General features: G+C 57.8%; 58 protein-coding genes and 4 pseudogenes (1 of these 62 cut by a window edge). 29 read left to right on the forward strand and 33 right to left on the reverse strand.

From position 1 onward, the window contains the following. The 5 genes from C443_RS20185 to C443_RS20205 form a co-directional block, all read left to right on the forward strand. Window positions 1–468: the 3' portion of an ABC transporter substrate-binding protein gene (locus tag C443_RS20185; RefSeq protein ID WP_005538784.1), read on the forward strand. The gene continues 729 nt to the left of window position 1, outside the view; the window shows 468 of its 1197 coding nt (coding positions 730–1197); its start codon lies beyond the left edge, outside the window; it ends in the stop codon at window positions 466–468. Continuing rightward, window positions 468–1352 (forward strand): carbohydrate ABC transporter permease, encoded by an 885-nt coding sequence (locus C443_RS20190; RefSeq protein WP_005538785.1) that lies wholly within the window; start codon window positions 468–470, stop codon window positions 1350–1352. The genes C443_RS20185 and C443_RS20190 overlap by 1 nt, the downstream gene beginning before the upstream one ends. Window position 1353: 1 nt before the next feature. Next, window positions 1354–2256, forward strand: coding sequence for a carbohydrate ABC transporter permease (locus tag C443_RS20195; RefSeq protein WP_005538786.1), 903 nt, complete (start codon window positions 1354–1356; stop codon window positions 2254–2256). A 10-nt stretch (window positions 2257–2266) separates the two neighbouring features. Continuing rightward, the gene (locus C443_RS20200; protein WP_005538787.1) at window positions 2267–3406 is read left to right on the forward strand and encodes an ABC transporter ATP-binding protein; all 1140 of its coding nucleotides are present in this window, start codon (window positions 2267–2269) and stop codon (window positions 3404–3406) included. A gap of 260 nt (window positions 3407–3666) precedes the next feature. After that, window positions 3667–4611: a glycerophosphodiester phosphodiesterase gene (locus tag C443_RS20205; RefSeq protein ID WP_206041976.1), complete on the forward strand. Its 945-nt coding sequence runs from the start codon at window positions 3667–3669 to the stop codon at window positions 4609–4611. Window positions 4612–4663: 52 nt separating this feature from the next. Here C443_RS20205 and C443_RS20210 read toward each other — a convergent pair whose 3' ends face one another. Both C443_RS20210 and C443_RS20215 read right to left on the reverse strand, forming a co-directional pair. Next, on the reverse strand, window positions 4664–5455 hold the full coding sequence (locus C443_RS20210; protein WP_005538791.1) for an HAD-IIA family hydrolase: 792 nt from the start codon (window positions 5453–5455) through the stop codon (window positions 4664–4666). Window positions 5456–5576: 121 nt separating this feature from the next. Further along, window positions 5577–6878, reverse strand: coding sequence for an MgtC/SapB family protein (locus tag C443_RS20215; RefSeq protein ID WP_188853494.1), 1302 nt, complete (start codon window positions 6876–6878; stop codon window positions 5577–5579). 299 nt (window positions 6879–7177) lie between these two features. Here C443_RS20215 and phnD point away from each other — a divergent pair, with 299 nt between their 5' ends. Genes phnD through phnE (C443_RS20235) form a run of 4 tightly spaced genes read left to right on the forward strand, consistent with a single transcriptional unit; the run spans window position 7178 to window position 10802 of the window. Further along, window positions 7178–8356, forward strand: coding sequence for a phosphate/phosphite/phosphonate ABC transporter substrate-binding protein (gene phnD, locus C443_RS20220; RefSeq protein WP_188853492.1), 1179 nt, complete (start codon window positions 7178–7180; stop codon window positions 8354–8356). Window positions 8357–8371: 15 nt separating this feature from the next. After that, window positions 8372–9187 carry a phosphonate ABC transporter ATP-binding protein gene (gene phnC, locus C443_RS20225; protein WP_005538795.1) on the forward strand — a complete coding sequence of 272 codons (816 nt, stop codon included), beginning with the start codon at window positions 8372–8374 and terminating at the stop codon, window positions 9185–9187. A gap of 5 nt (window positions 9188–9192) precedes the next feature. Beyond that, window positions 9193–10008: a phosphonate ABC transporter, permease protein PhnE gene (phnE, locus tag C443_RS20230; protein WP_005538796.1), complete on the forward strand. Its 816-nt coding sequence runs from the start codon at window positions 9193–9195 to the stop codon at window positions 10006–10008. Beyond that, entirely contained in the window at window positions 10008–10802 is a 795-nt protein-coding gene (phnE, locus tag C443_RS20235; RefSeq protein ID WP_005538798.1) for a phosphonate ABC transporter, permease protein PhnE, read from the forward strand. Before phnE (C443_RS20230) ends, phnE (C443_RS20235) begins: the two co-directional genes overlap by 1 nt. A gap of 796 nt (window positions 10803–11598) precedes the next feature. On the opposite strand, the gene C443_RS20240 is transcribed toward phnE (C443_RS20235), so the two are convergent. From C443_RS20240 to C443_RS20320, 18 genes and pseudogenes are all read right to left on the reverse strand, one after another. Continuing rightward, window positions 11599–15243 carry a UvrD-helicase domain-containing protein gene (locus C443_RS20240; protein ID WP_005538799.1) on the reverse strand — a complete coding sequence of 1215 codons (3645 nt, stop codon included), beginning with the start codon at window positions 15241–15243 and terminating at the stop codon, window positions 11599–11601. Continuing rightward, window positions 15236–18424, reverse strand: coding sequence for a PD-(D/E)XK nuclease family protein (locus C443_RS20245; RefSeq protein WP_193363485.1), 3189 nt, complete (start codon window positions 18422–18424; stop codon window positions 15236–15238). The genes C443_RS20240 and C443_RS20245 overlap by 8 nt, the downstream gene beginning before the upstream one ends. 102 nt (window positions 18425–18526) lie before the next feature. Next, a complete protein-coding gene (locus tag C443_RS20250; protein ID WP_005538802.1) occupies window positions 18527–21442 on the reverse strand; it encodes a helicase-related protein in 2916 nt (971 codons plus the stop codon). Between the two features lie 82 nt (window positions 21443–21524). Continuing rightward, a pseudogene (pglX, locus tag C443_RS20255) lies at window positions 21525–25721 on the reverse strand (BREX-5 system adenine-specific DNA-methyltransferase PglX). Window positions 25722–25795: 74 nt separating this feature from the next. Further along, complete coding sequence (pglZ, locus tag C443_RS20260) at window positions 25796–27988, reverse strand: BREX-5 system phosphatase PglZ (protein WP_005538803.1); 2193 nt, start codon at window positions 27986–27988, stop codon at window positions 25796–25798. A gap of 3 nt (window positions 27989–27991) precedes the next feature. Further along, window positions 27992–32254 (reverse strand): BREX-5 system adenine-specific DNA-methyltransferase PglX, encoded by a 4263-nt coding sequence (gene pglX, locus C443_RS20265; protein WP_005538804.1) that lies wholly within the window; start codon window positions 32252–32254, stop codon window positions 27992–27994. A gap of 136 nt (window positions 32255–32390) precedes the next feature. After that, window positions 32391–34112, reverse strand: a complete 1722-nt coding sequence (locus C443_RS20270) for a hypothetical protein (protein ID WP_005538805.1) — start codon at window positions 34110–34112, stop codon at window positions 32391–32393. Beyond that, a complete protein-coding gene (locus C443_RS21970; protein ID WP_005538806.1) occupies window positions 34105–34374 on the reverse strand; it encodes a hypothetical protein in 270 nt (89 codons plus the stop codon). Before C443_RS21970 ends, C443_RS20270 begins: the two co-directional genes overlap by 8 nt. Window positions 34375–34376: 2 nt before the next feature. Continuing rightward, a complete protein-coding gene (locus C443_RS21975; RefSeq protein WP_005538807.1) occupies window positions 34377–34784 on the reverse strand; it encodes a hypothetical protein in 408 nt (135 codons plus the stop codon). Window positions 34785–34869: 85 nt separating this feature from the next. Next, on the reverse strand, window positions 34870–35682 hold the full coding sequence (locus C443_RS20280) for a DUF6036 family nucleotidyltransferase (protein WP_005538808.1): 813 nt from the start codon (window positions 35680–35682) through the stop codon (window positions 34870–34872). Beyond that, window positions 35679–36599, reverse strand: coding sequence for a helix-turn-helix domain-containing protein (locus C443_RS20285; RefSeq protein ID WP_049944186.1), 921 nt, complete (start codon window positions 36597–36599; stop codon window positions 35679–35681). The genes C443_RS20280 and C443_RS20285 overlap by 4 nt, the downstream gene beginning before the upstream one ends. 59 nt (window positions 36600–36658) lie before the next feature. Then, window positions 36659–40501, reverse strand: a complete 3843-nt coding sequence (locus C443_RS20290) for a hypothetical protein (RefSeq protein WP_005538810.1) — start codon at window positions 40499–40501, stop codon at window positions 36659–36661. After that, a complete protein-coding gene (locus C443_RS20295) occupies window positions 40498–41079 on the reverse strand; it encodes a BREX protein BrxB domain-containing protein (protein WP_005538811.1) in 582 nt (193 codons plus the stop codon). The genes C443_RS20290 and C443_RS20295 overlap by 4 nt, the downstream gene beginning before the upstream one ends. Next, entirely contained in the window at window positions 41076–44759 is a 3684-nt protein-coding gene (locus tag C443_RS20300) for a hypothetical protein (RefSeq protein ID WP_005538812.1), read from the reverse strand. Before C443_RS20300 ends, C443_RS20295 begins: the two co-directional genes overlap by 4 nt. Further along, entirely contained in the window at window positions 44756–45598 is an 843-nt protein-coding gene (locus tag C443_RS20305) for a DUF1819 family protein (RefSeq protein WP_049944168.1), read from the reverse strand. Before C443_RS20305 ends, C443_RS20300 begins: the two co-directional genes overlap by 4 nt. Before the next feature lie 84 nt (window positions 45599–45682). Continuing rightward, the gene (locus C443_RS20310; RefSeq protein WP_005538814.1) at window positions 45683–45919 is read right to left on the reverse strand and encodes a twin-arginine translocation signal domain-containing protein; all 237 of its coding nucleotides are present in this window, start codon (window positions 45917–45919) and stop codon (window positions 45683–45685) included. A 173-nt stretch (window positions 45920–46092) separates the two neighbouring features. After that, window positions 46093–46602 (reverse strand): universal stress protein, encoded by a 510-nt coding sequence (locus C443_RS20315; RefSeq protein WP_005538815.1) that lies wholly within the window; start codon window positions 46600–46602, stop codon window positions 46093–46095. A gap of 128 nt (window positions 46603–46730) precedes the next feature. Beyond that, window positions 46731–47879 (reverse strand): FAD binding domain-containing protein, encoded by a 1149-nt coding sequence (locus C443_RS20320; RefSeq protein WP_080505506.1) that lies wholly within the window; start codon window positions 47877–47879, stop codon window positions 46731–46733. Window positions 47880–48075: 196 nt separating this feature from the next. Here C443_RS20320 and C443_RS20325 point away from each other — a divergent pair, with 196 nt between their 5' ends. The 8 genes from C443_RS20325 (at window position 48076) to C443_RS20360 (ending at window position 57328) form a co-directional block, all read left to right on the forward strand. Next, complete coding sequence (locus C443_RS20325) at window positions 48076–49182, forward strand: tubulin/FtsZ family protein (RefSeq protein WP_005538817.1); 1107 nt, start codon at window positions 48076–48078, stop codon at window positions 49180–49182. A gap of 360 nt (window positions 49183–49542) precedes the next feature. Then, window positions 49543–50454: an acetamidase/formamidase family protein gene (locus C443_RS20330; RefSeq protein WP_005538818.1), complete on the forward strand. Its 912-nt coding sequence runs from the start codon at window positions 49543–49545 to the stop codon at window positions 50452–50454. Between the two features lie 241 nt (window positions 50455–50695). Beyond that, on the forward strand, window positions 50696–52060 hold the full coding sequence (locus C443_RS20335) for a bifunctional metallophosphatase/5'-nucleotidase (protein ID WP_005538819.1): 1365 nt from the start codon (window positions 50696–50698) through the stop codon (window positions 52058–52060). 164 nt (window positions 52061–52224) lie between these two features. Next, window positions 52225–53079, forward strand: a complete 855-nt coding sequence (locus C443_RS20340; protein ID WP_005538820.1) for a hypothetical protein — start codon at window positions 52225–52227, stop codon at window positions 53077–53079. A gap of 1 nt (window position 53080) precedes the next feature. Next, complete coding sequence (locus tag C443_RS20345) at window positions 53081–54826, forward strand: ABC transporter ATP-binding protein (protein WP_005538821.1); 1746 nt, start codon at window positions 53081–53083, stop codon at window positions 54824–54826. Continuing rightward, entirely contained in the window at window positions 54826–55635 is an 810-nt protein-coding gene (locus C443_RS20350) for an energy-coupling factor transporter transmembrane component T family protein (RefSeq protein WP_005538822.1), read from the forward strand. Before C443_RS20345 ends, C443_RS20350 begins: the two co-directional genes overlap by 1 nt. Before the next feature lie 170 nt (window positions 55636–55805). Continuing rightward, complete coding sequence (locus C443_RS20355) at window positions 55806–56552, forward strand: 2-phosphosulfolactate phosphatase (RefSeq protein ID WP_005538823.1); 747 nt, start codon at window positions 55806–55808, stop codon at window positions 56550–56552. Next, window positions 56552–57328, forward strand: coding sequence for a PHP domain-containing protein (locus C443_RS20360; protein ID WP_005538824.1), 777 nt, complete (start codon window positions 56552–56554; stop codon window positions 57326–57328). Before C443_RS20355 ends, C443_RS20360 begins: the two co-directional genes overlap by 1 nt. A gap of 9 nt (window positions 57329–57337) precedes the next feature. Here C443_RS20360 and C443_RS22290 read toward each other — a convergent pair. Both C443_RS22290 and C443_RS20365 read right to left on the reverse strand, forming a co-directional pair. Further along, window positions 57338–57412, reverse strand: a pseudogene (locus tag C443_RS22290) (site-specific integrase); the annotation flags it as partial. Window positions 57413–57646: 234 nt separating this feature from the next. Then, a complete protein-coding gene (locus tag C443_RS20365; RefSeq protein WP_005538825.1) occupies window positions 57647–58891 on the reverse strand; it encodes an inorganic phosphate transporter in 1245 nt (414 codons plus the stop codon). Window positions 58892–59303: 412 nt separating this feature from the next. On the opposite strand from C443_RS20365, the pseudogene C443_RS20370 reads away from it, so the two are divergent. Next, window positions 59304–59927, forward strand: a pseudogene (locus tag C443_RS20370) (hypothetical protein); the annotation flags it as partial. 184 nt (window positions 59928–60111) lie between these two features. Here C443_RS20370 and C443_RS22295 read toward each other — a convergent pair. Both C443_RS22295 and C443_RS20380 read right to left on the reverse strand, forming a co-directional pair. Then, entirely contained in the window at window positions 60112–60840 is a 729-nt protein-coding gene (locus tag C443_RS22295; RefSeq protein WP_049944169.1) for a hypothetical protein, read from the reverse strand. 686 nt (window positions 60841–61526) lie between these two features. Continuing rightward, entirely contained in the window at window positions 61527–62021 is a 495-nt protein-coding gene (locus C443_RS20380; RefSeq protein ID WP_005538829.1) for a DUF3592 domain-containing protein, read from the reverse strand. 469 nt (window positions 62022–62490) lie between these two features. Here C443_RS20380 and C443_RS20385 point away from each other — a divergent pair, with 469 nt between their 5' ends. Beyond that, window positions 62491–63675, forward strand: a complete 1185-nt coding sequence (locus tag C443_RS20385; protein ID WP_049944170.1) for an ABC transporter substrate-binding protein — start codon at window positions 62491–62493, stop codon at window positions 63673–63675. Between the two features lie 481 nt (window positions 63676–64156). Here C443_RS20385 and C443_RS22440 read toward each other — a convergent pair whose 3' ends face one another. Both C443_RS22440 and C443_RS20395 read right to left on the reverse strand, forming a co-directional pair. Continuing rightward, window positions 64157–64303 (reverse strand): hypothetical protein, encoded by a 147-nt coding sequence (locus C443_RS22440; protein ID WP_005538834.1) that lies wholly within the window; start codon window positions 64301–64303, stop codon window positions 64157–64159. Between the two features lie 881 nt (window positions 64304–65184). Then, window positions 65185–66177 (reverse strand): annotated as a pseudogene (locus tag C443_RS20395) (transposase). A 155-nt stretch (window positions 66178–66332) separates the two neighbouring features. Here C443_RS20395 and C443_RS20400 point away from each other — a divergent pair. The 4 genes from C443_RS20400 (at window position 66333) to C443_RS20420 (ending at window position 71527) form a co-directional block, all read left to right on the forward strand. Next, on the forward strand, window positions 66333–67163 hold the full coding sequence (locus C443_RS20400; RefSeq protein WP_049944171.1) for a hypothetical protein: 831 nt from the start codon (window positions 66333–66335) through the stop codon (window positions 67161–67163). A 1517-nt stretch (window positions 67164–68680) separates the two neighbouring features. Beyond that, a complete protein-coding gene (gene rdfA / locus C443_RS20410; RefSeq protein WP_005538840.1) occupies window positions 68681–69436 on the forward strand; it encodes a rod-determining factor RdfA in 756 nt (251 codons plus the stop codon). Between the two features lie 2 nt (window positions 69437–69438). Further along, complete coding sequence (locus tag C443_RS20415; RefSeq protein WP_005538842.1) at window positions 69439–71217, forward strand: archaea-specific SMC-related protein; 1779 nt, start codon at window positions 69439–69441, stop codon at window positions 71215–71217. Between the two features lie 91 nt (window positions 71218–71308). Beyond that, window positions 71309–71527 carry a hypothetical protein gene (locus C443_RS20420; RefSeq protein WP_049944187.1) on the forward strand — a complete coding sequence of 73 codons (219 nt, stop codon included), beginning with the start codon at window positions 71309–71311 and terminating at the stop codon, window positions 71525–71527. Window positions 71528–71630: 103 nt separating this feature from the next. On the opposite strand, the gene C443_RS20425 is transcribed toward C443_RS20420, so the two are convergent. Next, on the reverse strand, window positions 71631–72374 hold the full coding sequence (locus C443_RS20425; protein ID WP_005538844.1) for an ABC transporter permease: 744 nt from the start codon (window positions 72372–72374) through the stop codon (window positions 71631–71633). Then, the gene (locus tag C443_RS20430) at window positions 72371–73309 is read right to left on the reverse strand and encodes an ABC transporter ATP-binding protein (RefSeq protein ID WP_005538845.1); all 939 of its coding nucleotides are present in this window, start codon (window positions 73307–73309) and stop codon (window positions 72371–72373) included. The genes C443_RS20425 and C443_RS20430 overlap by 4 nt, the downstream gene beginning before the upstream one ends. 113 nt (window positions 73310–73422) lie before the next feature. Between C443_RS20430 and C443_RS20435 the strand changes: the two genes are divergently transcribed. From C443_RS20435 to secY, 3 genes are all read left to right on the forward strand, one after another. Continuing rightward, on the forward strand, window positions 73423–74319 hold the full coding sequence (locus C443_RS20435; protein ID WP_049944173.1) for an EMC3/TMCO1 family protein: 897 nt from the start codon (window positions 73423–73425) through the stop codon (window positions 74317–74319). An 82-nt stretch (window positions 74320–74401) separates the two neighbouring features. After that, window positions 74402–75079, forward strand: coding sequence for a hypothetical protein (locus C443_RS22445; RefSeq protein ID WP_005538847.1), 678 nt, complete (start codon window positions 74402–74404; stop codon window positions 75077–75079). 190 nt (window positions 75080–75269) lie between these two features. Then, window positions 75270–76739, forward strand: a complete 1470-nt coding sequence (secY, locus tag C443_RS20445) for a preprotein translocase subunit SecY (protein WP_005538848.1) — start codon at window positions 75270–75272, stop codon at window positions 76737–76739. Window positions 76740–77083: 344 nt separating this feature from the next. Here secY and C443_RS20450 read toward each other — a convergent pair whose 3' ends face one another. From C443_RS20450 to C443_RS22305, 3 genes are read right to left on the reverse strand one after another with little or no spacing between them, the layout of a single operon-like run. Beyond that, window positions 77084–77761, reverse strand: coding sequence for a halocyanin domain-containing protein (locus C443_RS20450; RefSeq protein ID WP_005538849.1), 678 nt, complete (start codon window positions 77759–77761; stop codon window positions 77084–77086). Window positions 77762–77821: 60 nt separating this feature from the next. After that, the gene (locus C443_RS22300) at window positions 77822–78133 is read right to left on the reverse strand and encodes a universal stress protein (protein ID WP_229727328.1); all 312 of its coding nucleotides are present in this window, start codon (window positions 78131–78133) and stop codon (window positions 77822–77824) included. A 35-nt stretch (window positions 78134–78168) separates the two neighbouring features. Further along, entirely contained in the window at window positions 78169–78615 is a 447-nt protein-coding gene (locus tag C443_RS22305) for a universal stress protein (RefSeq protein WP_049944175.1), read from the reverse strand. Window positions 78616–78994: 379 nt separating this feature from the next. Between C443_RS22305 and C443_RS20465 the strand changes: the two genes are divergently transcribed. After that, a complete protein-coding gene (locus C443_RS20465; RefSeq protein ID WP_005538852.1) occupies window positions 78995–79213 on the forward strand; it encodes a hypothetical protein in 219 nt (72 codons plus the stop codon). A gap of 854 nt (window positions 79214–80067) precedes the next feature. Here C443_RS20465 and C443_RS20475 read toward each other — a convergent pair. Then, complete coding sequence (locus tag C443_RS20475; protein WP_049944177.1) at window positions 80068–81168, reverse strand: ABC transporter substrate-binding protein; 1101 nt, start codon at window positions 81166–81168, stop codon at window positions 80068–80070. 58 nt (window positions 81169–81226) lie between these two features. Next, window positions 81227–82417, reverse strand: coding sequence for an MFS transporter (locus tag C443_RS20480; RefSeq protein ID WP_049944178.1), 1191 nt, complete (start codon window positions 82415–82417; stop codon window positions 81227–81229). 89 nt (window positions 82418–82506) lie between these two features. Here C443_RS20480 and C443_RS20485 point away from each other — a divergent pair, with 89 nt between their 5' ends. Next, on the forward strand, window positions 82507–84594 hold the full coding sequence (locus C443_RS20485; RefSeq protein ID WP_049944179.1) for an IucA/IucC family protein: 2088 nt from the start codon (window positions 82507–82509) through the stop codon (window positions 84592–84594). A gap of 200 nt (window positions 84595–84794) precedes the next feature. Continuing rightward, window positions 84795–86630 (forward strand): IucA/IucC family protein, encoded by a 1836-nt coding sequence (locus tag C443_RS20490; RefSeq protein ID WP_204366049.1) that lies wholly within the window; start codon window positions 84795–84797, stop codon window positions 86628–86630. The last annotated feature ends 976 nt before the right edge of the window (window positions 86631–87606 follow it).

The raw sequence follows: 87606 nt of genomic DNA on the forward strand, positions 1-87606 counted from the left end.
GGCGCGGAGGAAAACGGGTTCGAGGTCGACAACGCCTTCTACCCGACGATAGACGGCGACCGAACCGGGCCGGTTATTGGTGGTGCTTCGTGGTTCGTTCCCTCCGGACTGCCACAGGAGCGGCAGGACGAGATCGGCAGCTTCCTTGAGTTCATGGGTCGACCGGAGTCACAGATCACCTGGCACAAGGGGACTGGCTACTACCCGATCCGACAGAGCGCTGTCGAGCAGCTCGAAAACGACGGCTGGTTTACCGAGAACCCGATGTACCGAACCGCGTTCGACCAGTTGACCCAGGCCGAGAACACGCCGGCGACGAAGCGGATGCTCATCGGCCCGGCTCGACAGGTCCAGACAACAATTCAGGACAAGTCAGTCGAGCTGTTCAGCGGCGAGGTCGGCGTCGACGAGGGGCTCTCCGAGCTGAAATCGGCCGTCGAAGAAGAGCTTAACCGATACTACAGCTAATGTCCACGCGCGAAGTCTTCACAGACCACCTGCAAGCCGGCGTGCTGCTGTTACCGACGATGGTCGTATCGCTGGTGTTTCTCTACTACCCGACGGTCCGTGCAGTTGGACTCAGTTTTTACCGGGCCTCGCTTGCCCAAGGTGACGTGTTCGTCGGGCTAGATAACTACAGACGGTTAGCCACCTCCTCGGAGTATCTCCAGAGCGTCCTGATCTCGGTACTGTTCGCTACGTGTGTCGTCGTTGGCGTGATGGCCGTTGCTCTGTGTGTCTCCTTTCTCATCCACGAAATTACTGTTGGGAAGGGAGTGTATCTGGTGGCGGTTATCTGGCCGTACGCACTGCCGCCGGCTGTCGCCGGGCTGGTGTTCCTGTTCATCGCCCACCCGAACATCGGAATCTTCACGAGCTATATCGAGGCCCTCGGCGTCGATGTCAACTGGTTCAGCCACGGTCCGCAGGCGTTCGTCGTCGTGCTGATCGCGGCAGTGTGGAAGCAGGTCGGGTACAACGTCATCTTCATGACAGCCGCACTCGGTAACGTCCCCGAGTCGCTGACTGAGACCGCCGAGCTCGACGGCGTCTCCCGAACGCAGCGACTGCTGCGCGTGTACGTCCCGATCATCTCGCCGACGCTCGTGTTTCTGGTCATCATGAACACGATCTACGGCTTTTTCGGGACGTTCCCGATGGTCGATCTCATGACGAAAGGTGGGCCCGCCGGTGCGACAAATATCCTCATTTATGACCTCTACCGGACCGCCTTCCAGTTCTACGAGTTTGGATTCGCCTCGGCGAAGTCCGTTGTGCTGTTCATCGCTGTCGGGCTGTTGATGTACGGCCAGTTCCGGTTGAGCGACAGATATGCCTACTACGGAGGATAACATGCTCGGTTCACTCCTTACTGCGTTGACCGCCGCTGCTGAGCGCTCCCGGTCTGCGGGACGAACTACCAGTGAACGCATCCGGCGATTCGAGACGGAGCAGCTCACGCTACACGTGCTCGCAGCGACCGTCGTGTTCCTGATCGTACTGCCAGTGTTGATCGCGGCGCTTGTCTCGACGAAGCGGGCCGGGATCGTTACCTCGATCGGCGATCTGGTACCTGGCGGCCACGCACTGTCGAACTACCGTCGTGCGCTCATCGGCCTCGAATTCTGGCGGTTCATGCTGAACTCATTTGTGATGTCTGTTGCCGTCGTCGTCGGGAAATTGATCGTGTCGCTGCTGGCCGCGCTGGTGATCGTCTACTACAGATTTCCCTACAAGAACGCGGTGTTCCTGTTTATTCTCTTTACTCTCTTGCTCCCGGTCCCAGTCAGGTTTGTGCCGCTGTATCGCCTGACGACTGAACTTGGCATGGGAAACACCTTCTTCGCGATCACAGTCCCGTATCTGGCCAGTGCGACGACCGTGTTCATCCTTCGTCAGCACTTCCTGTCGATTCCAGCATCGCTCGTTGAGACGGCGAAGGTCGACGGTGTCGGTCCATTGCGGTTCCTGTGGTCTGTCCTGATTCCGATGTCCCGTGCCGTTCTCGTGGGCGTGTCGGTGATCATGTTCGTTTACACGTGGAACCAGTACCTCTGGCCGCTGGTGATCATCAACGCAGAGAGCCTGCAGGTCGCACAGGTCGGCTTGAATCTGCTTCGAGGACAGGCCAGCACTGGCGAAGTCGCTTGGTCCATGGTGATGACCGGGTCGATACTGACCCTGTTGCCACCGCTGGCGCTGCTGGTGCTGTTCCGACGACAGCTGCTAGAGACGTTTACGATCCAACAAAAATGAGAGGAGAGCAATGACTGACGTAACCCTACAGGACGTACGGAAAGAATTCGATGGTGTCGTCGCGGTGAAAAATATCGACCTCCAGATCCCGGACGGGGCGTTCGTGACTGTGGTCGGGCCGAGTGGCTGTGGGAAAAGCACCACACTTCGGCTGATCGCCGGGCTAGAGCAGGCCACTGAGGGGACGATTCAGATGGGCAATCAGGAAGTCACTGGTGTCGAACCGAAAGACCGCGATGTCTCGATGGTGTTCCAGAACTACGCGCTGTACCCACACATGACCGCGCGCCGGAACATCACGTTCGGCATGAAGTCAGCCGGCGACTTCAGCGACGAGGAGATCGACCGTCAGGTGGAGGAAGCTACAGCGGTGCTCGACATCGACGACCTGCTCGACCGAAAGCCCGGCGAGCTATCCGGCGGTGAACGACAGCGAGTCGCACTCGGTCGCGCATTAGTCCGGGACCCGGAGGTGTTCCTCATGGACGAACCGTTGTCGAATCTCGACGCCAAACTCCGGATCAAGATGCGGGCCGAACTGGCGAAACTCCACAGCGAATTCGAAACCACCACCATCTACGTGACACACGACCAGACAGAGGCGATGACCCTCGGTGACCGGGTGGTGGTAATGAACGACGGTCGCATCCAGCAAGTCGACAGCCCACAGCGGCTGTACGACTACCCTGAGACTCGGTTCGTTGCGGAGTTCATTGGCGACCCCGCGATGAACATGCTCTCCGTGGATATCTCCCGTGATGGGACTGAATACGAGGCCGTCGGCCCAACGTTCCGTATCCCGTTACCAGAGGCCGACGGCTTGGAAACAGCCGCCGGTGCGCAGGCGCTGTTAGGCATTCGGCCGGAGAGCCTTTCGGTAGCTGATTCGGCCGACCGAAGTTCCTTCCCCGCTGAGGTAACCGTCACTGAACCGCTCGGTGATAGCCTCCTGCTGGAGTGTCGGACCGGCGATCAGGAGTTCAAACTACATGCCGAACCCCGAACGGCCGTCGAACCGGGCGACCGAGTTGCGTTGACAGTTGAGACCGAGCGGCTCCACCTGTTCGATCCACAGACGGGCGAAGCCATCTATCACGCAGCGGCGGCGCAATCGCCTGAAGTAACCAGTACCGTCGATAGTACTATCTGACTTCGCGCCCGATCCGCTCCGTACTACTGGCAAGACAGGACCGCCAAGCACAGCTCCGTCCGTCTCGTGTGCTGTCTGTCGTTTCAGCATAACCACATCCGAGATTCTACTAATATTTATACTATATACTAATATGTACTCTCAGCCAACAGCCGGTTCTGTCGCTCTGAAGTGTGAATAAACTCAAGAAAACAGAACAGTATATAGCAATATTATCGATCAATAGTTATATATAGATTGTGTGGGTAATATGCCACGGAATGGTTCGAATACCAGACATATGCCGTCGAACCGTGCTGAAGAGTACGTCCGCTGCCGCACTCGGGTCCATTGTGGGCACTGCGGCTGGCAGGGAAAACGATCACAGCAGTACCGAACCGCCTATCGCTTCCCCACCGATCCTCGCTGCACACCGTGGCTACCGCGGTCTGTATCCGCAAAACACCATCGCCGCAGTTCAGCAGGCAGCGTACGGCGGTCCTCGCAGTCACGAGTACAATACCGATATGATGGAATGCGATCTCGTGCCTGCAGGCGGGAAACCCTGGAAGGGTGAGGATTTCGAAATCGTCGTTTTCCACGACGATAAGCTAGACGACCTGACAGATGAATCCGGGTACGTCTGGGAGAACGATGTGCAAACGGTTCTGAACGCTGAAATCCGTGACAGCGGTCAGACGATCCCTCGATTAGACGAGTTCGTCGAAGCGACGCCGGACAGTATCCCGCTCGATATCGAGTGGAAGGCCGCTGGTGTCTCTCCTGACGATGACGCGTCGGAATCCGATGTTGAGACCTGGGATCCGTTCACGGAACAGGCACTCGAAGTCCTCTCTCATCACGAAAACGACGTTATCATTCAGTCGTTCCAGAAGGCCGCCCTGCAGTCCGTCCGAAACGCGGACTCCAGTATTCCGATAGCGTACCTGCTCTGGGACTCAATCGAGGACGGTCTTTCTGTCGTCCGTGATCTGGACGCGGAGTACATCCAGCCGCCGTACAATATGATCATGAACACGCCCTTCTTCAACGAGGACTACTACCTCGAAGACCCGGATTTCGCCGAGATCGATCTGGTCGAGACCGCTCACGAGGAAGGTCGGAAGGTAATCCCGTACACGATAACGACATGGCATCAGGCGGAGAAACTCGTCGAGGCCGGTGTTGACGGAATCATCGCTGACTACCCCGGCGTGCTCGACTGAACTTTTGGGGTATCGAGACCGCTGGAAACAATTATTCCCTCATTTTCCGGACTTACTGTCCGTTTTCTACGATCGCTGCCAGTTCTGAAAGGTCGGTCACGACGTGGTCAGCGCTCACGTCACTCTCCGCTAAGTCCGCCGTACTGGTAACGCCAGTTAGTGGCAGTACCGTCTCCATCCCGGCCTGGTTTCCCATTCTGATGTCTGTCCCGAGGCGATCACCGATCATGAGACAGTGCTCCGGCTCACTACCGAGGCGTTCCAGCGCCATCTGAAGGATTACGTTGGACGGTTTGCCGATCAACTGGTCCAATTCCTGCCCAGCCACTCCTTCTATCGCCCCGATCATCCCCGCTGCATCGGGTATCTCACCCCCATCTACCGGACACGTTCGATCCGGGTTGGTCGCAACGAACAGCGCGTCGTTCTCAGTGAGTGCGATTAGCGCATCCTGTAGGACCTGGTAATCGAAACCGAAATCCAGTGACGCGATCACGGTGCCTGCTCGCTCTGGGTCAGTCGTTGTCCTCAGCCCAGCAGCACGCAGTTCCGCAACCAGAGCGTCCTCGCCGATAACGTAGATTTCGCGCTCGGGATACTGCGCAGATAGATAATCCGCTGATGCGGTGGCGGACGTGATGATGTCATCACTGCTGCAATCGATGCCCAGTGCGTTCAGCTTCTCGCAATACTTTTCACGCCGATCAATCGGCTTGTTGGTGACGAACAGCGTCGAAAGCCCCGCCTTACGTACTGTCCGTACCCCCTCTGCAGCGTTTTCGACTAACGAATCCCCGCGATAGACTGTACCGTCAAGGTCGATAATTGCACTGGTGTATGTCATCTAGCGTCCTCCGTCTCAAACAGTGATGCTTCGGCAGAAGCCGCTGCTACCGAGAGCACAGGCGCTTTCTTCACTGCAGGGACCGTGGCGGCCCTCGAAACACGCCGATAGCTCTGTCCGTTCATACTAATTGGATGCTGATAACCACGCCACCGATTCCGATCAGCGACAGGTAGAGTGACTTTCGCACCACCGGCGCTAGCAGTGAGCGGTTGATACTCGTTGCAAACCCGATTTTCACGAGGATACTGGAGAGCGTCCCGGCCAGCACACCCTGCGCCGCTACTGCCGGCGATATTTGACCAGTCGACGTCAGCGTTACTGCGGTCGTTGTCGTCGTGCCGCTCGATACGATTCCGCTGAGGAAGCTCGTAATCAGGAAGCCGGCTGTTCCGAATATGCGCTGTGCTCCGGCGGTGAGAACCAAGACCGTGAGGAAGAGCAGTCCGAATTTCAGCGCGTTCGCGCTGCTAAACGGCGAGTCGAAATCCAGTTCCAGATCGCCCTCCCAGTCGCTATCGTAATATGCGAGTCCGACGCCACTAATGGCGATCAGGCCCAGTGGGAGTCCAACACTGACAGCCGACTCGGGGACGAATGCAACGATGATCGCCAAATTACGGACCGCCATCGCCGCATCAGCGATCAGTATCGTTCCCACTGCGAGCTCTGTGATGCCAGTGTTGTTCTTTGCACGGCCCGCGATTTCGCCGATTACGGCGGTAGAGTTCACTAGCCCACCGAAGAAGCCAGTTACAGCGATCCCCTTGCTGCCGTATCGCTGCATCACGATATAGTTGACAAACCCGATCCCACTGACTGCAATCACGAGCATCCAGACCAGTTTCGGATCAATCGCATCCCATGGTCCGTACGTTCCGCCGGGCAGGAGCGGATACACGACAAACGAGATGATCGCAAACTCACCTGCGCTGCGTACTTCTTCTCGCGATAGCTGGTGTGCAAACTCATGTAGCTCCCTTCGAAGGACTAGCAGGAACGACGACGTGATGCCAATAATGACGCCGATCAGAACATGATTGGCTCCAACCAGTATGCCGACCGCGTACGCGACAAGCAGTGAAGTTGAAGTTGTCAGGGACAGGCCGAACTCCGACTCACCGTCGTCACTGGTCCACTGTGCGACAATTCCCCGGATCCCGAGCAACCCCCCTTGCACGAGTACCAATGCCCCTCCCGACGCAAGCAGGATCGTCTCGTTGAGCGACATTGCGGCAGCGCCGACCAGGCTGGTCAACGTAAACGTACGGATTCCCGCAGACTTGTTGGCCCACTCCCGTTCGAGCCCGAGCAGCATACCCAGTGCACCTGCTATAAAAAGGTGGAGTATCTCAGTATCGACAGTTATCCCCTCTATACCTCCGAAAACAGCCGTATTCGCGATTGCACTCATTACAGTCATCTTATGTTACAAACGGTGGTTCCGTCATTTTTATATAGTCTATATACTACTATATTCTATATGGAGACAAATATACTGATGGGTAATAGGTGTTGGCCTTGAGGCTCGCTTGAATATTGCCGTGGCCCCTGTGGAATTCGAAGATCGCCCTCGATTACTGCTTAGTGTTCAGTATCTTTCATATGTCTAATTCTAATACTTATACTAGGTTCTATATTGAGAACGCCTGAAACTCGGTATGATGGGTTTGTAGTTTTGTCAGATTTGAACATAAATACTTTTTAACCCAGGTTTCGCACATGTCTGCGTCGACAATGAAACAGAACCCAGTTGACCGACGATCTGTGTTGAAAATTGGCGCTACTGCGCTTGCAGCGGGCGTTGCAGGCTGTTCTCAGGAGAGTAGCCAGAACACCGAAGCATCTGGTGGTGACAGCACTGATAGCAGTGACGGTTCCAGTAGCGGTGACGGTAGTTCCGGACAGAGTACTAACTATCCCGAGTTCGATCCGGCGAACCCGGAGTTCCCGCAGCTGATGCAGACGCTCATCGAGACAGGGTTCGAGACGGGGTCCCTGCAGGACCTGAAAAACATGAAGGAACGCGAGAAGCCTCGCTACGGTAACCCCGTCCAGGGTACTCCGGATAATCAAGACGACCTGATAGACCCGGACCGCATCGCGTTTGCGATGACTCCGACGGAGGACCCGGCAGTCTACCGGGATACGATGCAACCGCTGATGGACAACATCGCCGAAGAGACGGGGAAATCGGTCAAGTACTTCCCCCTCAACTCGTACGCGTCCCAGATTGAGGCGATGCGATCCGAACGCCTCCACGTCGCCGGATTCTCTACTGGGCCAACGCCTTTCGCTGTGAATCTGGCCGGTGCTGTCCCGTTCTCGCTCCAGATCTCGCAGGAGGGTGACTTCGGATATCGGCTGTGGCTCGCCACACAGGCGGATAACGACGACATCTCGTCGCTTGAGGATATCAAGGGCAAACGTGTCGCACACGCCGAACCGTCGTCTAACTCCGGAAACCTCGCTCCGCGTGCGCTGTTCTCGAACCAGGGTGTCACTCCAGGCGAAGACTACGAAGTGAGCTATTCCGGCGGCCACGAACAGAGCATCCTCGGAGTGGCAAACGACGACTACGATGCTGCCCCTGTTTGTAGCACCTGTGTCACGCGTGTTGCGGAGGCGGACAACATTGATCCGACGAATCTCAAAGTCGTCTGGGCCAGCAATCCGTTCCCCACGACGAGCTTCTGTTACCGCTACAATCTAAAACCAGAAATTCAGGAAGGTATCAGGGCGGCATTCCTCGATTACGACTACTCGGACACCAAGATCGCGGAGGTCTTCGGTGGTCGCGGAAAATGGACGGAGATTGATTACGCTACGACCTACGATATCATCCTCCAGATTCAGGAGAACAACGAAATCAAGTACAACACCGAGAACATCGAAGGCTAAGAAGAGAACCGAATAATGCTCACTGTAGATAACCTGGAAAAAACGTACGACTCCGGTGATAAAGCACTCAAAGGTGTCTCATTCGAAGTCAGTGGTAACGAGATCGTTGCGATCATCGGGCCAAGCGGGGCCGGAAAAAGCACGCTCGTTCGTAGTATCAACAGATTAACCGAGCCAACTGCCGGGCGTGTCTCGCTCGATGATACAGAGGTGACTGGCCTAGACAAATCAGCCCTTCGCGATGTCCGTCGCGATATGGGAATGATCTTTCAGGAGTTCAATCTCGTCGAGCGCCTCACGGTGATGGAGAACATACTCTCCGGTCGCCTTGGCTATCTCAGTACGTGGAACGCATTCCGTCGGAACTTCCCACCAGAGGATATCAAGCGCGCACGGGAGATCCTCAGTCGGGTGAATCTAGAGGGAGTCGAGAACAACCGTGCAGATGAACTCTCCGGCGGCCAGCGACAGCGGGTTGGTATCGCCCGTGCCGTCATTCAGCGGCCGAAGATCCTGCTCGCTGACGAACCGACGAGCGCGCTGGACCCCGACACCTCCCGGGAGGTCATGAGCCTTCTGACGGACATCGCTCACGAAGACGATATCCCGATCATCATCAACATCCACGAAGTCGATCTGGCGGTCGACTACGCGGACCGGATCATCGGACTCAGTGACGGTGAGATCGTCTTTAACGGCCCACCTGACGATCTAGATCAGGCAGCCAGAGACGAAATCTATCGCGGTGGTGAATCCATTGCGGACCGCGAAGCGCCGAGTGCAGGGAGCAGCACCGACTCTGACGACGTCATTGCTGAACGAGGTGACTAATCAATATGGCTGCTGAATCTGGATCGGCCGTTGAAGGATCTTGGGAGCGGCCCACAGTCTTCTACAACAAGAAGGTCAAGTATCTCATCTACGGGCTTATCTTGTTGTTCTTCGCGTATAGCTTCTGGAACCTTCGGATCTCCCCCAGCCGCTTTGTTCGAGGGATCGGAGCCGGTGTCGAACTCGTCCAGAGTATGCTTCCACCGGCGTACACGCCCTCCCAGCGGGAACTGCTCATTCAGGGCATCGTCGAGAGTATCGTGATGACGATTGTCGCCACGACAATCGGCATCATCGTCAGCGTGCCGGTCGCTATCATGGCTTCCAACAACCTCTCGCCGAAGCCAGTTTACTACGTCGGTCGCAGCATCGTTGCAGTCACGCGCTCGCTCCACGAGCTCATTGTTGCGATCATTATGGTCAAAGCGGTCGGATTCGGTCCGCTCGCTGGTGTCCTTGCCCTCGCGTTCAAAACGATCGGTTTCTTCGCGAAACTCCTTGCCGAGGAGATCGAAGATATCGATCGTGGACAGATGGAGGCGATCACTGCTGTCGGCGGGACGCCCGTTCAGACGTATCTCTACGGCGTCCTCCCACAGGTCATGCCCCGGATCATCGGGCTGTCGATTTACCGGCTCGACATCAACCTCCGTCACAGCACTGTCGTCGGGATTGTCGGAGCGGGTGGTATCGGGATCACGCTGTTGAACTCCTTCGACAAGTACGACTATCAATTCAGCATGGCGATCATCGCTGTCATCGTCGCGATTGTCATGGTCGGTGAAGGTGTCAGCGCTCTCGCCCGGAGGCGGATCCAATAATGTCAAACAGTACTGACTCCTGGAGTCGGTTCGATCGCCGTGAGCGATTGCTCCGGTTCTTTGGGCTACTGGCTGGCCTTGTCATTCTCGTCGCAGCTTGGCGCGCCATGGAAGTGAATTACGGCTACGCCGTGACTGCCCCGCGTGAGCTGGCCGATCTCTTCGGTCGGATGTATCCCCCCAATGTAGGGTACTCCCGGAAGATTGTCGGGCCGCTGCTTGAGACGATCAATATCTCGATCCTCGGCACGGCACTGGCCATCGTGATGGCGATCCCGGTCGCGTTCCTCGGTGCCAGCAACACGGCACCCAACAAGCCGGCGTACCTGCTGGGGAAGTTCATCATCTCGTTTACCCGTTCGGTCAACGTTATCATCTGGGCGCTGATCTTCGTGGTTATCTTCGGCCCTGGGGCCCTCGCTGGCGTGCTGGCGATTTCGATCAGGTCGATCGGGTTCACTGCAAAGCTAATCGCGGAAGCCATCGAGGAGATCGACCGCGGGTCTGTCGAAGCGATCACGGCAGCTGGGGCATCGCCCGTTGATGTACTCATCTACAGTATCGTTCCACAGATCAAGCCGGCGTTCATCAGCGTCGCGACGCTTCGATGGGATATCAACGTCAGAGCGTCGACGATCATCGGGTTCGTCGGTGCAGGCGGGATCGGTGTCCCGCTACAAACAGAGATCAACTACTTCAATTGGGAAGCAGTCCTGACGATACTCATCTCTATTCTGGGCCTTGTGCTCATCAGCGAAGCCATCTCAGCCTATCTGCGCAAGAAAGTAATGTAGGCGAGCAGCCACCTCCTGTCGCCTATTATTATCCGCTCAACTGATTCTATAATATTGTATAATTATTGTCAAAAAACTTATACGTTTGGGGTGTATATAGCCAGTGGGGCCAACGCCAGTGTCTGCCAACCTGGTTTCCCCCTTCTCCGTCTTATGAGTGCTTCTATCGACGGACTCAGCGTCGTGAGGCAGGTCATTCTGCAAGAATGGATAGCGGGGTCGTTGGTGCGACCTGAATACCGAAATGGATATCGACTCAAACCGTGCTGCTCGCACCAATAGTATACGTGTACTTACGGTGTATTACATCAGGGCCACGCTATACTCGAACCGATCTGTAGCCGCACCACTGCTGGAAAGACGCAGCAGTGACGGCGGACGACTTCCGGATACGTGTCACGAGGGGTGCATCTCCTCACGTCAGGTCAGTAAAAGAATGGTGGGCAGCCGGGGGGAGTGGCGTGCAACGCACCATTCGGAGTCGTCATCCACGACGACAGGTTCTGGACTCGGGCCAATCGATGATCTGAATCGGATTCAAGGGGGAAATGGAGCGAGGACCAGAACCCACCTACCAGTACACAGTTGGTAACAAAAACAGTTGTGATATCTGCTTGCAGTCTATCGGTTCTGTGATTGCTGCACGGCCACGAACACGCTCTCGGAAGGGGTATGTCCAGTCGACTGTCAGCGAGCACGTCGCAATTACGATACTCCTTCGGAGGAAATTCCGGAGCGACTCCCAAACTGACTGCCACCCCGTCTACTGTATCGGGAGTGGCACTTCTCTTCTGGGCTATTCCCACTCAGAAACCAATTCAACCATAGAACTGAGCTCAGATTCTATCTGGGAGTATTCGGTTGGCTCCCAGTCGAATCGCTCCTCGACACCGGCATCAGTGAATCGAAGAGACGCACAGACACTGCGGCTCCGGTCGTGCTGGAAGAGCGCTAGCGCGTAGGCGAGCATCTGGGGGCGATAGTGTTCAGCCAATCCGGCACTCGAGGCTTCCGAGAGGTCGTTCGTTTTGTAGTCGATAATACGGTAGCTGCCGGGGGTGACAAGCAATCGGTCGATATCACCAACAATCCGCGAGTCATCAAGCCGGGCAACGACGGAATACTCATCATAGGTCGCTTGGAGTTGTGTGTTGGCCTCCACGCGGTCTACAAATTCGACTGCATCTCCAGCGTGCTCGACAGCATCACGGAGGTCTGTTTCCGTCGGTTCTTCGCCGGCCATCCGGCTGAGACGCCGGATCAGTGTCGGCCACTCGTCTCTTGGTGGGCGGAGTTCGGTGAGTCGGTGGACGATCGTTCCAAACGTTGTCGGGCTCAGGCCGGCCGACTCTTCGCCACTCGTGTGACTATGACTCTCCCCGGATGCGTCCGCTACCGCCGTTACCAGCGTCGTCGCAGCGATTCGTTTCGCCGAAGCCAGCGTCTGTGGCAAGGGAAGCGATATCTCTGGCTCCGGGTTTTCGATGTCCTCGTCGGGGCCCCAGTCGACCGGACGCGGAGGTTTGCGAACCGTATAGCTGGCCTCCCCGATCTGTCCACGCGCCTGCCCCTCTCGGCTCGCTCGACGGAGGAGGTCCTCAGTGAGAAGCGACGGTTGAAGCCAGTCTCGCCACCGAGTTGCATCGTCGAAGGCAGGGGGATCTTCGAGTTCAATGATCCCGGTATCGTCAACGGTGATCTCGTGAGTTCCACAGAGCAGGAGGTGGTCTCGGGTCCGTGTACACGCAACGTAGAGGAGTCGTTTCGATTCCGCTCGCTCCTGCGGGAGCGACTGTCGATCGGCGTACTCGTGGACGGCTGTCTTCTCGATCGAGAACGCATCGCCCGGATTCGGTCCACCGACCGCTGGGACAGGGGGCGTGGTATCAGTACCCGAAACGAGTTGAACGTAGCCGTGGTCGTCGATAGAGCGACCGAAATTGAGGTCACTTCCGAGGTCGGGGACGGTGACGATCGGGAACTCCAACCCCTTCGCAGAATGAATCGTCATAATGCGGACACCCTCGGCGTCACCCGGAATATCTGCCTCCCCCTCGCGGGGATCGATTTCGGCTTGGCGGTCGATACGGTGGAGTAATCCAGCCGCGGTATGAACGCCGTTCTCGCTCCAGGTTCGGACCTGGTCACGGAACTTTTCGACGTTTGCGACGGCTTGCTGACCGCGTTCGTCAGCGCTCACGCTCGCCAGATACCCCGTGTCGTCGATAACCCGGGACAACAGGCGGTTCCACGGGAGGACGCCATCCTCGGACGGCGTCGCACAGCCGCTGAGGGTCCGCCACGTCGTGAGAAGGTCAAACGCGTCCGCGAGCTGTGGATCGTCCGTCTCGGCAAGCGCATCCCAGACTGAATCTGCCTTTGCGACAGCCGGTGCAAGTCGACCATCCGCGAATCCGAACAGCGGCGACCGAAGCACCCCGTAGAGGGAGATGTCGTCCTGTGGGTCACCGAGTACCCGAAGCAGGTTCGTGAGCGTCTGGACCTCGGGCGTATCGTAGAACCCGGCACCACCGACGACAGTGTAGGGAATGTCGTACTCCTCGAGCGCACGCTGATACCGATCCAGATGGGTTCGGCGGCGGAGGAGGATTGCCGTATCGTCTGGAGCGGCCTCGCGATGGACACCTGTATCCGGGTCTTGGACTGTCGGCGGATCGTCGAACAGGTGGGTCAGTCGAGCAGCGAGCGCTTGCGCCTCGGCCTCGATGGTGTGGTCAAGCGCGCCTTCGGCGACCGGGTGGTCGTCGCCGAAGAGTTCTCCCGCCGTGTCGGCATCGTCGGGGACAGCGAGATACTCGACGCTCCCGGTCAGTCCCTCGATATCTTCGACACGGTCGCGTTGCGTGGTCAACTCCTGCGGTGGCGCTTCGTACGGTTCGTGGGTATCTCCTTCCGGCTGGAACAGGGACTCGAAGAGTTCGTTCAGGAACGATAGCGGCTCGTCCAGTGTCCGGAAGTTCCCGGAGAGTTCAAGCGCCGTCGGACTCTCGGAATCGCTGTCGGTAACGTCGTCGACACCACGGGCTTCGTTGACGGCCTGAAGTTCTGCTCTCGCTGTCCCGAACGTCGTCACGTCGGCCCCACGGAATCCGTAGATGCTCTGTTTCTCGTCACCGACCAGGAAGACGTTCGACGCCGCCCCCTCCTCGACGCCCGTGAGGAGCTTGACTAACTCCCACTGGCGCGGGTCTGTGTCCTGGAACTCATCGACCATCACAGCCGCAAACTGTTCTCGGAGCCGCTCCGTGACGGCATCGTTGGTTCGCAGGAACTGAAGCGTCGTCTCGATCACGTCAGGGAAGTCGAGCGTATCACGGCGGTCCTTCTCGTCGGTGTAGGCTGTGAGGATATCGTCGAAGACCCGCATCAGGGCGAGCGCGTAGTGAGCGCTATTCGCTTCCAGTTCACCGGGCGTCGTCTCGACCGCATCCGCGTGCGGTTCGACGGCCGCGATGACCGCGTCGATGGCGTCCTTTAGATCGTCGTAGACGTCACCGTACTCACCCCAATCGTCCCGGTCACCGACGACGTACCCCGAACTGCTGTACAGGCCGCCGTTCTTCTTTTCACAGGCCTCGTACAGCTCGAGGATTGCGCGCTGACAGTCGCGTGAATCGCCTCCCTCGGGGTCGTCGGGGAGTGTCGTCGCGACCTCGGTGAAGGTCCGGTAGGCCCGAAGGCCGTCCTTGTCGGCGATAGCGCCCTCGCGGTCGACGCGGCCCGCGACCGTGCGTAGCTGCTCAAGGAGTCCCTCCGCAGACAGCGTCTGTCGAGCGTCGGCGACATCGAGGTCACAGACGACCTCCCAACAGATATCGACGTAGTCGTCGACGTCGGCACCACGCCATTCATCGAGGACGGCTTCGCTCTGGGGGCGCTCATCGAGTAATCCAGTGAGTACATCGACCAACTGGTCGCGGCCCCAGAGCTGAGCGAGAAGGGCGACATCCTCATCGTCCTGATTGCGTTCGAGGAACTCCGTCACGACTTCGCGCTGGAGTGTCGCGGCCCCGTCTTCGTCGAGCACGTCGAAGCCGAGTGGGACCGGGGCCTCGACGGCCCGTTCTCGCAAGAGCCGCGCACAGAACGCGTGAATGGTGTGGACATAGCCGTCTTCGAGGTCGTCGAGGACGGTTCGCCAGCGGTTGTAGGCCTCTGGTGAGTCGACAGCCTCGAGCCGATCGTACACCTCCTCCCGAACGCGCTCGGTCAGTTCGGCAGCAGCCTTTCGGGTGAAGGTGATCGTGACGATGTTCTCCGGCGTGAGCGACGGGTTTTCGGCCAGGATCGTCACGTAGCGCTCGGTGAGTGTTGTCGTCTTCCCCGTCCCGGCGCCGGCAGTGATCGCGACGTTCCGGCCCTGGACGAGCGCGTTCTCCTGTTCCGCTGTGAGCTGAATTTCCGCGCGGTCCTCAGTCATCGCTCATCACCGCCTCGATGTCCTCGTCGTCGCGAACACGGAGCGGGACGTACGCACCGTCGTCCTCGCGAACCTCGTCAACGAACTCCCGCTTGCGGTGGTGGCGGACATCGCACGCCCGTCGGTAGTCACAGTACCGGCAGTTCGCACCACGGGCCGACAGGAGCGTCGTATGGAACCGTCCGTTGCTGATCGCCTCGTCGATCTGGCCCAGCCACTCCGGAACGACATCATTCAGGAAGCGACGGAGTTCGACCTCGGAATCGAATTTCGACTCGACCCCGCGTGGAATCTTGAGGTCGTTGGGTGGTCGTACCTGGTAGTACGTCGCTGAGAGCGATCCCTGCTCGAACAGGTCACCGTCGACGACCTCGGCGGCGGCGAGTAGATAGATGGGGAGTTGGAACTTCGTTCCCCCAGTCGTCTTCGTCATATACGGTGCCCGCCCGGTCTTGTAGTCGTACAGCGTGAGCGTCGGTTGCTCACCGTCCCGGCTCACGTCAACGCGGTCGATGTAACCGCGAATCGAGACGATCGAGCCGTCCGGCCGTTCAACCGTGAACGGCCCAGCATCCGAGTCGGGAAGTCCCTCGCCGAAGGGGGCTTCGAACAGGTGTGGGCGGGCGGTGCCGTCCCGTGAGAGTTCGTTGTCGAGGAACGTGGCTAACAACCCCTGTTCCGGTGCGTCGTGGGGTTTGCTCCCGGCTTCGTACGGGGCGCTCTCATCGTCAGTGAGGCCCGCGAACAACTCCGCCTTCCACCGTTCGTAGAACAGCCCGTCGTACTCGAAGTCAGCATCCCGGAGTGCCTCGACGGCGATCTCGCGAAGGTGCGTCGCCAGGTCGTCCCGATCGAACTCGGCGAGATCGACGCCATCCTCGGTCTCGTCCTGTAGATCCGCAAAGAACCGTTCGAGGACGCCGTGAACGTACGACCCGGTTTCGAGGGGAGTAGGGACGACTTCGACATCATCGGGATCATCGATTCCGAGCACTTCGTCAGCGTAGAACTTGAACCCACACTCGACGTATCGCTCGATTCGACTCGCGCTGTAGGGTTCCCGTTCCGACGGAGGGTAGACCGCATCGACTGTCTCGGGTTCTAAGATGCCGTCATGTTCGGAGAGGCCAGCCGTTCCCCTGTTGTCCGCACAGTGTAGTCCTCGATCAGTGCGCTTGGTCTGCTCGGGGGAGAGGTCACCTCGGTCGCCGGCGCGGCTGACTGCCGCACGCCGGTCGGCCGTTGCAGCGACGTGCCGCTGGAGGTCTTCGCGGGAACCCACGCGGTCGTCGACGCCGTCTTCGGGGTCGATGCCGGTCACGCGCTGGAGTTCGTCGAGGACCGGCGACCGGACGACGGCGGATTCGTCGTCGCCCGTCTCCGGTGTGGTGATCGTGAGTTCGTCAACGTTCGCGAGCAGCGTCGCGAAGAGATAGCGGCCACGGAGCCGCTCGTCGCCAGTGTCGAACCGTGGGTGGGCGTCGGTCATCTCCTCGAAGAAGGCCGGACGTTCCGCCGTCACCGGGAAGTGCTCGGTCGTCAGTCCCACGAGGAACACCTTCTCGAACGAGCGCATCCGGGCGTCGAGCAGGCCCATCACTTCGACGTGACCATCGGCGGCGCGCTGTGGAACCCGGATCGGCACACCGTCGAACGCACGGGAGAACAGTGCCAACGGAGAGAGGTCACTATTGACCGCCGCCAGCGACTCAAACGAGGATAGGACCTCGTCCACGAGATCGTAGGCTCGCTGTTCGACGGCTTGCTCAGCACCGCTGGCGTAGTCATCTGTCGCCGCACCCAGGTCGAAGCGATCGTTCATCAGCCGTCGAAGCGTCTCGGTCGCATCCTCGATGTCCCCAGTTCGAAGCGTCTCCAGCGTGGCCAGCAGATCCTCGACCAGTAACGCGACCTCGCCGTCGATATCGTCGAGCAGGGGCGACACAGAAACGGTGTCGCGCCGGCGAGCAGCTGCCGTGACCGCGTTGGCTTGGTCGGTGTCGACGACGTCGACCAGCGGATTCGCCAACAAGGATGTGAGATCCTCAGCCCGCGGGTCAGGTTCGGCCAGGTTCAGCAGATCGTGAACGACGCTCCCGGTAAACGTCTGGTTCAACTGTGAGGCAGCTGTCGTGACGTGGGGAATGTCGAACGTTTCGAACGTATCCTCCACGTACCCCGAATAGGCCTCCGTCCCCGGGACGACGACAGCCAGGTCGTCGGGATCGCGACCAGTAGCCAACTCAGTCCGGAGCTCGCGAGCGACGAAGCGAATCTCGCGCTCGGGCGTCGGGAGTTCCCGCCATCGGAGCGCGTCTGGAACAGGGACGGCGTCGGGATCCGGGCGGTATAGCGACTTAGTGATCGTTCCGAAGGCTCGCCCGGACTCGTTGACGGGCTCGATATCTACTCTCTCAAAGTCGAGTGCTTCGTAGACCTCTAGGGCGTCTTGCGCCACTGCGTCGACCCCGCTCCGCCCGTCTTGGTGGAGCGGTAATAGTGCAATCACCGGGAGTTCGTCGACGATGCGTTCGATGAGGCGGCGTTCGACGGGACGGAACTCGTGATAACCCGAAAGGATGACGACGTCCAGTTCCGGGGAGAGGGCCGAGAGTGACTTCTCTGCCGTTGCGACGGCGTCGAACATCTCTCCCCGAGTACAGACCCACTCGTCGACGGAGTCGGCGTGGAGATCCCGATAGTGGCGGTAGGCGTCGACAGTGGCTGTCGCGATACGGTCATCGAGCGTGGAGCCCTCGAACTCTGCCGCCAGTGCGTCGGCAGTCCCGATGCCGGCGTCATCGAAGAGTGAAAAACGACTACTGAACGAATCCGCGAGAGCTGCTGAGGCAGGTTCACCGGCGAGGCTACCTGTCGTATCGGCTGTCGTTCTGTCGAGCGCGTACTCCGCAATCCGGCGGTTCAACTGTCCGGAGAGTGGTTTGACCGGACCGTGAAGATGCTCGTACCACTCACGAACGACTGCATCGAGTGTCTCGGCGCGAAGACAGAGCGGGTCGTATGTCGTGGCCCAATTGTCCGCAACTTCACTTCTACGAGCGTCATTCCGCGTTATATACAGGACGGAGCCAAGAAGGTCAGCACCCATCTGGTCGGCCCGTTCAAAAGCAGCTTGTTCCAAACGTGAATGTTGGGGACCAGTTAGAAGCGTATTGTTCATCGAATACTACTCAACAAGAGTTTCGGCTTACTTCACTTTTGCCGAGACAATCTCGTCAGCCGATAGGTACCTCGGCCACTTTAGCTACAGTACCCACTCAATTCAGAGTGGAAGCGTCAAGCAGTAGTTCTCAACCTCGGGCGCAAGGGAGATGATCTGCTCTCGACGTCGGAGTTCTTCACGACGTGTCTCGATTCGTTCTTCGAGCTGTTCGAGACGCTCCTGTTGGCCACGGATTGCGATATCCATGTCCGAGCCGGCGTCGGCTTTGCGCTCGTACTCCTCGATGAAGGACTCGATCCGTTCTCGTTCCGCCTGTGCGTACTCCTCGAGATTCTCCAGCTCCCGAGCGGTCTCCCCGTAACGCTTCTCCTGAAGATGGTTCTTGATCTCGTTGACCCGCACGCTCACATAGCGATCGGCGGCCGTCCGTAAGTCGGACTGAGCGTCGAGAACCGTCCGAAGGTCGTCGGCGTCGGGTTTTGCTGCCACCGAGTTGCCCTCGACCACACGTTCTCCGAGGGCCTGTTGGGCGTCCTCTTGCGCAGCATCGACGAAGACGGGGTTGGTCTCCTCGCGAATCACGTCGCCGGTGCCGTCCTCGAACGCCACGCGATAGTTGTAGGTGATCCCCGGCGTGTCGACGAATGGAAGGAGTTTGAGTCCAACCTCTCCGCGCTCGTCTTCCAACACGCGTGCCATGAGCCGCTGCAGGACGTCCGTATCAGGAGCGAGGTAGGTGATGTTCTCGTGATCCATCGCGAAGTCGCGGTCGAACGTGAACGGGCCGAACGTCGCGTCTTGGCCGGGCGAATTGATCCCGTCCGGTAGTTCGGCTTGATAGAGATTGGTACCGCGCTTTTCGAATTCGCCGCCGAAGGCTTCGACTGCTCGCTCGAAGAACTCGCGGATGTCACCCTCGCTTCCGTAGACGTTTTCCGACTCGTCGACGACCTCCTGAATCTGTCGGCGGCTCTCCGCGTCGAACGTGCTCGTATCGACGAGGCTCCGCTCGTACCACTCCTCGAGCGTTCGCTGACGCTCCTCGATCATCTCCTCAAGTTCCTCTTTGGTCGCACTCGGCGGTTCGTCGTTCTCAATGGACTCCATGATGAGCGAGTCCACGTCGATGTCGTCGAGGATGCCAAGCACGTCCGCTGTGTTTCCGAGCTGGGACCGGATCTCCTCGACCTTGGTTTGGAGCATTTCGAAGATCTCGCTCTCCCGGGTGTCGTCGAAGAGGAAGTTCCAGACCTTGACCTCCTCTTCTTGTCCATAGCGATGGATGCGTCCGATCCGCTGCTCAAGCCGGTTCGGGTTCCACGGAAGCTCGTAGTTAGCCATGATGTGACAGCTGTGCTGGAGATCGATTCCCTCACTCGCTGCATCGGTCGCGAACAGGAGTCGTGACTGGCCGTGATTGAACTCGTCTTCGATCCGGGTCCGTTCGTCCTTGTCAACGTCGCCGTGAATCACGAGAATCTCGTCGGCCCACGGCTCGTCTTGCACGAATTCGAGAAGGTAGTCCAGCGTATCGCGGTATTCCGTGAACAACAGGAGTTTTTCGTCTGGTTGCTCCTCGAGGAGCTGTGAGATGAACCGTCTGACTTTCTGGGCCTTGGAGTCGATCGGTAAATCCTCCGCCAGCGAGACGAGGTCGCGGAGTGTATCGATCTCCGTTTGGAGCTGTTCGTCGGTGCTGGTGACGGTCAGACCGGCGATCTCGTCTTCCGCGTGTTGCTTGTCGTCCTCGTCTAGATCCTCGCCATCGAGGTAGGCTCGTGCTTCCTCGGACAGACCGTCCGTTTCCGCCTCCTCGTCGAGGAGGTCGTCCAGTCGTCGACGGAGCGTTGCGTGAATCGCGCCGACGCTACTCACCAGCCGTTTCTGCATGAGCGCCATCGCGAACCCGACTGCGGGTTCGTTCAGCTTCTCCGAGCGGTTGTAGACGTTTTTGACGTAGTCGGTGACCGCCCGGTAGAACTGCCGCTCGTCGTGCGTCATCGAAACCGAGACCGAGTTGACCTCCCGGTCTGGGAAGACGCGTTCACCGTCCTCGTCGTAGATGTCGGTCTTCCCGCGACGGATCATTACGCGGTCGACTGTCTCCTGTGAGAGTTCCTGGTTTTCGGCGACGAGGAACGGGTCGATGTACTCCACGAGCGAGCGGAATGCCTCGCCCTTCCCGTCGTGTGGCGTCGCACTGAGAAGCAGCAGCGAGTCGGAGTTCCCCGTGACGGTATCAATCATCCGTGCCGTCTTGCTCGGTGATTTCCCCCGCTTTGCAGCCTTGTGAGCCTCGTCGACCACGACGACGTCCCAGAACGCGTCCCGGAGTGCAGGCCGAAACTCGTCCTGTCGCAGGAACGCCATGCTGGTGACGAGCCGCTGCTGCTCTTGGGCCCAGATGTTAGCCTCCTCGCCGAGCCGACGGCGCTCACCGTCCACCCACGCGCGGTCTGCCACGGTCAGGTCGATATCGAAGAAGCGGTCCATATCACGGATCCATTTCTTCTGGAGGTGGGCGGGAACGACGAACAGGACGCGGTCGGCGCGATTCCGTGCAGCGAGTTCCTTGAGGACGAGTCCCGCCTCTATCGTTTTCCCAAGCCCGACGTCGTCACCGATAAGCGCCCGCTGCCGGAGCTTCTGCATCACCCAGTTTACCGCGTCAAGCTGATACGGCTCCAGCCGAACGAGCGAGTTCGAGATGCTCAAGAGCTGTCCCTGCTCGTGGGCGAGTTTGAGTTTCGTCGCCTGCGTCCGGAGGTCGAACCACTGCGCTGCGACCGCATCGTGATCCGGGTGAAGGTCGTCGATTCGCTGGTTGGCCAACTCCTCGATGTCGGACTGCTGTGGCTGAATCCCTACATCGTCGAGACAGACAGTCTTGACACCTTCGCCGTCGATATACGCTCTCAAATATTCGATCTCGCCGACCGTCTGTGTTTTGATGACTTCAGCCGGCGTTCCGTTGAGAAGGATTCGTTGCCCGGGCGAGAATGAAGACTCCGTCATCGAGTGCTACGTGTTCCAAAACGGCATAGACTCTTGAACCTTGTCAGCCGGTCCCTCTGACGGCAATCGGTTCACAACTGCCTCAGAGTACTTTGTCTGCAACTACTTCCGGGACGATGTCTTGCTCAGCCAGCGGCGTGATGTTGATCGCGACGCCGTGTTTGTGGTTTGGCTGGTAGCCCGCAGTCACGACTTCTGAGAGCGCCCGTTCTTTCCAATCGCTGGAGATATCGGTTGTAACCTCGTCGCAGTTTGCAGCGATTTCGTCGGCCAGTTGCCGATACTCGTCAACGTCGGCCGCGAGTTCTGCGAGCAGTCGCTGCCGCTCGGCGACATCGCTATCTCCGATCTGTGACTGCCTGGCATCCTCGAACTGTTCGAAGTAGTACGTCATGAACAGGATCCCGTTGCTCGCGTAGTGTGTGGAGCCGACGAGATCGTCGTAGTACTCGAAGAGATCATAGAGGTGAGCTTCGACGGGTTCGGAACCAGCCTCGGCGTATGCTTCGAAGGCAGTCTGTAGGTCGTCGAGCGCATTGACCCACTCGTCTTTGTTCTCCTGTACGGTTTCGTAGAACGAGGGACTGAACAGATCTGCCATATCCACGTCCTTCAGATCGGCGAGGGTTTCGAGAGTGTCTAGCCGTGACGCTGTCCGCTCCCGGAACTCCTCGACGCGTTCGGCCGCCTCGGCCGCGCGTTCCTGATTCACGCTGGGCCAGTCACGCGGGTTGGCCTGCGCAAGGTCGCCAAGCCGTTCTTCGAACGCACTGAGCTGTTCGAGGCCGTTCTCACACTGGTCGTACTCCTCGGCGGCGGTGGCTCGTTCGGAAGTCGAGAGCGATTCGTCGTTACGACGGCTGTTAGCCGCCGCCTGTTGTTCGCGGAGGTGCGTCCGCCGCGGTTCGAGGTACTGGTTTTGCAGACGGTCGAAGATGCTCGCGTCCAATTGATGGTAATCGACGAGGCAGCCGAAGCCCTCGTCCGTGGCGTCGGAAACGAGTCGCTCGCTCGAGAGCCGCCAGAGGATCGGCGTTCGGTCGAACTCCGTGACGTGGTACTCGAACAGGTCGTCTTCGAGCCACGCCCGAAGGTTCGGGTACGCTTCGTCACTCGCACTTCGGTTCCCGAGTACCGCGTCGGCTTCCGCGAGGCGGTCGGTTGCGTGCTCGCCCCAGACACGTTCGAACTCCGCCTCGATGTGGGTCAGAAGGTCGTCCGTGCCGTCGATTTCTGAAAGCGGGATAATGCCGTCATCGGTGTCGTTGATCGCTCGGAGCGCGAAATGGAGCAGGAGGTCTTTGACCTGTTCCGGGAAGTCGCTAGCTGGCTCTGAGATGGCTGCTGGATCATACACCTCCTGTTCGCGCGGATCTTCGATAGTTCGGAGCGCGATCTCCTGAAGGATCGTTTCGCGCTGCGCATCGGTAATGTCGAAACAATCGAAGACGGCATCGTCGATGTCGTTCGCACAGGACTGGAGCCTTTGCTCGACTCGCGCCAAGTGTTTCGCGGCGGCCGTTCCGACCTGATTGAGCGAGTCTGCCGTGGACACAGTTTGTGCCGGGCTATCGAGCGAAAGCTCGCCCCGAAGTTCGCGGTGTGGATGATCGTACTGCGGTAGTGGGTCATCGACACCGAGTGCATTGAGCAGGACAGGCCCGTCGTAATGCGGCGACACGAAGTCGTACTGCCGCTTCGAGATGAGGTGTCCGACGGCTTCCCGGGCGAGGGTCGCCAGTTCATCAATGTCTTCGAGTTCTTTCCGCCACGGAACCTTCGAGACAAATCCGACCTCCCACATTCGCTCGGAGGTCTGTGCAAGCATTAAGTAAGTGAATAGATGGCTATTCGTGTACGATAGGGCGTTCCAGATAGCCCGGTCCGGAATCAGCACCGAGCCCTTGTGACCGAAGACGGACGAATCGTGGAGATACCCAAACCTCCGGCCGCTTCGTTTTGCGACGGTGTACGTCAATGATTAGTTGAAGTAGGCGTCTGTATTGCGGGGGTAGGATTTCGGGTATCTATCGACTTCCGTCCCGTCTTCGCCCCACAGGAGGGTGTTCTTTATTCGAGGCAACAGCCACGCATCAGCGCCCCCCTTCGCAAACGGGACCCACTCAGCGCCCCTGTCTTCCCAGAACTTATGGACGAACCGGGAATCGTCTGCGGTTGCGGTACCCTGTTTGATGTCACCCAGCGTCTCCCGTTCGTCTAAGCCCGCATTATCCGCGTCAAGAACGGTATCGGACTGATAGATACTTCGCAGGTCTCGTGACACCCAATAGGAAAGCGGCGTGCCGGGAACCATCGCAAACTCGGAAAGCTTTCGATGATAGAGTCGCTTGACACCGGTTTCAGAACCATCGAAAGACGCGCGGATGAATTTCCCTTCCTTCTCGCCCTTTGCAACATCCGGGAGGCGGATGAACGTCCCTGTCTGGCCGCTGTCTGCCTCGGAGCGAACAACAGTCCCGACAGTGCCGACGGTTGCGTTGTCGAGGATGTCGTATCCGAACTCCGAGAAGAAGTCGAATGCACCTCTCCCACCGACGAAATCCTCCCGGAAGGTCTGGAAGGACTTGTTGAACATGAACGACCACGGAACGAGCATCCCCGTGCGTCCGTCAGCTTTCGCCAGCCGATCACACGCCTCGAAGAAGTTGATGTAGTACTCCGTCGTATATTTGTAATTCCCGTTCTCTTCGATGTATTCCTGCACGGTGTCCGGCATTCGTCCCCCTGAACCATACGGTGGGTTCATCAGCGCCACGTCGTACGCTTGGCTTAGCACTACTAGCAGATTCAGGAAACTCTTGAGGTTCTGTTCGCTGAACGAATCTGACGAGCGCTCACCAACGGCTTCTCGAAGTGCCTTCAAGAAGGAGTTCAGTGACTGGTGTGTTCCGTCACCCCAGTCCGAGAGGTCCGTCTGCCCGCTCTCGAACACGTCTTCGAGTGTCCCACTCACGTCGAGCAGACTCCCAAGAGCTTCCGTGTGCTGGAACGTGTCGATGATGTCGCCCAGCGCATCACGCAGATCAGTTCCCTCGCCGGTGATGTCGTCCAGCACTGCTGCACCTTCCTCGACCTCCGCCACGCGGGCGTCCGCACAGACGATGTCGACATTGGGCATTTCGAACTGGCCGTCTTCCTCTTCGGTACGTGTTCTGGCCTTCAAATACAGATTGAACGCCGAGAGCTGACACGAGCGCAGGTCGATGTCGACGCCGTAGAGATTATGTTCGAGAACCTTCGCCGGGATCTCGGCGCGGTCGAGGTCGGTCTCGGCCCACCAGATGCGCTCCAGCACGTCGAACGCGTACAGCAGGAAATGGGCGCTCCCACAAGCGGGGTCGATGACCCGCAGTTCCGAGGGATGGTCGAACTCGGGTGCGTCGCCGGCCTCCTCGTCGGGGATAAGGTACGTACAGAGTTCGGGAACCGACGGGCTGTCTTCCGGCGTGACCAAGCGGTCCTTGCGCTCCTCTGGACTGAGTGCGTCCGGCTTCGGAACGGCGTCTTCTTGCCCAGTCGCTTCGAGATAGAGCTTGCCGAGCGAGTTGTCGGTGAGCATTCGGACGACCCAATGGGGTGTGTAGAACTGGTTCGCCGGCCCCACGTCTTCTGGTTCGAGCGTGTTCTTCGCGTCGAGTGCTTCGACGACGGGACGGTTGTAGTACTCGTAGACCCAGCCCAGTACGTCGTCGGCCCGCCAGACCTCGTCAGGAACCTCGTCCAGCATCCCACAGAGATCTTCGTAGGTGTCGTCGTCGGGGTCGATCAAACTGTAGGCGGTCGAGCGGTCGAAGAGAATCTCGATCTCCGCGGCCAGTTTGTCGCACGCGTTCCGATAGGCTTCGAGGACGGCCTCCTCTTCGAGCATGAAATCTTCGGTAACTAGCCGGTCGGCGGCCGGCGTGAGGCCGTCATCGCGGAAGGCCGTGACCTCGTCGTCGATGAAGTCCCGGACCTCCATGCAGCGAAGCGCGGCCAGCCGATTGACGACCGTGTAGCCAACGCCCGTAATGTACTGCTCGTGAGCGTCCTCCCAATCGTGACCATCGGCGGCTTCGAGTTCGATAGCTTCCACGAGGGTTTCCTGTGTCTCGCTCAGCGACGCGTCATCGGGACGGTCTGCCAGATCATACGCTTCGAGCTGGTACCGAACGTTCGCCTCGATACGGTCTCGCATCTCGGTGACGACAGCTTCGAGATGTTCGCGCTCTTCCTTGTCAAGTTGCGCCTTTCGCGGGCCCAGAGCGTTCCCGTCCATATGAGAGTCAGTGATATTCTTCCAGTACAACTGTGGTCTCTTGAATATTGTCCCATCGCGATGGACCAGGACAGCTACCCCTGCGTGATGCTGATGAAATCGAGCACGAACTCCTGTGGGAGCAGGCCACCGTGGTAGAACCGTGCGTCCCCGAGGCCCTGCTTTTTGAACCGCTTGAGCGGGCTCGCAAGGACGCTGACGTTAGCGTCAAGATACCCCAGTCGGGAGCTGGAGTCGAGTAGCACGCCGGGTGAATCCGCGTCTACGTCCTCGCCGGCAATCCATCGCCGACCGGAGTCTGACGCCTCCATCGGCCGTGAGATCTTCTCCGGTGACGCGCTGTCCGGGAGCAGGACGAACCCGTGATCGGTCAGCACGTATGCCTGGTCCCACTCTCCCTGTTCGAGCTTCGTACCGATGAACTCTGCGAGCGAGTCGACGCGTCGGGCCAGCATCGCCTCGAGATCGCTGAGTTCCTTCTCGCCGATGTCGTCGAGGTCGTTTTTGAAGTAGGCGACACGCGTCGACTGCCAGCCGTCCTCCGTGTCGCGAGTGACCGTCCAGCCGTCGCCGTGCAACAGCGAGTTCCGTCGATTCGTGTTCACCTTTCGGTTGTTTCGAAGGGGTTGTAACTCGCCGTCGACCAGCGAGACGTCGAACATCTGGATCTCTCCCGGCGTGAGTGCGGCTTTCCCGAATTCAGTCTCCGAGGGCAGCGTCCCGAGCCAGACGTCTTCGTCGACGGCGAACTCGGGGGCGTCGGCCGGGAGCGTCGCCACGTAGTCGCGTAACTCGTCCGCGAGCCGGCGTGCGAGGTCGAGTCGGAGGGCGTCGATAACAAACAGTGCGACCGTCTGGCCGCTTTCGAGGCCGTCGGATTCCTTGGTGAAGAACTGATAGGAGTGGTCCTCGTCGACGAACGGAGCGCCGGCCTCGACAGTTTCGGTGACGCGGTCTCCGAGGGCTTCGAGGTACTCGACGTATTCCGACTGGAGGTGCGTCCGGAGGTCGTCGAGGGTATCGACGGCAGGATGGTCGGAAGGGAGGTCGGACTCGGGCGCGCCGGCGACGACGAGGTTGAGCACCGCGTTGTCGATCTGCCACGTTCCGTCGTCCGGGTCAGCGTACAGTGAGACAACGTCGTCGGTGGCTCTCTCGTCCCACGTCTCGAGCTGGTGTGCGAGGCGGGCGACCTCCGCGGCCTGCTCCCACGTCTGCGTCCACGGACTGTCTGGACCGTAGGCACCGCGGTAAGTGCCACGGAAGTCCTCGCTGCCAAGGAGGGCGTCGTAGCGCTCCTCCGCGCGCGTGAGACACGCCTCGTAGTCGCCGGCGTCGAAGGATGCGTGCCACGCCTCCCAGAGACGCCGTTCGAGAGCGGCGTCGACGAGACAATCCGCGAGTTCCCACGGCTCGTCGACGTCCGCGACGATGTCGGGCCAGGTCGCTTCGCCGAGATAGCGGTCGGCAATGAGACCGGCCGAGGTGGTGTTGTTCAACAGCGACTTGAGTTCGGGGAGATCGTGATCGCCGGCCGTTTCGGCGCGGAACGCCGTCGGGAACCGTTCGGCATCGACACCGGCGTGGATCAGCCACTCGGCGACGCCCCACCGACGCGTCGCCGCGACGATCCCCGCGGGTTCGTCCTCGCTGGCGACCGCGTCGACACCCTCGCTGGTGAGCAAGTCCTGCATCTGCTCGATCGTGTCGGGGCTGTCGTCGATGTCGCCCCAGCCGTTCTCCAGCACGAACGCGACCGGATCGGTGTAGCCGCCGGTGACGATTCGCGTGCGGAGCTGTTCGAGCGTCGGGAGCTGGCCGCCGGTGAGCTGGTCGTGGAGAATCCGCGCGATCTCGCGGCGCTTTGCGGGGTCGTCCGACCGCGTCGTGGTTTTCAGCTCCCACGCGTCGAGTTGCCCGCGTTCGAACGCGTGGATAGTGAGGTCTTCGATGCTCATCTCCACCTCGCCGCCCGTGTGCTCGACGTCGCGGAACCAGTCGAAGTCACCCTCGGTGTCTTCGGGCTCCTTGACGTGTGGGACGTACCAGACCTGTTCGCCGTCGACTGGAGCAGCACGGAGTTCCAGCGGCGTCCCCTCGGCGACTTTCAGATGCACGCCGAGTTCGTCGCAGGCCTGCTTGATGATGTCCTCGAGATAGTTCCCGTCGTCCCACCAGAGGACGATCGGGTCTGCTGATTCGGCCCGGTCGAACTCGCTTCGGATGGTGTCTTTCGCGGCTTCAGGGAGGGTTTGTGTTGCTTGCATACTTCAGAGCACCTTGTCTTCGACAACCTCTGGGACGATGCTCTTCTCAGCGAGCGGCGTGATGTTGATCGCGACGCCGTGCTTGTGGACAGGCTGGTAGCCGGTGGTCGTCACCTCTGAGAGCGCGCGCTCTTCCCAATCGTTGGGGATGTCCGCAGCGACCTCGTCACAGTCTTCGGATATCTCATCAGCCAGTTGCGTGTACTCGTCAACGTCGGCGGCGAGTTCCGAGAGAAGCCGCTGCCGTTCAGAGACACCAGCATCCCCGATTTGGGCCTGCCCGGCATCCTCGAACTGGTCGAAGTAGTACGTCATGAACAGAATCCCGTTGCTCGCGTAGTGCGAGGAGCCGACGAGATCGTCGTAGTACTCGAAGAGATCGTAGAGGTGAGCTTCGACGGGTTCGGTGCCAGCCTCGGCGTATGCCTCGAAGGCGGTCTGCAGGTCGTCGAGCGCGTCGATCCACTCGTCCTTGTTCCCCTGAACGGTCTCGTAGAACGAGGGGCTGAACAGGTCTCCCATATCCACGTCCTCCAGATCGGCGAGGGTTTCGAGAGTGTCTAGCCGTGACGCTGTCCGCTCCCGGAACTCCGCCACGCGTTCGGCTGCCTCGGCGGCGCGTTCCTGCTTCTCGTCGGGCCACTCGCGTGGGGAGGGTTCGGAAAGCTCACCAAGCTGCTCTTCGAAGGCGCTGAGCTGTTCGAGACCGCTCTCACAGCGTTCGTACTCCTCGGCGGCGTCGGCACGCTCAGAAGCCGAGAGCGATTCATCATTACGGCGGCTGTTCGCGGCCGCGCGCCGCTCGCGAAGGTGCGTCCGTCGAGGTTCGAGGTACTGATTCTGTAGACGGTCGAAGATACTCGCGTCTAACTGGTGGTAGTCCACGAGGCAGCCGAACCCTTCACCTTCGGGATCCGAGACGAGTCGTTCAGTCGAGAAGCGCCAGAGGATCGGCGTCCGATCAAACTTCGAGATATGGTACTCGAACAGGTCGTTTTCGAGCCACGCGCGGAGATTCGGGTATGCCTCATCACTCGCGCTCCGGTTTCCGAGTACCTCGTCGGCTTCCGCGAGGCGATCAGTTGCGTAATTACCCCAGACGCGTTCGAACTCCGCCTCGATGTGGGTCAGGAGATCGTCTTTTCGGTCTATTTCTGAGAGCGGGACGATGCCGTCGTCGGCGTCGTGGATAGCTCGGAGAGTGAAATGGAGAAGGAGGTCTTTGACCTGTTCGGGGAAGTCATCAGAAGGTTCCGTGATCGATTCAGGATCGTGATCTTTGCGCTCACGAGGGTCTTCGTTCGTGCGAAGGGAAATTTCCTGAAGGACGGTTTCTCGATTTTGAGCCGAAATATCGAACTGGTCAAAGACAGCCTCATCAATTGCTCCCGCACATGATTGGAGGTTATATTCAACTTGTTCGAGGTGCTTCGCAGCTATAGTGCCCAATTTCGACAGAGGGCTACCTTTTTTAGCGGAGAAATCAGGCTGATCAAGCTCCAACTCCTCGCGAAGTCCTTTATGGGGGTGGTCGAATTTCTGGGGTGAAGTCTCTTCTCCAAGAACGCCCAGTAAGACCGGACATTCGTAATATGGAGACGCAAAATCATACCGTCTTTTAGAGATCAAATGGCCTACGATTTCACGCGAAAGACTCTCAAGTCTGGTGTTGCTACCTAATTCGTCACGCCATGGGAGTTTTGAGACATATCCAACTTCCCATTGACGATCAGGAGTTTGACAAACCATAAGATAGGTTACAAGATTGCTGTTTGTGTATGAGAGAACATTCCACGGGCTCCGGGAAGGGATATATGCACAGCCTGCACGGCCAAATATTGATTCAGGGTGAAGGTAACCAAACCTTCGGCCGCTTTCTTTCATATACGTATATGTGAGGGCTTCCGTGAAGAAATACTGCGTATTCTGCGGCCTAGAACCCTCATACCTGCGTATCTCTTCTCCACTATCTCCCCACGCAACTGTGAGATTTACTTGCGGGAGAATCCAAGCATCCTCGCCTCCTTTAGCAAAGGGTTTCCAATAGGTGTAGCTGTCAACCTCCCAGTATTTTCTGACGAATCTGCCGTTATTACCTGTTATCAAGCCCTGCTTTGCGTCGCCCAAGCTCTTCCTATCATTCAACCTTCCATTATCTGCATCGAGAACAGTATCTGAATCATATAAGGATCTGATTTGTGGGGGTGCCCAGTATGAGATTGGACTACCGGGAATTTTGTCGAACTCGGACAGAGGACGAGAAAAGAGACGCTCGATATTGTCATCTCCCTCTCCGAATGCTGTATTTAGGAACGTACCCTCCTTTCTGTGAGAATTCACATCATGAAGTCGGAAGAACGTACCTGTAGATTCCTGATCGGCATAATTGCCAACTCGGACGACTGTTCCTGCAGTTCGGACGGTTGCATTATCAAGTACGTCGTTACCGTATTCAGCCAAGAAATCGAAAGACCCCTGCGCTCCAATGAAGTCCTCCCTAAACTCTTCAAAGGAGCTTTTGAACATAAATGTCCGAGGGACAATCATACTCACCCTTCCATTTTGTTTAGTAACTCTGTTGCAAGCCTCAAAGAAATTGATATAATACTCTGCAGCGTATTTATAGTGGTCTCGCACATAGTCCCGCACATCTGGGGGCATTCTTCCACTTGCTCCATATGGCGGATTCATAAGCGAAACATCGTACTCTTGGGTCAGTACAACTAGTAGATTCAGGAAGCTCTTGAGGTTCTGTTCTCCGAACGAATCGCTCGTCCGTTCTTCGACAGCTCGCCGGAGTGCCTTCAAAAAGGAGTGTAACGACTGATGAGCCCCCTCATTGTAGTCGGTGAGTTCGGACTGTGTCTTGCTGGAGTCGAACACCTCCTCAAGCGTCCCACTCACGTCAAGGAGGCTCCCAAGAGCTTCCGTGTGCTGGAACGTGTCGATGATGTCGCCTAGCGCCTCGCGTAGGTCAGTTCCCTCGCCGGTGATGTCGTCCAGCACTGCTGCGCCTTCCTCGACCTCCGCCACGCGGGCGTCCGCACAGACGATGTCGACGTTGGGCATTTCGAACTGGCCGTCTTCCTCTTCGGTACGTGTTCTGGCCTTCAGATACAGATTGAACGCCGAGAGCTGACACGAGCGCAGGTCGATATCGACGCCGTAGAGGTTGTGCTCCAGCACCTTTGCCGGGATTTCTGCACGGTCGAGGTCGGTCTCGGCCCACCAGATGCGCTCTAGTACGTCGAACGCGTACAAGAGGAAATGGCCGCTCCCGCAAGCGGGGTCGATGACTCGCAGTTCCGAGGGATGGTCAAACTCGGGGGCGGCACCCGCTTCCTCGTCCGGGATAAGGTACGTACAGAGTTCGGGAACGGTCGGGCTGTCTTCCGGCGTGACTAAGCGTTCCTTGCGCTCCTCTGGACTGAGCGCCTCGGGCTCCGGTACTGTCGATTCCTGTCCTGTGGCTTCGAGATAGAGCTTGCCAAGAGAGTTGTCGGTGAGCATCCGGACGACCCAGTGCGGCGTATAGAACTGATTCGCCGGCCCCACGTCCTCCGGTTCGAGCGTGTTCTTCGCGTCAAGTGCCTCGACGACAGGTCGGTTGTAGTACTCGTAAACCCAGCCCAGCACGTCGTCGGCCCGCCAGACCTCATCTGGCACCTTATCAAGCAGACTGCAGAGGTCTTCGTAGGTGTCGTCGTCAGGGTCGATCTGGCTGTAAGCCGTCGAGCGGTCGAAGAGGATCTCTATTTCATCAGCGAGGTCGTCGCACGCGTTCCGATAGGCTTCGAGGACGGCCTCCTCTTCGAGCATGAACTCCTCGGTGACTAGCCGGTCTGCGGCGGGCGTGAGACCGTCGTCGCGGAAGGCCGTCACTTCGTCCTCGATGAAGTCCCGGACTTCCATGCAACGGAGCGCCGCCAGACGGTTGACAATGGTGTAGCCGACGCCCGTGATATACTGCTCGTGAGCGTCCTCCCAACTGTGACCATCGGCGGCTTCGAGTTCGATAGCCTCGACCAGGTTTTCCTGCGCCTCGCTCAGGGACGCGTCGTCGTCCTCGCGAGCGTCAGCGAGGGAGGGCTCGTCGGAGCTTGCTCCGACGGTGTCGGGTTTTACGTCGAGGCCGTACTCGTCTTCGAGCTGGTACCGAACGTTCGCCTCGACGCGGTCGCGCATCTCGGTAACGACATCTTCGAGATGCTCGCGTTCTTCCTTGTCGAGCTGCGCCTTGCGGGGGTGGGTAGATTGTCCGTCCATACGAGAATCCGTGATGTTTCAAGCAGAGCCATTGCGATGTCTTGAAGATTGTCCATATCGGCCACCCCGCTTGCGGAGAGAACATCTCCCACAATATTAGGTATGCGAAACAGGTCAATGTTGAGGTGTGAGGCTCTTAGGCCAGATCCTCGGCACGTTCGTTCAGATCAACGAGCCTACGCACTAGCTCTCGAACCGGAAACAGATCTCCGTGGTTAGCATCTACCGCCCAGAACTCGACCTCGTTCTGGAACATATTTCCGAACTTCTCGTTGGTCTTCCTGTTGATCGTCTTTAGATTTCGCAGACAGGTCAGATTCGGAATGATGATGTTGATCCTTTTGATGTTCACTCCCTCGTACTTCTCTATTGTCCGATTTATCGTCCGATGGTCAGAACCAAAGAGTGTCTCGATTTCATAGACTTCCTTTGTCTTTGAATTGTACACGTCTGGTCGGATCTCAGAGTGAGCCCAAGGCTCAGTTTCTGTCTGGACTCGCTCACGCATATACTCCCAAGGGTGATCTCCCGCTGGATCCAGATTCTCCTGTCTGAGGAGGAAATCGACGACGAAGCACTTCAACAAATAATGGAGGTATGATTCTTCTCCCTGATTGTGACTGGTGATCTCCTCAATTACACCCTGATCTGGCTCAATTGCCTGCTTGAATTTCTCTTCACCGGCGTGGAATAGCGTATCGAGATCACGCTGATCAGTCTCCAGATAGACATCGCCCCACGCTAGCCGGACGAGTTCCCGCTTAACATCGTCAGGAAGGTCGCGTACCCGGAGCGGTCGAATATTGACCGATTCGCGAACGTCTTTTGTTGAACGCAAGTTCTCATACAGAGCACCAGCAAATTGTTCATCGACAAAGAGCAGGAGATAGCCGAGTGTCTGCGTGAAGAACTCATCGATACGGGAGTGGAGACGCTCTAGATCGGCATCCCCTTTCTCTTCGATTAATTCTCGCGTGATACCCTCTTTTTCTTCAACTCTACTGACAAACCCGAAGTAGTCACTATCCGAATCGTCTAGTGATGAAATTCGATTCTGAACCCGGGTGTCCTCTACCGATGCCGCTTCTCCGGAAGTGAACAGATCCGCGAGTGGACGCCCCCCTACGATTTGCCGAAACTGTTCTCGGCAGAGTGTTTCCAGTGTTTGTCTATATCGCTCGCTCTTTCTCGTCCCTGCCACGATGCAGACTGGTTCATCCATGCTGATAGAGCCTGCCGGCATTTTGAAAAGAAGGTCATAGAGATCTGGTGGAGTTCGCAAGCCAGCATCTCCAGCGCCCTCATCAGAACCTTCTACAGAGGTGTCGGTTTCCTTCCTACTATCCGATTGTTTCTCTTCAGTCACCGATACACTCTCGGTCGATGTATCTCCCTCAGTTGACGTTATATCGCGATCATCTTCGAGAGGCTCGACTTGCATGAGGTTTCGAGGTGGGAGGCCGACCTCGACGCTTTCGAGGGAGCTGTGAAGCGGCGTGACTGGTTGGATCCGTGCTGACTCCCAGATTCGTAGACGGGGTACGGCGGGGTCAATCTCAGGGTAAGTTTCATCCGAAAAGCTCCCACCGGTCTCAATCGTAATGGGGGTAATCCTTAGAGTCTCACGGAGTCCCGGCTTGCGCTGAACTACCGGGAGAGGCTTTGATGTGATGACGTGTGGTTGGATTTCGAAGGCGAAGCGTTGGGGTTTCTGCGCATTATCGATCGCTTCTGCAGTGGTCTTCTTGACCCCGACCGAATAGCTTGGCTCAGGAATTGAGTCTGTTACCCCTTCGCGCTGAATTCCATCCTTTCTCTTCTCAGTACGTTTCGTTCGTTTCGCCGATCTCTTAGTCATCGCTGGGAAGGTTCGAGTCTACCACACCCGGATAATCCATTATAACACTCTCAAACCGAAACTCGCCGTTGCTATCCCGCAAAACATCCAGTTCGGATACCAAGAACCGCTTGATATCCCGTATTCGGCCCTCCTCAATATCGGTGAGTTCCTCAATACGTTCCGTGTTGAGTCGGTAGCCGTTCTGTTGGTCGCCGTACTTCCGCATCACGTTGAAGATTGAACGGATTTCTTCACCATAATTTGGCTCGCTAACGGCCATCTTCAACTTGTGATCGATCCATTCACGCCGGGGATTCGGAATCTCTTCATCAAGGTATTACCTAGAAGCCGCCGCCTTTCCTCATCATCGAAGAACTCCATAACGTCGTTAATCAAGGAGGACAGGTCGCTACTCGGGCCTCGGTGGTCCGTTGAAACCTCCTCTTCACTAATCTCCAGCCCAAAACCTTCCGTGAGGAACTCTTGCGTTTCCATTCGCTCAAAGAGTTCAGGGTACGCGTACCGCATCTGTCGGCGCTCTTCGGGCAACAAATGAACCATTTGACTCACATAGTTCCGCGTGGGTGAGATTGCTACCATCGCCTCAAACAGGTGTGAAAGGTGCTCTTTGAACTCCTCTTCAGAAACCGGAGTTTGATCGGGTTCTTCTCGGGATTCGGTCTCACTCATATGCTATATTATCTACTACTCGCATATAGAACCCCAGAACAAATAAGCACATGTAAGGCCGTCTAACGTCCCAACGATCCGACTCTCACAGGGTCGTCGATTGCTTCACGATCTCACCCTCGTCGACGATTACGACCTCTTTCTCTTCCAGACTTCGTACCGCTTCATCGATCTCCTCGTCCGTGTGGTCGAGCCGGCTCCGGAGTTCGGACAGCGCAATCGACTCGTCGAAGGCCTGCAACACTTCGAGTTCCCGGTACACGCGTTCGGTGATTTCGGAGACCCGCTCGGCCAACGGCGTCGAGATATTGTGTTGCTCTTCGAGTTGCAGCAATGCCTCGTTCGCGTGGGTGACGAACAGCTCCTGTCCCAGCAAGTCGCTCTGCTGCTCCAACTCGTCCTCGATAACGTCGAAATCGAGTTCGGTCTGTACGAGCGAAAACATGTCCTCGATGTCGTCCGTTCGCCCGGCGACCGACTTGAACAGGAAGATGTCCTCGGCACTGACCAGCGCGACCGACAGCCTCCTGGCGTCGAGATAGGTTTTGCTCCGCCGGCGCATCCCCTCCGAGAGGACGAGCTTGTCGATCACCTGTTGGTTGAAAATGTCGATACGACACCCGTCGTCGTTCTCGAGGATCCGCTGCGCTCCGAGGTCGCCGTACTCCTCTCCGGGCTCTTTGACGATGTCGTACCCGTTGTCAAGCAAGACTGCCTGTAGCACTCGAAGCTCGTCGCCGCCGCTAACGATGAGGTCGATGTCCTTAGTGGCGTTCTTGAGACCGCGGAACGACATCGCACCGCCGCCGATCAGAAAGACAGTCAGTTCAGTTTCGAGTTGCTTGCCGACCCGTCGCAGTTCAGACTCGATGTACTCGCTGTCGAACCGCCGCCTCATACTGCCACCCCGTATTCGTCGGCGAGCTCACGGAACTCCTCCCACCGCGGGAGGCGTCCCGACCGACTTCCCCCCTCAGTATCGAGGTATTCGAGGAGGTTCGACACCTGTTCGTCGACCTCGTACTTTTGCGCGGCTTGGAGTACTTCGTCGCGGTCGATTGCCATCTCGCTGAGCAAGAGGAGGCAGTAGGACTGCGAGCGCGTTCCGTCATCGATCACGATCATATGACAACACAACTCCGCCGGCGATACCTCTGCAACTGTCTCCGAGTACAGGTAGTACCGACGCTGACGAGCCATCAACGGGAGGTCGTACGCTTGGAACAATTCCGGCCCCGTCAGGTGGAACGCATCTTCCTCGATATCGGTGTGGGTCTGGACGAGAAACTCATCCAGTGATTCCCAGAGAATTGTGAACGACTCCGTGTGGTCTTCGATGCGGTGTCTGTGCCGCAAGTGCGCAAACTCACGGGCCACGGTAGATAGCTCCTCGAAGTCGTCGTTGAGCCTGTACTTTCCGTCCGACTTGTATACCATCCCGCGGTTTTCCAGTGGGGACAACGACCGATGTACCGTGCTCCGATGAACGCCCACTTGTTCCGCGAGTTGGCTGGCACTCGCCGGCGACTGCAGGCAGTACAGAATCCGTAGCGTTGCGCCGCCGAGCAATTCGGGAAACGGAATATGGGTGTACCGTTGGACGAAACTGTCGAACAGTTCTATGGCTCGGGCGTCTGACCGATTGATCTGCTTTTGCTTTCCCTCACGGCTGGTGTGAACCAACCCCTTCGACTCCATTCGGGTAACGAGTTCGGACATGTAACTGCGACTCCGGTTTAGTTCCTCGGCGAGTCCCGAAACTGTCGACTCTCCTTGCAAGGCTTCCAGCGCCCGAAGCTCTGCCTCAGTGTACACTATGTTGCACATTTGCGAAGTAAAGATAAATAAATTCGGTGTTTTGCAACACTAGAGCGTCAATCGAGCGACTCGATCAGCACGACAGCGCCATCCGGTAGGTCATCTATCGTCTCCTGAATTCGCCGTAACTGCTCGTCCACGCCCGCAAGCACTTGTTCAGCTTCTTCGATCAATTCACCCACTCGTTCCTCACTTGGTGAGCGGATCCCCTCTACTGCATCGACGATCTCGTCGGTGATGTCGTGGTCTGGATGCTCGGACTGCAGTTCCTCGGCGAGTTCCGCAAGCCGCTCGTCGATCTTGAATGGGTTCTCCGCCGCATCGAGGAGTTGTTCTACATCGTCGACACTCGGCGGCTGCGACCGGGTGAGCATCTCGTTCACGTCGGCCGTGACTGGGTGATTCGGATGGTCTTCCGCGAGCCGTTTCGACGCGTCGCGGAGTTGCGACCAGAGCGAGGCTTCGCTACCGGGGGCTTCGAGGAGCCGCCGTGCCCGTTCGTACCGTCTGGCCTGTTGGACGACCGTCGGGTCGACGAGGGCTTCCTCGGAGAACGAGTCACCACGCCACGCCGTCTCGAAGAGATCGTAGAGGTCGTCGATGGTGACGCCGTCGAATTCGACGGCGACGCGGTCTGCGGTTTCCTTGCTGCTCCCGTCATGAGCGTAGAGCCACGTGGCGAGACTGGACACCATGCTCTCTGGCTCCTCGTCCGTCGGCGGTTCGCCCGTGATGCGTTCGTACTGCGCACGGACGACGGTACGCCTGTGCGTGTCAGCGTCTTCGAGTAGTGTTCGAAGCCGGTCGGCGGCTGGCACTTCGTCTCCGCCGACGACTGCTTGCATCTCCCCCGTAATGTCCGGACCGGGGTAGCGCCGCTTCATTTCTACTGTCCGCTGGCTGAACTGCTCCCAGAGAGACTGGCCGTCCTCGCTCGGCTGGAAGAGCTCGCTGGCCCGAGCGAACCGCTCGGACTGCTGTTCGACCGTTTCGGACGCGAAAGCATCCGTTTCAAGAGATTCGCCCTCGAGTGCGGGTTGGAGCGCTGTTTCGAGTTCGTCCAGCGAAGCGCCGTCGCCGAACTCCCTGCTGACGCCTCGAATGACGCGTTTCACCAGTACGCTGTTCTCGTCAACCCACTCGGCTAACGCAGAGAGCCACGCGTCGGGGTCGGTCCCGTCCGGCTCCTCGCCGATCAGCGTCTTGACGGTTTCCCGAATCCGCTCTGGATCGATATCGCCTATCGACTCGAAGCGGATCTGTACCTCGGTCAGGTTCGTCTTGTTTCTGACCGCCCGTCCGATCTCCTCCGGTTCGGTAATGTACTCGTCGTCCCGCCGGAGTGCGATCTCGTTGGCTGTTGCAAGCGTGATCAGCAGTGCCGAGATCGACTCCTGGGGCGTCCCGCGATACGCGCCGCCACGCTGGACAGTCTGGGTAAGCACGTCCTCAGCCCGAAGCGACTGAGTGTCCACGTACTCGTTGAGGAATTCCCGACACCAGCCGTCGGCGAGTTCGGCGCGGTCGGTATCTACTCCAAGCGTGACAGCGTCTTCGCTCGTGAGCGGCCAGTCGGCGACACCGCGGAAGAACTGTGCCATCAGCTTGGCATCGTCGACTTCCGTGATGCCGTTCGTCAGGACGAACCGCGTTCCGCTGAACACGGACTGGACTTCCGTTTGCACGACCTGATCGAACGCGTCCTCGTATCGCCCTCTCGTCCCGCCCGTCCGGACGTAGACGTCTGCTTCTTTGAGACTTTCGCGAATCGCCGATTCGAGTGCCCGCTGTTCGTCGCGGTGATCGGACTCCAGATCCGGATACGTGTCTGTCTCTTCCGAGAGCACTTCCTGCATACCCATCACGTCTCGCAGGCGATCGATCGTCGATTGCTGTAAACTGACGGCGACGAGGATATGCTCACCACCGTCCCGGCCCTCGTTCGTTGCCTGCCACGCCGCAACCTGATCGCTGACCTCGGCGTCACGGTTCGCGACCAGTCGCACACGAACGGCGTCGAACTCCGGCGTCGGTGCTTTCTCGATCGGATCGAGGACGGAGTAGCCAAACCGGAGCGGGACTTTGCGCTCTCCCTCGAAATCCACTTCGTGTCGACTGCCAGCAGAGAGCAGGCGATCGCTGCCCTCGCGAATGGAATTCTCCAACTTGGCCGACAGCCGGTGCGATGGAATCTGTTGTGCGCGGGTCTTCGCCCGCGTCAGGATATCCTCCTGTTCCTCGGAGACCAGCAGGTACTCCTCGTCGCCACGGTCGTTTGTCTCCGTCAGCACCTTCCGATCCTTGAGGAGAGCAGACAGCGCCGATTCGACGTCGTCTCGGACGGACTCGAACGACTCGTCAGTCGACGTGACCATCAGTCGGGCGAGGTTTGCCGGTGTCGATGGCACCGAGGACTGAACCTGATTCAGCAGGTACAGCGCCTTTGCCACCCGAACTGAGAACGCGTTCTCGTCGCCGCCGGCCGATGGGACGAGTTTGTTCTCGACCATCTCCTGTACCCAGAGCGGGACGTACGTCGTCTCCTCGACCAGCAGGTCGTACAGCTCGTCCCATGTGACGAGGGCACCGACCTGCTTGTCTCCCCACTCGAACCGCGTGAACAGCGATCGGACGAGGATGAGCAACGCCCGACCCTGCACGTACTCTTTTTCAGTCACGCGTCCACGCGGCATCAGTTGCTGAATCACCGTCCGGAGCAACCCGAGATCGTACTCTCGGAACGGGTACGATTCGATTGCGTCCGGATCGGCCCCGGCGATATCTGTATATGCGTCGAGTGTCAGGTCGGGCAGCTCCCGGAGCGCGGTCTCGACGGCCTGTCCGCCCTCGACATCCTTCTGCAGCCACCGTTTCCGGACGATGATCTCGGTGTCCGCGCCTTCGAGCGGTTCTTGGGCACCGTACCACGGTTGTTCCGTGACTGCCGTATCGTCGAACTCACCGTGGATACGTTCGATCGGATACTGTCCAGTCCCGATGACCGGAGGGTTAGGCCCGACGCCGAGCTCGGTCAGCGCTTCCATCGTTTCTTGGAACTCTCTGTAGCGATGGCGGCCATCGCCGATGAACAGGGCCACCTCGTCGAGCCCGATCAGCAACTCCGTCTCGGTCTCCGGCGTGCTCAGCGACGCTTGCGCCGCTTCGACGCGGTCGACGAGCTCCTCGGGATCGAACTCGTCGGGATCGACTTCCGCGATGGCGTCGTCGATCGACTGCTTGACCTCCTCCCGAGACGCGAACGGTGAGTCCTCGAGTGTCGGAACGGCGTCGTACAGCCAGCTTCGTAGTGACGCCCGCTCGTCGTACACGTCCTCGAACGTCTGTCCGTCGTGCTCGACTTGCTGTAGCCGCTCCCAGCAGTCATCGTGGTTCATGTCGAGTTGCCACGCCCATTCGAGCAGCCAGTTCGGATCAGTCGGATACCCGAGTTCGCGGCCGATTGCCTCGTAAATGAGGTAGGGGAGCGGCGGTTCTTGTGACGCGTCTCGGTTGAGGAGGTTCAGGAAGACGGGCTTCAGTCGGTCGACGTGAGAGTCGGCGACGCTCTGTCGGAACGACTGGAAACCCGGCCACCTGTTCGCCAGTTCTTCGCCGAGATCGGTAAACTCCGATTCGGTATCGGCGGCGAAGCCGATGAGTTTCAGGAGGTGTGTCTTCCCCGACCCGAACGTCGCGGAGATGTAGAGGAAACGCGGTTGCTCGTGTGGATACTTGTCGACGAGATCTCCGAGCGTAGTGAGCACGTCGCGAGCGCTGGCGGTCTCGTAGAACTCGCGGACGTCGTTTTCGGCCTGTGCTCTGGCGTTGACCTTCTGGACTTCTTCGAGTTCGCGAGTCGGTGATTGCTGGAAGATGTCGTGAATGTGTGTGTCGCTCATTGGAGATGCACCCCCTCAACCCGGCCTTCGATCTGGTGGGCTGGGTAGTAGTTGCGCGATTCCTCGCCGAAGAAGCTCAGTTTCCCACCGACGATGTCTCCGGGGAACGGAATGCCGATCGTGGACTGGACGTTGCAACGATCGAGTTCGTCGAGGAGCTCTGACGCACGCGTGAACGGGTATAGGCTGCCGAGATGCGTGAGGAGGACGACGTGTCGCTGCTCGCTTGGTGACTCGATCCTATCGAGCATACTCTCGACGAGTTCTTCCGCTAGCCGGTCTTGCATCGTCTCGGTGATCGTCGCTGGTTGGCTGTGCTTCCCGAGGTCAACTGCAAGTTCGAAGACTGCTGTTTCGACGAACAGCTCGTCTAACCGGAGGACTTGGACGGTTCCGTCATCCGGGAAATCCTTGGTACGATGTGGGTCCGTTGCCCACTCGGTGAGCTGTTCGGCGACGCGTCGCTCGTACTTCGGTTGGACGGGAACGATGACGAACGGGTTTCGGATGCCGCGTCGTCCGTCGGCGAACTGTGCGACCCGATCTGTGAAGTCTTGGAAGGGACGGTTGGTCGTCATCGGATGATCACCCCCGTTTCAGTCCGCTCGATACTGAGGTCGTGGTGTTCGACAAGCCGTTCCAGTTCGGAGTCCAGCGGTCCGCGATCCGACGGGAGAACCCCGATCGCCGCGATGTCTGTGGGAGACTGCTCCCCAACGAGTGTCTGTAGCTCTTCGAACGTATCCCGTAATTCGCCGATGTCGCTGCCTGCAACCACAGCGAGGGGTTCGCTGTCGAGGAGTGTGTTCGTCGCTCGAATGAAGTCGTCAGCCTCGGCGTTGGTCGTTCCGCTGATCACCGTCGACACCGCGTCCGAGACGTCCTCGTGCCACGATGCAGCTCGGCGGAGCGGTGTGATGTACTCGCTCTCGAAGGCCGGCCGAACGTTTGACCCGAACTCGCTCAGGGGCTGGATCCACGGATGCGCCTGTAACTCCTCGACCAATCCATCGGCTCCGGTTTCTTCCCGGAACGAGTCCCACGCGGTCTCGATCGCGTCGTCAAGCGCCGGTACAGTGGTTTGGGCGTCGTTGAACCGATCCCAGCCATCGTGCGTCCACCACTCGCCCTCGTAGTCGTCGATGCTCTCGCGAAGCGTCTGGCTGGCCGTGTCGCACTCCTCGGTCAGCCAGTCGTACGACTGCTGGGCGAGAGTCAACTGTGCGTCGATTCGTGTGAGCGCGGGCAGGCGCAAGCTCCACACCTCCTCGGCATCGTCGTACCACTCTTGGGCGTTGTTGGTTGCTTCGACGACGTCCTCCCAGTCAGTGTCGCGTGACTTGACGGCCTCTCGTCGGTCGATCGCACTCTGCTGCTCGGCTTCGAGCGCGTCCACGAACGACTCGAGAAGGATGCGAACGGCTTGCGTTTGGATGTCACTCTCGGCGACCAGTTTGACGTCCTCTACGAGACTACCGATTCGACCCGCGAGCGTGTCGTTCGCGGACTGTAGCCTGACGATTCCGTCCGGGATGGTTTCCGTCGAGTCGATGAATCCGCCCTCGCGGAGAGTTCCTCGGACATCGCCACTCTTCGCAATCTTGAGACGTGTCGTCGTCAGTTTGTTCAGATCGATGACTGCGTCGAGTTCGAGGGAGTCACCCGTTTCGTCGACGGGCAGGAAGTCCCCCTTCCGGCAGAGGCCCCAGATGATCGCACACAGCGCCGGGGGGGCGTCCTCGTAGATCGGCTTCTTCTTTACAATGCCGTCGAGGATCGTCGCCATCGCGAGGTTCCCGCCGCGTTGCTTCAACTGTCGGCCGGTGAAGGCGCGTACGTTGTTCTGGATCGACCCACCGTGCGTTTCGGGGTCTTCGGTCGCGACATCGATCTGCTGGGCCCACACAGGGAGCGGGTCCTGGGCGGAGAGGCCCCGGAGCTCCTGTAAGTGTTCGTCGCCGACTTGCAGCATTACGGGATGGAAGTCGTCGGGATAGTTGACATCGAGATACTCCTCGACTCCTGTGCCCATGCCCCCGATCTGATCGCCTCGATCCTTGATGTCGAATGCTCCGCTATTGAGGGCCCCAGCGAGTTTGCTCTGAACGCGAGCCCCGCGGTCGGAGAGGTCACGCTCGACGGACTGTGGGAGCGTATGGTCTCCGACGGCATCTCTGAGCGACCACCACTCGATGAGGCTATCTCGGAGGTCGTCGAGTCCGTCCTGTCCGATCGTCCATTCGAGCGGGTCCCCGTCGTAGTCGACGTCTGTTCCAGCGGGAGAAATTCCCTCGACGGCGACCTCGACATCGAGTGCGTCCTCAGCGTCGACCGTCGTACCGAGTTCGATCCCGTCGATACTGAATCCGTAGCGAACGGGATACTGCTCGCCGGTATCCCCGTACTCGGCCGACGTCGGCAGTGAGAGGTCGCGTACGATGTCCTCCCAGAGATACCTGTCCACGGCTTCGATGATGGACTGCCAGTCCGGATTGTCGAGGTTTTCCTCGGCGGCCTCGATGATCTCGCGCTCTTCAGGATGCGTGAACGCGTACTTCGGCCCAGTTTCGTCGTGCGTGGGGCGGATGAATTTCCGAAGCCGTTGGAGGGAATCCTCGACGCGGTTCTCCATCTGGAACTGAGTCGGGCCATCGAGGTCGCTCAACACGGCGACTGCGAGGTTCCGCTCGGACATCGGAATGGTGTCCGGGATGTGTTGGAGGAGCAGCACGGCCTTCGCGACGTCCACGTCGATCTCTTCCAGTTCGCCTGCCTCGTATTGTTCCTCAATCTCCTCGATGACGCCCACGTCCTGTGGCGTAATGTCATCGAGCTCCGGTTCGATGAGGTCGTAGAAGTCGACCAGCGAAATGACGTTGGTCTCGTTGCCGGCCTCTATCCACTCTTGGAGGAGTCCGTGGACGAGAGCCAGAATCGCTCGTGCGGTTCCCGAGAAGATCGACTTCGCCGGATCGTGTGCTTCCTGCCGGAGGTTCGAGAGGATCTCGAGGAACAGCGGTGGCTGATACGGGAGGAACGGATAGAACTCGATGAGACGCTCGCGATCGATGTTGTCGAGCGGGGGGTCGGTGTTCTGTTCGATGCCGGAGTACACGAGCAGTGTCTCGGGCTCGTTGCTGGTTCGGTCGAGGACGCGCTCCGTGCCCTCCCTCCCGGCTTCCGACTTCTTGAGTAGCCGTTGCGTCGATATTTCGCCGACGTGTCGGCTCGGCAGGCCAAACCGATGCGGGAACCGGTCCTTGACGATGCTGAAGTCGGCCCCACGAGCCGCGAACTGCGGCTGGACGTCCTCGATTTTGGCCTGTGCCGTCGCCACCAGTTGGATGTCGCCGTCGCCGGTCTCGTCGACGCTCTCCGCGAGCGTCTGCAACTCTGTGAGGCGGTCGAAATCCGTCCCGATGAAGAGACTGACCTCGTCGAGCAACAGCACGAGTTTGACTGGGCGGCCGAGTTCCGCTTCGCGGTCGCTCCGCAACTGTTCGAGGCGCTCGACCATCGCCTGCGGGTCGAGATCAGACGGCATCAGGTCGTCTAGACCATCAACCGTGCCGGTCTCCTGCTCGAAGAGGGTGGGTAGAACGGCGTCCGCGAGAGCGGTGTACTGCTGAACGTCCTCCCAGTCGTACTTCTCGGGGCTGTCAACCGTACTCCGGAGTGCCGTTTGGGTGTTGGGTGTCCGGTCGTCCCACGCGTCGGTCGTCCGGTACCAGTCCTCGAAGAAGGCGACGTCGAGCTGCGACGAGAGCCCCCCCTCGGCACCAGTGAGCCGTTTCGACGTGTGAGCACTGCGGAGGACAATCTCGCTGAAGCTCAGTTTCTTCTGGCCCTGATGCTTCAGTAGGTTCACCGAGATCGGGATGACTTCGTACTCATCGTGGATCGACGACCACGTGGATTCGAGCGTGTCCAGCTCACGACCATCGGTTAGTTGCTCCCAGACCTCATCTCGCTGTCGGAGCCATTCGCTGTCTAACAGACCACGAAGCACGCTGAGGAGGTGGCTTTTCCCGCTCCCGTAGTACCCGTAGAGCCAGTAGTTCGCACCCGACCGCATATCCTCGGAACGGCCGAGCAGGCGCGAGAAGAAGTCGGACATGAAGTCCTCGGACTCCTCCGTCACGTGGTAGGTCTCGATCGAGTCCAGCCGGTGATCCCGACCGTCGTCTTCGCGGTCGATGCGCACGGACTCCTCGAAGTCGCTCCCCACATCGGCAGCGAACCAGCCCTCGTCCGTCATACTTCGCCCTCCCACGGTTCAGCCCAGCCGTACGTGTCGTCGACCGGCTGGAGCCGTAATTCACCGTGAATCCCGCTCGCTTCCCAGTTCGGATCGTCGCTCACGCGCTCGGCCAAGGAGTCCCAGTACTGGTCCGACTGGAAGAGGTAGAGCCAGCCGGTCGGCTGGGAGAGCCAGTCGTCGCCCTGGCTCTCCCACGAGTAGCCTGATGCGACGAGTAACGGCGTCGACCCGAGATTTGGGATCTGTCCCTGCAAGGTCTGTTGAGTGTCGAGAACACCGATATCGCGCAGCACCGATCGGAGCCCCTCTCCCCACCGGCGCGTCGTCGATTCAGCGTAGTCAAACTCGCTCCCGTCCTCGTAATGGAACTCGCTCAGGAGACGCTCTAACGTCTCCTGCTCGAAGCCCAGTCCGTCGACACCGGACTCCTGCAGGCGGTCGACGTATCGATGCACCGTGTACTTCACGAGGGGATCGTCTTCTAGCAAATAGAAATACAACACCTGAGCTTTGTCACGTACCGTCTCACACTGGTCGAGTATAGAGGGGAGTTGGACAATAGACGGAAGCTTGCTACCAGCGGTCTTGAACCGCGAACTGAGAGCGCGGTAGATTCCTTTCGAACTCCCACGCGTGCTACGCTCGTCAAATCGCTCTTCGATCCACTTCTCTTCGACAACCGTCCAGTCCCGATGGTGGGCATACAGTCGAGCAAGCGTCTCCGCTCTATCAACGAGAAGCCCGCATTTAGTGAGAACCATCGTCACTTCGTCGTCAGAAAATGTCGAGTCGAGCGACGGTAGAGAAGCACCCCTCCCGTCGGTGCGGAGAGTCATATATCATCTCGAACCAGCCACACCACTTAGTTGATAGGGAAAAGCGAACCGGGAACGTCTGGCAACCCGGGCGTTCAACCTCGGTTAGCAGGTCACGTCTTCGGCTGGGTCAGGAACGGTCTTGGATATCTGTAGCGCCCACACCCCGGACTCCTTCTGTTCGACGGCCACCCGTGGCGGTGCCGAGGTAAGATCTTCGAGAGTTCCGCTGACATCGCCCGGGCGGGTGTCAGTTACGAGATGGAGCGACGCACCGGGAGCGGGCGCGCCGACCGTCCCCGCGCCCGCCGCGGTCAGGAAGTCGCGCCGTGACAGCTGCACCGGTCATCACTCCGTTGGACAGCGCGTATTTGCATACGTGGGACCCACGCTTTGCTAAGTGAACGATACCACAGGTCTCAATTGGTGAGACAGAGTGCGAAGATATTCGGCGAAAAAGCGTCCAAAGACGCGCTTCTGTTTTCAATACTTGTTTTGCTGAACGACTGCCGTTCCTATTCCGGGAGATAAAAATCGGATTTCGGCTGTCTGTGCGGGGACGTGTTCCTGAGCTTGGCAATCTTGGACGGGTTGCGATGTCGAACGATGACAACGTCGTAGGCATCGTCCGAGGCAATCGACCCGCCAACACTGCTGATGCTTGTAACGAGATGACCGGCGTTTTCGCTTCCGATGAATACCATTGAGGCGTCTTCTCTCTTGGCCATCTTACGGATAGCTTTCGCTACAGCCCCAGCCGGCGCGTATCGATCTACGACTGTATGTCGGAAATCCGAACTCGGACACAGGTCCATCACCTGTTCGTGCAGTGAGGTGACGACCGTCTCCAGATTGAAGTCCTCGTTGGGCCCGATCCAGTCGTGTTCCCGAGCGTACTTGGCATTCCCATCCCGGATGACACTGACGGCCAGCACATCCTCTTCGAAGACAGTGCCGAACTCCGTCGCCCGGACGAGTGCTGCCTCGGCTAGTTCGGAACCGTCGAACGGCACAACGAGGGTCATATGCTGACTAGCAGAGCAGCAGACAAGTAACACGCCGTCCATTCTTACAACGCGGGAAGACAGCGCCAGAATCTAAGAGTCAGTACCGAACCTATACCCGAGAGAACCGCACGCAGAACGGTAGTCCATCAACTCCCAAGTGACAACCGTTCGTCGCCCATTCGCTTGCCCTGCGCAACGAGACGCGCTCCGTAGTTGGTCCGGGCATCATCCCAGGACGCCAGTGCGTCTCCAAGGGAACTGTGGCGGTCGAGAGCGGCTTTTAGCTCGACGGCATCACTCGCCGCCTTCGAAGTGCCAGCGGCTGTGTGCGGGCGGGCGACGAACGCCGCATCACCGAGCAGACAGACTCTATCGACTGTCATCTGGGGGATTTGCAGATCGTAAATCGCCTGCACGAAGGGTGCTGCTGTTGTTGCAACGAGGTCGGTAAACACGGGCGGCAGTATCTCGGCTGCCCGCTCGCGCTGGCGAGTTTCGACTGGGCCTCGGAGCTGCCCTGGCGACACGCTGAACTGCTTGCTTGCCCCTGTTGTGTCGGTGAAGATCGTCTCACGCTCTCGCCCGGAGAGCGTATCGTACCAGACCCAGTTGAGACGGCGGCCACCGGAGGCGGTGCTGCCGTCTTCGCCGGGGATGAAGTACGCAAGAATGAGCATTTGTTCCCCCTGATAAAAGGTGAAACGGCCATCGAACGCGTCGATAACTGTGTCCGACAGGTCCGCTTCCGGGACGACACCACGCCAGGCGACGTAGTCAGCAAACTCCGGGTCGGTGTCGGGAAACAGTTGCGCACGGGCTGTAGACCGCCCGCCGTCGGCAGCGACGACCAAGTCGGCGGTGGTCCGATCCCCGTCGGCGAATCTAACCGTGCCGTCTGTGGCCCTGACGCCCGTGACAGTCCGACCGGTGTGGTACCGGTCGTCCGGGAACGCCGCTCGCAACTGCCGATAGACGGCGTCCCAGGAGGTGAACACCATTGAATCTGGTGTCGATGTCCGTACATCGCCGTCAGCGGTCAGAAAGCGCCGCTCACTGGCTCGGGTGGTTATGCGCGCTGGGTCGACGATGTCGTGGTGCGAGAGGAACCGGCGGATTGACTGCTGGGCGACGATGCCGCCGCCGCGACTTCGCAGGTCGCCGGCCGATTGCTCGGCGATAGTTACCTCGTGGCCTGCACTACCGAGAGCGATGCCGGTAAACAGGCCACCCATCGATCCGCCGGAGATAGTGACAGACAGGGAATCGGATGGCTCGTTGGCGAGGGCCTGAGACACGCCCTCTCTCAGCGCTTGCCGCATGAAAAGCCTCTGGTCCGACGGATACTGGTGGTCTGGCACAGGGACACCAGACAGAGGAACCGCTAACGAAGCTCGCTCCCTGTTTTCGATTGTACCTCATTATGCGATGAGGTTCCGGTGGGGCCTCGTACCGAGTCGGATTATTAATATCAGTCTACACTAAATGCGACGTATGCGAGTCGCGGCAGTCGGAATCGGTGGTGCTGGAGGCCGGATCGTCGAGCGGCTGTGGCAGGACAACGACCGCCGCGAGACGACGTATCTCGGCGCGGCCTGTGCCCTCGACACGGACACCGAAGCGCTCACTGAACTCGACGCACTCCCGAACGACCGTCGGCACGCCTTCGGCCTCTCCGAAACAAACGGGAGCGGAACGAACGGGGACCGGACGAACGGTGCCGCCGCCATCGAAGACGAACGGCTCGAAGTGCGCCGGGCAATAGACGAATTGGTAACGAGCGATATCGACGCCATCGTCCTCGTGGCCGGGCTTGCGGGCGGGACGGGCAGCGGCGCCACGGCCCACGTTGCCGACGCACTCAGAGAGGTCTACACGATCCCAGTCTACTGTCTGTCGGTGTTGCCCACCGGCAGAGACGACGAAGCAGCCGCGAACACCATCCAAGCACTTCGAGCGCTGGAAGCGACCGTCGACGGGAAGATACTGTTCGATAACGAAGCGTGGCTCGGGAGCGGGCAGACAGTCGATGAGGCCGCCGAGACACTGAACGAGACGGTCGTGACGCGGCTGGGGGCGCTGTTCGCAGCAGGTGAGGCGACGGCATCCGAGGCAGTCGGCCAGAGTGTCGTCGACGCCAGCGAAATAATCAACACCCTCTCAGACTCGGGTTTCACGGTGCTTGGCTACGCCAGTCAGGACCTGCAATCGGCCGATGGCGGGGGTGACGGAACAGTCATAGACCAGCTCAAGAACCGTTTTCTCGGCGATAGCTCAGACGACGTCGACGAAATCGAGGCATACAACGCCGTCGAGACGACACTTCGCCGAGCGGTCCGTGGCAAACTGACGGCCCAGTGCGAGCTGGACTCGGTCGATAGAGCCCTGGCCGTGTTTGCCGGGCCGCCCGCGTGGTTGATCCGGGATGCCGTTACCGACGGGCGGCGATGGCTCACTGAAGAACTCCAGTCACCAGAGGTGCGAAGCGGCGATATGCCGACGCCCGGTCGAAACACGTTGTCGGTTCTGGTCGTACTCAGCGGCGTTTCAGAACTGCCACGGCTGGTGGAACTCAAAACACTGATCGACGAATCGGAATGAGACGGCCTGTTAGATTCTCGCGTGAATACACGCTAGCTTCAGCAAATCATCGTGGGGCGGGGACCATGCGAGTGGCACTGTCGAGTGGCAACCGTCCGTGCAGCTACACGTCAACTGACAACCACGGACTCTACCAGTCGCGACTTTCTTCGCTCGCATCGTCTGACCTTCGAAGGCAAGTCGATGGAGCGTCCCAGTTTAGCGATAGCCGGAGACTGCTTCTCGGCGCGTGGCCATGTCGTTCATTTTGATCGATTCTCGTGGGACTGGAGTCAGATGGACCGAAGTACCGAAAAATCGAGCTAACGCAGATTTCACTCAAATAGATTTATAAGTGACAGTTTTCAACGAAATCGTACGATGGCACGGACTGTCATATCATACAAAGATGGCCATGTCTACGAGTTCGCTCCGAATATGGAACCGCTGTATACGGCTGCAGATGGGGAATCACTCACGTTTGAAACCATCGATAGCCTGAACAAAGCCGTTCAGTCAGACGCTGATCTGATGGATGCGATCCCTGAAGAAGTGAACGCGGCTACAGGGCCGGTCGCTGTTGAGGGAGCCACACCCGGCGATGTCCTCAAGGTTGAGATCGAAGACGTACGACTCAACGAGGACTTGGGTCGCGTAATTACGGCACCGGGGTTTGGACTCCTGCAGGATCACGAAAACATCGAACACCCAGCGACGCGCGTGACGGAGATAACTAACGACGGTACGTCACTCTCGTTCAAGGATATGGAGATCCCAGTTGACCCTGTCATCGGGACCATTGGCGTGGCAACATCCGAGGAAGCAATGTCGACGTTGACGCCACACGACCACGGCGGAAATCTCGATACGACGGATATGACCACCGGGACGACAGCCTATTTTCCGGTGTTCCAAGACGGTGCGATGTTAGCGATGGGTGATTCGAAGGCTGCGATGGCAGACGGTGAAATGTGTGGTACTGGTGCCGAAATCGGAACCGAAATCGACGTCACCGTCTCAGTAATCGCGGACGCTGCTGTCGATCTTGAGCGCCCACTCGTCGACACTGGTGACGCGTGGAAGACGGTTGCAAGTGCCGAAACGATGGAAGATGCGGTCAAGATGGCAAACGAGGACCTCATCGAATTACTCGCTGCCGAACACGAGTACACGCTGACCGACGCCTACCTCTTTTCGAGCCTCGTTGGCGGCCTCGAAATCAGCCAAGTCGTCGACCCACTCGTTACTGTGCGCAACTCAATTCCGAACGAATATCTCTCAAATCCGTTCTAACTATCGCAGCGAGTCAGTCCTGTTGGTACTTAGCGGGACGTCAATTTCAATGGGGACACTCATCTGGATAGTGGATCTCTACTCGCCCTGCTACCGATATTCCGCAAACTAGTGGCGCTGAACCCGGTGTAATCGCTAAACGAACTCGCGACCTTCCAGAACCGACAGCTTCTGCTATCGGTACCCTGCCAAGAAGCAAACGGTATTCACTTCTATGCCCCACTGGAATCGGCTCCGAAAGATGTCGATCCGGTTGCTCCACTACTCTGACATTGAGAACGCTTGCGACGACCCCGTGCGCATGGGTCGGCTTGCCGGAACGATCCGGTCGATCCGCGGTGAGGATGCAGTGGTCGCTGGCACCGGCGACAACACTGCACCGGGTGTCCTCGCTCATTACTACGAGGGGCATCAAGCGATGCCGTTTTTCCGGGCAGTGAGTACCGACGTCGAGACGGTAGGGAACCACGATTTCGACTTTGGGACTGCCCCCATTCTAGACGTGATCTCGAAGAGTCCACAGGAGTGGATCGTCGCGAACGTTTTTGAAGGGGAGAGTGAGGACGAGCGTGGCGTTCCATTCGCTGGGTTAGACGGAACGACGGTCCTGCACCGAGACGGGCGGCGAGTCGGATTCGTCGGCGTCATCGATCCGGCGACTCCCCGGATTGCACCCACCGGCGCGTCAGAGCTGAACGTGGCCAGTCCGGTCGAGAGCGTGCGGACAGCGGTCAGTGAACTCGGTGACAGTGTCGATCATTTCGTCGTTCTCGCACACTTGCGGAGCGACCTAGAGACCGCCGTTGCGGCCGTCGAGGGCGTCGACGTGGTCCTCGGCGGCCACGTCCACACGGAACGCCACGAGATTGCCGACGGAACACTGGTCGTCCGTCCCGGAGCGAACGGGCAGGTGGTCTGGGAAGTCGAGCTCTTTGACGGGACTTGCTCGCCGAGTGCCACCCGTCACTCGACAGCTGAGGGACCTCTCGACGAATCCGTGGCTGACACGACACGCGAGCAGCTGTCCGATGTCGGCTTGCTGGAGACTGTTGCCACTGTCGATGACCCGATCCATCGAGGTCTCGACCGGCGAACCCGCGGCGAGAGTCGTGTTGGCAATCTCGTGGCCAACGCCTATCGCTGGACGGCTGATACCGACGTCAGCTTCGTCCACAATGGCGGTCTTCGAGAGGGGCGACCCCTGTCCGGCGAAGTCACGGCTGGCGAGGTGGCCAGTGTGCACCCCTTCGGCGGTACGGTAGAAGTCCTCCACGTCACGGGTGAACAGCTACGCGCCCTCTTGGAGGCGGCCTTCCGTCCCCACCGCGAGGACGGACGGCTCTGGCACGGCGACGTCAGCGGAATGACCGTCGAGTACGATCCCGCGGCTGGACGGCTAATCGGCGTGGCTGTCAACGGCCAGAGTCTCGAAGCCGGTCGAGAGTACAGCCTTGCCACCAACTCCTACGTCGTCTACAGCGATGACTGGCCGATTCCACACGAGACGACCGTCGATTCGTTCGGTCTCCCGTTCAAGACCGTCGCAGATTACGCTCGCGAAGAGGGCATCACTGTCCAGATGGGTGGACGACTCCAAGATTGCTGACCGGTCCCGTCATGGATGTCCCCTTCTGCAACGCCACCTCACGTTATTGGAGACATCTAAACAGGGCCGTATATAGCATTATGAGCCACGGTGGCCAGTTCATAGTACTCAGTATACATATTATAAATGCTCAAACACGTCATCAGCATGCGTCCCAGTGTAGCATGAGCACACTCTCGGCTGATACGGAGGGTTGGTTCTCGTTTGGTAAACAGGACATGATGGTGTTCATACTCGTTATGTCCCTTACTGGGTTGCAGAATGCGTTCACAGAAATCATGCCTGAGTTCACGGTCGGACCGCTAGAACTGGGCGTTGGTGGCTTCATCTTTATCCCGATCGTGCTGGTGCTACTCTTCAGGACCTACTGGGCTGCAGTAGCCGTTCCTGTTGGCGAAATCGTATTCGGCGAAATACTGCTTGGTGAGTTCGATGGACTGGGTGCCATGGAGGGTTTGCTCCTCATCCCTGTTTGCTATTATTTCGCCGCGAAACTGCTTCAAGACCCGGAAAACACCACTCAGCTGGCAATTGTCGTGTTTCTGGCTGAGGCACTCGAAGAGTTCTTCGCTACGTTCATCGATATTGGGAAGGTGTATATCGGGGTTGAAGAATTGGAAGCCGTACCCGGTCTCCCCGAGAGCATTATCGTGCTTGAAGGGGTTGACTTTCTCACACAGATGCTGATCACGGGGATTCTTTTCGGCGTAATCCCCGCACTGTATCTCTACCCCAAGCTTCACGGGAAAGTCGAACCGCTGCTCGGTATGGAACCGTTTGAGGGTGAACGCGGCGGGTCGATGTGGCGTGGCTTTTCGCCGAAGGCGCTGTTGGCGGTGCTTATCACCTTCCCGCTCGCCTTCGTGGCCGAGGCTGCCAGCGAAGTCGGTGGAGCGGTCAACGTCGTCTGGGAGCCGGAATTCCTCGCGACGTTCGGCCAGAGTTACATCGTAGTCCCGATTGTCGTCTCCGCTATCGTGGCCTCCATCGTCTGGTACCGCGCAACGCAAACGGCCTAAGATGATGACAACGACACATAACTCTCACATTGACGTTGAACAACTGCAGTTCCAGTATCCTGGTGCTGAGGAAGCCGTGTTGTCCGGGGCAGATCTGACAATCGAACCCGGCGAGTTCGTCGCCATCATCGGTGGGAACGGGTCCGGCAAGACGACGCTGTGTAAGTCGTTTAACGGGATCATCCCCCATTTCTACGAGGGGGATATGCGAGGACAAGTTACCGTCGCTGGACACGATGTCTCGGAGAGCTCTGTTGCAGACCTCTCTCAGCATGTCGGCTACGTGTTCCAGGAGTTCGACAACCAACTTGTCAGTCCGACTGTCTTCGAGGAAGTCGCGTTCGCCCCGATGAACTATGGGCACGAGGACTACCGCGAGCGAGTCCACCGGACACTAGATCTGCTTGATTTGAGTGGGCTGGAGGACCGTTTCGTCTGGGAACTCTCCGGCGGGCAAAAACACTTGGTTGCGCTGGCAGCAGCAGTATCGCTAGACCCCGATATCCTCGTCGTCGACGAACCAGCGGCACAGCTTGACCCAGTCAACGCCCGAGAGACCTACGACCGCCTCGCCATGCTCAACGAAACCCATGGGAAAACCGTGGTCACTATCGAGCATCAGACAGAGTTCATCGCCGAATATTGTGATAGCGTTGTCCTCGTTGAGGATGGCATTGTCAGTTGGAAATTACCGGTCGAGACGGCCCTCAATCAGCTCGAAGATCTCAGAGGGCAGGATGTCCATCCCCCACAGGTCACGCGGATCGCCGAGCGCGTCCTTGATGATGCTCGCCCGCTCCCGGTGACACTTGCGGATGGCCTTGATTTGTTCACCGATTACGGCAGCACCACTGGAGCACGAACTGATGGATCATCGAAAGTGAACCAGACTGGGAAGCCTGTCGTCTCCTTTGATGACGTCTCACATTCATACGAGACACTCCGAAGCGGGACGAAAGACGTTCTCGATACCCTCTCACTGGATGTCTACCCGGACGAACGGGTCGTCCTCGCCGGCAGCAACGGTGCTGGGAAATCCACGCTCATGCAACTGGTGACTGGCTTGGAAACACCCGACGAAGGGACGGTAACCGTTGGCGGAACGGACACTGAAGATGTACTCCCGGAGCAGTTGGCCGAGGAGGTTGTGTACGTCAAGCAGAACCCAGAAGAGATGTTTATCGACGATAGTGTCCGAGCCGATGTCGGCCACTATCTCGACGACAGGGACTACCCGAACGTTGAGCAGCGAGTGGACGAGGTGATCGAATTCCTCGACTTGGAGAACCTCCAGTCCCGAGATGGCCGTCTGCTCAGCGTCGGCCAGCAGCGACGGGCGTCACTGGCGATCGGGCTGGCGACGAACCCGTCGATTATTTTGCTTGACGAACCAACCGGCAGTCTCGACCTCGCAAGCCGTGAGGAGGTCGGTCGAACCATCAACCGGGCAGGCGAGCGTGTCGAGACGGTTGTGATTGCGACACACGACCTCGAACTCGCGGCATCGTGGGCGACTCGTGTCGTCGTGCTCGACGACGGTGACATAATCGCTGACGGTCCGCCGAGTGACGTGTTTGCTGACCTTCCTGCCCTCAAACAAGCAAACCTTCACCCACCGCAAGTGGTTCGCTTGGGGACAGAACTCGATCTTACTCCTGCTCCACTCACAGTCGAGGCGTTCACAGATCGACTGAACACACCAAGTCCATCGACCGAGACAGCAAAATCGCCCGTGGAGGAGCAGTAATGACGACACTCGATACGCTTCGCGATGCCACGTCTGTCGAGGCGATCAAGTCTGACCTGCTCCGGACGGCCTACGAGAATGAAGGTTCGTTCCTCCACCGCTTGGACCCCAGAGTCCTGTTACTCTGGTACGTCGTCTTCCTGTTCGTCCCGTGGCTGTTCTACGACACGACCGTCCTTCTCGGACTGCTAGCGTTCGTGTCAGTGCTCGCAGTCCTGTCACGGGTCAGCCTGTTTCTCGTCGGGCTGATGGCGTTTACTGTGGCAACGACGTTAGGATCGTACGCTGTCGTGACTGTCTTCACGGGTGATCCCGTCGCGGCAATTCGAGCGCTAATACCGTACACGCTGAAGTTAACGATCATCTCCGTATCGAGTTTGGCAGTGTTCTCGAGCATGGGCCCGAAGACCCTCTCTCAGGGTCTCAGAAGTCTCGGGATTCCACGACAGTTTACGTTCCTCATCACGTACGGCTACCGGATGCTCCCAGTGCTGTTTCAGGAATACCACGATCTGGTGAACTCGTTCCGGCTACGGAGTACGGCTCCTGACTCACCCGGGCGATTCCGCTGGCGTCATTATGCCTACCTGCTGAAGCTATCGGTACGTGCGTTCTATCCGATGATATTCAATGTTGCAAAGCGAAGTCGAGTCACTGTCGAGGCAATGGAGGCTCGGGGATTCTCGCACTCACTAGCTAACGAAGCGAGTACAGAACTTCGGTTAGCAGATATGCAGATCCGGCCCAAGGATGTCGGATTCTTTGCCGGCTCTCTCTTTGTCGTTGCCGCGCTCGCGCTTTTCCTTTAATGTCTTTCCACCCTCTTCGTGTTCTCATTCTCACTCTCAGACTGCCGTTCCGATTGGTTGTACAGGGGATCTACTGGTGTTGTACAGACTTATTGAGGCATATATATCGAGTGTAACGGGTGTATAGCACTCTTAGCGGTCCTTTTGACATGACGGATTGAGTGAGAGATGTGAGCTTGATTACTGGTAACTCACTCGAATCGAAACTGCTGGAGACGATTATCCTCGGACGTGCAAAGATCCCGGATGATCCCGATCCAGGGAACTATGTCGTCGTCGACGTAGCGCAGTTCTCGACGACGGTCCCAGAACTATTTGCAAATGGCGCGGAGTATATTTACATTACCGAGGAACGAGGGAACGAACCAGCATTCAAGGCTGAGCATCCAGACGCGAAAATCGGCGGGAGTTCCGGCCCAGATTATCGAGGCGAAGAAGGATACGACTTCTTTAATTCGCCGAGTTTTGTGCAGGATATTGACGTCGCTGGTCGACCGACTGCGATGACCTCGACCAACGGTGGGAACGCAGTCACGGATCTTCGCTTAGCAGGCGGTGACGACATCGATATATACGTTGGTGGGTTGACTAACGGGAAAGCGGTTGCCAACTATCTCGCAGACAGCGACCACGAGACGTATTTTGTTGCCGCCGGCTCAAAAGGGAAACCCTCACCTGAGGATCTCGTTGGCGCGCTGTATATTGCGCGGCAACTGCACGGGAAGCCACTGACACCGGAGCAACGCGACATATATCGGGAGGTCGTTCAGTTTGGGAAGGGGCCGAAGTACGAAGAGAAACCGCAGACCAAACGGACGGATCTTTACGAGTACACACTCGCGTTCGACAGCCGTGACATCGTTCCGAAGCTGGACGGGCAACGACTCTATGACGTAAGTGGCGAGAGCGAGACCTGATGCAGACCGATATCCATACGCATACCACGTACTCGGATGGGTCGGATCTGGACGCAATGATTACCGCGGCCGAACAGGCTGGCTTGTCTGCACTCGGGCTGACCGATCATTGTATCGTCACTGCAGACGACTTCGGGCGACGTGCGAGATACGACCTCGTCGAAACGTATCAACAACGCCGGACGGATATTCGTGCTGCCAGAGCGACGACTGACCTCCGACTGTACGATGCTGCCGAGGTAAGCTACGTCGAAGGGACCGAGTCGCGAATTGCGGCGTTTCTCGACACGGCCGACTTCGCATACACTATCGGGAGCGTCCACTTCGCCGACCAGTACGACTACACCAGTGGGACACAGTACGGCACTGCGTCCGCAACCCAACGCCGGAGAGCCGTCGAGCGGTACTACGATGCGGTAGTTGCACTCATCGAATCTGAACTCTTCGACGTACTGGGGCATCTTGACCTCCCAGAACGCATTCCAGCATTGCGGCGGCACACAACTCGAGAAGATTACGAACGGGTCGCGCGGGCGCTTGTTGACTCCAAGATAGTTCCTGAAGTAAACGCTGGCCGTGTCCACGGCTCACTTGGGCGAGTACATCCTGATCCAGCGGTGCTAGATCTGTTCACCGAGTACGGAATCCAGTTCGTTCTTGGGTCGGACGGCCACACGCCTGCAGAACTCTCGAAGCGAGTCCCCGAACTACGAGCGGTAACTGGAACATTAGACCGGTATCCTGTTTCTGATGTACTACACGACAGTCAACCGTGAGCTCTGAAAATCCTCGTCATCGGAGACGGCGACGAGTTCCGCGCTTCGGGCTCCTGCGTAGGCGAGCAAGAAGCCGAGTGCCTGCGGTACTGCGGGGTCGGGGAACGGCTGAGGCGGCCTCGCCCTTTCTGAGTCCGCTAGGACGGTGGATGGCTGGCCGACTGACGTGACCGGTTGAACAGGTGTTCGTCCCGCTCGCCGCTGCCGTCTACAGGTGAGCAAAACTCACCGACGTCCCGTGCACTGCGTTCGCGGGACCCCCGCGTCGCTCGCGACCGACCATTCCGGGTGTATCACCGCTCGTATAGCGTCCACCCCTCACAGCAGCACTGCGAACACCGGGTAGGAAACGGCAACTGCCAGCGAGGGTGTCAGGACCCACATCGTGACGATCCGCTTGGCTGCCGCTGGGTCGAAGAGGCTTCGCTCGTCGAGATCGGCTGGCCCCTCTGCACCGATGTCCGGAACATCCGGGACCGCTTCTGACCCCTCCGCAGGCTCTTCGTGTCGGGCGATGTCTCCAATGGTCGGACTCGCTGGCGCCTCCTCGGCGCGTGATGTAACCAGTGCCCCTGTGGCGACATCGAGCTCCGACCGTTCGGGCGTCGGGGTGGCTAATTCCGAAAGCGTTGCAGCCCGACTCGCCCGCCCCCAGCCAAGCCCGATAATCGCAGAGGTAGTGCTGACCGCAAGACTCGCAGGGATTCCCAAGTATGAGAGGATCGTGATGACCGTCCCACCGACGACGGAGACGATCAGCGACGCGAGGATCGGGAGTTCCGTGATGTCGTCCCCGACTGTCTCCAGCGTACGCCGGGCGATTGTGAAACTCCCCAGTCCGAAGGCTACCACCGCGAGCAGGACTCCTTGGTCGACGGTAAGGGCGCCGCCTTCTCCGACAAGGGGTGCCACGGCGTTCGCCGCGTTCGACGCGCCCGCCGAGAACGCCATATAACAGCCGATGAGGACCACCGAAAGTGACCCGACGACGTCCTGTGGCGACGCGTTTTGGTTTAGATATGGGCGTGGAATTGTCCCTGAGCGGTCAATCTGGACGAAGTGGAGATCGAACTTCGTGAACGCGACGTAGCGGTCGAGATACGGGTAGAGGTAGCGCCCGACCACGAGCCCGATGGCGAGGCTCACCAGTGGGGCGACGATCCACGCCGAGACGATGACGAACATCAGCGCCTGATTGAGCGTGCCCGAGGCGAGCCCCAACCCCACGATGGCACCGACAGCCGTCATCGATGTGGAGGCTGGGACGCCGTAGAGATTCGATATCAACAGCGACGCGCCCGTAAAAAACAGAACCCCGACGCTTGCAATGGGCGTGAACTGGGCTGCCGGCACGATACTGCTGCTCATCGTTGCGATGACGTTCCGACCTACGGTCCATGCCCCGAGGAAGCCGAAGCCGACGAACAGAACTCCCGCAGTCGCCTTCCGAACGAGACGTGAACCCACCGCCGGCCCGAACGCTACACCTGTCGACGAGCCGCCGATGTTGAAGCCGACGAACACGGCGACAGCGATGCCGGCGACGGTTAGCAGTGACACCATTGTGTGGGTCAACGACTCCGGACTTTCAAATAATCCCCGACGCTCTTCTGAAGTCGTGTCTCGATGTTGTCATCCAGTCAGAGTTACAAGCGTTCATCCTCAGTGCCGTGCTTAACGAGTACGATCATCTCCCTCGTAACTCTGCACGTTCAGGGAACGGGAAGTGTCACTTGGCTGCAGTAGGCCGGCCTCAACCGGGAGTAGCATCCAAGCAACAGGCTTCGCGCCGGAGTCAAAGGCTTCTCTGGAAGGTATCATCCGGAACGCGGTCGAAGCGGAACCCGATATCATCTCGTTGGGTATTCCGACGCCCGATGACAGGAGACGATGGGAACGGCGCTCACTGACGGAGCTACCGCCATCCGCCCACGATCACGACTGCTGCGAGTACGGCTGCGCCGGCGTCGACTGAACCGGCTTCGGTCATCACGAGGAAGTCCAGACCTCGATGGAGTCGTGGGCTCCCGATGCCGGTGATGATTACGACGCTGATCCTGGCTACTGGCGCTTTCACGTTCTCCTGATGTCTCCCAATGAGATGAGCTTCGGGCAGCTAGTCGGCGAACCCGAGGAGAGACATAAGAAGGCCAAGACAGTGCTTGCCTGGGCTGCGGACTGTATCGACACCGACGTGCTCCAAGAGATTGAGCGGTCCCAAGCCAAGGATATCAAGCAAGCGTGGCGAGATGCAGCAGAGGCCGAACTGACGCGGCGTGAGATCGAACAGTTTGCTGAGGACCCGCCGGACGAACTCGATGGGTGGACGAAACTTGACGCCGACCACGACGCTGTCACGGTGGCCTACGTCGCTGACAACCACGGAACACCGTCGGTTGCGACCGTCTTCGAGAGCGCTAACGGCGAGTTGAAGACACTTGAGCTTACGCTGGAGGAATGGAAAGAGAACGACAGTGACCCTCGCGATGCGAGGCCGAACCGGTACTGTGTGACGACTGATGGCGACAGGGCCTACGTCCGTCTTCGGTCACATTTGCTGACCTTCGAGGTTGAGCCGATGGAGCGACTTGAACTGTAGGTTGCTCCAGCGATCAGTACAGGTGGTGCAGTGAGCATCCACACGAGCAGAGTGAGTGCAGTATCCTGAACGCGAGCGAATCGAATGCACGCCCGAGGCAGGAAAAGGTAGCTTCGCAGACTCATTGAACGGCTATTTCACCGAGAACAGCGTCCGACCAGTAGAGTTCAAAGTATTACTGAAGCTACTTTTCCGGCATCCACGCTGGCCGGGGTACCGTCGCGTTTCCAAACTCAGAAACCTCATATATTGTTTGCTGAGTGAACTTCTCGTTCCCTCTCGTGATGTTGAATTCTGCGATGTATCCTTCCTCGGCAACAATGATGTGCCCGGTTGCGGTATTGGCTGGGACAAAGTCAGGGTCTCTGATACCAGTCACAGTGTATCTGACAGCTGTCGTCCCCTCAACAATAACAGTCTCTGTCGCGTTTATTTCGAGACTCAGCAAGGGCCGTCGAAGTCCCTCGTGCGAGGCGACACGCTCTCGTTCCCAATCCTCGCCGGGACGCTGTTCCAACTCGCCTGATATTCGATCATACTTGTACACACCATCAGCGTTATAATATGTGTGTGAGTCCGTACCGTACCTCGTATCGACAAACCGTATTTCAGCGGTGCCAGCATCGGCATCGAGCGTCCGCACTATCGTGCGGTTCTTGCCGCCGCTGATAGTAGTCAACCGGCTTTTGCGGGATGTGTTCTTCACCGTCGCAGAATGCGTTTGCAGTGCAGTAGAGACGTTTGAAACTGTTATCCCCTCCTGAGACCACCCCGGTGGATACGAAAAGTTTTCGACCGTCGATTCGGGAGTCTGGGTCTGTTGGTCTGTGGTAGGTACCCCAGCACAACCAGCCAAGAGGATGACAACAGCCAGTGTTACCGCAGGGAGGGCATCTTGAGGGCGGTTGACCATATCAGCACAAATTAGCTACCAGTAAAGATGCTTGTGATAGCTCTCTATCAAGACAAGCAATGTATTCGAGATAGGTCCGTATCGATTGGATAGCCAAATTTGGACGAAAATCAGTTACTGGTGCTCAGAACGCAGGTCTACCTTGAACCTGGTTCACTCGCTTTCACAGGTAATTTTCTCAGGCTGGATCAGCAGGTCCACATCCTAGCTCGTGATCGTGTTGCTGTCTCGCCACTGCAAATAGTAAATTACGGTCATCCATCGTCTTCGTGGTAAGCGTACCCGTTATTTGTGAAATCTCTGCCTTCTCACGCGCCTCGGCAAGTTGGTCCTCTCAGTCATCTTCGTCCCAGTCCTCCGGTGTGTCGGGTTGGTCTGTGGATTGATCGCCCGTTTCGGCTGCCACTTCTAGGTCTGCACAGAGTGTCTCGATATCCTCGATGCTCGTTCGTATATCTCAGTCAACTCTGGGGGGATCGAGTCACGGTCAATGGCTCGGCGTTTTTCGAATCCGGTCTCGGCATGGGCGGGATCGGGCATGTGCTAACCAACGCACTCTCATTAGTTGTCGGTTGTGTTGGTTAGCTACGTGGAACTGCGATTACGGTCGGTTACAAGCTAGCATTATCCCTGCTCCAGCGACTGGTAAGGATTCTCGAAGACGGCGGTCGATTATACGTGGTGGCTCAGATCTTTCTCACTGCCGAAAAAGCTGCAAAGAGAGCGAATAATCCACCAATACCGATAGCTATGATTGGTGCACTCGATGTTTTGTTCTTTAGAAACGCATCTCCTGGCTCGTCTGGCGACACATATGCAGTTGTCTGTGTTCCCTGTTCGTAATCCTCAACCGCTGATTCGGCTGCTGATCGTGTCTCATAATTACGCTCAATATTCGCTGGATAGAGTTTTGTTCCAGTGTATCTTGTCCCATTGTACGTGTATTCAAATTCGACGGTTGGTTCGTACTCTACGCCCGGGTTCGATGATGTGCCACTATCTGTCTCGATGCTGAGTTCTGTGACAGTCGCGTCCACTTCAACCGAATTTCGAACCGCTTCGGTCTGCTGGACGTAGTCAAATCCGCCGTAGCCGGCGATAGCAATACCGACAAGCATGTATAGTACTGCGCCGCCCAGGGTATCAGGACCGTTCACACTGAGATCTGAATCCTTGGCCATACTACTAGCCCCCTTCAGATTCTTCGGACGTTCTCGGCACCCAATTGTCACCGCAGTTCCTGAGTAATTGTGGACTAGCTCGCTTCTGTAACTGAATGTGACAGGGCAAGCATGGGGTGTCTACAGTTCGGATATAGTGCTGTGAGAGTGGGCCGTGGGGCCTCTGGAGGGCGGAATTCACAACGTAGCATCCTGTTCTCTAGTCACTAAAAAGATGTTATAGAACAGTTTGCATACCCTCAATAGCGCCTTCCATCAGATGGTTAGTACAAACGGTACTGCCCAGTTGAGTCAGTTTGAGACGCGAGCAGTTCGTGTCCGTTTGCCCATTTGCTACCAGACAATCTGCTAACTGTCTTTCGAGTGGTTGGGTAGTGTCGGACCCGATTTCTCTCTATGGGTTGATGACGCTACGAATGAGTTGTTGCGTTCCAAAACAGTTTTGAATATTTAGGTTGGCCTAAATCGTGTGCAAGACAATTCCACCGGCTCTCGTACATCGACGCGACGAGATCTCATTAAGTACGGAAGCGCCCTCGTCGGTAGCGGATTGCTCGCTGGTTGTACCGATGGGGATGGCTCCCAGTCCAACACGAATGAGTCGGGTTCTATACAGACCACGACGAGGACCTCTGACACGACCACGGCGGATAGTTCGTACTCAGTGTCGATAGAACCGGCCGGCGAAGTGACCTTCGAGTCCGTTCCCGAAACGTGGGTCGCGGAAAACGCCAGTTGGGGAGACATGGGTGTCGCACTCGGTTTGGAGAAGCCGAGCGCGGTCGTCCTCACGGGTGAGTACCGAACGTGGGCATACGAGGACATTCCGGGCCTGTCCACAAGCAAGGAAGATATGGTCTCGCTCTGGCAGGACGGGATTTCCAAGGAGATTCTCTTGGAAATCGATAGCGGCGTCCATTTTATCGACCCGAACTATATGATTAATCTCATCCCCAACTGGGAACGTGCGGATGTTACGGAGATGGCTGACCGAATCTCTCCGTTCTGTGGCAACACGAGTTTCTCGACGTATCCGTGGCACGAAGACTATCCGTACTACTCGCTGTATGAGGCCACCGAGAAGGTCGCACAGGTATTCCAGCGAATGGACCGCTTTGATGCGCTTCAGACGCTCCACGACGAGACCATTTCGGGCATACAGGAACGACTGCCACCCGAGAGCGAGCGGCCGGCTATCGGGCTCCTCTCTCCAGCATCAACCGAACCGGAAAAATACTATCCGTATCGGCTCGATGACACGACCGCATACAAACACTGGCACGACCTCGGTGTGAGCGATGCTTTTGAAGTTTCAGATATCCAGAGTTTCACCTCAGACCGCGGCACCATCGATTACGAGACGCTATTGGAGGTCGATCCCGAGATTATGCTGTTCTACACAGACAAGTATTGGACGCGCTCGGAATTCCGTGAAACGTATCTTACGTCCCTCCAGGATCACAGCGTGGCGAGCCAACTTAGCGCGGTCCAGAACAGAGAAGTCTACCCGGCGGGCGGGATGTACCAGGGCCCAATTATCAACCTCGCAAAGACCGCGCGTGCTGCAAAACAGCTATTCTCCGATATCTTTGATCAAGACGAGCAACTGTTCAGTCGTCAACGAGTTGCCAACATTCGGAACGGAGATATTTAGGCCGCTTAGCTGACTCTCGGCATCACACCCGTTGTGAACTGAGGAATCGCTGTGGTCGCTCCGTTCGTGTCACGACCACTCACTACATTCCTGGAAACAGGAGGTCGTTCCCGGTTCTTGCAGCTGGCAGACAGCGGCGTCGGCGGCGACTAGCCGTATGGATGCATTGTCGTCGTCCGGACCAGCGTGTCACTGGATTCACCGGTAGCGGCGCACTCCTGCTGGTAGGGTTACAGTCGTGATCGATACCGGGGTGAGTACTAAGATCGGTCATTCTTTGAGCACTGCCCGACGCTCGATGGCAATCTCGTGGGTACAACACGAGCGATCAGTTATCTTCTCCTCTGAAGGGGTGAGGACGGCTGCTGTCGCGTTCAACCAGTGCGTAGTCTGTGTGGGTGACCGTGAACGACATGCGGTCATCAACCCGACCAAGTGTCTGAGCCAACTGTCGGCGTGTGGCTGTGTCCGGGCCGGATGCTTACAGTCTGTAGAGCGGTTCTGTTGGGATGTCCGCCAGCAGGACATCCGTGGCGTGATCGTCGGTGACGGAGCTGATTAGCAACAGCGGCTCACTGTTGATGGTCGTGATAGCGGCGATCTCGCCGACGGTCGGCTGTGGAGTCATCGGCCTGCCTCCCGAGAACGTACGTGTGAGTGTGTAGCTGTCGAATTATCGACAGACGGCAAGCGGATATCACAACCCATTTTATTACCAACTGCATACTAGTCGGTTAGGTTCTGCCCCCCGCTCCATGTTTCCCTGATAGCCAGTTGTCCTATCGAATGTGTTGGGTGCAGGACCTGTCGTCTGCAACGGCGACATTGGGTGGTGCGTGGCACGCCGCTTTCCCCCGGCTGCCACCCGCCTTGCTGTTGCTCGGAATGTAAGAGCTGTGCAGTTGCTTCTGTATTCCGTAGCTGGTTGTTCAGTCGGTCGTGGATCGTCGACAAACCGACAGACAGCGTGGGGATATCACAAACGTTTTCGTGGCCACTCGTGTCAGGACTACATGGGTTCCGTGCCCTGTCCGATCCCATTGGATTCATCCATCCTCCCAATTGTGTCGGGGCTGGAGCCTGTCGTCGACATCCACGACGGCGACAATGGATGGTGCGTTGCATCCCAACTCTCCCATCCACAAGCAACCCACCATTCTCTTTGCGTGACCAGTAGCGACCGGTGTTCTGTGAGTGAGTGCGGAAACTACGGCTCGCATCATGTGGTGTACCGGGAGTGGACGGACATCAGGAGTGTGGCGGTAGAGTATTGAGACGCTGTCGCTCGCTAGCAGGAATGCCATTCACTGGGAGTACAGTGTAGCTGCACGGGCTCTGGTACCTGGCTAGGGCCACGCTCCGGTGTGTACCCGTTCGCTTGGGACTCTGCTCGGCAGTCATTTATTGCTCGGGTACTTCCCTGAAACGACTACTCGGTAAGCCTGCACATTGACCACTAATCTGTCACCGAAGGATTATACTGACGTTGAGGGTGTCATAGAACTCTTGTCACACCATGATGATCGTGCTTCCCGGATTGTCTCCGCGTTCGTAGTTGGTGATTGCGACGACGAGGCGAAGACACAGCGCGAGGCAATACTTGCGCTCGTGCGTGGACGCGGCCTCGAGCGTGCGTTCGTCCGAGGCCGGAATTCTTCACTGATTCGTTGGTTCGTTCAGTTCCAGTACGGCGACTATACGTCTCGTCTATCGTCGATTGTTTCAGCTGGATATCTTCGCTATGTTCGGTGATGTGGTTTTCAACCCTGTACTCAATGTCAAATGGGTCGTCAGTGTTTCGCGCGTTGTACGGTGCCACTGGCACGACCACCTGCTGGTCGCAGGGGTCGTGCCAGTGGAGCGTGTCGTAGGCGCTGTCACCGACCGTCACACCGGTCTTGCGACGGCGAGCGCGTCACGCGTGACGCGCATCGCCGTCTCTTCTGGTGCTTGTTTGCTTTCCGTGAACTCCACCGCAATTGGGATTTGTGACCCGGTCGAAACAATCGTACAACCATACCCGTAGTAGTACTCTTCGGCGGTTGGATCGTAGCACTTCGACGCATCTTTATCAGCGGGCATCGCCCTCACATCGGTCGAATCGATGCAGTAAGTCAAGTCGAGCAGGCCGCGCCAGGCGGCCTGCTCGACGAGTCGGTCAAAGACCCCATCGACGACGTGTTCGAGGTCGGTGAGAAAGCGATCGACTGCGTCTATCGAGGGCAGTCGATCGAACCCACAGCTAAGCCAGACAACCGTATTCCGAAGCCCCCGCTCAACCGGGCGAATGCCGTAGATATCGTGGTAGTAGCAATGAAGGAAGCCACGCATCATCTCTAGAGGCTCGTGTTCTCGTGTTCGCCCCGTCTCCGCCGGGGAGAACACGTCAAAACCTTCGAGAGACTCGAAGGAGAGGTATTCAAACAACGCCAGCGTCTCAGTCTCCGCGACATTGAAAACCGACTCTACCGACGGGTCATCTTGCAGGGTCGCTGGACTCATCCATCTCAGCGTTCACCCTGCTCTTTGGTGTGTAACTGTTCTATGACACCTTCTTAAGAGGGCAAGTCTAGAACGGCCGTACAGCCCCTAATTTTATATTACTTCGATATCAAATTCCATGGAACCTATATGCAAGATCTGGGGGAACCTGACCTATGAATCCACTCGATAGGTTGATGTCGATCTTCGGGAAGTCCACAAACGAATCTGAATTAGACGACAATCACGGACCCCGTTCCGGAACAGAAACAACCCACCAGAATACACATTCTGTGAGTAAACCTGAGAAGAGCAACCACGAGGGAAGACTTGATACCTCGAAACCAGAGGCTGCGTCTCGGATCGCTGATCTTCTACGGGATTTGGGCTTCGATGCTGACAGCGTTAGACGGTCCTACGAACAGTACTACAACTGCGAGTTAGAAGAGTCCAAGACTATTGAAGACTACATTTTGGACGAGGATGAGACCTTTTATAATGTCCGCGAGGGTGAACCGGTCCCCGTATATAATACCGTTCACACGTTTCTCAGATTATCCACTCGGGGTGTGTTTTCAGATTGGAAATATCCCGAGGACGTGCCGCAAAAATCGCTCAGTGCGGTTTTAGAGAATTACGGCTACAAAATCCGGTTTTATGCTAATTCAGGCGAACGAGTTGGCTGGTGGGGGCCGGATCAATCCTACTATCTCGATGATGGTGAATCCTTTAGGATCGAACTCCTCGATAGAGACGATGAACGAGTTGATTCCTTCGAATTTGCCTATCCGGATACGAAATATGGCCACAATCGATTTGACTTGGTTGTCGACGAAATCAACGAATATCTCCTTGCAGATCTTCCTTTTCGGTTCTACGAATTAGCGGACACAGGCGACAACTATTCATTTCTCCTTCTTGAATCTGAGATCATAGAACATCTGGAAAACAAGTACGGAGAGGATGTGAGTATAGCAGGAAAAACTCTCATATCGGAGTTCGCGTAGTATGGTTGGTGGTCTCAGGATTGTGTTTCGGTACAACGGAGGCAAACAACACCCTTGTGAACTGTTCTATGACACCCTATGATGTCCGCAATTCTCACACCGGTACACTGGCCGCCATCCACCGCCTGTCACAAACCGCTTGGCGTAAGCGTCTACTGCTCCACATTTAGGACAGACTTCAGGTGGCTCAATAAGATTATCGCCCACAACCACGATTCGCCACGTGTCAGTGTAAGCATTGGGCTGTACTGATCAACTCTCAAGGCGATGAACAGACTGTCTCGCCAGAGTCGTTCTCTTACCGTGAGACGGACGCCGCGCCGCAGTAACCCGAGTCTGCTCGAGATGACGTGTCTGGCCACCGATGACTATCGCGAAGAATGATGCGGTCTAAAGTGTCTATGCAACAAGGATAACCACACGTTGGTCAAAGCGTAACCCAAGTCCCTCGTAATCGCTCTGTTCTGTGGTCTCGCTGTTGGCGGTCTTGTCTACCGGTTCTTGCTTCCGGATTGGTTCTTCGCGCTCGGCATTGCAGCAGTGTACGCCGGTAGTGTGTATTTCTATGTCTCATGTGAGATCCCGCTGCTTGGAGAACAGATCACGTTTCGGAAGCAACCACATAGACTCGGCCATGCGATCGGGATATTCGGGCTGAGTATAAGTCCAGTAGCACTCATCGAATACGTTGACCTACAAGGACCCGAGGTCGCTGGAGTTCTTGTCTGGATCACTGGTGTGGTTGCCTACCTTCTCTTGGTGTCACTCGCTCAAAGCCAAGAGTAATATTGGCAACTCAGACAGACCAGTGCATTATCCATAGCTGTCGGTAACTGGCTCTCCCGGCAGGATTGCAGCTGATGTAAGATCCATCTATCGCCATTCGCTCGCCCTTCGCAGGCAACGACTTATTTTTGTGTGGCGGCTCGGTGTGCCGACCTTCTAATAAGTCGTGAGATCGGCCACTGGAGAGAAAAATACAATTGATTAGCCACATCGAATACGGCCGTTGAGGGTCGTGAAAAGCTTCAAAAGGATCTCAGTACCGAGCTCTCAGAAGAGTCGAAGCAACTTCAGAAACCAAACATGGCCGCTGCCGTCGAACAGTTTCCGACAGGCGTAGCGATTTTGATTGATCGCCTGCAAACGTCTGTCGAAACACGGACAGTAGATTATAAACAATCCCATTTCTTCATATAACTCTAAGACCAACTACAACGAAGATACATCTCACGTATTATCCAGAAATATGCCCTAAGTTATTACTAATGGCCAGCAAATAGTGTATATCTGTCTTCGGATACGAAAATATGGATACAAAATGCTGTTGAGTACGAAGCTATACAAACACAAACGCAAGAATATAACCATCCCTGTTCCAGTACCGCGAAAGAAGAAATGGACAACGATTGGTTCAGAGCGTTCAGCTTTACATGGAATCAACTCATTTGAACGCGAGCCAAATGATAGTACGCACGTTTAATAGTCGGCATCCCTTTGATTCGGGTAGAAACAGTATGGGATGCAAGGTCGAGACACTGGCTGACCGGTATGACCTCACCGCCCCTGGGTCAGGGGACCACTCTCTCGACGAGTATCTCGTGGCTCGCTGGACCGGCCGTGACGGACGATCAGCGGACGGGTACAAATCGCTTACGGAGTGGTTCAACAAACGGGTTCTCAAAGAGCTATACGCCGAAGTAGATCGGGAAACACTCGATGTCCATCTGGACCGTGAGTACGAACTCATCACCGGTGATGACGACGTAGCGTACGACGAGCTGGCAGCCGCGCTTGCTGCTGATGGACTCGACATCGAGCGCATCGAGAGCGAACTCATCTCTTGGAGCACGATGCGCCATCATCTCAAGGGGTGTCTCGAAGCGGACAAAAACACTAACGAGGCGAAGACCGACTGGGAGTCAAACACCGTCGAGGTCGCCCGACAGCAGACCGAGGAAAAGGCACAGTCGGTTCTCTCTTCGCTGGCATCGAAGGAGCGACTCGCAGACGCTGAGTCCGCCGAAGTGGATGTCCAGGTAAAACTCGGCTGTTCGGATTGTTCTGTTCGGGTCCCGTTCGACGAGGCAGTCGAGCGTGGCTATGTCTGTGAACAGCACGTCTCAGATGAGGGCGAGAAAGAGACCGCCGTGGATAGCTGGAAGAACACTCTCTCGTCGGTGATTACACCCTACGGCGCGGTCGAAGCGGTTCAGTGTCTAATACTCGAAGAACCATCCCTCTTGGAGACACTCCTGCTCCCGGCCTTCTGAACATGACATGGGAACTCACAGTCGAGAATATCGCCGGGATTCGTAGCGCAAACGAGGCAATTGTACCTGGAGTGAACGCCGTCCGGGCGAGTAACTGGCAGGGGAAATCGAGCTTTCTACAGGGTGTCCAGGCAGTGTTCGGGACTGAGACGCCGCTCACTGAAGGTGCCGACCAGGGCCGAGTCGAACTCAACGCGGACGGCGAGGCGTTCGAAGTTCGACTCGAACGGGACGGCGTGGCGGTCAGTCGACGCGGTACCCCGTACCTTTCGTCCGAGTACGACCGAATCTGTGCCGATCTGTTCGCGTTTCTTGACGAGAACAACGCTGTGCGAAAGGCAGTCCGAGATGGCGAACCACTTGAGCCATTGCTTACGAGGCCGCTCGATTTCGAGGACATCGACAGCCAACTGGCCGAACTGCGGTCCGAACGAGACCAGGTGGAACGCGAACTCGAACGGGCTAACGATGCGGCAGAGCGGCTCCCCAAACTGCAGGAGCGAGAGACCAATCTTGAGGCTGAGCTTGAGGAACTACGCAGCGAACGGGAGGCGCTTGACGCCGACGGCGACGACACCGAGGCCAGAGCAGAACTCAGCGACCTCCGTGCAGAGCGAGAACGCGTGCAGCGACGTGTCGACCGACTCGAACAGACTGTCGAGCGAGTGGAAAGCCGGCTCGCCGAGAATCGCACTGAACTCTCTGAGCTGACTGTCCCGGAGGAGAGCGATATAGAGACGGAGTTAGAGCAGGTCCGCGAGCGTCTTCGATCACTCGAACGGGACCGGGAGCTGTTACAGGGGGTTTTCGAGGCTAACAAGCGGGTACTCGATTCGGATCGAACTGAGTTGCTGACTGACGTCTCTCGGGATGTGCTTGGGGACACAGCCGAGTGTTGGCTCTGTGGGACGGAGACGACGAGCGACGAAATGGCTGACAAGCTCGACGCATTGGACGAGCAAATTACCGAGCTACGTCGGGAGGAATCAGAGTACCGGACACGAGTCGAAGAGCTTGACGCCCGCCGAGATGAGGTCAAAACCGCCCGCCGGCAGGAAGCGGACTTGACGGACCGAATCGCCGAGCTAGAAACGTCTCTCGACGAAAAAAACGAGGAACTCTCTTCGGCCCGCGACCGACTGGTTGATCTGGAGGCCCGCGTCGATGAGGTGACAGAGTCCGTCGAGACAGAATCGGAACGGCTCACCGATATCGAGAGTGAGATCAAATATACAGAAGCCGAACTCGAAAATGTTCGAGCGGAACTGGCCGACGCCGAGTCCCGTGCCGAGCAGCGTGAGATGCTCAGCGCGGAGTACGACGATCTCACGGCCGAGATCGCTTCGCTTCGGAACCGTAAAGATGAGATCAAGCAGGACCTCCGCGAGTCGTTTTCGACGGCGCTAGCGGAGCTGTTCGAACGTTTCGATACTGGTTTCGAGATGGCTCGCCTGACCAGTACGTTCGACCTTGTCGTCGCTCGTGATGGGCGCGAGACGACACTCGATGCCCTTAGCGAGGGTGAGCGGGAGCTACTCGGTTTCGTCGTTGCTCTCGCCGGTCACGAGGCATACGACGTGGGTGAGCGTGTGCCGGTGTTGCTCCTTGACGGGCTGGGAAGCCTCGCAAGTGATAACATCGCTACCTTCGTCGAGTACACCGCGGATCGTGTTGACTATCTTGTCTTGACAGCGTATCCTGAACATGGTGGGTTTGACGCAAACGAACTCTCCCCATCCGATTGGGATGTCGTCTCTCATCGGGCCGACACCAAAGCGTAACGCTAACCGGGTCAACAGCGGTTTGTCCCGTGGTAACTTGTAACGCTTTCTCGCCAGACTTATGTTCCCGATTACGCTACCTGTTGCTGTGATGAGCGAGTTTACCGAGGCCCACGAGCGTGGGGTCCATGCATTCACCCGGAGCTTATTACACAAGGAACAGGCGTGCAGTAACTGTAGTTTCCAAGATACAGTCCTTCACAGCGATTGGCAGACTCACGTCGAAACGGACCACCAGTCGGGCCACATACGGTATCGGCTCACGTGTCCGGACTGCCAGTCCGAGGAAGTGCTCGATATCGACATTTGAGTATAGCGGAGTTGCCGGAGTAAACCCGAGAGCACTCGATAGTAACAACCACTAAGCCATTGTTAGGGCTGGCCTGTCAAGAGTGAGGGCACTGTTCGCCCCGTCACTCTTGTGGCACAGCGTAGGCACCGAGGGCGAAAACCAGCGCAGCGAACATCGCCAGTACCAGCTGGTCGAGCCAGGCCGGCTGGTTGAGGTACGTGACGTTTCTGACCCCGCGAGAGAAGTACGTGAGCGGTGACAGACCGATCACCGGGCGGAACCACGTCGGAAGCCGCTCCGGCATAACGAACGTCTCAGAGAGGAACACGAGCGGCAGCGCCACGGCATTACTGGCAGCGACAACGCCGTCCTGTGAGCCAGTGATCCGTCCCAGTATGGCTCCGAGCCCGCAAAAGACCACGACTGCGAGGCTGATAAACGGAAGGAGCAACGGCGAGAGTCGGATAGTCTCGCCCACGAGCAGTTCCAGCACCCCCAGCACGACGGAACTCGCGAGAACGATGATAGCGATATTGACGAGGGTATGTGCCGCCAACCACTCGCTCGGGCTCGCAGGCGTGGTCGACAGTTTCTGAAACCGGTTCCCGTCCCGATATCGGGCGAGTGAACTCCCGATTCTGGACAGCGGCGTAAAGAGGACGATAACCGCCAGATAGCCCGGCACGTAGAAGCTGGTTGGGTGTCCGAACAGACCGCCGCCCGCCGGGTTCGCCTGAACGACGATGCCGAAGATCCCGACAAGGATGAGCGGGAATCCAAAGGTGAAAAACACGGCCGTCCGCCGACGAAGGAACGTTCGCCACGCCGCTCCGGCCTCGGCAGTGACACGGCTCGTCCGACTCATTGAGACCGACCCCCAGCGGTAACAGGCTCTCGCGAGGGTCCGTCTTCGTGGATACGCTCATCGGTGAGACTCAGGTAGACATCTTCGAGGGAGGGGTCGGTCCATGTGAGCGTCTCATACGTAACTCCCTGCGCGTCCAGCTGTCCGACGACCCGCCCGATATCAGCTGTCGCAACATCTAGAATTCGTATGCCGTCTTCCGTCGACTCGACCTCTGCGTCAAGCCCCGCCAGTTGCTCTGGAGACGTTTCTGTCTCGACGAGGAGATGCGTACCGCCGCCGTAGGATTCGATAAGGTCGGTCGGCGGGCCGACTTCGACGAGTGTGCCGTCATCGAGCAAGGCGACTCGATCTGCGAGGTGCTGGGCTTCTTTCATGTAGTGGGTCGTGAGAAATATCGTCGTCCCCCCGGCCGCCAAGTCGTCGATGAGTGACCAGAGCGACTGGCGGCCAGCCGGATCGATTCCCGTCGTTGGCTCGTCGAGAAAGAGGAGGTCAGGGTCGTTGACGAGAGCAATGCCGACGCAGACACGCCGCTGCTGCCCTCCTGATAGGTTCCTGTACCACGTCTCATCGGCTGTTTCCATGCCGACAGCAGTGAGTACGTCGTCGACGCGCTGGGGGTCGTCGTAGAGTCCCTGATAGTACGTTACTAGTTCACGTGCTGTCAGCCGTTCCGGCGGTGTAAACGACTGGGGCAACAATCCGAGACGACCGTCCTCGACACTGGTCGGTGACTCGCCGAAGATGCTAACCGAGCCCGAATCGGGTGTTGCTGTTCCAGTAAGGGCTTCGACGAGGGTCGTCTTTCCAGCCCCATTTGGGCCAACTAGTGCGAATATCTCCCCACCGTCGACATTAATCGACACGTCGTCGAGTGCGACCGTGTCGTCGTACCGTTTGCTGATACTCTCCGCTAGAACTGCTGGGGGCATAGCTGAACGTGTGCTGTCTTCGGACCTAAGCTATTCGCTTCGGGACGACGGTAGTAGGAAACCGGCGGGACAGAAGAATTGATAACGGTTCAGTTTTAGAATTACCTGTTGGAATGCCAGACAAACCGATACCATCGGTTATAGAAGAACCAGCGATGCGTGACGCTCTCGCTACGGTGGTCGAGCACAGTGACGACGGAAACGAACCGCTCCAGTGGAACGACGTGAGTGAGTCGCTGTCCAGTGAGGAGTGGGGGCGGCTCGTACGGGAGGAGGTGCTTGTCAGTGACGGCACTGGATTTACCTTGGCGAATCCAGAGCGGGTGCGGGAGGCACTGCAACCGGACGAACCGCTGGACACAACGACGGACACGGACGGAATCGAGGCCGAATCGTGGGCCTGGTATGACAAGACAGCAGGGCTGGCGGCCCTCTCACTCTTTGCAGGGTACTGGAGCACCGGTATCAGGAATACCATCGCATCGTACGATGATCTCCTTCTTGCCCCGATCACGGATGCGCTCCCGTTTTTCGCCGTCATCATATTGCTCGCACTCGTCACCGGACTGTATTCGACCGTACTGCAGTCACGGCTGAGAGACACCGAGACGATACAGGCGTATCAGGAGTGGATGAACGAATTGAAAGAACGCAAGGAGGCGGCAAAAGAGCGCGGGGACGATGAAGCCCTCGAGGAACTACAGGAGGAACAACTGGAAGCCGCTGGCGACCAGCTCGGGATGTTCAAACTACAGTTCCGGCCGATGGTGTGGATCATGCTCTTGACCATTCCAGTGTTCCTTTGGCTCCGGTGGAAAGTCCGTGGCGGGCATCTCAGTGGGACCGAAGCCGGGTTGATCGTACCACTCGCCGGTGCCGTCGGCTGGCAAGAGCCGTTGTTCGGACCCATGAAAACATGGATTGTCTGGTACTTTCTCTGTTCGATGGTATCGCGGCAGCTCATCCAGAAGACCCTCGATATTCGACCGTCCGCCTCGCCGTCAGACTGACAGGTCCTTAGTGATTGTTACTTGGCCCCCGAAAGAGTAAAGACGAAACTGATTAGCGACACGGCGACAGGATGTCGAGTGAATGCCGTCGTCACGCTCGCGTCTCAAGTCACCGGTATCGCTAGTCGTCTTCAGCATCGGCGTCTATTTCCTCGTACTGGGAGCGCTGGGGGCACTGGCCGACACTCACCCGGCGATCGGTGTCTCAGGGTGGGGACTGTATGCTGATAGGAATCTGGAGGTCATCGGGGTGCTTACCGGCGGTGTCGCACTCCTCGGGGAGTCAGTCCTCATACCGGCGGGCTGTGATACCCCGCCAACACTCGATTGCCAGACAGTGTACATGACCGAGCCATTGCAGGAGATGCTTCTTTCGCTTGCCGCGGAAGCGGAGCCGGACACGGTGTCGTTCGGCCTCGCGGTCACGCCGGCGGGAGAACTCGAAGCCGGTATCGACGCCCCTGACCAGGCCCCGGTCTTTTCAGACGTCTACCTACCCGAAGCGCCGAACTCGGTCAGTTCCGTATTCGGCATTGACCTGTCGACCCCACCACAGCGGACGCAGGGTCGGTTCATCTCACACCCACGCTCCGGGCTGGAGGTGACCAAACGCGATGACCTGCACGAAGTCGTCTTTGTCGCTGTGCCACCCTGGGACGATGCATCTATCGCGGCGTTTGATCGGGCAGGCCGGCGCCACCGTCTCGAAACGGTGGACGCGGCGGCGAACCCGGACGTTCCCGAACCAGTAAACATTTGAAAGGCCACACAAGAGATAGCGACAACCACCGCGTCAGCAGTATCATCGGCAGTGCTACGTAGAGTGGCAGCGGTAGAGCTGTCTGTGACCTGTTCTGGCGTGGGGGTCTCACAAGCATGACGCATATGATTCGTTGTCGGTACAGCTGTCAGTATGGTATCGTCACTTGGCCGTGCGCTGGAGGACAGCGATGAGCTGGAAAGACACTGCAGAACCCGTGCTGGTCCGGATGCCAGCCGTCCGCAAGCCGGACCGACACATCCCGTTCAAACGGAAACTGGCGTGGACGGCAGGCGTGCTGGTCCTCTATTTTTTCCTGACGAACGTGATGCTGTTCGGGCTTGATATCACCCGTGATCAGGCCGTGTTCGGTCGCTTTAGCTCGATACTTGCGTCCGGCCAGGGATCAGTGCTACAGCTCGGCATCGGACCCATCGTCACGGCGAGTATCGTCTTACAGCTGCTGGGTGGAGCCAATCTCCTTGGACTCGATACACAGAACGACCCACGCGACCAGATACTCTATCAGGGCCTTCAGAAGCTGCTGGTGCTGGTGATGATCTGTCTGACCGGCTTGCCGATGGTGTTTGCAGGGAATTTCCTGCCTGTTGACACCCAGGTGGCCCAGTCGCTAGGTATTGGAACCGCCGGTGTCCAGTGGCTCATCTTCGCACAGATGTTCGTCGGTGGATTGCTCATTCTCCTCATGGACGAAGTGATCTCCAAGTGGGGGGTCGGCTCCGGTATCGGCCTGTTTATCGTCGCTGGCATCAGTCAGCGACTCGTCGGCGGGTTGCTTACACATCCGGTTATCGGCGGTCAACAGTACGGTATTATCCTGACCTGGATACGGATGGCAACCGGCGACGTTCCTATTGGCCCCGTATTCAGTTCCGACGGCCTTCAGGCACTCCTGTTCACACAGGGTCATTTACTCCAACTCTTTACGACACTCCTCATCTTCGCTATCGTCGTCTACGCCGAATCCGTGCGGGTAGAGATCCCACTCTCGAACGCGAGAGTAAAGGGTGCACGAGGTAGATTCCCGGTGAAACTCATTTACGCGAGCGTCCTCCCGATGATATTCGTCCGCGCCATACAGGCGAACATTCAGTTCCTGGGCCGTATTTTGCGGGCGCAACTGCAGAGTCTGCCAGCGTGGCTCGGTGTCTACGCGAACGGGCGTCCTGTCGGGGGACTGTTTTATTTTCTTGCACCGATCCACTCTCCGCGTGACTGGATGTGGTTCCTCGGCGGGGCTACCCAACCTGTCTGGAAAGTACTGCTCCGGATGGGCATTGACCTCACGTTTATGATCGCCGGTGGTGCCATCTTCGCCGTCTTTTGGGTTGAGACTGCCGATATGGGGCCTGAGCCGACGGCACAACAGATTCATAGTTCCGGGATGCAGATACCTGGCTTCCGCCAGAACGTCGGCGTCATTGAGAAGGTTCTGGAGCGATATATCCCACAAGTCACGGTTCTGGGAGGCGCGCTTGTCGGTCTGCTGGCGGTCATGGCGAACATGCTTGGCACCATCGGCGGTGTTGGGGGAACAAGCTTGCTGCTCACTGTCTCGATTACGTATAAGTTGTACGAGGAGATCGCTGAAGAGCAACTCATGGAGATGCATCCGATGATGCGCCAGCTGTTCGGGTGATCTTGCGAAGCGAGTGGTCGTTCGCTGCGCGTCTTGGAATCCGAATGAAACCACCGATGCTCGGAAAACAACCACTAAGCCCCTGTTAATATTTTCCTCTTCCGGGAGCTATCACAGTCCCACCATGAGCCGACCGAGCAAATAGAGCCAGTACCAGGTGAAGAGATCGTCGAAATAAAAGGAAGACAAGCGGTTCACCGTTCTAAAACGGGAGCCGTGCGATGATGGCTGTCCAGACTGTCCCTACGGGCCATACGTATATACGGTGACACGCGAGAAACGGCCGAACGGCGAGACACACTTTCACTGGACGTTCATGCGCCCGTGTGTTGGTGACGAATAAATCAGTCGTTACTGCCGCTGGTATGCGGTGATTCGGCGTACTTGAGCTGGAAGAAGGCGAATATCATCGGGAGGATCACGGCGAAACCTGCACCGAAACCAATGAAGTGTGGCTGTAACGGCACTCCCGCCTGGTGGGGGTCTACTTCGACGGGCCCACCACCACCAATAGTTGTTGTCGGATATTCTTCGCCCACGACCACAGCGCCCTTCATCCCGAGGCCCTTGTGCGGGTCACAGTAGTACTTGTAGAGACCAGCCTCCTCGAACGTGTGTTCGTAGTTGACTCCAGCACTCCCCGTTGGTGACCCTGAGTCAAGTGGGCCGTCGCCGTCCGAGACGACGTTGTGGCCGCCACCCTCGCCGGTCCACTCGAACTGGACTGTCGTGCCCGTGTCGACGTGGATCGCGGGCGGGCCGAAGCCGAATGCGCCGCCGTTTGCCTGCACACCGACTTCGACTGTTGCCGACTCCTGTCCTGTTGCGTCGACGGTGCCCGTTGGGTCACTGAAGTTTCCGACGTCACTAAACCACCCGCCGTAGTCCGGCACTGTGGTTGCTTCACTCCCACCACTCTCACCGCCGCCATCCTCCTGCGCGGCTACGGTTCCAGACACGCTAAGCGTGCTCAGAGCGGTCGCTGTACCTCCGGCTGTCTGGACGAACTGCCGTCTGTCCATCTCAGTTCTACCGTCGTGTACACATCTGCATAAATCTACGGAAAAAGATATCCCGACTCGCTACCGGCGATACCCGCGGAGCCACCGCGTCACGAACGATGTGATACCGAGGTCGCGTTTTGCCATGATAACCGTACTCTGTGCGCGCCGCCCGACGGTTTCGGGAATGGCCCCGACGACTAATTGCTGGAGCATACTCTCACGCGATGCGCCGATGACGGTCATGTCAACGTCGGCAGTCGCCTCGACGATGGAGCCGGCGACGTCATCGCTCTCGATACGCCTCCGGGTCGTCTCAACGTCGTTCAGAATCGAGGCCGTCATTTCGAGCAGTCCCTCGCTGGCCTCGGCCGGCTCTCCGGAGTCGGCCACGGTCAGTATCTCCACCCGGGCATCGTTAACCCGTGCTACTGCTCGGGCCACCTCAGCGGCGAATTCCGCATGGGCCCACCTGCGGTGGGGACCAATATGTCCTCAACGGCTGGCTGGTCTCCGATTCGCTGGACAAGCACGTCACAGCCCGCCTGGGTAACCACTTGGTCGACGTTGCTCCCCAAGGCGACATCCCGCCGGCGGCCCTGGCCGCGCCATCCCATCAAGACGACGTCGACGTCGTTTTGCTCAACGGTGTTCAGGATCGCCGGGGCGACTTCGTGTCCGATTCGAATGGTCTCGCTGACCGGGACATCGGGCCGCTCATTCTCTGCGAACTCCAGCGCCGAATCAAGTACGGCACGTTCCTCCGAGACGAACTGACGGCCCTCCGAGAGGGGTGTCTGCTGTGGGACTGTGACGACGCTCATTACTTCTATTTCGGCATTGCGGTCGGCTGCAACGTCGAAGGCTGTCTCCATCAGCCGATCGACAGTAAACAGCGCGAAAAATCCGTTGAGGAAAAAGCGATGGTTAGCGCCGGGCCGGCCAATCCGGCGGCAAAGCCCGTCAGGGCGAACACGCCTGCACCGATCATCGCGCCCACACCGATACGTGATATCGAAGAGGCTCATGTCTCTCGACAGTTCCGTCTCGACCTCTTCGGACGAGACCGATGTAATCGCATTCCGATCGGCTACCGGGATGACTGAGTGGCATCACGTTCTCGTTATGGTACGGGCTGCAGGTCCGGTTGCGAACGCGATGCTCGAGTTCACCCAGCGACTCTGTCCGAAGCATGGAACGGTTAGTGTCTGTACTTGTATCGAAAAACGTGCTAGTCGAAGAAATGCCGAGATAATGCTCGAAAACCTTGAACAGCCATTCGACAGGCCCGTCGAAACGCGGGTCGCGCACGACTCTGTTGAGCACTTTCTCGAACGCAACGCTACTAATTATGACCTTGTCGTACTCGGAGCGAGCACCGATCGGAGTACGTTTTCGCGCTTGCTCTCAGAGCCGACACACGAGTCGCTCCGTGACCTCGACTGTGACCTGGCTGTCGTCCACCAGAGTTGATTATCCGCGATGAAAGGAAAGAGCGGACGAGAACCGTACTACCAAAGGACACGAGCTGTACGACTCCCGTCGTTCAGAACCGCTCTCGCGGTCAGCGGCGTATCGAGTTGCCGCATTGGTAAATTAGAATGACAACCACTTAGTGGTTGTTACTCAATGAGCGGTATAATGATTCTTGAAGTGAGAAGCGTAAACAGGTCTAGGACGCTCGGACGTATCTTATATCGGCAACCAGTGATTTGATCTACACCCTGCGTGTGCCGAGCAGGGCAATCTATCCTCTTCGCGTTCGAACTCGTCGGTCTTGGGACAATCGCCGTCGGCCACCCCGCCCAGCCGTTCGCCGGTAGCGTCTTCTCTACGGTGATCCCGCATTAATTGCTGGGGTCGGAGCCATTTCTGTCTATTTCTATGAGATCCAGTTGCAATCATACGAATACACTGATATCGAAGTAAGAAACAATACTATAGGCGGCGATGTTATATCTCAACCCTCATATCTACGATTATATGCCCTCGTCGCGTTCGTGACGGCAACGGCCTTATTTCCTGAGCAGATACTCTAGTCCAGGGGACCGTACTCGCTGTTACGGCGAGCAGGCTCTTTGTGATCAGAAACTTGTACTCTTCCTCATACTCAAATTTGTTCTGAGGGACTTTCTGATCAAACATCAAAATTTGGCAACTTACTTTATTTCTATTACTATATTCTAGAACAGAATGGCGGCGGCGGGGTTACGGAGTTGAGACGGTGGCCCAGCTAAACCGTTGCCCGTACGCTCCCATCTCAGTAGTATCGGACATGAACGAAGCCGTCGATGGTCGGTTCCATATCGGACGGCCCTTTCAGTCAGTTAGCCATCGCCATTGATGATATCCGCGACCCTTTGCCGGTCGAACAGCGTCTCATCGGAGAACACGTCAGAGTAGATCCGCTGGGCCGCGGCTTCGGTCTGGAAGAGGTTGATGATCGGTCCCTGATCGAGATATCCGCCGCGGTAGACCGCGTCGTTCTGGACGGCGGTCAGTTCGCTGGCGACAGGGTTGTTCCGCATCGGCTCTACGATGGACTCCTCGAACGTCGCTTGATCCTTTTCGACCTGCCCACGGACCAGCAGGACATCCGGATCGATATCCAGCAGCGTCTCGAAATCTACTTTGAGACTCGTGTTGCCGGAGTAGTGTCCTACGTCGGTCCCTTCGAAAGCGTCCCGGAGCCGCAGATCGCGCCAGTGTTTCTTTCCGACACCACCGTCGTACAGCTGGTAGGGGTAGAACGTCTCCGGCGTTTCGTCTGCGGGGTAGAGTAGTGCGGCCTCCGGTGTCGTTTCGGGCAGTTGTTCCCGAAGGTCCGTCAGGAACTCCTCGTGGAACGACGCAAACTGCTGGTAGCGCTGCTCGCGGCCGAAGACCTGTGCAATCTTCTCGAAGGCCTCGTACAGTGAGTAATACGGGTAGTCGTGCCAGTCGTCGCTACGCCGCCGGATGAAGTTCCCGAAGAAGGGCCCGATGTTCTCTTTGACCTCTTGGATGTCTCGGTCGTCCCAGTCGTACCAGTTGAGAAGTTGGTTTGGTTCCATGAAGTGAACGTCGGCATCCATCTCGTAGAACAACTCTTTATCGACGCCGTCCTGATAGAGAGTCGTCACCGCATCTGGATCGTACTCGACACCGGGGAGCTCCTCGTAATACTCGGTGGCATACCGGTACGGCAACTGTATTCCAAGTGTCTGGCCCGCGTCGAGGGCCATCCCCATGTCGGCGTAACTCGGTAGCAGTGCCACCCAATCTTCGGGTGGCTCCTCGAAGGTCACGGGTCCCATTGGCTCCATCGAAACAGTGTAAGAGCTGCTACTTTCGGTTACTGACTCACTTTCACCGCTTCCATTGCTACAGCCTGCCAACAGTCCGGTCGCTGAAACGATACCACTCGTAATATAGGTTCGTCTCCGCATCGTGCTTTAGGCTAGCCTAAAAGTATAAAAACCTATTGGAATGTACGTCTGATTAACATCAACCTGCACCAGAGATGGCCTCCTTCGGTGCATGGCTGGCATCAAGCGAGGCCGCAACAACGGCAGTCCCGACAACCACGGCAGCGGTCGCATAGAAGACGGCATTCACCGAGACAATATCGTGGAGGGTCCCTGCCATGATTGGTGCTAGAACGGAGCCGGGCTTCCAGAGGAGACTCCGTAGCGACAGGGAGGTAACAGCCCGAGAGGCCGTCCCCGCCTCGGTGAATAAGGCGACGCTTGCAGGCACCCGACAGGCATCGGCGAGTCCGAACAGAAATGCACAGGCAGTGAGGGCTGTGACTGACTGGGCGAACGGAATGACTAATGCGGCGGTGGCATAACTGAGCGCAGCGGCACCGAGTAGTGGTCGCCGGCCGACCCGGTCGGCCAGTGCGCCGGCATATCCTTGGCAGATAGTCCGTGCTACCCGGGGAGCGGTGAGAACGATACCGACCGACAACGGTGATACCGACACTGCAAGGTAGGCGTAAATAGGGAGATATACTCTGACGGCAGTCTTGGCGAAGCCGAAACCAACGCGAAAAGCAGCGATTCCGTGTATCGCAGGGTGGCCAATGAGTCGTCGGTAGGCAGCGGGGCCTCCAGCGGGATCGAAGTCATCGACGCCGAGGTCGGTTCTAGTCAACGCCCAGGCGCTGACCAGACTCACCCCAGCGAGTAGAAGATAGCCGGGGGCAAACCCTGCCATCTTGTAAATCGCCCCCGCACTTGCAGTACCGAGGCCACCGGCGAGTGCACCGACTTGGTTGAACACACCTACCTGTCGGCCACGGTCATCTGCTACGGCCCGGCCTGAGACCGCAGCAGTCCCAAGCACGAACAGCACGCTGATCGTAGCGCCTTGAGCAACCCGTGCCGCGATCAACGTCAGTTCATCGGTAACAAATACGAACCCGAGGTAAGTTGCCACACTCGCACATGCGGCCCCTACAAGCAGGCGTTTTATTTCGTCGCCGCTCACCCACGCCCCCAGTGCTACTGTTGTCGCGGTTTGTGAGAGCGCGAAAACCGTAGTGAACATCCCGATCCAGAATCCAGTCGCATCGAATGCTGCCGCGTAGAACGACAGATAGGTTGCTGTTAGCGCGTATCCATAAGCACGAATAACTGATGTTGCTGACAGCGCCGCAAACGCAGGGCTAGGTCGACGGGTGAGTAGCGGCATACCTAACCTCTTATCTACTGATTGTTATTATATTAGGTATACCTAAAAATAGAAACGCTTATTTTAGGTTGGCCTAGAAGTCTGCGCTGATGACACGATTGTTGAGCGGTGGAGCAGTCGAGGAGCAGCCTCCGGTGGGACACGGAGAATTGACCGACCACGAGCGAACGGGGCTCGCGAGCGCATTCCGATACGCACGCCGCCACGATTTAGCCTCGCCACCGGATGAGGCATATCGACGTGCGGTCACCGCTGCACGGTGGGGAGTACTTGCCCGATTGGTTGGGGGACTCGCTCGCGACCGCCCAGATCCACTTCCGGACCCGCACGTCGTCGACACGACAGATCTGGAGTTACCGGATAACAGCAACGATCCACTCGCATCACTCGATAGTGACTCTCTTAAAGCCCGACTTCCCGATATCGAAAGCGCAGATAGTACTCTTCTCCTCCCATTTCCTGCCTCGGAGGCTGTTATCGCAGTACCAGTCGCTGAGATTCGGGCGTTTGAGCGATACGAGTTCGTCTCACCGGCTATAAACTGTCAAATAGAGGCGACGGAGCCAATCGGGTCACCGGAATCACTCGTGGGCTTTCTTGAATGCGAACAGGTATTCGATGACCCCAGCGCGCCCGAACGGTTCCGGAAGGAGCTCGGGGAAAGCGTGGCGAACCTTGCGCTTGCGCAGCTGGCTCGGCGGGTCCAGTGGTCAGATCGGTCGACAGCACCAACACCGACCGAGTCGAGTGATTTACAGAAGACGGACGCCTCCGCATCATTTGACGGATTAGTTACTGGGGGACACCCCCTCCATCCTGGAGCGAAGATCAGGCACGGGATGTCACCGATCGAGACGTTTTCGTTTGCTCCGGAATTCGCTGACTCGATTCCATTGCGGTTCGCAGCGATCCACTGTGACCGTGCCTTGGAGCAGTACTGCAATGGACAGTCGCTGACTGATCGTCTCTATGCGACTTTCCCCGGGCTTCGGAGCGCCGTTGAGACGGCCCTCCCGTCAGGGCGATCTGTCACAGAATACGCCGTCGTGCCCATCCACCCGTGGCAGTTCCGGCACGTCTTGCCTGAGCGTTACACCGAAGAGCGGGCGGTGGGGACTGTCGTCCCAGTTCCATCGTATACGGTCCCCGCAACCCCGTTGCTATCTCTCCGGACAGTCGTTCCGTCGCCAGAGGCGACAACAACCGACCGGCCGTCACATCTCAAGCTCGCCATCGGTGTCCAGATGACCAACGCAGTCCGAACCCTGTCGCCGCATGCTGTGACGAACGGACCACAGTTGAGCGGGAGATTGGCTACAATATGTGACTCCCTGTCTGTCGAGGGATTTGGCGTACTGGCTGAGCCGGCCGCGACCTGCTATCATCCGCCAGACGGGCCTCATCTCGAGGGATCGGACTACGACGATGCTCGCCACCTTTCAGCGCTCGCTCGTCAGCATCCCGCAACTCATCCTATTGTCAAGGAGAGCCAGCATACGGTGACGGCGGCAAGTCTCCTGTCACGGTCTCCCTCTGGGTATCAGTCAGTACTTAGTGCCACGATCGACGTTTTCGCGGAGGGTCTGTCGGCCACTGATCGATCAACTGTCGTTGAGTCGTTCCTTGCGGCGTATCTCGATGCGGTCATTCCCGGTCCTCTCTCGCTCCTCGTTGACCACGGAATCGCGCTTGAGGCCCACCTCCAGAATACGTACGTAGTGTTTGATGAGGGTCAGCCGACGGGTGCACTCGTCGGTGACTTCGGCGGCATTCGTATCCACGAAGGTCGTTTCGGCGGAGCTGACCTATCACCGTATCCTGAATCCGATGTGATCACCACCGACGCAGGCACGGCTCGTGAGAAGCTCTGGTACGCGCTGTTCCAGAACCATCTCGGTGAACTGATCGGACGGCTCACTGTGACTGAACCAATTACGGCCACAGATTGTTGGGACGTAGTCAGGCGGCGCTGTGAAGAGACGTTCGACGCGATTGCAAGCAGTGATACAGTGCCGGATGGGCGTGTGTCTACCGACCGCTCGTCGCTGTTTGATGATCGGATGGTCCACAAGGCGCTGACGGCGATGCGACTCCGAGACGCTGTCCACGACTACAGCCGAACAACCGTCTCTAACCCCCTTGCAGCCCGTGGTCGTTCAGGGATGTGGGGGGAGTGAGAATGTCGGTATTCGATCCTGCCGACGGCAGACGCCTTAATCTATCCGAAGCTGAACGTCGTCTCGCGAATGCCGTTCCGCTACTTGCACAGGGTGATGGGAGATGTCTGTTCGACAGCTACAGTGCGGCGATCCGACCCGCGCGGCGGGCGATACTACACCGCCTACTCGCCGGGGTGGTTCGTGAGAACATAGGTGGTTTGGCAGAAGAGGCAACGACGTTCCCTTTGTCCGAGCCTGACCAGTCAACTGTCGTCCCACCCGGTTTGTCGGCCCCAACGGTTGCCGACCGACTCCGACCACTCCCACCCACCGCCGAGCGCGCACTTGTACTGCCGCTCCCGTCGATAGACACAACCCTCGCAGTACCTATTGAGGCGATGCGGGCGTACCGCCGGCCCGATCCAGTGGGTGACGTGGTTCGATGTGACGTGGACACAACACGCCGGCTCATGCGGCCCAAGACCGTGCTGCAGACATTGTGGACGGCGGGCCGACTCAATGGCGCAACCCATGATGACGTTGAGCGACTGACCGAGGAGTTCGCCGACAGCGCGGCGAACCTCGCATTGTCGTACACACAACGAAACCAACGCGAATTGTCGATCCGCCAGCAGGCCTCTGACGCTGATTGGGACTCTGATACTGCGTTCTTGCGTGCAGCAACTGATCCCATTTTGCGCTCGGAACGCTTGATAACCGAGGGCCATCCACTCCATCCGGGGGCAAAACTTCGACAAGGATTTTGCTCGTCGGAAGTCGTTTCGTACGCTTCAGAATACGATGGTGTTCCTGAGATCCGGTTCGTAGCAGTCACAAACGAATACTCAAGCGGTGTAACTACCGAGGGCGGCCTCACGCTTTCAGAACGGCTCTACGAGTTAGTCTCAGGTCTTCGTGATGCTGTCGCTGACGCGGTAACAGATGCTGGGCACGACCCCGAATCGATGACAGTTCTCCCGGTCCACCCCTGGCAATACCGCCACGAACTCCCGGAACGGTACGGTCGCGAGCTCGACCGTGGTGTGATAGTTGCTATCCCAGATTGCGCTCTGCCTGCAGCGGCGACCGTCTCACTTCGGACGCTCGTTCCACAGGGAACCAAACGCTCTACACCTCCCCATCTGAAGCTCTCACTGGGTATCCAGACGACATCTTCCATTCGGACAATTACGCCACAGACAGTTCACAACGGTCCACGGATCACTGACGTTCTCGATAGGGTGTTAGATGATGGTCAGTTCAAATCGCTCCGTGGACTGCCCGAAACCGCCGGGGCGTGCTTCCACGACCCCGGCGGTCCACATACTGATGGCCAGAGCCACGACCGGGCCAAACACCTCTCGGCGCTGGTGCGTCACAATCCTCTCAAGTATGTGGATGACGGGAAACTTCCGGTGACGGGAGCAGCGCTGCTGTCCCGTGGTCCGCTTGAAGACCGGCCGCTAATCGATGTCCTAGCTCCAGACGGCGGGCCTGACATGACGGCGTCCTTCCTTCGAAGATATGCTGAAACGATCGTTCCAGATGCGCTTCGATTGCTGGTGGCCTATGGTATCGGATTGGAAGCCCACCTCCAGAACTGTATTATCGTCTTCGATGATGGCTTCCCCGATGAAGTGTTTATCCGTGATTATGGTGGCCTCCGAATCTGTCGGGATCGTCTCGCTGCGGCGTCTCACAGCATCAGCCTATACCCGGGATCAGTAACAGTCTCGGATGAGATGAGACCGGCCTACGACAAACTGACCTATGCGCTCTTTCAGAACCACCTCGCGGAAGTCATCCGTTTCCTTGTCCGGCAAGGCACCATCTCGGAGTCACGCTGCTGGGAGATCGTCTCTGCCGTTGTCGGTGAAACCCTTGAGAATCTGCGTTATGATGGTATTCCGGCGACCTGGATTGATGATGCGGCAGAAGTCCTGTTCGAGTCGACGTGGGAATACAAGTGTTTGACTCGAATGCGTCTCACCGATAAGTCCCACAGCTATGTCCATGAATCGGTTCCGAATCCGTTGTCGCGGTCATCGGAGTAGTTTAGATTGGTTTCAGCTGCCAAGTCCTCGATATCGGGACATAAGCTGCCAGTAGTGGTCAACTTAGGCAATGTCGAACCACCATCACCAGCCGTGACCGACTGCTTGTCATCACATGCACCGGCTTGGGGGCTAATCGCCAGCAACGGTGTTCAGAGTGCTCCAATGTGATAGCCGAACCGTGTGAACATGAGATACTCAAAAATTTGCTCTCGCACGTCTACGATCTCATTCTTGGGGTGAAAGTTATTCTTATTAATTTGGAAGATTCAAAACAGGCTGCATAGGGCTGGATTATAATGTAAAAGAATAACACTTATTCCTAGCTATTGACTTCTGTGAGACAAAATCTAATTCTTGTTCTGGTTGGTTTACTTGCAATAGCAGGATGCGTTGATATGCTAAATGTAGCTGACCAGCAAACTTCTGATGCAACCACATTGACTGAAGTGCTGACTACAAGCTCTCCAGATGGCGACCCTATGGGATACCTACACGTCACCGTCCCAGAAACAGTTCCTGGGAGTGTGGAGGTCATTAATCATGACCGAGTTGAATCCCAGATCATTTGTGAAGGGGTACACAATATCGGAAATTCGACCGAGTATAGACAAAATCTAACGGAACAACAATATAACCGAACGCGCCAGACACTTTCCAAACATGGGTATCATTCGCCCAGCAAACCTGATTTCTCTGCTGAGTATCATACGTTCAAGTAGAGTATCTATTGGCTCAAACGGAATAAAACGTGCCGAACAGTCGATGCCGAGCTCGGCATTCGTGTTCAACCCGATTTATAATATCGGGCCTGACTGAGCCCAAGTTGTGGTGACATCACTTCCGTTCCTCTAACACCAGCTCTTCCAGTCGATCTGGCTGTTCAGACCTAATCGAAGTAGTACGTCAACCCAGCCAGCGCCGGCGACAGCGGTACTGGCTGACCTGGCCGCCGAGACGACCCAGCGTCTTGAAC

Source organism: Haloarcula argentinensis DSM 12282 (assembly GCA_000336895.1).
Classification (GTDB): domain Archaea; phylum Halobacteriota; class Halobacteria; order Halobacteriales; family Haloarculaceae; genus Haloarcula; species Haloarcula argentinensis.

Coding starts and splice junctions, on each gene's coding strand:
- secY (WP_005538848.1), top strand. CDS start 75,270: ATGAGCTGGAAAGACACTGCAGAACCCGTGCTGGTCCGGATGCCAGCC.
- C443_RS20195 (WP_005538786.1), top strand. CDS start 1,354: ATGCTCGGTTCACTCCTTACTGCGTTGACCGCCGCTGCTGAGCGCTCC.
- C443_RS20350 (WP_005538822.1), top strand. CDS start 54,826: ATGACGACACTCGATACGCTTCGCGATGCCACGTCTGTCGAGGCGATC.
- C443_RS20295 (WP_005538811.1), bottom strand. CDS start 41,079: ATGACGACCAACCGTCCCTTCCAAGACTTCACAGATCGGGTCGCACAG.
- pglX (WP_005538804.1), bottom strand. CDS start 32,254: ATGGACGGACAATCTACCCACCCCCGCAAGGCGCAGCTCGACAAGGAA.
- C443_RS20270 (WP_005538805.1), bottom strand. CDS start 34,112: ATGACTAAGAGATCGGCGAAACGAACGAAACGTACTGAGAAGAGAAAG.
- C443_RS20430 (WP_005538845.1), bottom strand. CDS start 73,309: ATGCCCCCAGCAGTTCTAGCGGAGAGTATCAGCAAACGGTACGACGAC.
- C443_RS20200 (WP_005538787.1), top strand. CDS start 2,267: ATGACTGACGTAACCCTACAGGACGTACGGAAAGAATTCGATGGTGTC.
- C443_RS21975 (WP_005538807.1), bottom strand. CDS start 34,784: ATGAGTGAGACCGAATCCCGAGAAGAACCCGATCAAACTCCGGTTTCT.
- C443_RS20190 (WP_005538785.1), top strand. CDS start 468: ATGTCCACGCGCGAAGTCTTCACAGACCACCTGCAAGCCGGCGTGCTG.
- C443_RS20240 (WP_005538799.1), bottom strand. CDS start 15,243: ATGACTGAGGACCGCGCGGAAATTCAGCTCACAGCGGAACAGGAGAAC.
- C443_RS21970 (WP_005538806.1), bottom strand. CDS start 34,374: ATGGCCGTTAGCGAGCCAAATTATGGTGAAGAAATCCGTTCAATCTTC.
- C443_RS20475 (WP_049944177.1), bottom strand. CDS start 81,168: ATGCGGAGACGAACCTATATTACGAGTGGTATCGTTTCAGCGACCGGA.
- phnE (WP_005538798.1), top strand. CDS start 10,008: ATGTCAAACAGTACTGACTCCTGGAGTCGGTTCGATCGCCGTGAGCGA.
- C443_RS20450 (WP_005538849.1), bottom strand. CDS start 77,761: ATGGACAGACGGCAGTTCGTCCAGACAGCCGGAGGTACAGCGACCGCT.
- C443_RS20340 (WP_005538820.1), top strand. CDS start 52,225: ATGAGCACACTCTCGGCTGATACGGAGGGTTGGTTCTCGTTTGGTAAA.
- C443_RS20485 (WP_049944179.1), top strand. CDS start 82,507: ATGACACGATTGTTGAGCGGTGGAGCAGTCGAGGAGCAGCCTCCGGTG.
- C443_RS20205 (WP_206041976.1), top strand. CDS start 3,667: ATGGTTCGAATACCAGACATATGCCGTCGAACCGTGCTGAAGAGTACG.
- C443_RS20210 (WP_005538791.1), bottom strand. CDS start 5,455: ATGACATACACCAGTGCAATTATCGACCTTGACGGTACAGTCTATCGC.
- C443_RS20335 (WP_005538819.1), top strand. CDS start 50,696: ATGTCGATCCGGTTGCTCCACTACTCTGACATTGAGAACGCTTGCGAC.
- C443_RS20245 (WP_193363485.1), bottom strand. CDS start 18,424: ATGAACAATACGCTTCTAACTGGTCCCCAACATTCACGTTTGGAACAA.
- C443_RS20465 (WP_005538852.1), top strand. CDS start 78,995: ATGCTCGAAAACCTTGAACAGCCATTCGACAGGCCCGTCGAAACGCGG.
- C443_RS20330 (WP_005538818.1), top strand. CDS start 49,543: ATGGCACGGACTGTCATATCATACAAAGATGGCCATGTCTACGAGTTC.
- C443_RS20315 (WP_005538815.1), bottom strand. CDS start 46,602: ATGACCCTCGTTGTGCCGTTCGACGGTTCCGAACTAGCCGAGGCAGCA.
- C443_RS20305 (WP_049944168.1), bottom strand. CDS start 45,598: ATGACTCTCCGCACCGACGGGAGGGGTGCTTCTCTACCGTCGCTCGAC.
- C443_RS20290 (WP_005538810.1), bottom strand. CDS start 40,501: ATGAGCGACACACACATTCACGACATCTTCCAGCAATCACCGACTCGC.
- C443_RS20425 (WP_005538844.1), bottom strand. CDS start 72,374: ATGAGTCGGACGAGCCGTGTCACTGCCGAGGCCGGAGCGGCGTGGCGA.
- C443_RS20380 (WP_005538829.1), bottom strand. CDS start 62,021: ATGGCCAAGGATTCAGATCTCAGTGTGAACGGTCCTGATACCCTGGGC.
- C443_RS20345 (WP_005538821.1), top strand. CDS start 53,081: ATGATGACAACGACACATAACTCTCACATTGACGTTGAACAACTGCAG.
- C443_RS20215 (WP_188853494.1), bottom strand. CDS start 6,878: ATGACTGTAATGAGTGCAATCGCGAATACGGCTGTTTTCGGAGGTATA.
- C443_RS20360 (WP_005538824.1), top strand. CDS start 56,552: ATGCAGACCGATATCCATACGCATACCACGTACTCGGATGGGTCGGAT.
- C443_RS20325 (WP_005538817.1), top strand. CDS start 48,076: ATGCGAGTCGCGGCAGTCGGAATCGGTGGTGCTGGAGGCCGGATCGTC.
- C443_RS20420 (WP_049944187.1), top strand. CDS start 71,309: ATGAGCGAGTTTACCGAGGCCCACGAGCGTGGGGTCCATGCATTCACC.
- C443_RS20250 (WP_005538802.1), bottom strand. CDS start 21,442: ATGACGGAGTCTTCATTCTCGCCCGGGCAACGAATCCTTCTCAACGGA.
- C443_RS22305 (WP_049944175.1), bottom strand. CDS start 78,615: ATGGAGACAGCCTTCGACGTTGCAGCCGACCGCAATGCCGAAATAGAA.
- C443_RS20435 (WP_049944173.1), top strand. CDS start 73,423: ATGCCAGACAAACCGATACCATCGGTTATAGAAGAACCAGCGATGCGT.
- C443_RS22440 (WP_005538834.1), bottom strand. CDS start 64,303: ATGACTCCACAGCCGACCGTCGGCGAGATCGCCGCTATCACGACCATC.
- pglZ (WP_005538803.1), bottom strand. CDS start 27,988: ATGCAAGCAACACAAACCCTCCCTGAAGCCGCGAAAGACACCATCCGA.
- C443_RS20415 (WP_005538842.1), top strand. CDS start 69,439: ATGACATGGGAACTCACAGTCGAGAATATCGCCGGGATTCGTAGCGCA.
- C443_RS20300 (WP_005538812.1), bottom strand. CDS start 44,759: ATGACGGACGAGGGCTGGTTCGCTGCCGATGTGGGGAGCGACTTCGAG.
- phnD (WP_188853492.1), top strand. CDS start 7,178: ATGTCTGCGTCGACAATGAAACAGAACCCAGTTGACCGACGATCTGTG.
- C443_RS22295 (WP_049944169.1), bottom strand. CDS start 60,840: ATGGTCAACCGCCCTCAAGATGCCCTCCCTGCGGTAACACTGGCTGTT.
- phnE (WP_005538796.1), top strand. CDS start 9,193: ATGGCTGCTGAATCTGGATCGGCCGTTGAAGGATCTTGGGAGCGGCCC.
- C443_RS20365 (WP_005538825.1), bottom strand. CDS start 58,891: ATGGTGTCACTGCTAACCGTCGCCGGCATCGCTGTCGCCGTGTTCGTC.
- C443_RS20400 (WP_049944171.1), top strand. CDS start 66,333: ATGAATCCACTCGATAGGTTGATGTCGATCTTCGGGAAGTCCACAAAC.
- phnC (WP_005538795.1), top strand. CDS start 8,372: ATGCTCACTGTAGATAACCTGGAAAAAACGTACGACTCCGGTGATAAA.
- rdfA (WP_005538840.1), top strand. CDS start 68,681: ATGGGATGCAAGGTCGAGACACTGGCTGACCGGTATGACCTCACCGCC.
- C443_RS20480 (WP_049944178.1), bottom strand. CDS start 82,417: ATGCCGCTACTCACCCGTCGACCTAGCCCTGCGTTTGCGGCGCTGTCA.
- C443_RS20280 (WP_005538808.1), bottom strand. CDS start 35,682: ATGAGGCGGCGGTTCGACAGCGAGTACATCGAGTCTGAACTGCGACGG.
- C443_RS22445 (WP_005538847.1), top strand. CDS start 74,402: ATGCCGTCGTCACGCTCGCGTCTCAAGTCACCGGTATCGCTAGTCGTC.